General features: G+C 62.5%; 92 protein-coding genes, 1 pseudogene and 2 riboswitches (1 of these 95 running past the window's edge). Of the genes and pseudogenes, 41 read left to right on the forward strand and 52 right to left on the reverse strand.

What is annotated here, in order from left to right; all coding sequences use genetic code 11:
• The 8 genes and pseudogenes from ACZYOF_RS01575 to ACZYOF_RS01610 form a co-directional block, all read right to left on the reverse strand.
• Nucleotides 1–275: IS110 family transposase (locus ACZYOF_RS01575; protein WP_463714560.1), on the reverse strand; the 275-nt coding region annotated here is incomplete at its 3' end.
• Nucleotides 276–600: 325 nt separating this feature from the next.
• On the reverse strand, nucleotides 601–762 hold the full coding sequence (locus ACZYOF_RS01580; protein ID WP_165421558.1) for a hypothetical protein: 162 nt from the start codon (nucleotides 760–762) through the stop codon (nucleotides 601–603).
• 85 nt (nucleotides 763–847) lie between these two features.
• A complete protein-coding gene (locus ACZYOF_RS01585) occupies nucleotides 848–2,413 on the reverse strand; it encodes a hypothetical protein (protein WP_394570285.1) in 1,566 nt (521 codons plus the stop codon).
• A 167-nt stretch (nucleotides 2,414–2,580) separates the two neighbouring features.
• Nucleotides 2,581–3,609: a hypothetical protein gene (locus ACZYOF_RS01590; protein ID WP_463714561.1), complete on the reverse strand. Its 1,029-nt coding sequence runs from the start codon at nucleotides 3,607–3,609 to the stop codon at nucleotides 2,581–2,583.
• Between the two features lie 327 nt (nucleotides 3,610–3,936).
• Entirely contained in the window at nucleotides 3,937–4,434 is a 498-nt protein-coding gene (locus tag ACZYOF_RS01595; RefSeq protein ID WP_463714562.1) for a TPM domain-containing protein, read from the reverse strand.
• Nucleotide 4,435: 1 nt separating this feature from the next.
• Nucleotides 4,436–5,344 (reverse strand): TPM domain-containing protein, encoded by a 909-nt coding sequence (locus ACZYOF_RS01600; protein ID WP_463714563.1) that lies wholly within the window; start codon nucleotides 5,342–5,344, stop codon nucleotides 4,436–4,438.
• 23 nt (nucleotides 5,345–5,367) lie between these two features.
• Nucleotides 5,368–5,979 carry a LemA family protein gene (locus ACZYOF_RS01605; RefSeq protein WP_463714564.1) on the reverse strand — a complete coding sequence of 204 codons (612 nt, stop codon included), beginning with the start codon at nucleotides 5,977–5,979 and terminating at the stop codon, nucleotides 5,368–5,370.
• Nucleotides 5,980–6,163: 184 nt separating this feature from the next.
• Nucleotides 6,164–8,490, reverse strand: a pseudogene (locus tag ACZYOF_RS01610) (xanthine dehydrogenase family protein molybdopterin-binding subunit).
• A 386-nt stretch (nucleotides 8,491–8,876) separates the two neighbouring features.
• Between ACZYOF_RS01610 and ftsH the strand changes: the two are divergent.
• Entirely contained in the window at nucleotides 8,877–10,718 is a 1,842-nt protein-coding gene (ftsH, locus tag ACZYOF_RS01615) for an ATP-dependent zinc metalloprotease FtsH (RefSeq protein ID WP_282529331.1), read from the forward strand.
• Nucleotides 10,719–10,817: 99 nt separating this feature from the next.
• Here the strand turns inward: ftsH and ACZYOF_RS01620 are convergent, their stop codons facing one another.
• The 6 genes from ACZYOF_RS01620 to ACZYOF_RS01645 all read right to left on the reverse strand — a co-directional run bounded on the left by ACZYOF_RS01620 (nucleotide 10,818) and on the right by ACZYOF_RS01645 (nucleotide 18,192).
• A complete protein-coding gene (locus tag ACZYOF_RS01620; RefSeq protein WP_282529332.1) occupies nucleotides 10,818–11,075 on the reverse strand; it encodes a hypothetical protein in 258 nt (85 codons plus the stop codon).
• A gap of 500 nt (nucleotides 11,076–11,575) precedes the next feature.
• Nucleotides 11,576–12,727 carry an IS110 family RNA-guided transposase gene (locus tag ACZYOF_RS01625; RefSeq protein WP_463714565.1) on the reverse strand — a complete coding sequence of 384 codons (1,152 nt, stop codon included), beginning with the start codon at nucleotides 12,725–12,727 and terminating at the stop codon, nucleotides 11,576–11,578.
• A 79-nt stretch (nucleotides 12,728–12,806) separates the two neighbouring features.
• Nucleotides 12,807–13,685: a dihydrodipicolinate synthase family protein gene (locus ACZYOF_RS01630; protein ID WP_130584075.1), complete on the reverse strand. Its 879-nt coding sequence runs from the start codon at nucleotides 13,683–13,685 to the stop codon at nucleotides 12,807–12,809.
• Complete coding sequence (locus ACZYOF_RS01635) at nucleotides 13,678–14,634, reverse strand: NAD-dependent epimerase/dehydratase family protein (protein WP_130584074.1); 957 nt, start codon at nucleotides 14,632–14,634, stop codon at nucleotides 13,678–13,680. The genes ACZYOF_RS01630 and ACZYOF_RS01635 overlap by 8 nt, the downstream gene beginning before the upstream one ends.
• Before the next feature lie 18 nt (nucleotides 14,635–14,652).
• The gene (gene pgm, locus ACZYOF_RS01640) at nucleotides 14,653–16,296 is read right to left on the reverse strand and encodes a phosphoglucomutase (alpha-D-glucose-1,6-bisphosphate-dependent) (protein ID WP_463714566.1); all 1,644 of its coding nucleotides are present in this window, start codon (nucleotides 16,294–16,296) and stop codon (nucleotides 14,653–14,655) included.
• A 303-nt stretch (nucleotides 16,297–16,599) separates the two neighbouring features.
• On the reverse strand, nucleotides 16,600–18,192 hold the full coding sequence (locus ACZYOF_RS01645; RefSeq protein WP_394565271.1) for an EAL domain-containing protein: 1,593 nt from the start codon (nucleotides 18,190–18,192) through the stop codon (nucleotides 16,600–16,602).
• A gap of 230 nt (nucleotides 18,193–18,422) precedes the next feature.
• Between ACZYOF_RS01645 and ACZYOF_RS01650 the strand changes: the two genes are divergently transcribed.
• From ACZYOF_RS01650 to ACZYOF_RS01660, 3 genes are all read left to right on the forward strand, one after another.
• The gene (locus ACZYOF_RS01650; RefSeq protein WP_463714567.1) at nucleotides 18,423–19,436 is read left to right on the forward strand and encodes a glycoside hydrolase family 16 protein; all 1,014 of its coding nucleotides are present in this window, start codon (nucleotides 18,423–18,425) and stop codon (nucleotides 19,434–19,436) included.
• Complete coding sequence (locus ACZYOF_RS01655) at nucleotides 19,426–20,904, forward strand: GH1 family beta-glucosidase (protein ID WP_463714568.1); 1,479 nt, start codon at nucleotides 19,426–19,428, stop codon at nucleotides 20,902–20,904. Before ACZYOF_RS01650 ends, ACZYOF_RS01655 begins: the two co-directional genes overlap by 11 nt.
• 100 nt (nucleotides 20,905–21,004) lie before the next feature.
• Nucleotides 21,005–21,232, forward strand: a complete 228-nt coding sequence (locus ACZYOF_RS01660; protein WP_130578191.1) for a hypothetical protein — start codon at nucleotides 21,005–21,007, stop codon at nucleotides 21,230–21,232.
• A gap of 19 nt (nucleotides 21,233–21,251) precedes the next feature.
• Here ACZYOF_RS01660 and ACZYOF_RS01665 read toward each other — a convergent pair whose 3' ends face one another.
• From ACZYOF_RS01665 to ACZYOF_RS01685, 5 genes are all read right to left on the reverse strand, one after another.
• Nucleotides 21,252–22,277 carry an LLM class flavin-dependent oxidoreductase gene (locus ACZYOF_RS01665; RefSeq protein ID WP_463714569.1) on the reverse strand — a complete coding sequence of 342 codons (1,026 nt, stop codon included), beginning with the start codon at nucleotides 22,275–22,277 and terminating at the stop codon, nucleotides 21,252–21,254.
• The gene (locus tag ACZYOF_RS01670; RefSeq protein WP_463714570.1) at nucleotides 22,274–22,432 is read right to left on the reverse strand and encodes a hypothetical protein; all 159 of its coding nucleotides are present in this window, start codon (nucleotides 22,430–22,432) and stop codon (nucleotides 22,274–22,276) included. The genes ACZYOF_RS01665 and ACZYOF_RS01670 overlap by 4 nt, the downstream gene beginning before the upstream one ends.
• Before the next feature lie 21 nt (nucleotides 22,433–22,453).
• Nucleotides 22,454–22,639 carry a hypothetical protein gene (locus tag ACZYOF_RS01675; RefSeq protein WP_463714571.1) on the reverse strand — a complete coding sequence of 62 codons (186 nt, stop codon included), beginning with the start codon at nucleotides 22,637–22,639 and terminating at the stop codon, nucleotides 22,454–22,456.
• A gap of 123 nt (nucleotides 22,640–22,762) precedes the next feature.
• Complete coding sequence (locus ACZYOF_RS01680) at nucleotides 22,763–23,293, reverse strand: condensation domain-containing protein (protein WP_463714572.1); 531 nt, start codon at nucleotides 23,291–23,293, stop codon at nucleotides 22,763–22,765.
• Nucleotides 23,294–23,300: 7 nt separating this feature from the next.
• Complete coding sequence (locus ACZYOF_RS01685) at nucleotides 23,301–28,952, reverse strand: amino acid adenylation domain-containing protein (protein WP_463714573.1); 5,652 nt, start codon at nucleotides 28,950–28,952, stop codon at nucleotides 23,301–23,303.
• 308 nt (nucleotides 28,953–29,260) lie between these two features.
• Between ACZYOF_RS01685 and ACZYOF_RS01690 the strand changes: the two genes are divergently transcribed.
• From ACZYOF_RS01690 to ACZYOF_RS01700, 3 genes are all read left to right on the forward strand, one after another.
• Nucleotides 29,261–32,755, forward strand: coding sequence for an AAA family ATPase (locus ACZYOF_RS01690; protein ID WP_463714574.1), 3,495 nt, complete (start codon nucleotides 29,261–29,263; stop codon nucleotides 32,753–32,755).
• Nucleotides 32,752–33,552, forward strand: a complete 801-nt coding sequence (locus ACZYOF_RS01695) for a protein-L-isoaspartate O-methyltransferase family protein (protein WP_463714575.1) — start codon at nucleotides 32,752–32,754, stop codon at nucleotides 33,550–33,552. Before ACZYOF_RS01690 ends, ACZYOF_RS01695 begins: the two co-directional genes overlap by 4 nt.
• 87 nt (nucleotides 33,553–33,639) lie before the next feature.
• Entirely contained in the window at nucleotides 33,640–35,157 is a 1,518-nt protein-coding gene (locus tag ACZYOF_RS01700) for a DASS family sodium-coupled anion symporter (RefSeq protein WP_463714576.1), read from the forward strand.
• A gap of 55 nt (nucleotides 35,158–35,212) precedes the next feature.
• On the opposite strand, the gene ACZYOF_RS01705 is transcribed toward ACZYOF_RS01700, so the two are convergent.
• The 10 genes from ACZYOF_RS01705 to ACZYOF_RS01750 form a co-directional block, all read right to left on the reverse strand.
• Nucleotides 35,213–38,665: an autotransporter domain-containing protein gene (locus tag ACZYOF_RS01705; protein WP_463714577.1), complete on the reverse strand. Its 3,453-nt coding sequence runs from the start codon at nucleotides 38,663–38,665 to the stop codon at nucleotides 35,213–35,215.
• A 202-nt stretch (nucleotides 38,666–38,867) separates the two neighbouring features.
• On the reverse strand, nucleotides 38,868–39,638 hold the full coding sequence (locus tag ACZYOF_RS01710) for a Crp/Fnr family transcriptional regulator (protein WP_463714578.1): 771 nt from the start codon (nucleotides 39,636–39,638) through the stop codon (nucleotides 38,868–38,870).
• 180 nt (nucleotides 39,639–39,818) lie between these two features.
• Nucleotides 39,819–40,916 (reverse strand): transporter substrate-binding domain-containing protein, encoded by a 1,098-nt coding sequence (locus ACZYOF_RS01715; protein ID WP_463714579.1) that lies wholly within the window; start codon nucleotides 40,914–40,916, stop codon nucleotides 39,819–39,821.
• Nucleotides 40,913–41,035 (reverse strand): hypothetical protein, encoded by a 123-nt coding sequence (locus ACZYOF_RS01720; protein WP_463714580.1) that lies wholly within the window; start codon nucleotides 41,033–41,035, stop codon nucleotides 40,913–40,915. The genes ACZYOF_RS01715 and ACZYOF_RS01720 overlap by 4 nt, the downstream gene beginning before the upstream one ends.
• A 409-nt stretch (nucleotides 41,036–41,444) precedes the next feature.
• Entirely contained in the window at nucleotides 41,445–42,557 is a 1,113-nt protein-coding gene (locus tag ACZYOF_RS01725; protein WP_463714581.1) for an ABC transporter permease, read from the reverse strand.
• Between the two features lie 2 nt (nucleotides 42,558–42,559).
• The gene (gene rbbA, locus ACZYOF_RS01730; protein ID WP_463714582.1) at nucleotides 42,560–45,346 is read right to left on the reverse strand and encodes a ribosome-associated ATPase/putative transporter RbbA; all 2,787 of its coding nucleotides are present in this window, start codon (nucleotides 45,344–45,346) and stop codon (nucleotides 42,560–42,562) included.
• Nucleotides 45,343–46,413, reverse strand: a complete 1,071-nt coding sequence (locus ACZYOF_RS01735; protein WP_463714583.1) for an HlyD family secretion protein — start codon at nucleotides 46,411–46,413, stop codon at nucleotides 45,343–45,345. Before ACZYOF_RS01735 ends, rbbA begins: the two co-directional genes overlap by 4 nt.
• A gap of 205 nt (nucleotides 46,414–46,618) precedes the next feature.
• Nucleotides 46,619–47,158 carry a DUF992 domain-containing protein gene (locus ACZYOF_RS01740; RefSeq protein WP_463714584.1) on the reverse strand — a complete coding sequence of 180 codons (540 nt, stop codon included), beginning with the start codon at nucleotides 47,156–47,158 and terminating at the stop codon, nucleotides 46,619–46,621.
• Nucleotides 47,109–47,699 carry a hypothetical protein gene (locus ACZYOF_RS01745; RefSeq protein ID WP_463714585.1) on the reverse strand — a complete coding sequence of 197 codons (591 nt, stop codon included), beginning with the start codon at nucleotides 47,697–47,699 and terminating at the stop codon, nucleotides 47,109–47,111. The genes ACZYOF_RS01740 and ACZYOF_RS01745 overlap by 50 nt, the downstream gene beginning before the upstream one ends.
• A gap of 114 nt (nucleotides 47,700–47,813) precedes the next feature.
• Complete coding sequence (locus ACZYOF_RS01750) at nucleotides 47,814–48,059, reverse strand: hypothetical protein (RefSeq protein WP_394565260.1); 246 nt, start codon at nucleotides 48,057–48,059, stop codon at nucleotides 47,814–47,816.
• Nucleotides 48,060–48,393: 334 nt separating this feature from the next.
• Between ACZYOF_RS01750 and ACZYOF_RS01755 the strand changes: the two genes are divergently transcribed.
• The 15 genes from ACZYOF_RS01755 to ACZYOF_RS01825 all read left to right on the forward strand — a co-directional run bounded on the left by ACZYOF_RS01755 (nucleotide 48,394) and on the right by ACZYOF_RS01825 (nucleotide 63,693).
• Entirely contained in the window at nucleotides 48,394–49,107 is a 714-nt protein-coding gene (locus tag ACZYOF_RS01755; protein WP_463714586.1) for a Bax inhibitor-1/YccA family protein, read from the forward strand.
• A gap of 248 nt (nucleotides 49,108–49,355) precedes the next feature.
• On the forward strand, nucleotides 49,356–50,564 hold the full coding sequence (locus ACZYOF_RS01760; protein ID WP_463714587.1) for a sensor histidine kinase: 1,209 nt from the start codon (nucleotides 49,356–49,358) through the stop codon (nucleotides 50,562–50,564).
• A 72-nt stretch (nucleotides 50,565–50,636) separates the two neighbouring features.
• The gene (locus ACZYOF_RS01765) at nucleotides 50,637–51,257 is read left to right on the forward strand and encodes a response regulator (protein WP_463714588.1); all 621 of its coding nucleotides are present in this window, start codon (nucleotides 50,637–50,639) and stop codon (nucleotides 51,255–51,257) included.
• Nucleotides 51,258–51,462: 205 nt separating this feature from the next.
• Nucleotides 51,463–52,098, forward strand: a complete 636-nt coding sequence (locus ACZYOF_RS01770) for a response regulator transcription factor (protein WP_463714589.1) — start codon at nucleotides 51,463–51,465, stop codon at nucleotides 52,096–52,098.
• 306 nt (nucleotides 52,099–52,404) lie between these two features.
• The gene (locus ACZYOF_RS01775) at nucleotides 52,405–52,707 is read left to right on the forward strand and encodes an urease subunit gamma (RefSeq protein ID WP_130578173.1); all 303 of its coding nucleotides are present in this window, start codon (nucleotides 52,405–52,407) and stop codon (nucleotides 52,705–52,707) included.
• A 19-nt stretch (nucleotides 52,708–52,726) separates the two neighbouring features.
• A complete protein-coding gene (locus ACZYOF_RS01780; RefSeq protein WP_463714590.1) occupies nucleotides 52,727–53,164 on the forward strand; it encodes an urease subunit beta in 438 nt (145 codons plus the stop codon).
• Nucleotides 53,165–53,204: 40 nt separating this feature from the next.
• A complete protein-coding gene (locus ACZYOF_RS01785; protein WP_282529353.1) occupies nucleotides 53,205–54,926 on the forward strand; it encodes an urease subunit alpha in 1,722 nt (573 codons plus the stop codon).
• Nucleotides 54,927–54,936: 10 nt separating this feature from the next.
• Nucleotides 54,937–55,629 carry an urease accessory protein UreE gene (locus tag ACZYOF_RS01790; RefSeq protein WP_282529354.1) on the forward strand — a complete coding sequence of 231 codons (693 nt, stop codon included), beginning with the start codon at nucleotides 54,937–54,939 and terminating at the stop codon, nucleotides 55,627–55,629.
• The gene (locus tag ACZYOF_RS01795) at nucleotides 55,547–56,332 is read left to right on the forward strand and encodes an urease accessory protein UreF (protein WP_463714591.1); all 786 of its coding nucleotides are present in this window, start codon (nucleotides 55,547–55,549) and stop codon (nucleotides 56,330–56,332) included. Before ACZYOF_RS01790 ends, ACZYOF_RS01795 begins: the two co-directional genes overlap by 83 nt.
• Before the next feature lie 18 nt (nucleotides 56,333–56,350).
• Nucleotides 56,351–56,995 carry an urease accessory protein UreG gene (gene ureG, locus ACZYOF_RS01800; RefSeq protein ID WP_130578168.1) on the forward strand — a complete coding sequence of 215 codons (645 nt, stop codon included), beginning with the start codon at nucleotides 56,351–56,353 and terminating at the stop codon, nucleotides 56,993–56,995.
• Entirely contained in the window at nucleotides 56,992–57,942 is a 951-nt protein-coding gene (locus ACZYOF_RS01805) for an urease accessory protein UreD (protein ID WP_463714592.1), read from the forward strand. The genes ureG and ACZYOF_RS01805 overlap by 4 nt, the downstream gene beginning before the upstream one ends.
• 62 nt (nucleotides 57,943–58,004) lie before the next feature.
• Nucleotides 58,005–59,021, forward strand: coding sequence for an urea transporter (gene yut, locus ACZYOF_RS01810; RefSeq protein ID WP_130578166.1), 1,017 nt, complete (start codon nucleotides 58,005–58,007; stop codon nucleotides 59,019–59,021).
• Between the two features lie 114 nt (nucleotides 59,022–59,135).
• Nucleotides 59,136–60,581, forward strand: a complete 1,446-nt coding sequence (locus ACZYOF_RS01815) for a GntP family permease (RefSeq protein WP_463714593.1) — start codon at nucleotides 59,136–59,138, stop codon at nucleotides 60,579–60,581.
• Between the two features lie 280 nt (nucleotides 60,582–60,861).
• Entirely contained in the window at nucleotides 60,862–61,428 is a 567-nt protein-coding gene (locus ACZYOF_RS01820; protein WP_463714594.1) for a hypothetical protein, read from the forward strand.
• Nucleotides 61,398–61,595, forward strand: a riboswitch (cobalamin riboswitch). Its footprint overlaps the gene before it by 31 nt.
• A 94-nt stretch (nucleotides 61,596–61,689) precedes the next feature.
• A complete protein-coding gene (locus tag ACZYOF_RS01825; protein ID WP_463714595.1) occupies nucleotides 61,690–63,693 on the forward strand; it encodes a TonB-dependent receptor plug domain-containing protein in 2,004 nt (667 codons plus the stop codon).
• A gap of 31 nt (nucleotides 63,694–63,724) precedes the next feature.
• Here the strand turns inward: ACZYOF_RS01825 and cobD are convergent, their stop codons facing one another.
• Entirely contained in the window at nucleotides 63,725–64,714 is a 990-nt protein-coding gene (gene cobD, locus ACZYOF_RS01830) for a threonine-phosphate decarboxylase CobD (RefSeq protein WP_463714596.1), read from the reverse strand.
• Between the two features lie 9 nt (nucleotides 64,715–64,723).
• Between cobD and ACZYOF_RS01835 the strand changes: the two genes are divergently transcribed.
• The gene (locus tag ACZYOF_RS01835; RefSeq protein WP_463714597.1) at nucleotides 64,724–65,605 is read left to right on the forward strand and encodes an ABC transporter substrate-binding protein; all 882 of its coding nucleotides are present in this window, start codon (nucleotides 64,724–64,726) and stop codon (nucleotides 65,603–65,605) included.
• Nucleotide 65,606: 1 nt separating this feature from the next.
• Nucleotides 65,607–66,578: an adenosylcobinamide-phosphate synthase CbiB gene (gene cbiB, locus ACZYOF_RS01840; RefSeq protein ID WP_463714598.1), complete on the forward strand. Its 972-nt coding sequence runs from the start codon at nucleotides 65,607–65,609 to the stop codon at nucleotides 66,576–66,578.
• On the opposite strand, the gene ACZYOF_RS01845 is transcribed toward cbiB, so the two are convergent.
• Genes ACZYOF_RS01845 through ACZYOF_RS01870 form a run of 6 tightly spaced genes read right to left on the reverse strand, consistent with a single transcriptional unit; the run spans nucleotide 66,551 to nucleotide 74,390 of the window.
• Nucleotides 66,551–68,038 carry a cobyric acid synthase gene (locus ACZYOF_RS01845; protein ID WP_463714599.1) on the reverse strand — a complete coding sequence of 496 codons (1,488 nt, stop codon included), beginning with the start codon at nucleotides 68,036–68,038 and terminating at the stop codon, nucleotides 66,551–66,553. The two genes, cbiB and ACZYOF_RS01845, sit on opposite strands and share 28 nt — an antisense overlap.
• Nucleotides 68,038–68,667, reverse strand: a complete 630-nt coding sequence (gene cobO, locus ACZYOF_RS01850; protein WP_165421081.1) for a cob(I)yrinic acid a,c-diamide adenosyltransferase — start codon at nucleotides 68,665–68,667, stop codon at nucleotides 68,038–68,040. The genes ACZYOF_RS01845 and cobO overlap by 1 nt, the downstream gene beginning before the upstream one ends.
• A complete protein-coding gene (gene cobN / locus ACZYOF_RS01855; protein ID WP_463714600.1) occupies nucleotides 68,664–72,374 on the reverse strand; it encodes a cobaltochelatase subunit CobN in 3,711 nt (1,236 codons plus the stop codon). The genes cobO and cobN overlap by 4 nt, the downstream gene beginning before the upstream one ends.
• Before the next feature lie 18 nt (nucleotides 72,375–72,392).
• Nucleotides 72,393–73,406: a cobalamin biosynthesis protein CobW gene (cobW, locus tag ACZYOF_RS01860; RefSeq protein WP_463714601.1), complete on the reverse strand. Its 1,014-nt coding sequence runs from the start codon at nucleotides 73,404–73,406 to the stop codon at nucleotides 72,393–72,395.
• Between the two features lie 13 nt (nucleotides 73,407–73,419).
• A complete protein-coding gene (gene cobU, locus ACZYOF_RS01865) occupies nucleotides 73,420–73,944 on the reverse strand; it encodes a bifunctional adenosylcobinamide kinase/adenosylcobinamide-phosphate guanylyltransferase (protein WP_282529367.1) in 525 nt (174 codons plus the stop codon).
• Nucleotides 73,941–74,390, reverse strand: coding sequence for a DUF1636 domain-containing protein (locus ACZYOF_RS01870; protein WP_463714602.1), 450 nt, complete (start codon nucleotides 74,388–74,390; stop codon nucleotides 73,941–73,943). Before ACZYOF_RS01870 ends, cobU begins: the two co-directional genes overlap by 4 nt.
• Nucleotides 74,391–74,501: 111 nt before the next feature.
• Nucleotides 74,502–74,682: riboswitch (cobalamin riboswitch) on the reverse strand.
• A 76-nt stretch (nucleotides 74,683–74,758) separates the two neighbouring features.
• Between ACZYOF_RS01870 and cobT the strand changes: the two genes are divergently transcribed.
• Genes cobT through ACZYOF_RS01895 form a run of 5 tightly spaced genes read left to right on the forward strand, consistent with a single transcriptional unit; the run spans nucleotide 74,759 to nucleotide 77,847 of the window.
• Nucleotides 74,759–75,814, forward strand: a complete 1,056-nt coding sequence (gene cobT, locus ACZYOF_RS01875; RefSeq protein ID WP_463714603.1) for a nicotinate-nucleotide--dimethylbenzimidazole phosphoribosyltransferase — start codon at nucleotides 74,759–74,761, stop codon at nucleotides 75,812–75,814.
• A complete protein-coding gene (cobS, locus tag ACZYOF_RS01880) occupies nucleotides 75,815–76,597 on the forward strand; it encodes an adenosylcobinamide-GDP ribazoletransferase (RefSeq protein ID WP_463714604.1) in 783 nt (260 codons plus the stop codon). It abuts the gene before it with no gap.
• 28 nt (nucleotides 76,598–76,625) lie between these two features.
• Complete coding sequence (locus ACZYOF_RS01885) at nucleotides 76,626–76,925, forward strand: hypothetical protein (protein WP_463714605.1); 300 nt, start codon at nucleotides 76,626–76,628, stop codon at nucleotides 76,923–76,925.
• A 25-nt stretch (nucleotides 76,926–76,950) separates the two neighbouring features.
• Nucleotides 76,951–77,133 carry a CbtB domain-containing protein gene (locus tag ACZYOF_RS01890; RefSeq protein ID WP_463714606.1) on the forward strand — a complete coding sequence of 61 codons (183 nt, stop codon included), beginning with the start codon at nucleotides 76,951–76,953 and terminating at the stop codon, nucleotides 77,131–77,133.
• A 6-nt stretch (nucleotides 77,134–77,139) separates the two neighbouring features.
• A complete protein-coding gene (locus ACZYOF_RS01895) occupies nucleotides 77,140–77,847 on the forward strand; it encodes a CbtA family protein (RefSeq protein WP_463714607.1) in 708 nt (235 codons plus the stop codon).
• 33 nt (nucleotides 77,848–77,880) lie between these two features.
• Here the strand turns inward: ACZYOF_RS01895 and ACZYOF_RS01900 are convergent, their stop codons facing one another.
• Both ACZYOF_RS01900 and ACZYOF_RS01905 read right to left on the reverse strand, forming a co-directional pair.
• Nucleotides 77,881–78,936: a hypothetical protein gene (locus ACZYOF_RS01900; RefSeq protein WP_463714608.1), complete on the reverse strand. Its 1,056-nt coding sequence runs from the start codon at nucleotides 78,934–78,936 to the stop codon at nucleotides 77,881–77,883.
• Nucleotides 78,933–79,574 carry a TetR/AcrR family transcriptional regulator gene (locus tag ACZYOF_RS01905; protein WP_463714609.1) on the reverse strand — a complete coding sequence of 214 codons (642 nt, stop codon included), beginning with the start codon at nucleotides 79,572–79,574 and terminating at the stop codon, nucleotides 78,933–78,935. Before ACZYOF_RS01905 ends, ACZYOF_RS01900 begins: the two co-directional genes overlap by 4 nt.
• Nucleotides 79,575–79,667: 93 nt before the next feature.
• Here ACZYOF_RS01905 and ACZYOF_RS01910 point away from each other — a divergent pair, with 93 nt between their 5' ends.
• The 4 genes from ACZYOF_RS01910 to ACZYOF_RS01925 are packed head-to-tail and all read left to right on the forward strand — an operon-like array spanning nucleotide 79,668 to nucleotide 83,909.
• Nucleotides 79,668–80,855 carry a CaiB/BaiF CoA transferase family protein gene (locus ACZYOF_RS01910; protein ID WP_463714610.1) on the forward strand — a complete coding sequence of 396 codons (1,188 nt, stop codon included), beginning with the start codon at nucleotides 79,668–79,670 and terminating at the stop codon, nucleotides 80,853–80,855.
• Nucleotides 80,852–82,072 carry an ABC transporter substrate-binding protein gene (locus tag ACZYOF_RS01915; protein WP_463714611.1) on the forward strand — a complete coding sequence of 407 codons (1,221 nt, stop codon included), beginning with the start codon at nucleotides 80,852–80,854 and terminating at the stop codon, nucleotides 82,070–82,072. The genes ACZYOF_RS01910 and ACZYOF_RS01915 overlap by 4 nt, the downstream gene beginning before the upstream one ends.
• Nucleotides 82,073–82,091: 19 nt before the next feature.
• The gene (locus ACZYOF_RS01920) at nucleotides 82,092–82,865 is read left to right on the forward strand and encodes a crotonase/enoyl-CoA hydratase family protein (protein ID WP_463714612.1); all 774 of its coding nucleotides are present in this window, start codon (nucleotides 82,092–82,094) and stop codon (nucleotides 82,863–82,865) included.
• Nucleotides 82,866–82,868: 3 nt separating this feature from the next.
• A complete protein-coding gene (locus tag ACZYOF_RS01925; protein ID WP_463714613.1) occupies nucleotides 82,869–83,909 on the forward strand; it encodes an NADPH:quinone oxidoreductase family protein in 1,041 nt (346 codons plus the stop codon).
• On the opposite strand, the gene ACZYOF_RS01930 is transcribed toward ACZYOF_RS01925, so the two are convergent.
• The 3 genes from ACZYOF_RS01930 to ACZYOF_RS01940 all read right to left on the reverse strand — a co-directional run bounded on the left by ACZYOF_RS01930 (nucleotide 83,890) and on the right by ACZYOF_RS01940 (nucleotide 87,210).
• Complete coding sequence (locus ACZYOF_RS01930) at nucleotides 83,890–84,915, reverse strand: glycoside hydrolase family 5 protein (RefSeq protein WP_463714614.1); 1,026 nt, start codon at nucleotides 84,913–84,915, stop codon at nucleotides 83,890–83,892. The two genes, ACZYOF_RS01925 and ACZYOF_RS01930, sit on opposite strands and share 20 nt — an antisense overlap.
• A complete protein-coding gene (locus tag ACZYOF_RS01935; protein WP_463714615.1) occupies nucleotides 84,912–86,222 on the reverse strand; it encodes an O-antigen ligase family protein in 1,311 nt (436 codons plus the stop codon). Before ACZYOF_RS01935 ends, ACZYOF_RS01930 begins: the two co-directional genes overlap by 4 nt.
• Before the next feature lie 172 nt (nucleotides 86,223–86,394).
• Complete coding sequence (locus ACZYOF_RS01940; RefSeq protein WP_130578500.1) at nucleotides 86,395–87,210, reverse strand: WecB/TagA/CpsF family glycosyltransferase; 816 nt, start codon at nucleotides 87,208–87,210, stop codon at nucleotides 86,395–86,397.
• A gap of 529 nt (nucleotides 87,211–87,739) precedes the next feature.
• Here ACZYOF_RS01940 and ACZYOF_RS01945 point away from each other — a divergent pair.
• Complete coding sequence (locus ACZYOF_RS01945; protein WP_463714652.1) at nucleotides 87,740–88,864, forward strand: GNAT family N-acetyltransferase; 1,125 nt, start codon at nucleotides 87,740–87,742, stop codon at nucleotides 88,862–88,864.
• 118 nt (nucleotides 88,865–88,982) lie between these two features.
• On the opposite strand, the gene ACZYOF_RS01950 is transcribed toward ACZYOF_RS01945, so the two are convergent.
• Nucleotides 88,983–90,203: an FAD-dependent oxidoreductase gene (locus ACZYOF_RS01950; RefSeq protein WP_463714616.1), complete on the reverse strand. Its 1,221-nt coding sequence runs from the start codon at nucleotides 90,201–90,203 to the stop codon at nucleotides 88,983–88,985.
• Nucleotides 90,204–90,734: 531 nt separating this feature from the next.
• On the opposite strand from ACZYOF_RS01950, the gene ACZYOF_RS01955 reads away from it, so the two are divergent.
• Nucleotides 90,735–92,081 (forward strand): lipopolysaccharide biosynthesis protein, encoded by a 1,347-nt coding sequence (locus ACZYOF_RS01955; RefSeq protein WP_463714617.1) that lies wholly within the window; start codon nucleotides 90,735–90,737, stop codon nucleotides 92,079–92,081.
• 7 nt (nucleotides 92,082–92,088) lie between these two features.
• Here ACZYOF_RS01955 and ACZYOF_RS01960 read toward each other — a convergent pair whose 3' ends face one another.
• Nucleotides 92,089–94,221, reverse strand: coding sequence for a GumC family protein (locus ACZYOF_RS01960; RefSeq protein WP_463714618.1), 2,133 nt, complete (start codon nucleotides 94,219–94,221; stop codon nucleotides 92,089–92,091).
• Nucleotides 94,222–94,501: 280 nt separating this feature from the next.
• On the opposite strand from ACZYOF_RS01960, the gene ACZYOF_RS01965 reads away from it, so the two are divergent.
• Both ACZYOF_RS01965 and ACZYOF_RS01970 read left to right on the forward strand, forming a co-directional pair.
• Nucleotides 94,502–95,689: a glycosyltransferase family 4 protein gene (locus ACZYOF_RS01965; protein WP_463714619.1), complete on the forward strand. Its 1,188-nt coding sequence runs from the start codon at nucleotides 94,502–94,504 to the stop codon at nucleotides 95,687–95,689.
• Nucleotides 95,690–95,728: 39 nt separating this feature from the next.
• Nucleotides 95,729–97,312 (forward strand): glucosamine inositolphosphorylceramide transferase family protein, encoded by a 1,584-nt coding sequence (locus ACZYOF_RS01970; RefSeq protein ID WP_463714620.1) that lies wholly within the window; start codon nucleotides 95,729–95,731, stop codon nucleotides 97,310–97,312.
• Between the two features lie 99 nt (nucleotides 97,313–97,411).
• On the opposite strand, the gene ACZYOF_RS01975 is transcribed toward ACZYOF_RS01970, so the two are convergent.
• Nucleotides 97,412–97,738, reverse strand: a complete 327-nt coding sequence (locus ACZYOF_RS01975; protein ID WP_463714621.1) for a hypothetical protein — start codon at nucleotides 97,736–97,738, stop codon at nucleotides 97,412–97,414.
• Nucleotides 97,739–98,705: 967 nt separating this feature from the next.
• The gene (locus ACZYOF_RS01980) at nucleotides 98,706–98,948 is read right to left on the reverse strand and encodes a BMC domain-containing protein (RefSeq protein ID WP_463714622.1); all 243 of its coding nucleotides are present in this window, start codon (nucleotides 98,946–98,948) and stop codon (nucleotides 98,706–98,708) included.
• Nucleotides 98,949–99,226: 278 nt separating this feature from the next.
• Between ACZYOF_RS01980 and ACZYOF_RS01985 the strand changes: the two genes are divergently transcribed.
• Nucleotides 99,227–104,056, forward strand: coding sequence for an NAD-glutamate dehydrogenase (locus tag ACZYOF_RS01985; protein ID WP_463714623.1), 4,830 nt, complete (start codon nucleotides 99,227–99,229; stop codon nucleotides 104,054–104,056).
• A 48-nt stretch (nucleotides 104,057–104,104) separates the two neighbouring features.
• On the opposite strand, the gene ACZYOF_RS01990 is transcribed toward ACZYOF_RS01985, so the two are convergent.
• Nucleotides 104,105–105,745, reverse strand: a complete 1,641-nt coding sequence (locus tag ACZYOF_RS01990) for a Na+/H+ antiporter (RefSeq protein ID WP_463714624.1) — start codon at nucleotides 105,743–105,745, stop codon at nucleotides 104,105–104,107.
• A gap of 372 nt (nucleotides 105,746–106,117) precedes the next feature.
• On the opposite strand from ACZYOF_RS01990, the gene ACZYOF_RS01995 reads away from it, so the two are divergent.
• On the forward strand, nucleotides 106,118–106,753 hold the full coding sequence (locus ACZYOF_RS01995) for a protein-L-isoaspartate O-methyltransferase family protein (RefSeq protein ID WP_463714625.1): 636 nt from the start codon (nucleotides 106,118–106,120) through the stop codon (nucleotides 106,751–106,753).
• Complete coding sequence (locus tag ACZYOF_RS02000) at nucleotides 106,750–107,448, forward strand: hypothetical protein (RefSeq protein WP_463714626.1); 699 nt, start codon at nucleotides 106,750–106,752, stop codon at nucleotides 107,446–107,448. Before ACZYOF_RS01995 ends, ACZYOF_RS02000 begins: the two co-directional genes overlap by 4 nt.
• A gap of 284 nt (nucleotides 107,449–107,732) precedes the next feature.
• On the opposite strand, the gene ACZYOF_RS02005 is transcribed toward ACZYOF_RS02000, so the two are convergent.
• Nucleotides 107,733–108,347: a hypothetical protein gene (locus tag ACZYOF_RS02005; protein ID WP_463714627.1), complete on the reverse strand. Its 615-nt coding sequence runs from the start codon at nucleotides 108,345–108,347 to the stop codon at nucleotides 107,733–107,735.
• A 375-nt stretch (nucleotides 108,348–108,722) separates the two neighbouring features.
• Here ACZYOF_RS02005 and ACZYOF_RS02010 point away from each other — a divergent pair, with 375 nt between their 5' ends.
• Nucleotides 108,723–109,409 (forward strand): DUF7986 domain-containing protein, encoded by a 687-nt coding sequence (locus ACZYOF_RS02010; RefSeq protein ID WP_463714628.1) that lies wholly within the window; start codon nucleotides 108,723–108,725, stop codon nucleotides 109,407–109,409.
• Nucleotides 109,410–109,920: 511 nt separating this feature from the next.
• Here ACZYOF_RS02010 and ACZYOF_RS02015 read toward each other — a convergent pair.
• The 5 genes from ACZYOF_RS02015 to ACZYOF_RS02035 all read right to left on the reverse strand — a co-directional run.
• Nucleotides 109,921–111,429 carry a tripartite tricarboxylate transporter permease gene (locus tag ACZYOF_RS02015; RefSeq protein ID WP_463714653.1) on the reverse strand — a complete coding sequence of 503 codons (1,509 nt, stop codon included), beginning with the start codon at nucleotides 111,427–111,429 and terminating at the stop codon, nucleotides 109,921–109,923.
• Nucleotides 111,430–111,431: 2 nt separating this feature from the next.
• Nucleotides 111,432–111,950: a tripartite tricarboxylate transporter TctB family protein gene (locus tag ACZYOF_RS02020; protein WP_463714629.1), complete on the reverse strand. Its 519-nt coding sequence runs from the start codon at nucleotides 111,948–111,950 to the stop codon at nucleotides 111,432–111,434.
• 7 nt (nucleotides 111,951–111,957) lie between these two features.
• A complete protein-coding gene (locus ACZYOF_RS02025) occupies nucleotides 111,958–113,094 on the reverse strand; it encodes a Bug family tripartite tricarboxylate transporter substrate binding protein (RefSeq protein ID WP_463714630.1) in 1,137 nt (378 codons plus the stop codon).
• A gap of 206 nt (nucleotides 113,095–113,300) precedes the next feature.
• Nucleotides 113,301–114,650, reverse strand: a complete 1,350-nt coding sequence (locus ACZYOF_RS02030; RefSeq protein ID WP_463714631.1) for an MFS transporter — start codon at nucleotides 114,648–114,650, stop codon at nucleotides 113,301–113,303.
• A gap of 169 nt (nucleotides 114,651–114,819) precedes the next feature.
• Nucleotides 114,820–115,343, reverse strand: partial view of a M29 family metallopeptidase gene (locus tag ACZYOF_RS02035; RefSeq protein WP_463714632.1) — the end only. It continues 529 nt past the right edge of the window; the window shows 524 of its 1,053 coding nt (coding positions 530–1,053); its start codon lies off the right edge, out of view — the gene reads right to left on this strand; the stop codon is at nucleotides 114,820–114,822.

The following is a 115,343-nucleotide window of genomic DNA, read 5'->3' on the forward strand; positions in this document are numbered from 1 at the left end:
TCCAGAATGCCCATTGCCTCGGCATAGCGGCGAACGCTGCGAGCGTTGGCCAGCGCGCAGCCGATGCCCTGTTCCCACAGCTCGACGAATACCCGTCGCTCGTAACCGCCACTGGCCTCCATCACCACCAGCGTGACGGCGTGTTCACGGCAGAACGCGGCTAGGGATGCAATGCCCGCCGTATCGTTATTGAAGCTCGCAAGCCGGCCGCCTGGTTCGATGCAGACATCGAGCTTGGCCTTCGAAACGTCCACTCCACAAATCGTCTTCTTCACGGTAACCTGCCTTGTCCATGCGATTGGAACTCAAGCGACTGTTCGGTCGTGCGTGACATGGCGAAGATCCCAAAGCTCATCCACGGTTGTGGCCGGAGGGGTAACGGGCGACTTCGCCACGCGTCTTGGCCGGTGGCCACCGGCCAAGACGCTAAATCGCTTCCATCGCACAAATCATGCCCGTGCAGATACAAGGGGATTCTCTCCACGGGCGATGATGCTTGTGGAGGCAACCCCTCACCCAAGCGAGTTCGTTGCCGACGTCCGAGCTGCCCTCTCCCACAAGGGGAGAGGGCGCGCATCAATGGGCATCCGGCGAGCTACTCTAGCGATTGAGCCAGGCCCAGACGATGCCGGCTGCGATCGCGGCGACAATGATGGTGACGGCGATCGCCCATGTGCTGACGCGGACGGCGCCGATCATCTGCCGTTCGGCCTCGTTCTCCGCGATCTCGCGGTTGCGCTGCTTCTCGTCGGATGCGCTCATGGGCGGCCTCCGAGCGCAGCATAGCACATAACACGTGACGAAAGTAATTCGGGTTGCCGCTCACCTCTTCGAGGTGAAAGCAGCCTTACGGGCTTTTGATGAAGCACATGCCCATGCGAGAGGTCTTGCCGGCGGCCTGACAGACGAGTCCCTCAGCGCAGGTCCAGTTGCGAAAACTCCGGTCGTTGTCCGCGGCTTTCGCGCTTTGCTGATAGCAATGGGCGCCCCAGCCATCCTCATATTCGGTGCCGGCAAGCTCGGTGCTGCCGCGTAGCTGCGGGCGGTTGGAGAAGCCGCGGGAGAAATCCGGCTGGGTGTTGCGGGCAAATGCAGCCAGGATGTCGCGGCGCCGGACCTGGTCGCCGAAGAAATGCGGCGAGGCCGGCACCACTGTGGTATTCGACGGCTTGGCCGCCATCCAGTCGACGCCGGGGAAATGGAAGCCGCCGATGCCGCGGGTCTGGTGGCATCCGGCGCAGGTGATATCGTTGAGCCGGCGCTCGAAGCCCGCGACCGAGCGGATGTTCTGCAGCCTGGTGCCGTCTTCCGCCGCCTTCCTCAGCGCACCGACGACATCATTGTCATCGAATGCAGCCGCGCTGCTTTCACCCTGCATCATCCCATATTCGGGTTGCAGTTCCGACAGGTCGAAGCCAACAGGCGTCGGCGCGATCGCAGCCTTGGCGAGGAATTTCTCCGGGATCAGGATCGTGCCACGGTCGAGCTCTGCGAAATGGCTGGGATCGAGCAGCCAGTTCTTGAACTCGCGCTTCAGGTTCTGATCGGAGAGGATGCGATCGCGATCGATCTGGTTCTCCAGCGGCGCTTCCGCGAAGCGCCCGGCGTCGCTGATGAAGTTGAACACTTTCAGGAGATAGTCGGTGCGGAAATCGCGCGTCGGCGATTTCGGCGCGTGCGCGATCTGCAGGTTGGTCTCGATTTGCTCGATATTCTGGTAGCCGATCAGGTCGAGCGGGCCGTCCTTGCCGGTCAGCTTTTCAAGTCCCCCCTCGCCCGCCGATGAAACGTCGCTGATGGCAAGCCAGCGCCGCGCGATCTCGCGGCAAGTGATCGCGGCACCGTTTCGATCGCGCGCGCCCTCGCCCTTCGCCTTCAAGACCAGATTGAGCGTCATCGGCAGCCGTTGCGAGACCGCGTTCTCGCCGATCACGGGCGCATCGATGCGCGTGAGCCGATAGATCAGCCGGATTTCGCCGCAGCTTTCGGGCGAGACATAGGCGCGGTCCATACGGTTGACGATGCCGGCCAGCACGAAGCGCGTTGCTGCGGAGTAAAGCTGCGCGCGATCGAATAGCTGGAAGGCGAAGCTATCGCCGACGCCGATGGTTTCGTTCGGAAGCTCTTGGCTGTGCTTTGAGATGTAGCGATCGAACTCGCGATCGAGCGCCGCGCGGATCGGCGCCATCGACGGCAGCGCGAACAGTTCGGCATCGTCGAGCGGAAGATCGGTCTGGCGCTGCGGCGACAGCATGCGCCCGAGACCGAACCTGCCATGATCGAGATCACGGAGCACTGAGGGATCGGTAATCGCTGTGCCGCGTTCCAGCGCCTTGTCCTGTGCGGCACGCGCCGCCAAGGCGCCGCACAGCAGGGCGAGCAGGATCGTGAGGAAACGCAGCGCACGGCTCATGCCCCACTAACACCGCGCTAGGGGGCGTATTCAAGTCAAAAGCCGTCTCACATCGCGGTGAGGATGTAGCCCGGGTGGAGCGATAGCGTCACCCGGGATCACTCGTCATCGCTGATGCAGTAGTCCCGGGTTGCGCTGCGCTCCACCCGGGCTACGAGAGCTACAAACTAGCGCGCGACGATCAGGCCCTTGCTGGTGACGACCACCCAGCGGCCGTCCTGGCGGCGGATCGCATCGACGCGGCCGAGGCCGGGGATGGGATCGCCGGCATAGACCTCGTAGAGGCCCCGGCGGCCCTCGATCAATGCGCCGCCATTGCTGACGTCGCGCAGCACCCAACCGTCCACGGTCGGCATGCGGCCGATTTCAGGCTTTGGAGCCGCGGCAGCCGCCGTGGTCGCCGGTGGCGTCACACTGCCGGTGACGTCCTTGACCGCGGCAGGTTGAGCCGCGGCAACCGGGGCCGGCGCGGCTGAAGCAGCCTTCAGCTTCTCGACGGTCTCGCTGAGCTTGGCGAGTTTCGCGGCCGGCTCGGCCTGCGCCTTCTCGAGCTTGTCGAGGCGATCGCTGGTCTTGCTGAACTGGCTCGTTCCCGTCTTGGAGGCGTGCTCGAGCCCGGCCTTGAGCGCGCCGACATCGGCATCGATGCGCGCGATCGAAGCTTCGAGCGCGGAGTCCTTCGGCGGAACGACTGCTGCTGCCGCCGTAGCGGGCTTCGCGTAATAGCCGAGACCTGCGGTGGCGAGCGCACCACCAACGGCGCCTGCCGCGGTCGCGAGCGCGACGACCGCCGCCATCGCGGCAAAGCGGCGATTGCCCGACGATACCGGCTTCTCGTCATTGACGGGCTTGGCGGCCACGCCTTCGTCGTCCCAGATGCGATCGCCCGGCGACATGATCATGAGCTTGCCGGGGGTACGCGGTGGTTCTGCTGCGGCCGGCTCGATCCGGGTCGGCTCGACCTTGGGCGCTTCGGCCTTGATGGCTTCGAACTTGGGAGTGTCAGATTTGGGCGCTTCAAAGTTGGGCGCCTCGAACTTGGGAGCGTCCGCTTTGGGCGCCGTCTCTTCCTGGTTTGCCGCGATCTCCGAAGACGCGGACGCCGACACCGGTTCGCTTGCGGCGGACGGAGCGGCCGGCCCGGCGCCGCTGGCTCCGGCTTCAGCTTGGATCGGGGCGCGCTCTTGCTCACTCACGTTCAAAGTCTCCAGATTAGGTTGACCATTTGGTAACTTTTATTGCTTGCGAAATCGTTACTGGCTGGAGGTCTTACCGAAATTTAAGGAACTTTCCGGGCCATCACGACGTGCATCGCTGACTCTCAGGTAGATGACGTCAATTTTGAGGAAGGCCGGATGAACCGGACATGACCGGGACGGCAGCGGTATCGTGAGGCCGATCGTCTCACTGCACCGTCGTTCCGGGGCGCGCGAAGCGCGAGCCCGGAATCCATTTCGCGACTTTGCACGCGGCCCGATGGATTCCGGGTTCGATGCTTCGCATCGCCCCGGAATGACAGGCGTTTACATCACTACCGGCGCATCCGGCAGTTCGTTCCGGCCGCGGCCCTGCGGCGGGAAATGTCTGGCGAGTTCGCGTGAGACGGCCTCGATGCCCTTGATGGCGCCATGCTCGAAATGGCCGGTGCGGAAATCTTCTTCCATGATGCGACAAATCGCCTCCCAGCCTTCCGCGCCCACCTTGGCGTGGATGCCGCGGTCCGCAACGATCTCGACGTCGCGGTCGGCGAGCAGGAGGTAGATCAGGACGCCGTTGTTGTGCGCGGTGTCCCAGATGCGCAAATGCGCGAACACGTCGAGTGCGCGCTCGCGTGCCAACTGGTTGCGCAACAACGGCACGCCGTCGAGCGCGCCTTCGACGACGAAGCGGATCTGGCCGGAATGGGTGGCTTCGCCGGCCTTGATCGCCTGTTCGATCGCATCGAGCACGCGCGGCGGAAACAGGCGCCGCGTCCGCCAGCGGTGTTCGACGAGGTGCCTGCTGATGCGCCGGATGTTCATGCTACCAGCTCCCCGATGCGCCGCCGCCGCCAAAGCTGCCGCCCCTGCCGCTGAAGCCGCCGCCCCCATTGTCGCGGGAGTTGCGGCCGCCGTCGGGCCAAGAGCCGCCATAGCCGCCGCCATAACCACCGCCCGGCCAGCCGCCGCGCTGATAGCCGCCCGGACCGCCCCACCCCCAACTGCCGGCCAACAAGGTGACGACGACAGCGATGATCGCAAGCAGCACCGCGGCGGCAAGTGAACCCGCAAGCATCCAGGCGAAGAAGCCAACGATACCGCCGGTGGCGGCGGCGCCGAGCAGCCGCCCGAGCATCGTGCGCAGAAAAGAGCCCAGCACGAAGATTCCGACAATGACGAAGGGATTGAACGGATCGATCTGGTCGAAGAGGTTAGGCGCCTGCCAGTGTTCGGGCTCCGGCGCGGGTAACTGTTCGCCCTCGACCAGGCGGATCATCCGGTTGATGCCGGCTGCGACGCCGCCAGCGAAGTCGCCGGTCTTGAATTTCGGCGTGATGACCTCGTCGATGATGCGCCTTGTGGTGGCATCCGTGAGCACGCCTTCGAGCCCGTAGCCGACCTCGATCCGCAGATGGCGATCGTTCTTGGCGATGACGAGCAATGCGCCGTCGTCGATCTTCCTGCGGCCGATCTTCCAGGCTTCCGCGACGCGGATCGAGAACTGCTCGATGGTCTCTTCGCCCGTGGTCGGCACGATCAGCACCGCGATCTGGCTGCCCTTGCGTTTCTCCAGATCCTCCAGCGTCTGCGTCAGCGAGGCGATGTCGCCGGGCGACAGCGTTCCGGTCGTGTCGACGACGCGGCCGGTGAGTGGCGGCACCGCGACTTCGGCGAAGGCTGGAAAAATCCAGCCCACCAGCAGCGCAAGCAGGATGGCGCGTGCAGCGTTCATCGGAAGCGGATCGCAGCGTTGAATTATTTCGACGACGGCGAAGGCGATGGGTTGAAATCGACCTTCGGCGCGACCGAAATCTCCTTCTCGTTCTCGACCGTAAAGTTCGGCTTCTCCTTGTAACCAAATAGCATCGCGGTCAGATTGGTCGGGAAGGTGCGGATGCCGACATTATAATCCTGCACCGACTTGATGTAGCGGTTGCGCGCCACCGCGATGCGGTTCTCGGTGCCTTCGAGCTGCGACACCAGATCGCGGAACAGCGCATCGGATTTGAGCTGAGGATAGTTCTCGGTCACGACCAGAAGCCGTGACAGCGCGCCGGTGAGTTCGCCCTGGGCCTGCGTGAATTTCTGGAAGGCTGCGGGATCGTTCAGCACTTCCGGCGTTGCCTGGATGCTGCCGACCTTGGCGCGCGCATTGGTGACGCCGAGCAGCACATCCTTCTCCTGTTGCGCAAAACCCTTCACGCTATTGACGATGTTCGGCACGAGATCGGCGCGGCGCTGATACTGGTTGACCACTTCCGACCAGCTCGACTTGACCTGCTCGTCATTGGACTGGATCGCGTTGTAACCGCAATTGGTCAGGCTCAATGTCGCCAGCGCCGCCAGCACGCTCCAAAATCTCCGCATCGCAATTCTCCCGGTCTGCTCTCGCGCTAGAGTAGCAGATCAGGGGCGGCAAATTGCACATTTTTCGTCATTCCGGGGCGCGCGCAGCGCGAACCCGGAATCCATTTTTCCGCTGGTAGATGCGGCGCAATGGATTCCGGGCCTGCGCCTTACGGCGCATCCCGGAATGACAAGTGGTGAGAGCTTACGACTGCACGGCCTTCGCGTCCTGGATCGCCTTCCAGATCTTTACCGGCGTCAGCGGGGTGTTGAGCTTGGTGATGCCGAGCTCGCTCAGCGCGTCCATCACGGCGTTGGTGATGCATGGCGGGCCGCCGATCGCGCCGGATTCGCCGCAGCCCTTGGCGCCGAGCGGGTTGGTCTTGCATGGCGCGGACAGATCGAGCGTGACCACGATCGGTGGCACGTCGGCCGCGCGCGGCACGCAATAATCCTGATAGGTCGCAGTCAAGAGCTGGCCTTCCTCGCTGTAGGCGACGCCCTCATAGAGCGCCTGCCCGATGCCTTGCGCGACGCCGCCGTGAATCTGGCCCGTCACAGCATCGGGTTGACGGCGACGCCGACATCGTCGACCGTGGTGTAGCGCACCACGCGGGTGACGCCGGTCTCCGGATCGATCTCGAGCTCGCAAATATGCGTGCCGTTGGGCCAGCTCGGGCCGTCGACCTCGCCCTGGCTGTCGACAGAGAGACGCGCGCCGTTTTCCTTCTTGGCGATCTCGAACAGGCTGACGCGCTTGTCGGTGCCGACCACGGTGAGGAAGCCGTCGCGATACTCGATGTCCTCGACGGAAGCTTCCAGCAGGTTGGATGCCTTTTCGCGCGCCTTGTTGATCATGTCGTTGGTCGACACCGCCACGGCCGTGCCGCCGACGAACAGCGAACGCGAGCCGACGCTGCCGAAGCCGGTGGCAAGATCCGTATCTCCCTGGACGACATCGATCTTGTCGAGGGGAACGCCGAGCGTATCCGAGATCATCTGGGTGTAGGTGGTCTGCAGCCCCTGTCCCATCGCCATGGTGCCGGAATGCAGGATGATGCGCCCCTCCGCGGTCGCATGCAGGTTGACCTTCTCGGTGTGCGCGCGGCCACCGGTCCATTCGATGTAGCTGGTCAATCCGCGGCCGTAGAGCAGGCCCCTCTTCTTCGCGGCTTTTTTGCGTGCGGCGAACCCGTTCCAATCGGCGAGATCGGAAGCGCGCTCCAGCATGTGCGCGAAGGCGCCGGAATCATAGACCTGGCCGACCGCGTTGGTGTAGGGCAATTGCGCCGGCTTGATGTAGTTGACTTTGCGGATCGTGCGCGGATCCATGCCGATCTGACGCGCTGCGGCATCGAACAAACGCTCGACGATGAACACCGCTTCCGGCCGGCCCGCGCCACGATAGGCGCCGACCGGCGCGGTGTGGGTCATCACCGACTTCACCTCGAAACGCACCAGCGGCAGATCGTAGACGCCGGTCTGCACGAACGGGCCGAGCACCAGCGGAATGATGTTGCCGGCTCCGGTGGAATAGGCGCCGGTGCCGCCGATCGAACGCACGCGATAGGCGAGCACGCGACCCTTGGCATCGAGCGCGAACTCGCCGGTCGAGGTGAGGTCGCGGCCATGGGTGCCGCCAACGAAATCGTCGGTGCGGTCGCCGCGCCAGCGGATCTTCTTGTTCAGCTTGGTGGCGGCGTAGGCGACGATGCCGTCCTCCGGATAGAGATTGGTCTTCTGGCCAAAGCCGCCGCCGATATCGCCGACCAGCACGCGGACGCTCTCCTTCGGCCGCTTCAGGATCGCCTCCGCCAGCACATCGCGAGTCGAGCCTGGCGTCTGGGACTGCACATGCAGGATCAGGCGGCCGGTCTTCTTCTCAATCTCGGCAATCGTCGAGCGCGGCTCCATCGCCGACGGCACCAGGCGCTGGCTGACGAGATCGAGCGAGACCACGTGGTCGGCTCTTGCGAAGGCTTCCTCGACCTTGGCGGCGTCGCCATAGCTCATGGCGGCGACGATGTTGTCGGGCGCTTCCGGCCACACCAATGGCGCGCCGGGCTTGATCGCCTCGACCGGATCGACCACCGCGGGCAGCACGTCGTAATCGACCACGATCGCCTCAGATGCGGTCTGCGCCAGCACGCGCGACGTCGCGACCACAACCGCCACCGGCTCACCGGCAAAGCGCACCACTTCATGCGCGAGCAGCCGGCGCGGCGGCACCGTCATCGGCGCGCCGTCCGGCCGCTTGAAGATCGCAAGCGTCGGAATGGTGCCGATGTCATCGGCCACGAGATCGGCGCCGGTATAGACCGCCTCGACATCAGGCATCTCCGCGGCCGCCTTGATATCGATCGAAACGATCCTGGCATGGGCATGCGGCGAGCGCAGCACATGCAGCCACAACGCGCCGTCTTCCGGCTTGTCATCGATGAACTGTCCCTTCCCGGTGAGCAGTCGCTGGTCTTCCAAACGCTTGACCGGCTGGCCCGCACCGAAACGCAAATCACCGGGAAGAATGTTCATCAGTCCGTCCTTCAAGTCTTCTTGAGATGGTGCGCGTTTTAACGGATTTTCAGGGTGAGACAACTCGTCGGGCGAAAACAAATATGTCATCCGGCGCGCGCCAATCATCGGCACGTCGGAGCACCCAGCCGATGCCGCCCAATCGATCAAATCGATGCCTGATTTTTCAACGAAGATGATGATATCAGGCGTGTCGACCCGCCAGGGCGCTCGCCAACGCAAGTCTTGCGCCAGCGGTCCCGCACGATTTGTCGCGCGGAAGGTTCTTGAAACCAGGCTGCGGAACGCTAGCTGTTTCATGGTGCGACGATGGCTGCCCCCGGGACGGCGGCCCGACTGCACCACTGCTTGGAGCGGCCCATATCGGTTTTGATCGGAGGGCGGTCATGAACAACAAGATGCGTTTCAATATCGGATATGCGATTGCGGCGATATTCGGTATCATGCTTGTTCAATACGTCTATGTCAGCGCCAGCAAGATCGCCGCGATTCCCTACAGCGAATATCAGCAATTGCTGCGCCAAGGGAAGATCGAGAGCGTCGGCATCTCCGACCGCACGCTTCAGGGCACCTTGAAAGAGCCGCTGCCCGGCGGACAGAAGCAATTCATCACCACGCGTGTCGATCCGGAGGTCGCGCAAGAGCTCGAGAAATACAACGTCCGCTTCACCGGACAGATCGAGAGCACGTTCCTGCGCGATCTGCTCTCGTGGATCATGCCGGTGCTGTTGTTCTTCGGCCTGTGGTGGTTCATCGCCAGGCGCGCCGCGCAAGGCGGAGGCCTTGGCGGCGGGCTGATGGCGATCGGCAAGAGCAAGGCCAAGATCTATGTCGAGGCCGATACCGGCGTGAATTTCAGCGATGTCGCCGGCGTCGACGAAGCCAAGGACGAGCTGCGCGAGGTGGTCGATTTCCTGAAGAATCCGACCGAGTACGGCCGGCTCGGCGGGCGCATGCCCAAGGGTGTGCTGCTGGTCGGCCCGCCCGGCACCGGCAAGACGCTGCTCGCCAAGGCGGTTGCCGGCGAGGCCAAGGTGCCGTTCTTCTCGATCTCCGGTTCCGAATTCGTCGAGATGTTCGTCGGCGTCGGCGCGGCGCGCGTGCGCGACCTGTTCCAGCAGGCGCACCAGAAGGCGCCCGCGATCATCTTCATCGACGAGCTCGATGCGCTCGGCCGCGCCCGCGGCATCGGCCCGTTCGCCGGCGGCCATGATGAAAAGGAGCAAACGCTGAACCAGCTCCTGGTCGAGCTCGACGGCTTCGACTCGCGCTCCGGGCTCGTGATCCTCGCCGCCACCAACCGGCCCGAAATCCTCGATCCCGCGCTGCTCCGCGCCGGCCGCTTCGACCGCCAGGTGCTGGTCGACCGCCCGGACAAGAAGGGACGCATCGACATCCTCAAGGTTCACATCAAGAAGGTGAAGCTTGCGCCCGGCGTCGACCCCGAAGCGGTCGCAGCGCTGACGCCGGGATTCACCGGCGCCGATCTCGCCAACCTCGTCAACGAGGCCGCGCTGCTGGCGACGCGCCGCGGCGGCGATGCCGTCACCATGAGCGACTTCAACAATGCGATCGAGCGCATGGTGGCCGGGCTCGAAAAGCGCAACCGGCTGCTCAATCCGAAGGAGCGCGAGATCGTCGCCTATCACGAGATGGGCCATGCGCTGGTGGCGCTGTCACTGCCGGGCGTCGATCCCGTGCACAAGGTCTCGATCATTCCGCGCGGCGTCGGCGCGCTCGGCTACACCATCCAGCGTCCGATCGAGGACCGCTTCCTGATGACGAAGGAGGAACTGGAGAACAAGATGGCGGTGCTGCTCGGCGGCCGCGTCGCCGAGCTAATCGTGTTCGATCATCTTTCCACCGGTGCGGCCGACGATTTGCGCCGGGTGACCGATATCGCCCGCAGCATGGTGACGCGCTACGGCATGTCGGAAAAGCTCGGCAGCATCGCCTATGACCGCGAGCCCGGCAATTTTCTGGCCGGCGCCGACCGGCCCTACCCCATGCCGGAACGCGACTATGCGGAAGAGACTGCGGCCGTGGTCGACCACGAGGTGCGCGACATCGTCGAGCGCGTCTTCCAGCGCACCCAGGGCATCCTGAGCGCGCGGCGCGCTGTCCTCGACCGCGCAGCGAAGAAGCTGCTCGAGAAAGAGACGCTGGAGCAGCGCGACCTGGAAGCGTTGATCCGCGAGACGCCGCCGGAGGGACTTCGCGCGGTATGAGATATAGATTTGTAGGGTGGGCAAAGCGCAGCGTGCCCACCATCACGAACTGAGCAAGAAATGGTGGACACGGCTGCGCCTTTGCCCACCCTACGGTAGCTACCTGCGAACCGCGGAAGCACCGACCGTTGCACTACCCGACTGCAGGCGACCGGGCAGAGGCGCGGCGTTTGTCGTGTTGCTCCAGGTGGGAACTGCGTTTGTCGAGCCTACCGATGGCCAATAGTACGATCCCACTGATGGCGCGACGACCGAGCCGTAGCCAGCAGTTCCGGCTGTTTGCGCCGCCGTTTGCGCCAGCGCCGCCGTGCTCGAGAGAGCAAGTGCAGTTGCCAGCATGATTGCAGCGAGTTTCATGGCTGGTTCCTTTCTGGTTGTATTCTTGTATTCACAGCAGATGTGGGGAGCTGGTTGACTCCTTGAAACGAACGTTTTCATCACGCTCTTTCAATCCAGCGCGATCCGGACGCCGCGGAGCATGAAATGGTGGGCACGGCGCAAGCGCGCCTTTGCCCCACCCTCATATGGGGCTTTGTGAGTCAAGGCTCTCAACGAACGGGTGTGGGTCGGGTTTTTGCGGTGAGAGGGCGGCGCGCGGAGCCATGCGTAGCGCAGCGCGACGACTGGGCCCCGGGTGAGGATTGGCTTCCGAAGATTTCTGCAGCTCACGGCATCACCTCATATCCGGTCGGATCGGCTGATCCGTACCCACCTTCCGCATGCTGGCGGCGAGGAAGCCAAGAGGATGAGACCCATCTACAAAACGGCGTTGTGGAAGCCCTTGGGTGGCACGGTCATCATCCATCCTGTACGGGGCGCGCGGCGCGGGCCGCCTCGCCCTGGTTGGGTGTTTGGTGCTATGCCTTCATCACGGCCTCTTCCGGAACAAGACCGCTGGTGAGATAGCGCCACAGCGCCACGATCAGCTTGCGCGCCAGGGCGACGATGGCGACGCGCTTGGCGCGCCTGCCGGCGTTCTCCGTGCGGCTGCGGAACCAGCGGCTGAGCGCGCTGTCCGGCTGATGGCGCAGCCAGAGCCAGGCCAGTTCGATCGTCTTGTGGCGGGCGCGGCGGTTGCCGGCCTTGCGGATCCCCTGCTCGCGGTCGATGCCGCCGCTTTGCCAGGGACTGGGCGCCAAGCCGCAGTAGCTCGCGACCTCGCGCCGGTTGCGGAAGTCCTTGTAGAACACCTCCTGCACCAGCGTCGTGGCAAACGCCGGGCCAAGCGCCTTGAGTTGCTGCAACTGATCCCGTCGCTTCGCCATCGGTGCGGGCGTCGCAGCGGCTTGCGCAGCGGTCTGGGCCTGCTCCAGCGCCTTGAGCTGGTCACGCACCAGCATCAGCCGGGCATGCTCGCGCTTCACTTCGGCCAGAAGCTGCGGCGGCAACGGCTGCCCTTGCCAGTCCCGCTGCTGCTCCAGCCAGGCGAGCCAGTTGCGCCGTCGCAGGGCCCCGACCGCCAGACCCAGCAGACGCAGCAGCGCCTTCATCCGGTTGGTATGGGCGGTCTGCTCCGTCACCAGTCGCTCGCGCTCGCGGCTGGCCCGCCGGGCGTCCTCTTCGGCCACGCTCGGCACCCGGACGATCCGCACCACCCGCGGCTCGCCCCGCAAATAGGCCATCAAGGTGCGCAGCAGAAGCTCGCCGTCGATCCGGTCTGTCTTCGCCCGCCGCGACCGCTGCTCCACTGCGATGCTCGCCGGGTCGAACACGAAGTTCGTGATCCCAGCCGCTTCCAGCCGCCGGTGCAGCCAGAAGCCGTCATAGCCGGCCTCGTAGCAGCTCACCACCCGCGGCGCCGCGCCAAGCTTCGACGGCGCCCGCGCCTTGACCTGCTCGATCAGCGCCAGCAGCCCGGCATGATCGCCGCCTTCCAGCTTGTGGCGCGATATCCGGTCCCGATCCGGACTGTGCAGCGTCACCAGCCACGTCTTCTGACGCAGTTCGATCGCAACGAAAATCGTGCCACAATGCCCGGCGGTGGGCGTGCTCTTGGTCGATGCTTGCATCAGACTCTCCGATGGTTCGAGTGTGGAAACCCAAACCTACCGGAAAGGGCGCGCTCACCGCCCCATGGAATCTACAAGACTACGAGTCCAGCTCCTGCAGCGCCGCTTCGACCAGCTTGCGCTGATCGTGCGTCAGCGGCGCCTGTGGCGGGATGGGGTCGCCGACGTCGTAGCCCTGGATCGAGAGGCCGGCCTTGATGCAGGCGGCGAGGTTGAAGCGAGCGAAGGCCTCGTTGATGCGCCAGAGCTTTCGCTGCAGCGCCATCGCCTCGTCCCAGCGCCCGCGGCGGCAGAGATTGTAGAGCTCGACGCTCTGCCGCGGGATGATGCAAGCGGGGCCAGCCATCCAACCAAGCCCGCCGGTCAGCATCACGGCGGCGGGAATATGGGCCGAGGCCGAGAACACTTTGATGTTGTCGCCGCAGCGATTCATGATCGACAACAGCCGGCCAGTGTTGGTCGAGGCATCCTTGATGTAGCCGATGCGCGGATGGGCGGCGAGGCGCTCGATGACGTCGAGCGTCAGGTCCGAACGCTGGAATTGCGGATTGGTGTAGATCACCACGGGAATGTCGACCGCGTCCGCGATGGCGCGGAAGTAGGATTCGACGCGTGCGTCCGGCAGTGGGAAATAGGCTTCGAGGATCGCGAGAATCCCGTCGGCGCCGCGCTTCTGATAGGCCTTGGCCTGCGCCACCGCATCCGCCGTCGAGGTCGAGGCGACGCCGGCAACGACCGGCACGCGGCCATTGGCCGCCTCGATGGTCGTCTGCACCACCTGCGCGCGTTGCGCATTGTTGAGATAGGCGAATTCGCCGGTCGAGCCGAGCGGCGTCAATCCGTGCACGCCCGCCTTGATCAAATCATCGCACAGCCGGCCCAGCACCTCGGTGCGGATATGGCCGGCGGGATCGAGCGGCGAGACCAGGTAGGGAAAGACGCCGTGGAAATCAGCCATGCTGCAACCTCGTGGACGGCGAGACATAGTCGGGATCGTGCGCGAAGGGAAGCGGCGCGCCGCTGCGCAGCGCGTCAAGCACTTCGGCAAAGTCGGTCCGGGCGCGGAAGCCGAGCAGACGCTCGGCCTTGGCGGGATCGTAGATGCGGCCGATGCTGTGCGGCAAGCGCCAATTCCGCTTGGCGTAGAGCGCGGCCACGTCAGGGAAATGGCGCGCGATCACGCTTGCTGCATCTGATTTCAGCGCCTCGACCTCGGCCGGCGCGAAAGGCGGCGGCGCGCTGACGATGAATATCTCGAAGCCTTTCGCCCGGTCGAGCGCCGCCAGATGCGCGTCCGCGGCGTCCTCGACGGTGAGGCGGCGGTGCAGGAATTCGTTCGCCTTGAGATTCTCGCCGGAAAATCCGCGCTCGGTGTCATCTTCCTCCGGAAAGAAGCGGCTGGTGCGCAGCACGGCGCAGTTCAGCCCGTGCTCGCGGCTATAGATGCGGCATAGCCCCTCGGCGGCAAGCTTGGTCACGCCGTAGATATTGCGCGGCTCGAGCGGGCCCGCCGTCTCGTCGAGCCAGACCGCGGCATGTCCCTCGCCTTCCCTGATCGCCTGCGAGATCATCAGCGACGTCGTCGAGGTGAAGATGAAACGGTCATGACGCGCGGCGACCGCCGCCTGCAGCAGATTGAGCGTGCCTGATACGTTGACGTCGACAAAGGCCTGCGGCGAAAAGCGCACGATATCCGGCTTGTGCAGGGCGCCCGCATGGATCACGGCTTCGATGCCGTGATCGGCGAACACCCGCTCGACGACCGCGCGGTCGGCGACCGAGCCAATCACATCAGTCGCTTCGCCCGCGACGATGTCGAGGCCGATCACGTGATGGCCGGCTTGCCCCAGTCTCGGCGCGAGAAAGCGCCCCAGCCAGCCGGAGGAACCGGTGAGCAGAATACGCATGGCGATGATGGCAGGCCCCTATCCGAAAACTTTCGCGATCGCCGCCTGCGCGTCGCTCTGGATCCGCTTCAGGTGATCCTCCCCGCGGAAGCTTTCGGCGTAGATCTTGTAGACATCCTCGGTCCCCGACGGCCGCGCCGCGAACCACCCGGAATCGGTCTCAACCTTGACGCCGCCGAAGGATTGGTCGTTGCCCGGCGCCTTGGTCCTGACCACGCGGACCGGCTCGCCGGCGAGCTCCTTCATGTTGAGTTGCTCCGGACCCACAGCCTTGAGCGCGCTCTTCTGCTTCGGCGTTGCCGCGACGTCGATGCGCTCATAGAAGGGCACGCCGAGCTCAGCGGTGAGATCAGCGAAGAGCTGGCTCGGGTCGCGACCCGTTTTGGCGATGATCTCCGCCGCAAGCAGGCCCAGGATGATGCCGTCCTTGTCAGTGGTCCACACCGAGCCGTCGCGCTTCAGGAAGGAGGCGCCGGCGCTCTCCTCGCCCGCGAAGCCGAACGCGCCGGTGCCGAGCCCCTCGACGAACCATTTGAAGCCGACCGGCGTCTCCACCAGCTTGCGGTTCAGCTTCTTCGCGACGCGATCGATGATCGAGGAGGAGACGATAGTCTTGCCGATCGCGGCGTTCGCGCCCCATTGCGGGCGTTGGCCGAACAGATAGGCGATCGATACCGCAAGGAAATGGTTGGGGTTCATCAAGCCGTTCGAGCGCGTCACGATGCCATGTCTGTCAGCATCGGTGTCGTTGGCGAACGCGACATCGAACTTCTCGCGCATCTGGATCAGGCTCGCCATCGCGTAGGGCGAGGAGCAATCCATGCGGATCTTGCCGTCCCAGTCCGCGGTCATGAAACGGAAGGCCGGATCGACCGCATTGTTCACTACGCTGGCGTTGATCCCATGGCGCTCGATGATCGGCTGCCAGAAATGCACCGCCGCGCCGCCGAGCGGATCGATGCCGATCCTCACGCCAGCGGATCTGACCAACGCCAGGTCGACCGTGTTGCCGAGATCGGCGACATAGGGCGTGATGTAATCGTAAAGATGCGTCGACGGCGCCTTGCGTGCGCGGTCGTAAACCATCCGCGCGACGCCTTTCAAGCCGGCTTCCAGATAGCGGTTGGCGTTCTTCTCGATGATGCCGGTGACGTCAGTATCGGCGGGCCCGCCATGCGGCGGGTTGTATTTGTAGCCGCCATCTTCCGGCGGATTATGTGACGGCGTGATGACAACACCATCCGCAAGGCCGGAGGTCTTGCCCTTGTTGTAAGTAAGGATCGCGTGCGAGATGACCGGCGTCGGCGTATAGCCGCCGCGCTCGTCGATCATGATCTCGACGCCGTTGCCGGCGAACACCTCGACCGCGCTCGCCAGCGCCGGTTCCGCCAGCGCGTGGGTGTCGATGCCAATGAACAGCGGCCCGGTCAGCCCGGCCTCGCGGCGATAGTCGCAGATCGCCTGCGTGGTTGCGAGGATATGATCCTCATTGAAGGAATTCCGCAGCGAGGAACCGCGATGGCCCGAGGTTCCGAAGGAAACCCGTTGCGTGGCGTCGGCGGGATCGGGCTTCGATGCAAAATACGCCGTGACGAGCCGCGGGATGTTCGCAAGCGAAGCGGGATCGACCGGCTTGCCTGCTGCAGGATTTGGTGCAGTCACGTGACCTCTCAGGACCAATGCTGTCTTTGAGACATCACTATAGGGGCGAGCCGGGTGCAGGCAAAGCGTTATGCGGCGCGCGCGATCACTGCCGTGCTCCCTCTCCCCGTTCTTACGGGGAGAGGGTTGGGGTGAGGGGCTCTATCCGCGATTCACGCTATTCGACCGTAGGAGAGAGCCCTCACCCGGCGCTGCGCCATAGCCGAAGCGCCGCTTCGGCGTTCTCCAAGGACGGCCGCCGAAGGCGGCCTACGCCTCTCCCGCAAGCGGGAGAGGTGAAGCTTCAACTAAATGGCACCACAGTCAGGCGACCGAGGCCTGCCGAACAACCGCCTCGGCCTCTATCCGGGCCTCATATGCGACGAGGAATTCGTCGAACTTTGCATAGGGCAATGGCGGCGACACCAGGTAGCCCTGGCCGGCCTCGACGCCGCAACCGAGCAGCGCCTGGCGCTGTTCGGCCGTCTCGATGCCCTCGGCGATCACGTTCATCCTGAGCTTCGCCGCGAGCCGCACCAGCATCTCGACGATGGTCGCAGCCGAACCATCCTGCACGATGGTATCGACGAAGAACTTGTCGATCTTCATGGTGTTGACCCCGAGCCGCTTGATCTGGGACAGACCGCTGTGGCCGACGCCGACATCGTCCATCGCGACCTTGAAACCGTGCTCGCGCAACGCTTCGATGACGGCAGCCGCCTTCTCCAGGTCCGGAAATGCTTCGCGCTCGGTCACCTCGATCACGATCTGGCGCGCCGAGACGCCGCTGTCCCTGACCTCACGGCGAAGCCGGTCGACAAAACCCTCGCTGAGCAGATGGCGCGGAGTGATGTTGACCGACATCTTGAAATATTTGTCCGCCGCAAGCCGCGGGCGCATCTCCTTCAAGGCCAATGCGAGGATCTGCCAGGTGATCGCCTCGATGCGGCCACTGGATTCAGCAAGCGGAATGAAATTCATCGGCGGCGTGACGCTGCCGTCCCGGTGCACCCAACGCGCCAGCACCTCGCACCCCCCGATCGCGCCAAAGCGCAGATCGAAGGTCGGCTGGAAGTACGGCTCGAATTCGTGCCGCGCCAAGCCGCGGTCGATATCGGCAATCGGCCCTTCCAGGCGCGCCACTGCCCGCGTCAGCAACAGGCCGAAAGCGAGGCCGAGCACGGCGCCGAGCAGCATCGACGGCCAATAGCCGTCCCTGTTCCAATGCCGCAGGGCGTCGGGCGCGACCCGGACCAGTGCGCGCAAGGGATAGCGGTGCGATGCGCTGCTGAAGGTCACGGCGTCGGTCGCGTCAAACACCTGCGAGGCGGCAAATCGCCCGATATCGGCGCTGTTGTCGAGCTGGGCCACCACCTCGCCGTGGTCACGCAATTCCGCGGGCAGGATGTCAAACAGGGTGGCGCTGACGCCAAGGATGGCGACCAGCGAAGACTTCGCATCGATGTCCTTCAAGACGCCAAGCGCGACGCCATTGATCTGGTCGACCCGAAACAGCAGGAGGCTGTGATCGGCGGTCCGCAGCATGCGCGGCCGCGTGACCCATTCATTGTCGAACTCGAGCGTCTCCGAATAGGCCGAGCAGATCACCGATCCTTCCCGGTTGACGAGGCGGATGTCCTTGACCTGGGAACGCTGATAGACCTTGAGGCGCACGGCCTGGAGGGAAGCCGCATCGCAGGTCATCGGACCGCGCCGCATGACGTCGTTGAGCGTGGCAACGCTGGAATCCACCGCGACTTCGGAGCGTCGCAGCGCGATATTGGCCAATTCCTCAAGCTGCTTGGATTGCTGCGCGTCGATCGCGGTGGTCGCGACAAAATGTCCGCCTGCCGCAAAGGCGGCCACGCTGGCCGCGACCAGCGCACTCCTGGCCAGATAGGGCCATCGCCGCATCATGAACGCACGCACACACCCCTGGACGATCGACCCACTATGAGTAGAAGCCGCTAACATTCTGTTGAAGCGCCGCCTGCTTGGATCGTTGACATCAGGTTAACGGGAACCGCCGCGGCAATCACCGCTGCGTTACATTCCAGTACGATGTCCCGTATGCGCCCCCACACGCGACTTGCCCGAAAGTGGCGTGAAAGGTTAACGTGGATTAACCTACCCCTTGCAGGCCGGAGATGATCGGCGAATTGACCCCGAGAGTTCTGCTCGCGATCGGTTATGTCGCCGTGACGGCGCCCGCCCTCGCCCAGGACGATCTCGAAGCCGCGCCGGCAGCGCTCACCTTGCAGGTGACCACCGATCCAACCACCACTGAGTGCCGCCGCGTCGAAGATCAGCCGCCCACGTCGCTGACCTTCCGGTCGCTGCACCGGACCTTCAGCGACGATTTCAACGAACATCCGCTGGCGGACGGAAGGTGGGTGCCGCATTATGCCGGCGGTGCGGCGTGGCCGGAGGCCCGCTACTGGGGCGGCGACGGCTCCGATTTCAAACGCAAGACCAGCGCCAATGGCGAGCAGCAGATCTATGTCGATCCCCGCTATGGCGGCCGAATGAACACCCCGCTGGGACTTGACCCGTTCAGGGTTCATAATGGCGTGCTGTCAATCGTCGCCAGCCGCACGCCGCCCGATCTGAAGCCGGCGCTGTTCGACAATGAGTACATCTCGGGCATCCTGACGACGCAGGGCAAGTTCTCGCAGAAATACGGCTATTTCGAAATCCGCGCGAAGATCCCACTGGGCCGCGGCGTGTGGCCGGCGTTCTGGATGCTCGCCGACGACGGCGGCTGGCCTCCGGAAATCGACGTCGTGGAAGGACGGGGCGAGCGGCCCGGCGACATCGTGATGACGACGCACTGGCGGATTCCTTCGACACAGCGCATCCAGTCCTGTGGGTTTGATTTCAACATCCCCGGCGCGGAATCCGAATTCCACAATTACGGTGTGCTGTGGCAAGAGGATCGGCTGATCTACTTGATCGACCGCAAGCCGGTGTCCGACATCAGGGTCCCCATCGGATACGACGATCCGATGTACATGATCGTCAATCTTGCGATGGGATCGAAATTCTTTCTCGGCGTCGGCTTCGTCGATGCCAGTTCGCCCAAAAGCATCGCCTTCGAGATCGACCGGATCTCGGTCTATCAGATCGATGCCAATCCCACCGGAGTGACCGATGTTCGGTAGATTTTCGCGCCGCCATTTCGCCAAGCTTGCGGGCATTTCCGCGCTCGGCATCGCGGCGGCGCCGGCCGCTGCCGCAGAGAGCAGCGTGACTCCGGCCGCTGCCTCCGACCCGCACGCGCCCGGCCCGTTTCCCGCCGGCTTTGTCTGGGGCACCGCGACGTCGTCTTACCAGATCGAGGGCGCGGTCAACGAGGACGGCCGCGGCCGCTCGATCTGGGACACATTCAGCCACACGCCCGGCAAGATCGAGGACAACAGCAATGGCGACCGCGCCAACGAGCACTATCACCGCTACAAGCAGGACGTAGCCCTGATCAGGGATCTCGGCGTCAAGTCTTATCGATTCTCGATCGCGTGGCCGCGGGTGTTTGCGGAAGGCACCGGCAAGCCGAACCCGAAAGGGCTCGACTTCTACAACCGCCTGATCGACGAATTGCTCGCCAACGGCATCGAGCCCTACGCCACGCTCTATCACTGGGATCTGCCGCAAGCGCTGGAAGACCGTGTCGGTGGTTGGCAATCGAGCGAGACCTCAAGGGCGTTCGGCGACTACGCGGCCTATATCGCGGAGCACATCACCGACCGGGTGAAGAATATCTTCACCGTCAACGAGGCCGGCAGGTTCGTCAATTTCGGCTATGGCTGGGGCATCGACGCCCCCGGGCTCAAACTGCCGACCGCGCAATTGAACCAAGTCCGCCATCACGTCGCGCTCGGCCACGGGCTTGCGGTGCAGGCGATCCGCGCCAAGGGACGCGCCGGCACCAGGGTCGGCGTCGCCGAGAATATCGCGGCTTGCGTGCCCGCGATCGCAACGCCGGAAAACATCCGCGCCTCCGAGATAGCCACGCGCGAATTGAACGCGGGTTTCCTCGGCGTGATCCTGGAGGGCAAATACACCGAGGGCTTCCTCGAATATGCCGGTGCCAACGCGCCCAAATTCACCCCCGAGGAACTGAAGATCATCGCTTCGCCGACCGATTTCGTCGGGCTCAACATCTACGCGCCGCAATTCTACATCACGGCCTCAGACCGCAAGCCGCATTTCAACGTACTCCCGTTCCCGACCTCGTTCCCGCACATGAACTCGGAATGGCTGCGAATCGGTCCGGAGACGATCTATTGGGCGCCAAGGCTCGCGGCAAAGATCTGGAATATCGAGAATATCTATATCAGCGAGAACGGCACCTCGTCCGAGGACAAGCTTACGGCCGATGGCAAAGTCTTCGATCTCGACCGCATCATGTATCTGCGCAACTATTTGACGCAGCTCCAGCGCGCGACATCAGAGGGCGTCCCGGTACGCGGCTATTTCCTCTGGAGCCTGATGGACAATTTCGAGTGGATCTTCGGCTACGAGAAGCGCTTTGGGCTCTACCGGGTCGACTTCGAGACGCAAGCGCGGGTGCCGAAACTGAGTGCGGAATTCTATCGCGACGTGGTGGCGAAGAACGCGATCGGGGTTTGATGGCTGGGTCCGACGTGCAGCCAACGGCCGGGAACCCGAGGAACGACGGGTCACCACGGGCGTTCTCAATTGGAAGCGCCGATCTTTCGGAAGACACATCATGACGGACACCAGAGACATCCAGCATGGCGTCAACGATCCCGTCAGCGGCGTCGACGTGAAGCGCAAGTTCAAGGACAATCAGAGCCCGCATGAGCGGGCGCAGACCGCGGCCGACGTCCGCGCCGATCCCTCGCCCGAGCCGGACGAGCCGTTCCTGCCCGAAGCGCTGCGGCGACCGCCGACCGCTCCGCTCAATCCGCGCACGGGACGCCGCCCGACCAAGTAAGCAGCAAATCAATGCGCCATCAGAACACGCCGCTGCAGGCGAGCGCCTTGCGGACATGATCGAGTTCCTCCTCGTCCGCGACCACGTCGAGGATGATATTGCCGACGCCCAATTCCGCGAAGCTGCGCAGCTTTGCGCCGATGTCGGCATAGCTACCGACGAGATACGGGCAATCCGCCTGGAAGGTCAGGAAGGGAAGCAGCCAGTAGCCGTTGTCGTGGATCGCGCCGTCCTGCTCATCGTCGCCAAGCCGCCGTTTCCAGACGGAATCGGTGTTCTCCATCGTCAGCTTGAACAATTCGCGATTGTCGTCGCTGTCCTGAAATCGAAGCTTTGCGGCCCGCCTCGCCTCCTCGCGGCTTTCCCTCGCAAAGATCCCGAAATTCAACCCGGGAGCCTTTATTCCCCGCTCGAGATCGGGCGGGAGCATCTGCATCATCAGGCATTGCATCTCCGCTCCCACGCGGCGCGCATCGTCCGATTGGCCCGCGATCAGGAATTCCGGCATCAATTCCGCCGGCAGGCGCGGCCAGATTTGCAGATCGTTCGTGGTGTAGAACCTGCCCCGGAAACTGAGGGGCCGCGCGCTCGTGAGCAATTGGCGCACCACGGCGATGAACTCGCCTAGCCTTGCATATCGCTCGGCATGGGACTGCTCGTCGCCCAGCCCGTGCAGATCGCTCAGCGCGGTCCCCGTGATCATGTTCAGATAGACTTTCCGGCCGTAGAGCAGTGCAAAGGAGGAGATCAGCTTTGCCGCGGTGAACGGATGCAGATAGACCGGATTGAACGCGATCAGCGGCGCGCAACGTTGCGTGTGCGCGAGGATATGCTGGGCCATCGCCCACGGCTCGACGAATACGTCATTGCCGGCAAACAGCAAGATTCCTTCGAAGCCGTTGCGGTCGGCGAAATGCGCGATCCGCATCAGCTCGTCGGCATATTTTGTAGGATCGCGGTTGCGCGAAACGGCGGGGAATACGCGGAGCCTGGTTTTCGTCGCCGACAGCTCGGATGATCGGGATTTGCGCTTGCTCGCGGTCATGCCGGGCAAGCGCCGCGCACGAGCGACCATGGGCGATGCACGATGGGAGGATCGTCCGAGATGTGCGGCCCGAAGCCGATCTGCCGGCCGGAGATCAGCCTTGAAAACTGATCGAACGGCAGATCGAGCCCGCGGCCTCGCGCCCTGATGCGCATGGCATCGATCTCGCGCAGCGTCTACCTGCCGTTCTTTTTCTTCTTCTTTTTGGCCTTCTTGGCCGACTTGCCCAACTTCGCCAAACCCTTTTCAGCCAAGGCCAAAGCGATCCTGAGCTGATCCCGCTCACTTTTGAGCAAATCCCTCAGGTTCTTCTTTTCGTCGGGTGTCAATTTATCGAAATCAAGATACGGAACAAATCCCATAGTAAATACCCCGGGTTTCCCGCGACCTTGTCAGGCGCGAGAACAATGTTGCTCGCGAAGCGACAAATAATCAAGGTAGTTTTCTCGCTCGTTACAGCCTGGAGTGATTGCGGACTGCGCGCATTACGCGGCGCGACGACGGAGCAAACGTTGCAACGACGCACTGGGTTGCGCTGCAGCGCGCGTGAGGATCACGACAAGATCCTCCATCCATTGTGGAATCACATGGTGCCCGAACAGCTCGCGCTTGTAGCTGCACGAGCCGGTGATGCCGGTCGGCCGCTCCTTCAGCATCAGCGAGAGCCAGGTCTGATTGACCGGCAGCACGGGCTGTCCTTCGCGGTAGGCGCTTCCAAGCGTGCGTATCTTCACATCCGAAAACTTCAGCGGCTGGCGCAGCGGATTCTGCAAGGTGAAGTAAACCTGGATCAGGGAGGCGGGATCGATGCCCGCTTCCGCGAGCCGCGCGGCGAGGATGTTGAAGGGCAATTCCTGTCTGGCATGAGCTTCGAGAACGCTGTCGCGCACGCGGGCGAAGGCCTGTCGGAACGAAAGTCCTGGATCGATGCGGGTGCGGACGATCACGGTGTTTTCGAACGGTCCGATCACTTGCTCGGTGTCACGCCCGGAGCGATTGGCCATCGCAGTGGCCACGCAAATGTCATGGCGGCCGGTTTGCATCGCGAGCGCTGGGTGGAGCTGGCGCGACGTCGGCGGCATCGCCGAAGACCGGCGCGGCCCCGCGCAAATTCTCCTTCCAATAACTGGCCTGCCGCTCCGCCGCGTCGGTGGCACACCATCCCCGCTGTTTGCGCGCCGCATCGGAGAACGGCAAGGCCGGTTGCAGCGCCGGTACCGAGCGACGATCCACGAGCGACGCATAGCGTTGCGAGATCTCGTCAAAGAGGATTCCGATTGACCAGCCATCGGCGATGGCGTGATGGATCGTGAGCAGCAGCACATGGTCGTCTGGCCCCAATCGCAACAGGCGCGCCCGCCATAGCGGCGCGCGTGTGAGGTCAAATGGCGTCCGGGCTTCCTGCTCGGCGCGGAGCCTGGCCTTCCTTAATTGCAGTTGGCTGACGCGCTTGTCGCCCGGCGATCCGCGCACCGTCAGATCTTCGACGTTCAATGGCGCGGCGCGCTTGCCGGGCGGCGTGATCATGACCACAGGCTCGTCGCCATCCCAGCCCAAGGCGGTGCGCAGCGACTCGTGACGGCGCATCACCTCACCAAGACTCTTCTTCAGCGCGGCGAGATCGAGCGGCCCCTGCAGCCGCAGTGCAAAGGGCAGGTTGAACAGAGGAAGCCCCGGAAGCTCGCGCTCGACGCCGAGCATCTGGGCCTGCGCGATGGACGGCAGGCGCGAACCCGTTTCCACGACATCCGGAATAATCGGCAGAACCTGCTGCGGTTTCCTTGCCAACGCATCGTCGATGCGCTGCGCGAGTTCTGCCACGGTCGGCGCCTCGAAGATCGACTTGATCGGCAACGACACGCCGAACGCCCGCGCGACACGCGCCATCGCCTGGCCCGCCAACAATGAATGGCCGCCAAGGTCGAAAAAATTGTCGGTGACGCCGATGCTGGGGACTTTCAGCAGATCGATCCAGATATCGGTCAGCGTCTTCTCGGTGCTGCGCCGCGCCGATATCGTCACGCGGGCGGCCGTCGGGTCGGATTGGTACGCTCCCCTCAGCGCAACACGGTCGACCTTGCCGTGGCTGTTCAGCGGAATGCGTTCGAGGAACAGGAAGGCTGCGGGCACCATGTAGCCCGGCAGCCTGTTCTTGAGGAAATCGCGCAGTGCACCGGCATCCGGCCGGCTGCCCGAAGCCGCAACGATGTGCGCGACCAGGCGGATCTCACCGCCGGCGTCGCGCGGCTCGACGATGGCGGCACGGATATCCGGATGATCAAGCAGAACATGCTCGATCTCCTTCAGCTCGATCCGATAGCCGCGGATCTTCACCTGATCGTCGATGCGACCGAGGCACTCGATCGTGCCGTCGGCGCGGCGCCGGGCGAGATCGCCGGTCCGATACAAACGTGCGTCCGCATCTTGCGAATACGGATCGCGCAGGAAACGCTCATTTGTCTGCCCGGGATCATTGATGTAGCCGCGCCCGACACCGGCGCCGCCGACACAGAGTTCACCCACAATTCCGGCCGGCACCGGCTGCAGATGCGGATCGAGCACATAAAGGCGCGTATTGGGCAAGGGGCGGCCGATCGGAACGCTGGTCGCGAGCGCCGGCGGCTTGGTGAGGCGATTGAGCCCGACGTCATCGGAGCACTCCGATGCGCCGTAGGCGTCGACCAGTGGCACATCGGGAAACCGCCTGAACCAGGCGCAGCAGAGATCGACGGCGAGCGACTCGCCGGTCGAGATCAGGAGGCGCAGGCGGGAGAAAGCGCGCGGCACCGGCGGTTGGTCGGCTTGTTCAAGGATAACCCGCAGCAGCGATGGCACGATCTGCAGCACCGTCACCCCTGCCCGGTCGATTTCTGGTGCGAGCAGTTCGGGATCGCGCACGATCTCGTCGGCACAAATGTGGACGCGCGCACCGACCATGGGACCGGCGAGAAACTGCCAGACCGAGATTACAAAACTCTGCGGCGCAGTCTGCGCGATCACGTCCGCAGACGACAGGCCAAGCTCGGAGATCAGGGACGCGAGATGATTGGACAATCCTCGCTGCTCAATCATCACGCCCTTCGGCGTCCCCGACGAGCCCGAGGTGTAGATGACATAGGCAAGACTCGATGGCGCGGGCCGCGCCGGCTTCACCGGATTAGCGGCGGCCAGGCCTTCAAGATGGACAATCGGCATGCGCTGCCGAACGGGCGAGCGGGAAAGCACTTCCTGTAACGCCGAGGCGCAGCTCGCTCCGACCAACAGCAAACCCGCGCCGCTGGATATCAGGATCTCGGCCAGCCGCGCGGCGGGCTGGGCCGGATCCAGGCACAGGAAAGCCGCCCCGACACGCTGTACCGCGAGCATCGCAGCCAGCAAATCGGGGCTTCGCTCGACGAACAGCGCGACCAGCCTCTCGTCGCCGATCCCCTCCTGCGCGAGCCGCGCGGCGATCGCCGCAATGCGATCGGCGAGCTCACGGTAGCTGAGACGCATCTCGCCTGCGGAGACTGCGATCGCCTCCGGCGCACGTGCGACCTGCTGGTCGAACCGTTCGCAGAGATCGAAGACACTGAAATCGGCTTCGACCCCATTGCAATCCGCCAGCGCGCGGCGGCGCTCCGCCGGCGACAGCAGCGGCAATCGCGAAATCTGCTCCTCGGGATCGGCAATGACAGCGCTCAGAAGCCGCTCGAAATGTGCCGCCATTCCCGCAATCGTCGAAGCATCGAACAGGTCGGTGCTGTATTCGAAGAAGCCTGAAAAACGGCCGTCGGTCTCGACCAGCTCGAGCGTGATGTCGAAGCGCGAAATCTGCGGATCGATCTCGAGACGCTGCGTCGACAATCCCGGAAACGTCGCCGCCTCGATCGAAGCGCTCTGCAGGATGAACATCACCGGAAATAGTGGATTGCCGTCGCGGCTGCGCGACACCTGCAGCGCCTGCAGCACCTCCTCGATCGGTAGATCCTGGTTGCGATAGGCATCGAGCGTGACCTGCCGCACCCGCCGCAGCAGCTCGCCGAAGGTCGGATCGCCACGGCAGTCGGTGCGCAGGATCACGGTGTTGGCAAACAGCCCGATCAGGCGTTCGCTCTGGATCTGGTTGCGGTTCGCGATCAGCGAGCCGATCGCGACATCCTCGTGACCGGTGTAGCGGTGGAGCAGGCACTGAAACGCCGCGAGGAGCGTCATGAACGGCGTGACGCCATTGGCCTGGCTCAGCGACCTCAACCGCGCCGACAGGTCTTGCGGGAGTTCGATGTAATGCCGGGCGCCGCGACCGCTCCAGATCTGTGGACGTGGGCGATCGGTGCGCAGCGGCAGCGTCGTGACGCCATCGAGCTGCCTGCGCCAATAGCTCAACTGCTCCTTCGCCGCCGGCGTCGCCGCCCAATCCTGCTGCCATGCAGCAAAATCGCGATATTGGAAAGCAAGCGGCGATAGCGCTTTCACGGGCCCCTCGCGGCTCGCCGCATAATGCGCCTGCAACTCCTGCCAAAACAGCCGCTGTGACCAGCCGTCGGTGACGAGGTGATGGATGTTGATCACCAGTGCATGATCCGTCGCGCTGAAGCGCAGCAGCCTGGCTTTGAGCGGTGGCTCATGTTCGAGATCAAATTGGTGGTGCGCCAGCTTCAGCGCTTCCCGCCGGATCGCCGCTTCGCGCTCGCCCTTTGCGCAGCGCTTCAAGTCCACGTGTTCGAGCCGCGGCATCGCCGCGTCCACGCGTTGCACCGGCTCGCCCAGCCATTCGGAGAAGGTCGAGTGCAAGACCTCGTGCCGTTCGCAAAGCGCGGCGATGCTCGCCTCGAACGCGACGACGTCAAGCCGGCCGGACAGGCGCGCCACTTCCACGACATTGTAATTGTATCTGGTCTGGTCCAGCCGGGTGAGGACGTACATCCGCTGCTGCTGGAACGAGAGCGGCGCACGGCCTGACTCCGTTGCGGTCTTGCGCCATCCCGGCAGCGCGACGTCGCGTTCCGCTGCGCGCGATTGCAGCCGGCCAGCAAGCTCAGCGACCGTCGGCGCGTCGAAAATGTCCTTGAACGAGAGATCGGTGCCGAATTGTTCACGCAGGCGCGATAGCATTTGCGTCACCGCAAGCGAATCCGCGCCCAGCGCGAAGACGTCCTGATCGACGCTGACCTGCTCCACCTCCAGGAGCCTCGCCCAGATCTCGGCCAATTGCCGCTCCAACTCAGAGCGAGGCAAACGCCTGTGTTCGGTGTCCTCGCTTGCCGGTCCGGCCGACACCAATTCGACAAGCGCGCTTCGCTTGAGCTTGCCGCTCGCCCCTTTCGGCAACGCCTGAACCATCCGGATCAGGCTCGGCACCTTGTAGGCGGCGAGCCGCTGCCGCGCGAACTGCCGAAGCTGATGCGCTGTGGCGCCGGACTGCGGCCGCAGCACGATCGCTGCGCCGACGGTCTCGCCGAGCTTCTGGTGCGGAATTCCGAAGGCGCCGGCCTCGAGCACATCGGGATGGCTCAGCAACGCCTCTTCCACTTCCAGCGGCGAAATCTTCTGCCCGCCGCGGTTGATGACGTCCTTGATGCGGCCGACGATGAAGAGATAACCGTCCGTGTCGAGGTAGCCGAGGTCACCGGTCCTGAACCAGCCGTCCCGGAAGGCGGATCTGGTCGCCTCGGGATCGTTGTAATAGCCCCGGCTGATGGTGGGGCCACGCAGCATGATCTCGCCGCGCTCGCCGACGGGCAGCCGCCGGCCTTCATTGTCCATGATCGCGATCTCGGGACCGGCGGGCAGGCCGACCGAGCCCGGCTTGCGCAAGTGGCGAGGGTTGGCGGCGATCTGGGATGCGCCTTCCGTCATGCCGTAGATCTCGATCACGGGCACGCCGAACCGCGCTTCCAGTCCTTGGAGGATGGCGGGGGCAAGCGACGCCGATGCCGAGCGGATCACGCGCAGCGAAGACCCCCGCGTCATCTCTGTGTCATGCTCTGAAGCGGACAGCAGCGCGCGGTGGATGGTCGGCACCGCAGTATACCAGGTCGGCTTCAACTCCTTCAGGCAGGTGAAGAAGGACACGGGATCGAAGCCCGCGGTGCAGATCACGCTCGATCCAGCCGCGAGCGCCGTGAGCAGGCCGGATATCAGGGCATGCGCGTGAAACAGCGGCAGCATGTTGAGCAGGCGATCCTGTGGCCCGAGCGCGAAGACGACCCCAGCATTGTAGGCCGAAAGACACACGCTCGCATGGGTCAGCGGTACCATCTTGGGACGAGACGCCGTACCCGAGGTCAGCAGGATGAAGGCATCATCCTCTCCGCGCGCGGCCCCGCCCACAATGGCAGGCCCAACCGACGAACCTGCCAATTCGAAGGCGCCAAGACCCTGGCCGGCCCGGGGCGACAGATCGATCACAGCAACCCCCAACGCTTGCGCGGCGGCCCGGCTTGCGGAGCCCGCTTCCGCAGCCGTGACGAGCGCGGCAAGCTCCAGCTCACTGAAATAGCGCTGCAATTCATCCCCGGTCAGATCCGGATTGACCGGGATGCAGACGGCTGCTGTTGCTACCGCAATAAGGGCCAGCGCGTTATCGACGCCCCGCGGCAATACCAGCGCCACGCGATCGCCCTGGGCGATGCCGAGCCCGCGCAATTGACGGACGGTATCACTGGTGCGCGTGGCAAGCTCGGCATAGGTCACCGCACCGCGTCCGGGAGCAAGCACCGCGGTCCGATCGGGCGCGTTGCGGGAATAGAAATCAAGGATATCCCCGATGCACGAAAAGGCTTGGATGCACGAAAGGGCTTGGCCTCCGGTGCTGCTGCCGGCCGGTCCTTGCGACGGTGTGGCTCCGACGTCCGACAAGCTCGTGCCTTTTTGCTCGAGTTGAGCTATTGTTCTTGAACTTCGCCAATCCGTCCAGACCAAGGTCGGGCAAAAGTCCCCTAAATGTGCGCAACCAAACGGAGACACGTCCTTTCTCCTGAGATGCAGCCCGACGGATAATTATGCCGGAGAATAAGCCAAGTTCTGAAACGACAGATGGCTTGAAGCACTGGCTTGAGGAGATCGGCCTCGGCCAATACGGCGATCTTTTCATCCAGCACCGCATCGGCCTCGATGTCATCCCCGATCTGACCGAAGATGATCTGGCGAAGCTTGGTTTGCCGATGGGTGATCGCAGGCGCCTGCAGCGCGCGATAGGTTCGCTCATTCCGATCGCACCGGCGAGCAATCCGGTAGCGGGTCGCAGGGTCCCGCCGAGAACAGGGAATGTCGCCGAGCGGCGCCAGCTCACCGCCATGTTCTGCGACATGGTCGGCTCCACCTCGCTCTCCGAGCAGTTCGATCCCGAGGACGTGCGCGACATCATCGGCCGCTTCAGGGAGACCTGCGTCCGGATCGTGAAGCATTATGACGGCTTCGCCGCGCGCTATATCGGCGACGCCATCCTGATCTATTTCGGCTATCCGCATGCGCATGAAGACGACGCCGAGCGTGCCGTGCGCGCCGGGCTTGAGATCGTGGAGGCGCTGTCATCGGCGCAAGGCGGCGAGTCGCGAGCGGCGTCCAGCTACACGCCAGCGGTTCGCATCGGAATTGCGACCGGCCTTGCCGTCGTCGGAGACCTGATCGGACAGAGCACCGAGGAACGCGACTCCGCCATCGGCGAAACGCTGAACCTCGCCGCCAGGCTGCAGCCGCTGGCCCCCGTCAATGGGGTGGTCATCGCGTCCTCGACGCAATCCCTATTGAGGGGAAAGTTCGACTACCAGAACCTCGGCATTCACACGCTCAAGGGGATATCCGAAAAAGTCCAGGCCTGGCGCGTGGTCCGGCGCGCGCGCATGGAAACACGCTTCGCTGCGGCGATGGGCGCGAGATTGACGCCGCTCGTCAACCGGCAGGAGGAAATCGCCCTGCTGATGCGACGCTGGCAACAGGCCAAGCAGGGTCATGGCCAGGTCGTGCTGCTGTCGGGAGAGCCCGGAATCGGCAAGTCGCGCATTTTCCAGGAGATTCACGAACGGGTCGCCGGCGAGCACCACGGGCAGTTGTCGTTCCAGTGTTCTCCCTATTACACCGGCACCGCGTTCTATCCGTTTATCGAGCAGTTCAAATTCGCGATCGGACTCGATCGCGAAGGCTCTGCTGTGCTGGCGCTTTCGAGCCTCGAGGCAGCCGTGGCCGCCGCAAAGGGCAATGTACAGCAGGTGGTGCCGATCTTTGCGGCGCTGCTGTCGATCTCGACCGGCGATCGGCACGCGCTGCCGGAGCTTTCGCCACAGCAGCACAAGGATGTGACGGTCGCCGCGCTGGTGAACCATCTGGTCGGGCTTGCGCGCGACCGGCCGTTGATGATCGCCTTGGAGGATGCCCACTGGATCGATCCTACCTCGCGGGAAGTGCTCGATCTGTTGGTAGAGAGGGCTCAGAACGCGGCCATCCTCGTGATCGTCACCTGCCGCCCGGAATTCAAGCCGAGCTGGAATGCGCATCGCCACATCACGGCATTGACGCTCAACCGGCTCAGCCGGCAACTGCGGACGACATTGGTCGAGCGGGTCGCAGGCCGGCGGGAGCTGCCGAGGGAAGTCGTCGAGGAGATCATCGTCAGGACCGACGGCGTGCCGCTGTTCCTGGAAGAGCTGACCAAGGCCGTCATCGAATCCAACCTGCTCACCGAGCGGCATGGGCGCTACGTCTTCACCGGACCATGGCGCCAGCTCTCGATCCCGGCCACCCTGACCGACTCGCTGATGGCGCGCCTCGATCGCATGGGGCCGTTCAAGAAGATCGCACAGATCGGGGCCACGATCGGCCGGGAGTTCTCCTATGAGATCCTTTGTGCGGTCGCCGAATCGCCGGCGGAGCAGATCGAGGCGGCGCTTGATCATCTCGAGCAAGCGGGGCTGATCGTTCGCCGCGGTCATCAGCCAGATGCGGTCTATGCCTTCAAGCATGTGATGATCCAGGACGCGGCGCATTCGAGCCTCCTGCACAGCGAAAGACGAAGGCTGCATTCGCGAATCGCGGAGGTGATCGCGGAGATCTATCCGGAACGCACCGAGCGCGAGCCCGAGCTTTTCGCCTATCACCTGACCGAATCCGGCCAAGCCGAACCGGCCGTTGGTTTCTGGCTGAAGGCGGGCAAGCAGTCCGCAAAAGCGGGCGCCAATCTGGAAGCGATCAGCCATCTCCGGCGTGGCCTCGGCGTCACCCAAAGCCATCCCAAGATGATGCGACGCGACGAAATGGAGCTGGAGCTTCGCACCGCTTTGGGCAACGCCTTGATCGCCGCCAAGGGCTACGCCGCGCAGGAGGTCGAGGAAAACTACACCCAGGCGCTCGAGCTCGGCCGCCAGCTTGACGATGAGGCCAATGTGTTCACGGCGACCCGCGGGCTTTGGGTGTACCATTTCATCCGTGCCGATCTGAAGCGCGCCCATGATCTCAGCGTCGAGCTCCTGCAGTTCGCGAAGCGGGTACGCCCGAACGCAACCCCGCAATCGATACAGCAGCATGCCGGGTATCTGATCGAGGCCCACAGGTCGATTGCCATGACCATGCTCTATCGCGGGCGATTTGCGGCTTCGCACTATCATCTGCAGCGCTGCAACGGGCTCTATACCCCCGATCTGCACGGTGAACTGACCGAACGGCACGGTATCGATCCCGGCGTCGTCTCGCTGTCCTATCTCGGATATCTCCAGTGGTTTCTCGGCCGCCCCGATGCGGCGCGCCAGCACACCGAGGATGCGATCGTCAACGCCGAACAGTTGCGCCATCCATTCACGCTCGCCTTTGCCCTCGAGTTCGGCGCTTATCTTTGCCAGCACCTGCGCGATGTCGAGGGGACCATGAACTATGCCGACCGCGCCATGGTGGTCTCGTCGGATCATGGCTTCCAGCATTGGAAGCAGCAGGCAGGCATCCTGCGCGCATGGGCGATGGCCGAGCTCGGCGAGATCGACGAAGGGCTGAAGCAGATGCGGGTGGGACTGGAGGGCTATGAAGCCATGGACGCCTGGCTGGCGAGCTGCTGGTTCAGGAGCCTGCTCGCGACTGCCTATGCGAAAGCCGGCCGGCTGGAAGCGGCGCTGCGAACGCTGGACGGCGCCCTCGCGGTTGCGAGGCGGACCGGCGACCATTTCTTCCTCGCCGAGGTTTATCGCCTGCAGGGTGAAACGACCTTTGCCCAAGGCGGGTTAGCTGTGGCCGACGACGTCGAGGAGCTGTTCCGCCGTTCGATGGAGCTGGCCCGCCAGCAGAGCGCGCTTGCATGGGAGTTGCGGTCGGCCGTCAGCCTGGCACGCCTTTGGCGCGATGCCGGCAAGCGCGAGCAGGCCGTCGAACTGCTCGTGCCGGTCGCGGCGCAGTTCGCCGAGGGCTTCCGCACGCCGGACCTGAAGGAGGCGTGGAATCTGATGGAGGAACTCGGCGCGAATCCATCAAGGCAGCATCCGTGGGCGGACCAGACAGGGCTACACCGGGCGGGATGAGCGATCTGGCGGCGGCAAGACGAGGCTACGCGAAAGCGATCGGGCAACGCGAGCAGATTTCCTCCGCATGCCTGCTGCGGGCTTTCGCCACGGTACCGCGCGAGCACTTTGCGGGCGATGGCCCGTGGCGCATCCGCCGCGAGGCCGGACGCGGCTACAACTCCACCGCCGATGCCGACCCCATTCATCTCTATGACGACGTGCTGGTCGCGATCGATGAACGGCGCAAGCTCGACACCGGACTGCCGAGCCTGTGGGCGCATTTCTTCGATGTACTCGACCTCAAGGACAAAGAACGCGTCGTGCAGATCGGCTGCGGGCTCGGCTATTATTCGGCGATCCTGTCCAGGATCGTCGGCGCGCAAGGCAAGGTGCTTGCCATCGACTGTAACAAGGCACTGGCCAGCCGTGCCGCCGCCAATCTGAGGCGATACAAGAATGTCGAAGTGATCCACGGCGACGGCTGCAACGACGTAGGCGGGCCGGCCGATGTGATCATCGTCCATGCCGGCTTCAATCATCCGCATCCGCTGTGGGTCGAATCGCTCCGCCGCAACGGCCGCCTGCTGGTCCCGCTGACCAAGCGGGGCCGGGCCGGCATCGTCATCAAGATCACCCGCCTCGCCCGCGGCTATCATGCCGAAGCCGTCAGGGGCATCAGGATCGTCCCCGGCAAGGGCCGAGGCAGCACCGCGCTCGCCGAACGCGTGACGGACTGGTGGGAGCGTGCCGTCGCCCTCGCACCGCTGCGGTTTCAAAGCATCGAGCTGGGGCTGCCGTCAGAACGGAAAGCATAGCGGCCGTCATCTGCATCGCCTCTTGATCTTCCTCAAAGCAGCGCAGCAATCATCGCGCAAAGTCTTGAGCGACGAGAGGAGCACTTCATGTCGACTGCAGATTCATCAGTATCCGTTGGCGCACACTCTGGTGATCCGGCTCAACCGTCCTGGCTCCGCTCCAACTGGGGGCTTCTGCTCGCCATTGCCGTGCTGGTCATTGTGCTTGTGTTACCGACACCACAGGGATTGTCGATGTCGGGCCATCGCATGCTGGCCGTGCTCGCCTTTGCCGTGATCGTCTGGATGACGGAGACGCTCGACTACGCGGTATCAGGCGTGGTCATCGCCGCGCTGATGGCCTTTCTGCTCGGCACGGCACCGAGCCTGACTAATCCGGCCGTAGCAATGGGCACCAGCGCGGGCTTGGGTCTTGCTTTCAGCGGCTTCGCCAACACCGCATTGGCACTGGTGGCGTCCGCGCTCTTCATCGCCGCCGCCATGACAGCCACAAAGCTCGACAGACGCATCGCCCTCTTCATTCTCTCCCGGGTCGGCACCGAAACCCGCCACGTCGTGATTGGTGCGATTCTTGTCGGTTTCATCATGTCGTTTCTGGTGCCTTCGACGACAGCGCGAGTCGCCTGCATCGTTCCGATCATGCTCGGCATCATCGCCGCCTTCGGCGTCAGCAAGAAGGGCGCCTTTGCCGGCATGCTGATGATCACCGCCACACAGACGGCCAGCATCTGGAATGTCGGCATCAAAACCGCGGCGGCGCAGAACATGGTTGCCGTAGGTTTCATCGAGAAGACGCTGAACCAGAGCATCACCTGGGGCGAATGGTTCGTCGCGGCGGCGCCGTTCGGGATCATCATGTCGGTGGTGCTCTATTTCGTGACGACGCGCATGATGCCGCCGGAAGTCAAGGAGGTACCCGGCGGTCGCGACGCGATCCGGCAGTCGCTCGCCGAATTGGGGCCGATGAAAGCGTCCGAGAAGAAGCTGCTTGCGATTTCGCTGACATTGCTTGCGTTCTGGGCGACCGAGGGCGTGCTGCACCGCTTCGATACGTCATCGACCACCATCGCGGCCGTTGCATTGATGTTCATGCCTGGCGTCGGAATCATGACGTGGAAGGAGGCGCAGCCGAAGATCCCGTGGGGGACCGTCGTGCTGTTCGGCGTCGGCATCAGCCTTGGCACCGCCCTGCTGCAGACCGGCGGCGCCGTCTGGCTGGCCAATCTGGTCGTGACCAAGTTTGGACTTCAGAACGCCAGCCCGCTGTTCATCCTCGGCGTGATGAGCCTGTTCTTGACAGTGATCCATCTCGGCTTCGCCAGCGCGACCGCGCTCGCCTCCGCGATGATCCCGATCGTCATTGCGGTCCTTCAGCATGTGGCAACGCCCGGCATCAATATGGTGGGCATGACCATGTTGCTGCAGTTCGTCGTGAGTTTCGGCTTCATTCTCGTGGTGAACGCGCCGCAAAACATGGTGGCCTATGGGACCGAGACCTTCGAGGCCAAGGACTTCGTTCCCACCGGCCTTGTGCTCACCATCGTCGCGCTTGCGCTGGTAATGCTGCTCGGCGCCACTTATTGGCATTGGCTCGGATACGTCTGAACCCCAATGAAGGGCGAGCCGTCCTGCATGTGGACGGCCAAGTGCGTCCCGCCGCTCAGAAGCGCCAGCTCAGGTTACCCTTGACCGAGTGATCATTCACTCTGTCGGAAAGCTGTCCTACATACGACACGCCGATCGTCACGTTCGGATTGATGTTCAGATCGACGCCGCTTTCGACCAGCGCGGCATCGCGCGCCAGCGGCACGCCGGAAATGCTGAAGGCGCTCCCCAAACTCTGGAATGCGAGTGCCGCGCTCGGCGTCACATCGCCAAAAGCATGTTGCCACGCCAACGAAGCGCGCGGCGTCAGCATCATGCCATTCTGCAACTGGACGCCGGTGGCGATGCGTGCTCCGAGGGTGGAATAGCCGATATCGTTGCGGGTCGACGATCCCATGAGCGCGGCAAGACCTCCACGCTCGCTGAAACCATCCGTATCCAGGTGCACCCAGGCCAGACCGGCGAACGGCTCGGCGGCGACATTGCCAAAGCGAATGCTATGGCCGACCTCGCCGAACACCTGGGCGGTGGTGGCGTTGTAACGTGCCGTTGCCTGGTCGGCGAAGCCGGGAAACAGAATCGCTCGGGTGGTGTCGATCGTGCTCCAGCTCCCGGCCGCGCCCGAACGCAGGTTCCAGGGGCCGTATGAGGCGCCGGCATAGGCGGCCAGATGCGCGGTGTCGACATTGGCGGCGCTTGCCTGCGCATTCACCCGCACACTCGAATTGGTATAGCCGCCAGCAATGCCAGCACGCCAGTGAGCGCCGAAGCTGCTGTCGACGCCGGAGAAGAAGCCGCCGAGGTTGCGGCTCACGTCGGCAGCATTGCCATCGCTGCCTATCTTGCCCCAGGCGCCGACGCCCTGCGCCCACCAGGCAATGTCGGTGCCGCGCGGCAGTACGGGGGCGAGCGGACTTTTCGTGGGGAAGGCCTGTGTTCTCGTGCCGGCATAGGCAAGTGCAGCGTCGGTATTGCCCGCGGCGGAATCGGCATGTGCCAGCAACGGCCCGCCGGCCGTGAGGGCAGCGAACGGTCCCAACTGGTCGGCAAAGGATGCCTGGCGCAGGCGTCCGAGCACCGCCTGGCGCAAGTAGCGGCTGTCATCGAGCATGGTCGTCTGCACGCTGCCCTGTATTTCGCCCGAGAGCGCATCGAAGGCCTGCCTGGCTCCCGCAACCGAGGGCTGGGTGAGCAACGCCTGGAATAGAGGGCTGCTCGCAGGCAGCGCGCCAGCCGCGTCGGCAACGCTCGTCTGGTTGGGAGTGATGGCGGCGCTCGCGAAGCTGCGGACCTGTTCGAGCGTCAACAGCACCGACGTCGGTGTGTAGTTCAGGATCGGACTGAGGAATGCATAATCGGTAGCTGACGAGACACCGGAGAAGTTGCCGCTGACACCACCTTGCGCCGTCAGGATCGTGTAGGCGAGGTCAGGCGTGAAGGCGCCAAGCGTCTGCACCGTTCCGCCCGTCAGGCTGGCGTGTCCACTTGCTGCGATCAGATCGGCCTGGCCCGTCGGACTGAGCTCCGTAACGTAAGTAGAGCCCGGTGCGAAGCTCACATTGCCGGCGACATTCAGCGTGCCAACCGAATGGCCCGGCGCCACGACGCCGCCACTTACTGCGCTCAGCCCGCCGATCGTGCCATTGCCCATCAGCGTGCCGCCAGCATTGACCGACACCGGCGATATCAGCGAGCCATCCACGCTCAGAACACCCGCGTTCACGTTGGTCGGTCCCGTGTAGGTGCTGGAGCCTGTCAGCGAGAATGTGCCCGACCCGCTCTTGACCAGCCCGCCGGACCCGGTGATGGCGCCGAAGAAGACCGTAGAGGTGTTGTCGTTGCCGGCCGTGAGCGACGCTGAGCCCAGCGCGACTTGACCTGCGCCCGCGAGCGATCCGATGGTCTGATTGGAGCTGTTGAGGTCGAGCGTGGTCCCGCCTGCGACCGTATAGGCGCTGTTGGGGGAAAGCACGTTCGCCGCGCCCGCTTGCAGCGTGCCGCCGTTGACGAGAGTCGGGCCCACGTAAGAGCCGGCACCCGCGACGGTCAGCATCCCCGCACTTGTCTTGGTGAGGCCGCCCGTCCCGCCGAACGTCCCTGAGAAGGTCGTATTGAAGCCGTTCGTATCGATCGCGCCGCCATTGCCGTTCAGCGCAACGCCACGCGCCGTATTGAAGCCGGCGCCAAGCTGAAGGCTGCCGCCATCGAAGGTCAGTCCGCCCGTGGTCGCACCGAGATTGCTATCCGCGGTCACCTGCAGAGTGCCGCCATTCAGGAACGTTCCACCGGCATAGCTGTTGCTGCCGGTCAGCGCCAGAGATCCGGCTCCGCTCTTTGCGAGGCTGCCGGTCCCCGACAGCACGCCACTCCATGTTGCGCTCAACCCATTCGTGTCGATCGTAGCGACGCCACCGGTCAACGTCGCGTTCATGCCTGTCACGAGCGGGGCCTCGATCACCCTGATCGTGCCACCGCCGACATTGAACTGATAATCCGGATTATTGTTGTTGTAGGAGGCGAGCAGGCTGTTGCCGCCGATCTCCAGCGCGCCGCCGTTGAGATTGTATGTGCCCGTGCTGGTGTTGAGGCCGGAGAGATGGAGCGTCGATCCATTGTGGACGCGCAGGATGCCGCTGGTTTGATTGATTACTCCCTGCGATTGCGCCTGAGCCGCATCCGTGTTGCCATATCCGACGATGAGACGGCCACCGCCGGACAGATCGACGACACCACCGCCGATGTTGAGCGTGCCGGCACTTCCGGGCCTGCCTGTGCCAGAGGTACGCCCAAGGCCGTTGAGGCCACCGTCGAGGTAAAGCTCGCCGCCGCTGATGTTGTATGTGCCGACGCCACCCTGGTTGCCGATGTTCATCGAGGCGCAGTGACTGATGTCGCCGCAGGTAGGGGTCACCCTGACTATGCCGCCCGTTTGATTGACCGTGCCCACTCCACCGAAGTCGCCGATCTGCAAGCCGGTACCGAAGGTGATGAGACCACCCGAAACGTTCAACGCACCGACATTGGGCGTGCCGCCGGTGACGCCCTCACCCACCGCGAGATAGGTGATCGTCGTGCTTCCGCTTGTCTGCGCCATCGCGCCTTGAACGATGTAGCTTTCACCCTGCGTGAGCGTGGCACCATCGATGGTCAGCGTACCTGAACCAATCTTGGCGAAGGTCCCATAAGGAGGGTTGTATCCCTGGTTGGTCATGTCGATCGTGCCGGAGAACGCCGTATCGGTATTGTTGGCCCCAACCGCGAGACCTTGGGTTCCAAGCGTGACGATGCCGCCACCACCGATCGATCCCACGATCTGATTGGCGTTGGAAAGCGCCAAGCTCGCGCCGGGCGCGACCGTCACATCAGTGTTGGGAGCGAACGCCTGACTCCCGGACAGTGCCAGATTGCCCGCCACGATATTGACCGGATTGGCGCCGGTTGCGATCGCGGCGTCGAGTTCGCCTTGCGTGCTGACGTCGATCGCCCTTGCGTCTGACACGTACAGCATTAGCGCTGACGTCGTGGATAGTGCCACCCAGTGTCGCAGATGCCTGACCAAAGGCATCTCTCGTCGTGATGAAGCAAGCATTCGAATCCCCAAGCCTGCGATTCGCAAGCGTGACACCGTGGGACTCGTGAAGTCTGTTCGATTTCGGACAGACTTCTGCTCGAAGAGGCAACCCAGAAATGCTTCCGTGGGACTTGGTTAATCAACCGATGCGCGCGGAAACTGCAGCAAATTGTCGCGCTGTCCGTCGCGTGCGCCGCGTATCCGTAAATAGTGCATCGAATTGTCTACGCGTCGCCGCGTAGCATTCGCAGGCCTCCGTTTCGAGGCGTGCACGGCCGAGGATATTCACTCGACCGTGCCTATAGTGAATCAAGCCGGCCTTCTGCAGGGAATTGGCTGCGATCGATACGCCGGAGCGCTGAACTCCAAGCGTCAGGGCGAGCAACTCGTGCGTGAGAGGAAAACTGTCCGAGCCAGCGCTGTCGTGCGCAACCAGAAGCCAGTGGCAGCAGCGCTGCCGAAGCGAGTGCAGGCGGTTGCATGCGGCGATCTGCGAGAATGCATCGACAACCAGACTGCTGTACCGGCGCAGAAGGGCCGAAGCTTCACCAGCTTGCGTGATCTTCCGCTCGAACGTGTCGCGATCGATGCGAAGCGCCATTCCCGGAATCCGGACGGCATATTCCCACATCGCGCCCCGGATTCCATGGATAGCGAAAAGTCCGACGACGCCTTCGTTTCCGACAGCTCCGATCTCGACAACTCGACCATCCTCCATGGCCTTGACGCGAGAAACCAAGCCTCGATCTATGAAGTAGAGGTGATCGATCGGTGCGCCGGCGCGAAAAAGGACTTGGTGCTGTCGCAGATTCACCGGTTCGAGATGCGGCAAAATGGATTCGAGGCGCGCGAGCATAAGCGCCCGCAACAACCGGTTGCCAGGATAGGCTTCCCCAAGTTCGTCGGCCATGCCTCCCGGGTCTTTCTGCCACTTTCGGCCAAAGTACCCAGCCCTGACGTTGCGAACGCCATCACCGGAGTTCTGTTCCGAGGAACGACCGCATACCACCCATGCGTGCGAACAACCTTACGACAGTACCGACAATTGTCGCCGTGCTGGATTTGAGTTCGCCGAAAGCCGATGGGATCATCAGGGCGACCGGGCGTTTCCAAGAGCAAGGAACAGTGTCTGTTGCCACCGATCGCTTTCGATTTGATCGAGCACGGCAAGATCGAGCATCGGCCGCAAGGCGCTGCCTTTCGGCAGGACGATCGCATATCTCTCGCTGCCGAAGCTGGTGTCGACGACTCGGATCGCGCCTGAGAAGTCGTTGCGAACGATCCAGGCCAGGAGCGGCTTGTCATGCACGAAGGCATCGATCTGACCGCGGCTCAATGCGGATAGGCCGCTTTGAGCGTCCGGGAATGCCCGGAAGGGAAGCTGCTGGCGCGTGAGGTAGTCGCTTGTCGGAGAGTTCGCGACGGCGCCGACGCGCACGGATCGCAGGTCGTTGAAGCTGTGAACGGCGCCTTGCAGTTCTCTGCGCGTAAGGGTGGAGGTGATGCCGGCGGTGAACACGGCTATCGCGATGACGGAAGCGATCATCCACCCGGTCGCGACGATCCGCCCGGGGAGCGTCGCTGGCGCGTTCGCGGCAGCTCCCGCCTGCGTCATGGCAATGGTCGACCACCAGAAGCTGGAGCCGAGCCCCTTGGCGCCTCCGCCGAAATGTTCCGTCTTCCGGCGCTCCAGCAGCCAAATGATGAAGCCCACCACCATCGCAAGACCAAGCAGCAGACCTACAGCCTGAAAGAAGCCGAAAGAGAGCAGCGCCCGCCCGATAGAGACCCAGGGGCTCTCATTGATCGGCACCGCAATCCCGAGCCCGGTGTTGTAGAAAGGTTGAGAAAAATCGACATTGCGTGCACGCGCAGCGGTCACAGTCACGGCTGCGACGCCGGCGTCGAAGGCGCCTTTCGCGACGCCATCAAGCAGGTCCTGCACATTCTCGGTCTCAACCAGGCGAAACTTCAGATGCGCGCGATCAGCTATCCTCTTCCAGAGCTCAATGCTGATACCGCCCCAGCTCCCATCCGGCTGCTTCATCGCGAAAGGCGGGGCTTCCTTGGTCGCCACCACCAATTCCTTGTCGGGGGCTATGCCTTGCGCGCAGACCGCGCCGCAGACGAGCGCAAGGATCGCCAGCGATAAAAAAGATATCAGGACCGATCGAAGCGACAAAATCACTGGTACGCCTTGACGATGCCGATCTCGCCGCTCTGCACGCTCACCGCAGCAGCGACGCTGCCCGCCCAAGCCGACGAGGTGATCGGGTGAAGTGGCGCGAATTCATTTTCGAACTCCACCGGATTCGCCGCACGCCTTGGCTTCTCCCGCCCCCGAATGTCGGAACCCAAGAAGATCCGCGCAAATCCGACCGTGCAATTCTTACTAGAATGATGGCAATTTGGCGCGCCACTCAGAACAAATTACGATCCGCCCCGTTTGGCAGGCCTCAGCCCGGCCTATTTCCAGCCGCCGCCTGGCAACCGGCCGTGGCAAGGCGTGTCGCCGCAGCGCCCGCACGGCCCCCGCCAGTAACCCGGAGGGCAGCCATTCCAGCGACAAGCGTTGCGGTACGGCCCCCAATATCCGCCCGGGTTGATATGGATTGGCGGGGCTTCTCAGTTCGACTGGTCTGCCCACAGCCCGCCCATGTCGTGAGGCGCGGTTGCTCTCCAATTGCGACGTTGGCAATGCGCCGAAGCTGCTTCGCTATCGCAAGAACTGTCTGAATCGCCAGAGGGAGAATCCGAACAAGATCGCTCCGATCACCAGCAGCGCGGCGATCTGCGGCCAGACCACGTCGAACCCTGCGCCGCGGAACAGCACGGCCTGCGCGAGGATGACAAAGTGGGTGTTGGGTGCGGCGAGCATGATGTTCTGGATGACCTCGGGCATGCTCTCCCGCGGCGTCGTGGCCCCTGACAACATCTGCAGCGGCATCAGCACCAGCATCATCAGGAGACCAAACTGCGGCATGGTCCCACCGACCGTCGCCAGAAAGATGCCCAAGCTGGTCATGGCGAAGACGTAGAGGGCGGTGCCGAACAGGAACAGCGGGATCGAGCCTCCGATCCGGACCGACAGCAATCCCTGTACCACGAACACGAGTGACACGCTGGCGGCGAGAAGCACGACAAGGCCCATCGACCAGATCTTGCTCGCCATGATCTGGAAGGGCGTCACCGGCATGACGAGCAGGTGCTCGATGGTGCCGTGCTCGCGCTCGCGGATCAGCGCGGCTCCGGTCAGGATGATCGACAGCATGGTGATGGAGGAGATAACGTTATTGATGGCGCCGAACCAGCCTTTGTTGAGCTCGGGGTTGAAGCGCGCGCGCAGGGCGAGCTCGATCGGGAGAGGCGCGGCCGATCGATAGCGGGCCAGAAACTCGCCGACCTCCTCGTTCACGATCGTCTGGATATGGCCGCCCCCGGTGAAGGCCTGCGACATGCGGGTCGCATCCACGTTGAGCTGGATGGCCGGCGATCGCTGAGCCAGAAGGTCGCGCTGGAAGTTCGGCGGAATGTTGAGCGCGAAGGTGTCGAGACCCGCATCCATGCGGGGGTTCACGTCCGACTGCGAAATCAGGCGCGGTATCGTGAAATAGGGTGGATTGAACGCCGTGATGATGCGCGTCGATGCCGGCGAGTTGTCCTCGTCGACGATGGCGAGCGCAGCCTGGTTCAAGGTCTCGGGCTGCGACCTGGAAGCGGTATAGATGGAGATCGTGAAGGCATAGACGATCAGGATCATCAGCATCGGATCGCGGAGAAGGCCCCGCAGTTCCTTGATGCCGAGCTGAACGACGTTGGCGATATGCATGTCTAGCTCGCCTGTTTCCTCAAGAGCACCACGCCAAGACCGAACAGCACCGGGATGGTCACGAGCAGCGCAACGAACTCGCCCGACAGGTCGCCGAAATCGAGCCCTTTCGAGAAAGTGCCGCGCGTGATGGTGACGAAATGTGCGGTCGGGTAGATTCGCCCGATGACGGCGCCGGCTCCCTGGAGGGACGACACCGGATCGACCAGGCCCGAATACTGGGTAGCAGGAATCATCGTCAGCAGCGCAGTCGCGAAGATCGCGGCGATCTGGCTGCTCATGAACGCTGATATCACAAGCCCCATCGCCGTCGTGATAATGACGTAGAGAAGCGCTGCGCCGGTGAAGGCCGGGAAACTGCCCGTGAATGGAACGCGGAAGACGAACACGGCAAAGGCGGTCAACAGGAAGAAATTCAGCATGGCGAGCGCCACATAGGGAAGCTGCTTGCCGACGAGAAATTCAAGCCGTGTTACCGGCGTTACGTAGAAATTGATGATCGATCCGAGCTCCTTTTCGCGCACGACGCTCAGCGTCGCCAATATCGCAGGTATGATCAACAGGAGGATCGGGATCACGGCGGGAGCCATCGCCACGATGCTCTTGAGGTCAGGGTTGTAGCGATAACGTATCTCAAGCTGGAAATCGCCCGACGCCGCGGCGTTGCCATAGAGCAGTCTGGCGCGCTCGGTCAGCCAGTGGGCATGCATCGCCTGCACATAACCCCTCACGGTCTCTGCGCGCGACGGCATGGCGCCGTCGATCCACGCGCCGATCTGGACGTTCCTGCCGCGCGCCACGTCGCGCCCGAACCCCGGCGGAATCTCGAGCGCCAGGCTCAGCTCACCGCTGCGCATGCGGTTGTCGAGATCGTCGTAGTCGGTGATCGCTGGCAATTCGGTGAAAAAGCGCGATCCGGATATCTGCAGGACGTAGTCGCGGCTAATCCCGGTTTCGTCGCGGTCCATGACGGCGAAGGATAGATTCTCGACGTCCATGTTGATGCCGTAGCCCATCACGAACATCAGAATGAGACTGCCGAGAACGGCCAGCGTGGCACGGATCGGGTCGCGCCGCAGCTCGAGCGCCTCCCGGTGGGTGTAGGCGAATACGCGCCGCAGGTCGAAGAAGCGCATGAGTCGGTGGTGTGCCGCGGCGGCTTGGTCGCCCGGCCCGGCTTCGCTCACTACGGCCGGTACGGCGGCCGGCAGCTTGGCGTCCGTCCTGCCGATCGCGTCCTGCAGATAGGCGACGAAGGCCTCCTCGAGACTGCCGCCGCCGCGCTGCTCGGCAAGCCTGGCCGGCGTGTCGCTGACCAGCACCCTGCCTGCATGCATCAGCGAGATGCGGTCGCAGCGCTCGGCTTCGTTCATGAAATGGGTCGAGACGAAGATCGTGACGTCGTCCCTGCGGGATAGCTCGGACAGGATTTGCCAAAAGCCGTCGCGCGCCACCGGATCGACGCCGGATGTCGGCTCGTCGAGAATCAGGATGTCGGGCGCATGAATCATCGCTACCGCGAGTGAGAGGCGCTGGCGGACCCCAAGCGGCAACGCATCGGGCAACGCATCGATGACGTCGACGAGGTCGAACCGCTGTGCCATCTCCTGGACACGCCCCTCGATGGTGTCAGGGGCAAGCCGGAACAGCCGCGCATGCAGCTCGAGGTTCTGCCGGATCGTCAATTCGGAATAGAGCGAGAAGGCCTGCGACATGTAGCCGACGCGGCGCCGGACATCCATGTCGCTCGGATCGACCTCATGGCCGAATAATCTCGCGATGCCTTCGCTGGCCGGCAACAATCCGGTCAGCACCTTCATGGTCGTGGTCTTGCCGCAGCCGTTTGAGCCGAGAAAGCCGAAGATTTCGCCGCGGGCAATGCGGAAGCTCACATTGTCGACGGCGGTGAAATCGCCGAACCTCACGGTAAGCTGCTCGGCCTCGATGGCGATGTCGTCGGCATGTTCGCTTCCGCGAGGCGGGATCACCACTTCCCTGTGCTCCCGCCGCTCCTCCTCCGGGAGCAGCGCAATGAAGGCGGCATCGAGATTATCAGCACCGGTCTGCCGCAGCAGGTCCGCAGGCGCGCCGGTGGCGAGCACCCGGCCTTCGTTCATGGCAACCAGCCAGTCGAAACGCGCCGCCTCCTCCATATAGGCGGTGGCGACAACGACGCTCATGCCCGGATGGCTTTGGCGGATCTCGTCGATCAGTTCCCAGAACTGGCGGCGCGAGAGCGGGTCGACACCGGTGGTCGGCTCATCCAGGATCAGGAGGTCGGGATCATGAATCAGCGCGCAGCAAAGGCCGAGCTTCTGCTTCATGCCGCCCGACAGCTTGCCTGCTGGCCGATCCGCGAAAGGCGTAAGCCCCGTGCCTTTCAGGAGCTGATCGATCCTCTGCTCGCGTTCACTCTTGTCGTGGCCGAACAGGCGGCCGAAGAAGTCGACATTCTCGAACACCGACAGCGTCGGATAGAGGTTCTTGCCGAGACCTTGTGGCATGTAGGCGATCTGCGGGCACGTCAGCCTCCGGTGCGCAGCATCGGTCATATCGCCGCCGAGCACATGGACGCGTCCCTGCTGTACGGCCCGAGCGCCGGAGACAAGGGAGAGCAGGCTGGATTTCCCAACGCCGTCAGGTCCGATCAACCCGACCATGCGCCCGGTGGGAATGTCGAGCGTGATGCCACCAAGTGCGCGCGTCGTGCCGTAGGACAGCTCGACCGCATCCAAGCGTATCACTGGCGCCGGTGGACGGGCTTGCTCTGCGGTCGACGGATCGTTCATTGTACCAGCTTTTCGGTAAGGTTCGCCGGCCACTCGGCTTTCGGGTCGAGCTGGACAAAGGCCCTGCCTGGAAGGCCGGTCTTGACCTGTTCGATGTGTCTGCGCAGCAAGTCCGGCGAGATATGCGCCCTGATCCGAAACATGAGCTTTTGACGCTCCTCCTCCGTTTCCACCGTCTTGGGCGTGAACTGCGCAACGTTTGCGACGAAGCTCGCCTTGGCGGGAATGACATATTGGGGGGCGGCATCCAGCACGATGCGGACATCTGCGCCGATTGCGACGCGTCCGGCCTGCGCCGTGGGCAGGAAGAAGGTCATGTAGACGTCGCCGAGGTCGACGAGATTGAGCACACGACCGCCGGCGGCAAGGACTTCGCCCGGCTGCGCCACGCGAAACTGCACGCGCCCATCGCGCGGTGTTATCAGGATGCTGTCGTTGATGTCGGCCTTGATGCTCTCGATGGCGGCCCTTGCCGCGTCGATGGATGCTTCGGCGTCGACCACTTGCGCCCGGGTGGAACTGATGGCGGCCTCCGCCGCCGCACGCTGAGCCTCGGCGGCCGCCACCGCGGCCTTCGCCCCTTCGGCGGCCGCCCGGTCGTCGTCGAGCACCTGCTGAGGCACGGCGTTGGTCTTGATCAATTGCTCGGATCGCTGCAGCTTTCGGTCCGCCGTATCCAATTCAGCATTACGCTGCGCAATCACCGCGGTAGCGGATTTCCTCTCGGCTTCTCGCTGCGCGACGAGACTCTTGGCGGTGTCGACGCTGATGATCGCGCGGCGCAACTGCGCTTCGGCTTGACGGAGCTGCGCATGTAGCTGCGTCGTGTCCATGCGCGCGAGCACCTGTCCTACCGTGACAAAATCCCCCTCTCTGACCAGGATCTCCTGGATGCGTCCCGGCGTCTTGGTTGCAATATCGATTTCGACAGCCTCGATGCGGCCGTTGCCGCTGGCGATGCCCGGCGGGAGATTGTCGCTCGAAAGCTTCTGCCAGGCATAGTAGCCACCTGCGGCCAGAAGCACGGCGAGCAGGACGATCAGCCAGCGGTTTCGGCCTTTGGTCATTGCCCACGGACCTCATCCATCACGCTCGGACACAGGGTCCATTGCCCTGTTATGCGGTGCGCCGAGCACGAAGCAGCCAAGCCAGCCGACAGTCGCAGTAAGGCTGATCGTAGCCCTCCGCCCTCCAACGCCGATATCCGACGAAACCCTGAGCCAAAGGTCGGCAATGTTCCGAATTGTTTAGGCAGGAACTGTCGGGGATGCGTTATCGCCGCCCCCTTTCGCCAAGGGTCAAATGGGTCACCGTCGCCGCGAGATTGACGCCGATCGCGCGCTCGACGGAAAGCGGCTGCAGCACGACGCTTCGGCGCGATCCGCCGATCAGAGCGTTGGCGCCAAAGCCGGGACCCAGCGCAACATTGGCGCTGGCCCCCACATAGCTCCCGCGCATGGTGCCGGGACCAATCCGCGAGTTCTTGGCAAAGACCGCCCAGGATAGAACGCCACTTCCGGTGACGCCGAGGTCAAGACCGACACGCCTTATCCGCCCAGCGTAAATGTAGCGTTGCGCCGAACCTCGCCGGTAGAATACGCAACGTAGTGACTGCGTCGATCCAACAAGAAATCCGATCCGCGGGCTGCTGGAACACAACAGCCGGCCGACCCTGAATATCTCGGCTTGCGCGGGGGCGTTGCGACGGCGGAGATTGAAGCGAAAACGCACAAAGCGCAAAGCAACCGTATCGTCTGCATTTTCAGGCCTCGACTTGATCTTCGGTGTTGTGAGGTGCGGCCGCGCGGCCATAGCTAAGCCAAAAGGTCATGCCGATGCCGACCAGGAATACGGCCGCAAGGAGAAAGAAGATCACCGACTGTTTCAGCCAGGAGAGCGCCGGAACTGCGGCGCCCATGGCGATGCCGAGGAAGCAGATCTGCGGCGACAAAAGACTGAGGCCCGCAAGGAAGGTGCCGAGCGCCAATAGTGTCAGAAGCACCAGGCTGGTTGCCGGCGTGGGGAGCAACTGTTGAACGCCGGAGACAAGCATGATGTTCATCGTGACCAGGACGGCCACCCAATGAAGCGCCTGGGTCCAGAGCAACCGAAACTGAGCCTGCTTGGTGTCGAGCTCGGACCATTTGGTGACGACGCAGACCACGGCAATGGCAAGCGCCAGGAACTCCCAATAGCCCACGAGCGGCTGATGCGAGATATTGGTATAGCCGACGCCTGCGATGGCGAGCACGAGGGCGACGACATAGGGTAACCGCTGCCAGGCGAAATTGGCTCTTCCCGAAACCGTCGAGGGGTGCGCACCCTCGCTCCGCTGCCCGTCAGTCTCGCTCATCGAACATCCACCGCCGTCGGATTCGTTCCTGTACTGCCTCGATCAGTCATCGATCGCTCAAATTACGTGAGCGGATTGGCCCGCCGCACCAGGCAGCAGGCCGGCAAAAGCGGCTCAATTGGCCGACGGCCGCCCTGCAGGCGCATCGGTGCGAAGGCGCCTGCTGCCGAAATGCGGATGCCGTCCGCCGCGGTGGCGCCAATAGCGATGCTTGTGCGGGTTCATATTTGTATTCGGCGCTGCGCTCTTTGGCGCAGCCGCGCCTTGGTCAGTCGATTGGGCCACGGACGGGCTTGGCGGCGCTGCAATGGCTGCAACCACGCCGACGATCAGAGCGCCGAATACGAGTCGGATGTTCATGCTCGCCTCCATGTTCCCATCGGGGATAGCGCAAGCGCTAAAGGCGGCACGGAATGCGGAATGCCGGCCAGCCGATGACTACGATCCTATCGGCGACTTTGCCGCTCGCACATCCGGGATTCTATGTAGGAACGGGCGGCAGAAACTGCGCTTGATAAGCCAGCGAGCGGCAACCTCTGGTAACACAAGGCATGCCTCCAAAGGAAGGCGCCAACGCGCCGAAACAGCGTAGTTCCCGCCCCCGGAAATCGGGTGATCATCTGATATCCCGCATGGTGGCCATCATCATAGGCTTGCCCATCCCGTGCTCGGCGCGACCGCGAGGAGATAAGCCATGTCCAATTATGACGAGAATGCAGTCACCTCCGGCGCGATCGGCAGCGATGCCATTGCGGTCGATGCCGGCCTCCGCAACTACATGTTGCGCATCTACAACTACATGGCCGCCGGTGTCGGCCTCACCGCCCTTGTGGCCTGGCTGACTTATCAGTTCACCGGTCCCGCGTTACTGCAGAGTCCGCTGATGTGGATCTTCATCCTGGCGCCGCTGGCTCTGGTCTTCTTCATCAGTGCACGCATCCATACGCTGTCGGCAACGACCGCACGCTGGTTGTTCTTTGTCTATGCAGCCCTGGTCGGCGTGTCGCTGTCGACCTTGCTCCACATCTACACCAGTTCCTCGATCACGCGCGTGTTCTTCATCGCAGCCGCAACGTTCGGGGCGCTTAGCATCTTTGGGTACACCACCAGGCGTGACCTATCCGGACTGGGCACCTTCCTGTTCATGGGGTTGATCGGAATCATCGTCGCAAGCCTGGTCAACCTCTTCCTGCGTTCGAGTGGACTTGACTGGCTGATCTCGATCGTGGGCGTCGGCATCCTTGCCGGCCTGACTGCCTATGACACCCAGCGTATCAAGGCGATGTACGACTCTGGGGATGATGAGACTTCCGCAGGCCGCAAGTCGGTAATCGCCGCGTTGTCGCTCTACCTCAATTTCATCAATCTGTTCATGATGATGCTGCGCCTTGCGGGCACTCGGCGCTAGACCTCAGGCATTTCCAAAGGCGATATGCGGTTAGTGCCAAGGTCACGAATGGCAGTGCACGAAGAGGCTCCGCGTCGGAGCTCGCGCGCGTGTTACAAGAATTCGCGAGTTCCCGCCTAAAGATTGCTCAACGTCAATGGCGTTCTTCTACCTGACGGTGTATGGTGTGGTTGGGATATCCGATCGGGTCAGGGAGATTGGCCGAGGCAAGGGGTGGCTCTCACTATCGAGAGTCGCGTGGAAAGCGAGTGCGTGCCGTGAAGCAACATGGTGCTCCCACGTACGGGTCGGATCGAACCAATGCGGAGGGATGGTCAGGCATTGGCGCAGCAAGCGCAAGCGATCGGCTGTACTGGAAGCTAGCCTCCGACCTTCTCTTTGTGATGCGCCCTTCATCCGAAGGGCGCTTTGTTTATGAAGATATAAACCCGGCGTTCGAATCGCTTGTTGGGATCGCCTCGGAAGACATCCGAGGGATGGCGGTTTGCGACTGTATGGGGAAGCAGGATGCCAGGTCCGTTCACGAGGCGCTTGATGCTTGTCGCGCGAGAGGTGCCGAGGTCCGGATCCGGCATCGGCTCGCCCTCAGAGTATCCCGACGAACTGTCGAGACGATCGTTGCGCCAATCTGCGATCCCGTAACCGGCTGCATTGCCACCTTTATCGGTAGCCATCGCGTGCTGGAAGGAGCGTCCTCCCAAGACTTTGGAACGATTTCGGACGGTGGTGCGAGCATGGGCGCCACGCTGGTATCCATTCAGGAAGACATGCAGCAGCGCATTGCCTCCGACCTCCACGACTCGACTTGCCAGCATTTGATTGCCGCGAGCCTCGGGATTATGCGGATGCGGAACAGCTTAAGTGAACCGACCAATGCCGAGCGGCTTTGCGACGATATCGATGCGTCGATCGATCAGGCGATCAAGGAAATCCGGGCCTTTGCCTACCTGCTGCATCCGCAAAATCTAACGGTTGCCGGGTTGAAGGCGGCAATAGAGAGATATGCGGAAGGGTTCGCGGCGCGCACATCGTTGAGAGTCGATGCCAGCATCTCGCCCGAGATCGATCGCGTACCTTACGAAACGCAGCGCTCGCTGCTGCGGGTGGTTCAGGAGGCGCTGACGAACGTCTTTCGTCACGCGAAAGCGACGGAAGTCGAGATCGCGATCGAGGCGACCGATGACCACTTCCGGCTGAGGGTCAGCGACAATGGGCGCGGCATGCCGCTCGGCCAGGCCCTCGGCGGAGCGATAGCAGGGCCGCCCGGCGTCGGAATTCCTGCGATGAAGGTTAGACTGCAGCAGATCGGAGGCACCCTCGATATCCGCTCCGGACCGGGAACGGGGCGTCCCGGCACGACACTATCCGCGGTGTTTCCGCGCGGTGCGGTGACCGGGAAGACGCAGCCGGCCAAAGGCCGTTCCCGCCATCATGGTCCGCGCAAACGGGTCCACTAGTCGTGCAGCCGAACTCGCCTCGCTGGCGCCGGCCGAGCCATGCGATCCGATACGAGTTGGAGTTGTCCTGCCATGAAGCGCTTTCTTATCGCCGACGATCATGAAGCGGTGCGGTCGGGCCTGCGAGCGGTTCTGGAACAACGTGCCGACTGGGAAGTCGTTGCTGAGGCGAACGACGGCAGCAAGGCCCTTGCCGAGGCGATCGCGAACCAACCCCATGTCGCAATCGTCGATTTCTCCATGCCGCGCATGACGGGAGTGGAGGTCGCGCGGCGGATCAAGGAATATCGTCTGCCGACCGAGGTATTGATCTTCACGGTGCACAACTCCAGCCTGCTGGCGCAGCAGGCATTCGAGGCAGGCGCCCGGGCATTCGTATTGAAATCGGATGCCAACAGGCTGTTGTTGGCGGCGGTTGAGTCGCTTCTGGCGCATAAGCCATTTTGCACCGAGAGCTGTTCGCCTGACTTGAACGAGGTCTCGACCGGAGATCGGGACAGGCTCTCGCCGCGGGACAGGTTGGTGGTCAAGCTGATTGCGGAGGGCTACAGCAACAAAAGCATTGGCGCGATCCTGAACCTCAGCGTCAAAACCGCCGAAGCGCACCGGGCCGCCGCGATGCGCAAGCTGGACATCCACTCGACGGCCGATCTGGTTCGCTACGCGGTTCGTGCCCGGCTGCTGGAAGCATGACGCACTGAGGCGCTGTCGATCCGGTGCTTGATCTTCCGCCGTTCCAGCTTCTTCTACCATGAACCCCGGAGGCGAAGCTGACCTCGGTATATTCCCCGCGAAATCCTAGGGTTTTGCGGGATAACTGCCGGAAAGCCAATCAGTATGATTCTGACCTCGCTGTCGGCTATCGCTATCGACCGTTCCAACGCATAGGAACGACGCCGTGAAACGCATCCTGATTGCGGATGATCATGAAGTCGTACGTTCCGGGCTTCGCGCGATCGTTGAAACGCGCTCCAATTGGATTGTTACTGCGGAAGCGCCCGACGGCGAGCAGGCGATCGCATTGGCGTTGGAAACGAGACCGGACATCATCATCGCCGACTATTCCATGCCGCTCGTGAACGGACTGGAAGTCAGCCGCCGCGTCAAGACGCTTCGCCTGCGTTCGGAAGTGTTGATTCTCACCATGCACGAGAATGAGGAGATTCTGACCGAGGCCCTTTTGACTGGGGTGCGTGGCTTCCTGCTCAAATCGGACGCCAGGAAGCATCTCATTTCGGCAATCGAAGCTCTGCTCGACGGCCGACCTTACTTTACCAGCGTCGTGTTGGAGAAATTGCTAACCGACTACCAGCTCAACAAACAGAACAAGTCCAGCGCGCTCCTCACATCGCGGGAGCAGAACGTCGTGCAGTTGATTGCAGAGGGACATACCAACAAGGCCATCAGTTCCATATTGAAGCTAAGCGTGAAAACTGTCGAAACCCATCGGGCGTCGGCCATGCGCAAGCTTGGCATGTCATCCACGGCCGACCTGGTTCGCTATGCGATTCGCAAGAAGCTGGTGGCGCCATGACGGCCCAGGTAGTCCAGGGGCAATCCGCGCGGGGTTAGGCGCCCAACGTCGAGGGTAGCGCCTGAAGAGCCGTCAGCGTCGTCGGCAAAAACGAAACGCCCGCGCGCGACGGTCAATCCATCAGGTCATTTCCGGCAACAGACCGCGGAGAACCCTGATTGACACGTCCAAGTGCGCCCGCCCTAATGCTGGGAACAATGCTCACAACGGTCACAACTGGGGCGGCCAGCCAAACTATCTGCTCGCGCGCTGTCTACTCGCGCACCCGCTTTTCCCGGTAAGGCAGTCACGGCTCGGGAGGATCACATGCAGCTAACTCCGAGGGAGTTCGATAAGCTGCTCGTCTACATGGTCGCTGACGTTGCACTAAAGCGAAGAGCCAAGGGCCTCAAGCTCAACTATCCAGAAGCCGTTGCTATCATATCGGCGGTCGCCCTTGATGGCGCGCGTGCCGGGAAGACGATCGAGGACGTCACCAACGAGGCGCGTACCGTCCTGACCAAGGCTGATGTGATGGACGGCGTCGCCGATCTTATTCCAATGGTGCAGATCGAGGCGGTGTTCACCGACGGCAGCCGCTTGGTAACGGTGCATACGCCGATCCAGTGAATGCCTACAGGAGGTCAACATGGCTGGACCAAAAACGGGCCCCGTTGTCGCCGCCCATGTCGACCCGGCGACGGCGAACGTGCCGGTCGGCGGTTACGTGTGCAGTTCGGCAGCGATCACATTCGATGCCGATCGCCCGGTGACGACGCTCAAGGTGCGCAATGCGGGAGATCGGCCGGTACAGGTTGGATCTCACTTCCATTTTTTCGAAGTCAATCGTGAGCTGGAATTCGATCGTGCAGCGGCGTTCGGGCTTCACCTCAATATCCCATCATCAACGGCAACGCGGTTCGAGCCCGGCGACGAACGCGAGGTTCAACTCGTCCCCTATGGGGGCATGCGCGCCGTTTATGGCTTCAACAATCTCGTCGATGGTCCCACCGCCGGCCGTGACGCCGCCACAGTCAAATCCAGGGCGGTGGCGCAGGCGGCGAAGCGAGGCTTTCGTTCCTCATAAATGAAGGCGTGAAACGCAAATCTCTTGAACGAGGGCCACCATGCCTACCATGTCTCGGCAAGAATATGTCGGCCTTTTCGGCCCGACGACGGGTGATCGCATCCGCTTGGGCGATACCGGCCTGTTCGTTGAAATCGAGCGCGACCTGCGCGGCGGCGCCGGCGACGAAATCGTCTTCGGCGGCGGCAAGAGCATGCGTGAAGGCATGGGCATGGATAATCAGGTGACGCGGGCGGCTGGCGCTCCCGACCTCGTGATCACCAACGTGACCGTGATCGACGCTGTGCTGGGCGTCGTGAAAGCGGATGTGGGCATCAAGGATGGCCGCATCTGTGCAATCGGCAAGGCCGGCAATCCGCAGACGATGGATCGCGTCACGCCCGGCCTGGAGGTCGGCCTGGCGACCGACGCTATCTCGGGCTCACATCTCATCCTGACGGCCGCCGGGATCGACACACATATTCACTTCATTTCTCCGCAGCAGGCGCAGGCCGCGCTCTCAAACGGCACCACGACTTTGATCGGTGGCGGCACCGGTCCTTCGGACGGCTCCAACGCGACGACGGTCACGTCGGGGCCTGGCAACATCAGCATGATGTTACGCGCGTTCGAAAACTGGCCGCTCAATGTCGGCATTCTCGGCAAGGGGCACGGACACGGCAAAGCGGCTCTGGTTGAGCAGATCGAAGCAGGCGCGGTTGGCGTCAAATGTCACGAAGACTGGGGCACCACCCCAGCGGTGCTTCGGTCCGCGCTCACCGTCGCTGACGAGACGGACACCCAAGTATGCATCCATACCGATACGCTCAACGAATCCGGCTTCGTCGACGATTCGATCGAAGCGTTTGAGGGGCGGACGGTCCATTCGTTCCATACCGAAGGGTCCGGCGGCGGCCATGCGCCTGATATCATCAAGATCGCCGGCCTTCCCAACGTCCTGCCATCTTCGACCAACCCCACGCTCCCCTACGGCATCAATTCGCAGGCGGAGCTGTATGACATGATCATGGTGTGTCACCACCTCAGCCCGGACATCCCGTCCGATGTGGCATTCACCGAAAGCCGTATCCGCGCCGAGACCATCGCTGCAGAAAACGTCCTCCAGGATCTCGGCGTGATCTCGATGTTTTCGAGCGATTCGCAGGCCATGGGACGCATCGGCGAATGCTGGCTGCGTTGTATCCAAACCGCCGATGCGATGAAGACCGGGCGCGGCAAGCTGCCGGAGGACGCGCCGGGCAACGATAATTTCCGGGTGCTGCGCTACGTGGCAAAGATCACGATCAACCCGGCGATCACGCACGGTATTGCCGACGTGCTGGGCTCGGTCGAGGTGGGCAAGATCGCCGACCTCGTCCTGTGGGAGCCCGCGTTCTTCGGTGCAAAGCCCAAGATCGTCATCAAGAACGGCTTCATTAGCTGGGCAGTGATGGGCGACCCAAACGCGTCGCTGCCGACCCCGCAGCCCACCTACTATCGGCCCATGTTCGGTGCCTACGGTGATGCGTTGCCGGCCAACTGCATCACATTCGTCTCCGGCGCCGCGCATGCTGCCGGGATCAAGGAGCGGCTGGGGCTCCGCCGACAGGTGATGCCGGTGAGAAATGTGCGCAAGATCGGCAAGCGCGACATGGTTCGAAATACCGGCACGCCTAAAATTGAGGTCAGTCCGGAAACCTTCGCCGTGACCGTCGACGGAAAGCACGCGACCGTGCAGCCTTTGACGACGGTCTCGCTAAATCAGAAGTATTTTTTCAGTTGAGGAATGCGCGATGATCCTCATCAAAACCGTTCTGGGCAATATCGGCGATCCCGAATGGGCTGGGCGGCTGTCTGGCGCCGATATAGATCTGATCGAGATCGACCAGTGGGAGGCGCAGAAGACCCGCTTCCGCAAGACGACCACAAAAGGCGCGGAGGTTGCAGTCTCTATCGACCGCGGCACACACATCCACGATGGGGACGTGCTGCTCTGGAATGCCCAGGCGCTCTCGGCACTCGTCGCTCGAATCGAGCTGCGTGACGTGATGATCGTGCACCTCGACGGTCTAACGAGCCTCGCGCCCGAGATGGCAATGCGCACATGCGTCGAACTGGGCCATGCCATGGGCAACCAGCATTGGCCGGCATTGGTCAAGGACAACCGCGTCTATGTCCCGCTGACGGTCGATCGCAAGGTGATGACGTCCGTCATGAATACCCACCGTTTTGACGGAATCCGATACGAATTCGTAGCCGGACGAGAGGTCGTTCCCTACCTCGCTCCGCATGAATCCCGTCGGCTTTTCGGTGGCGCGGAAGGGCCAGTGCATTCACACACGCACGAGAGCTATGCCGGCGTCGAGGCGGAGACCGGACGCGCGTACGGACATCCGCCGACGCATGCCCACTCCCATCCGGGAGCCGCCGCTCACGGACAAACATCGCCGGCAACGGCCGGTTCTGCGCGTGACCACCGAGAATGACCGTGTCGATGCGTCGAGGAGCGCCGCTTTTCTCTCGCGGATGCTGCAGTTTGGTGACTCGATGTTCCCCATCGGCGGCTTCTCGTTTTCTTCCGGCCTGGAATCCGCCGTTCAGGAGGGCGTCGTCACCAACGCGGCTACACTTCGAGCGTTCGCGCGCACCGCGGTAGAGCAGGCGGCGCGCGGAGACTGCATCGCGCTGATCGCCGCGCATCGCGCCGCAACTGCCGGAGAGGTCGACACCCTCGCCCGAATCGATGCGCAGGTATACGCGCGCAAGCTTTCCGACGAAGCGCGAACAATGTCGGTTCGCATGGGCAAGAAGTTCACGGAGATGGGGGTTGAGGTTGTGGGCGCGCCGCTGCTTTGCAGATGGCGTGAATGCATCGAGACGTCTGTTACTCCCGGTTGTTATCCCATCGCATTGGCGATTAGTTTCGCCGTACAGAATCTGACTGCCTACCAAGCGTTTGTCGTGCACCAGTATGGCGTTGCAACAACGATCCTCGGCGCGGCCTTGCGACTGATGAAGGTCAGCCACATCGAGACGCAGAAGATTCTCTACGAGCTCACCGGGCAATTAGACGAGATGTACGCGACCGCCGCGGCGGCTCGACTGTCGGACATGGCAGGCTTTGCGCCTTTGACGGAAATTCTGGCCGCCGTCCACACCAGAGCGCATGTGCGCCTGTTCATGAACTGACGTTGAATGGAGCTTGGAATGTCGAAAAGTATCACGCGCATCGGCATCGGCGGCCCGGTCGGGTCAGGCAAGACCGCGATCGTGGAAGCCATTACACCGCGCTTGCTGGATCTCGGCATCAAGGTGCTCATCATTACCAATGATGTGGTGACGACCGAAGACGCCAAGCACGTTCAGCGTACCCTCAAGGGCGTTCTGCTCCAGGAACGCATCCTCGGCGTGGAGACTGGTGCCTGCCCTCATACCGCGGTGCGCGAAGACCCAAGCATGAACCTCGCCGCGGTCGAGGATATGGAACGGCGCTTTCCGGATAGCGACGTCGTGCTGATCGAAAGCGGAGGCGATAATCTGACGCTGACCTTCTCGCCGGCGTTGGTGGACTATTTCATATATGTGATCGACGTCGCCGCGGGCGACAAGATCCCGCGCAAGAACGGACCCGGGATCACGTATTCCGACATCCTGGTCATCAACAAGACCGATCTTGCACCCTATGTCGGGGCCAGCCTTGAGGTGATGAAACAGGATTCACAGATGATGCGCGGCAGAAAGCCGTTCCTGTTCACGAACTGCAAGACGGGGGAAGGCATTCCGGAGTTGGTTGCGCTGATCGAACGGGAGTTTCTGTTCGATATCAATCCGCGGGCACGGCGGCCAGCATGATACCGGCGGCCTTCCCTCCCTGGGCCCGCGCCGAAGCGCTCGGCGCATCGATGCCGGAATTCGCTCCGTTCCAGGATGAACCGCCGCAGATGAGGAGTGGCAGTGTCGGCAAGACAGGTCTCCTACGTCTCGGCTTCGAGCACCGCTCCGGCCAAACGATCCTGGCGAACTTGCAGCGGCGGGCGCCGTACATGGTGCAGCGCGCGCTGCATTGCGATGAAGAAATGCCTGATATGGCCTGCGTGTTCCTAATCACCACCACGGGCTGCGTGCTGCAGGGAGACAGGCTCGCTCTTGATATCACCCTTGGTCCGCGCGCGCAGGCACACCTCACCTCGCAATCGGCAACCAAGATTCACGCGATGGACGCCAACTATGCGGCGCAGAGCCAGACTATCACGCTTGCCGATGAAGCATACCTGGAGTTTCTTCCGGATCCCGTGATCCCGCACCGGCACTCGCGGTTTCTCAGCGACACACAGATCTGCGTGGCGCCGTCGGCCACACTGCTGTTTTCGGAAATCATTCAACCCGGCCGCAAGCACCATCGTCCGGACGAGTGCTTCGGAGCAACCGTATTGTCGATATCAACGTCGGCCACGCGGCCCGATGGTCGCCCCTTGTTCGCAGAGAAGCTGGTGATCGAGCCGCGCCGATATCTGATGCGGCAAACTGGCGTGATGAACTCCTTTGATGTGTTCGCCAACGTGATCCTGTGCGCACCCAAGGACAAGGCAGAACGCATCCACGAGCGTGCGGAAGCCGATGTGAACCTCGCGGAAGGCGTGGCGTTCGGCGCCTGTCATCTGCCCAATGATGCCGGCCTGATCTTCAAGGTGCTGGGCCGTGAAACCGCGCAGGTGAAAGCCAAAGTACGGGAGTTCTGGGGACTGGTACGCAAGGAGGTCATCGGCGCAGCGCTACCTCCGCCTTATCTATGGCGATAGGGATCGACGGCGCCAACAGATGATCTCCAACAGCCGGTGCCGACACGTTCAAGGAGGCTGCAATGGAAACGATCTTGGCAAAGTGGGAACACCTCTCCGCATCGTCAGGTGCATTGCGGTTCTTGGACATCAATTTGCGCAGCATCGGACAAGTTATGTTTCAGAACAACCCGCTGACCGGGATTCTCTTTCTGGCCGCGATCGCCTGGGGTTCATACGCGGCCGGCGTACCCCGAGTGGCAATTGCGGGGATCGTCGCGGTCGTCGTGGCAAACCTAACGGCGCAATGGCTTCACGTCGATAACGAGCCGCTCTATTCCGGGCTCTATGGATACAACGCCGTCCTTGTCGGTCTCGCGTTGGCGACATTTTTATCGCCGAGCGCGCTCATGTGGGTGTATGTGGTGCTGGGAGCGTCGGTTTCGGTCATCGTGATGCTCGGGACTGCCAACGCCGTCAAGCCCTGGGGTGTATCCAGCCTCACGTTTCCATTCGTGCTGACGACGTGGCTCCTCTTGTTGGCTACGTATGGTTTTTCCGGTCTCGTAGGGACTGCGCTGCCGTCCGGCAACGTCATCACCGCCTTTCAACCCTATGAGGCCAGCCCGCTCAAGCTCATCGACCTCTTCCAGGGCGTGCTTCAAAGCATCTCACAGGTCTTCCTGAAGGCGAGTGCTGTGGCGGCCCTGCTGCTGCTCGCTGGCCTGGCCGTGAACTCATTGACTGCCGCCGCGTTCGCTCTCGCCGGCGCGATACTGGCAGTCCTGGTGGCCCATCTTTTCGGCGCTGAAAGCGACCTGATCACTGGCGGGCTTCTCGGCTTCAGCCCGGTACTGACCGCGATCGCGCTGGGTACCGTGTTCTACCGACCGAGCTGGCGAGTCGCGATCTACGCCATGCTGGGCACGCTGTTCACCGTCATCGCACAAGCGGCGCTGAACGTTGCGTTGACGCCGTTCGCCATCCCCGCGCTGACCGCGCCTTTTGTGCTCGTCACATGGATCTTCCTTCTTCCGCGCCAATGCTTCGAGCCGACTGCGGCTGGCGCTGGCGATGTCGTGAAAGCGCGTACAACCTAGATCAGCACTTTTGGGAGAGCCTGCATGGGCGACCGGAGTTTGGCAGTGCGCGCGGACAAGCACCAACGTCATCGAATCGCAGATCTCAAGTCGTTGCTGAGGGAGGCCTGAGCCATGGGACTCATTGGGATATTGCTTGGTTTAGCCCTGCTCATGTGGCTCGCGTACCGTGGAGTGAGTGTTCTGCTGGTCTCTCCGCTGGCGGCGCTCATCGCGGCCGTATTCTCGGGCGAACCGCTGCTCGCGCACTGGACGCAGACGTTCATGGCCGGAGCGGCGCGGTTCGTCGCGCAGTGGTTCCCCATGTTTCTGCTAGGCGGGTTGTTCGGAAAGCTTATGGGCGACAGCGGTTCGATCAGCTCCATCGCGCAGTATTTGACCAACAAGTTGGGAGCCAGCCGCGCGATGCTCGCGGTGGTGATCGCCTCGGCTATTGTGACCTACGGCGGCGTGAGTGTGTTCGTCGCATTTTTTGTGCTGGCGCCCATGGCTCACGAGATGTTCCGGGCCGCGAACATCCCGCGCCGCTTGTTGCCGGCAACGGTCGGCCTCGGTGCATTCACGTTCACCATGTCAGTGATGCCGGGAACCCCCTCGGTCAACAACGCCATTCCGATGCCGTACTTCGGCACTACCACCTTCGCGGCCCCCGGGCTGAGTATCATCGCATCCGCTATCATCTTCGCCTTCGGCATGTGGTGGCTCGGCCGGGCCGAGGCTGCCGCGCGCAAGGCTGGCGAAGGTTACGGAGGCGAGGCGGATACCACTCCTGTCGTTGACGAGATGGTTCGCGAGCAAGCGGCGCCGGCGGGCGACTTCGACCCGGCCGAGTTGCCGCACGGCAAGCAGGCCGAGAATGTGCCTCCCTTCGCCCTGGCCGTACTGCCCCTCATCGTCGTTATCCTCACGAATTTCTTGATGTCGCTTGTCGTATTCCCGCGCCTCGATTTTTCGTTCCTGTCCGAGCCCGAGTGGGGCGGTACTACGATCGGGGCCGTGTCCGGCGTCTGGTCAGTTGTCGTGGCTCTCGCGGCGGCAAACTTGACGGTCCTTCTCATCAACCTCCGTCGTTTGCCATCCTTGCGCGAAAGTCTCGACGCCGGGGCGAATTCCGCGGCCTTGCCAATGTTGATGATCGCTAGTCTTGTCGGATTCGGCGCAGTGGTTGCCGCGTTGCCGGCATTTGCGACGGTTCGCGATGCGGTATTCTCGATTTCTGGAGGACCGCTGGTTTCATTAGCCGTCTCTATGAATGTGCTGGCGGGGCTGACCGGTACTGCTTCTGGCGGTATGGCAATTGTGCTCAATGCATTTGGCGACGACTTCTTGCGTCTTGGCACGGAGCATCACATCGATACCGAATTGATGCATCGCATAACAACGATGAGCGCGGGTACCCTCGACGCCCTCCCCCACAACGGCACGGTGTTGCTGCTATTGCAGATCAGTGGTCTGACTCACCGTGAAAGCTATCTCGACATGGTGATGACCGTGATCGTCAGTTGCATTATCGCACTTGTTGCCGTCTTGATACTGGGTTCGGTTTTTGGATCGTTTTGACGGCTGAGATCACCGCTAACTTGGCCGATCGAGCTGGCCCGGGCCGATCAGCGCAGGCTCATGCACCTCGCGCATCGCGGATTGCCTGAGCGACTTTCGTCGCCTGCGACACTCGTCCGATTCGCGCGCCTGTGACGATCTTTCTTCGGCGCGTGCTCAAGCGCGGCACCATGCCTTCATTGGCGGTGGATCCGGCGGAGGGATAGGGAATAAAGCTCGCGGCTCGCAGCGCGAGAGCCTTTCGAGCCGCTTCGACATTGGCGGTCCGAGCTGCCAGGTTGTGAAGACGCCTGAGCTCGCCGTTTACCCGCTTCAGTGCTGCGGCAAAGACCTGCTTGCGTTGCGAAGGGCGCTCGGCGGTTCCTGGGAAGTTCGCGCCGCGAGCCTCACCTTTTCCGCGCGTCTCTCGCCGCTTTTGTCGGCCGAGCGTTCGCTCCTTATCGCGCATCTTGCGCAAGCGGGATCGCATGTCCGCAAGATCAGCCGGCTCGACGTCATAGATGGCGGGATGATGCGTGAGGCGGATCGTCTCGTATTCGTCGTGGCTAAGGAGGCTGCGTTCGAGCTTGCATGGGACCGACATTTCCTGTTCCTCCGTCGAATCTGTCGATGCTCACGTCAGCAGAATCATCCAGGTCTAGCGCCGCGTGTGGGTGATATGTCATGCTCGCATAAGGTTGCAGGATTTGCCATCTGCCATCCTTTCGCCTGTCAGCAACTTTCTGTGTTCGTCATTCAGGTCGCCGCTATCAGCGATTCGCAAAAATGCTGTTGGGTGAAGATCGATATCGATTTGAGTTTTGCTCCGCCTTGTGCTTCTTTGCGCGCGTCATCGGTGCCCTTGTAGGGTGAAACGGGAACGCGGTGCGGGAATCTTCCCAACGCCGCGGCTGCCCCCGCAACTGTAAGCGGATATTTGCGATCCGAATGCCACTGGACCTGCCAAGCAGGTTTGGGAAGGCGGATCGCGAGACGACCGCGAGCCAGGAGACCGGCCGTTGACGAGTATCAACTCGTTCGACGGTGGGTCGGCGGAAGGGCATTTATGAGCTTGCGGCGTTTTCTTGCCGGGTGTGCGGCCGTTGTCGCATGCAGTCACACTGGCGCGATGGCCCAATCGGGTCCCGAACAGCTTCCTGCTGTTGTCATCAATCCGGAGGTCCGGTCCAAACCTCCCACGAGGAACAGGCAAAGGTCTTCAACGACTGGTCCTGCGCGCCCAGCGCCCAGTACCGAAGCCGCTCCGGCAACTCCTGAAGTCGTTGTCACCCCCGACCGTACGCTGGAGCCGGCGAGCCGTACCGGAAGCTCGGTCAGCGTGGTCACGCACGAAGTGCTCGCGACCAGCAACCCGACCTCGCTCGTCGACGCGCTGCGGACGGTGCCCGGGCTCGATATCACCGAAAGCGGCGGGCCAGGCGCAACGACCAATGTGCGCTTGCGCGGCGCGAATACCGGTCAGACGCTGGTCATGATCGATGGCATCAGGGTCAACGATCCGACCGCCGCCAGTGGCGATTTCGATTTCGCGATGTTCGCCCCGAGCGCGATCGAGCGGATCGAGGTGCTGAAAGGCCCGCAGAGCGCACTCTACGGATCGGACGCGATGGGCGGCGTAGTCAACATCATCACCAAGAAGGGCGCCGGTCCAGCACAGCTCGACGTCAGCACCGAGGGAGGAAGCTACGGCACGGCGAGCAGCAGCGCATCGCTGACCGGAACCTCGGGGCCGTGGTCCTACGCATTCACGGGAAACGGGCAGCATAGCAACGGCTTTTCACGCTACGGCTATCGCATCCCCGCGCTCGAAGCCAAGTATGGTCCCCTCGAGCGCGACGGCTTCGACCGCGTCGGCGGTTCGGCACGCGTCGGCTACGACGCTGGCGAAGGCGTACGCCTGGAGACGGGCATGCTGACCTCGTTCACGCGGTCCGCCTACGACCAGGCCAGCGGAACGTTCCCGGACACGCCGTCGAGCGCGACGCGCCTTCTCGAGCAGGTCTGGGGACGCGCCTCATTCGACACGTTCGGTGGCATCCTCACCCATAGCGTGAGCGCGTTTGAAACACACATCGATCGCTCGTTCGACGACGTCACCTACAGGACCAACAAGCTGCCGCAGAACACGACGTCCATCCTCTCCAATTTCGTCGGCGACAGCACGGGCCTGGAATATCAGGGCAACCTGAAGGTCGGCCCGCTCGGATCGCTCATCGTCGGATCGCGCGTCCAGCATGAAACGGCGAGCACCTCCACCACCAACCTGCTGCCGATCCCCGGCGCGCCGACGCCACAGCTCGCCGGGACACAGGACACGAATTCAGTCTTCGCGCTCTGGCAACTGCCGATCGGCGAACGGCTCAACATCACGATGGGCGGCCGGGTTGACGACGTCGTCGATGTTGCACGGTTCGAGACATGGCGAGCCACCGCGGCGTACACGATCGCGGAGACCGGCACCAAGCTGCGTGCGAGCGCCGGGACAGGCGCCAAGGCGCCAACGCTCTATCAACTGTATGCGCCGACTTACGGCAATTCCGCGCTCAGCCCCGAGGAAAGCTTCGGCTACGACGCCGGCATCGACCAAAGCCTGTTCGGAGGCCGCGTCGTGGTTTCGCTGACCGGCTTCGGCAACCGGTTCAGCAACCTGATCGACTTTGTGACCGATGCGGCGCATCCGCTCGGGCACTACGTCAACGTCTCGCGCGCCGAAACCGACGGACTGGAACTCGGGGTCAACGTCGATATCCTGCCGGGCTACCTGAAATTCAACGCCGCCTATACCTACCTGCAGGCCAAGGATCTTTCGACCGGCCTGACGCTGGCGCGCCGGCCGGAAAACCTGGCGAGATTCTCGTTCCCCATCACACCGATCAAGGATTGGCTGATCGAGCCGCGCGTGCTCGCGGTGTCGAAACGCTACAGCGGTTCAAACGAGACGCAGCCACTGGACCCTTACGTCCGCGTCGACCTCTATACCGAATACAAGATCGATGAGACCTGGAAGGTGTACTTGCGCGGCGAGAACATTTTCAACGAGCACTATCAGGAAGTGTACAACTACGGCACGACCGGGCCTGCGGCTTACGCCGGGTTCAGTGCCCACTGGTGAAACGGATGTGATGATGAGCGCGCGGGATGCGCTATCCGATCGAGCGAAACGCGCTAGCCAGGCGATCGAGACCATCGTCCGACGCAAGGCCAAATCGCAGCCATTCGCGTGCCCAGTCGAAGCTGCGGCACCAGATGTGGCGTCGTGCCAGTTCGGTGTGCAAGTTCGGGGCATCGGGATGGGAGGCAAGGCGAAAGAGCGTGGTCCCTCCGACAAGCTGAAGGCCGGCCTCTGTAAGGACATGATCCAGCTTGCTCGACTGGCGAGCGAGCTTCACGCGCGTCTCGTCGGCCCAGGATCGATCCCGCAAGGCGGCCGTGCCCAGGTGGAGCGCCGGGCCGGAGACTGGCCATGGACCCAGCGCCGCCGAGATACGTTCAACGATGTCGCGTCGGCCGATCACGAAGCCAAGGCGAAGCCCCGCGAGCCCATAGAACTTGCCGAAGGAACGCAGCACGAGGATGGGAAGGTCGGCGCTCATTCTGGCCGCACTGATGGCGGGATCGACATCGGCAAAGGCCTCGTCGATAACCAGCCAGCCTCCGCGGCGGTCGAGCCGCTCGGCAACGTGCCGAAACGCCCCGCCATCGGCGATACGTCCATCCGGATTGTTGGGGTTGACGACGACCGCGTGAATGGCGCGTTCAGGCAGCGCGGAGAGATCATTCACTGCGAGAATCTCCCGGCCTCCGCTGCTCCACGCCGCCGAATGCTCGCCATAGGTCGGACTGACCATCGCAACCGCTCCGGGACCTGCGAGATACGGGATCCATTGAATGAGCGTCTGGGTGCCGGTGGCGGCCGCGATATCCGCATCGTCGGGCACGCCGTAAGCTTGGCGCGCCGCGGCGAGGAGGTCCTGCTCGTCGGCCCGCGATGGCAAGCGCGTCCATGCACTGCCTGGAACGGGATGCCGAGTCGTCCACGGCCAGGGATTGATCCCGGTCGACAGGTCGAGCCAGTCCGCAGGCTCGCCGCCATGGCGCGCAATGGCTTCCGTCAGATCACCGCCGTGCTTCATGATCGCTTCATGCCATCAATCGCGCTCCTGCGCGAGACCCTTGTTGGCCTACTGCGGCCGGCGATCGGCGCAACGTTCGCGTTGCTGGCAGCATTGCTCGGAGGACATGCCGCTCATGCAGCCGATCTACCACGCGTCGCTTCCATCAATGTCTGCACGGACCAACTGCTTCTGGCGCTGGCCGATCCAAGCCAGATTCTCGGCCTCAGTCCCTATTCACGCGACCGCACCCGCTCCTGGAACGCGGAAAAGGCCGCAGCCTACCCTCGACTATCAGGCGAAGCCGAAGATGTCCTGATATTGCGACCGGACGCGGTGGTTGCCGGCAAGTTCACCAAGCGTGCAACACGGGAATTGCTGAAGGACAAGGGCGTGCGCGTGGTCGAATTCGACGCGGCGCGTTCGCTGCAGGACGTGAAGAGCCAGATTCGGCAAATGGGTGAACTCCTCCACCAGCCGGATCGCGCCGTATCGGAAATACGGCGGCTCGACACGGCAATCCAGCACGCTAGGGAGGCGGTATCGCAGCGCCCCTATCGCGTGCTGGCCTTGTCGCGGCGCGGCTGGGTTTCGGGTGGTGGCAGCTTGATCAGTTCCATGCTGGCCACGATCGGCCTCAAGAACGCGGCAAGCGATTTCGGCTACAAGCTTGGAGGTTTTGCGTCGCTGGAGGCGATCGTTAAACTGAGACCCGATTTGCTCCTTGTATCTGACAGCGGCGACTTCGCGGAGGACGAAGGTGAAGCCTTCCTGTTGCATCCGGCGCTTGAACGTTTCTATCCGCCGTCGAAACGCCTGGTCATCCCCGAGAAACTGACGGTCTGCGGTGGGCCGATGCTTTCGGAGGCGCTGGAACGCCTCGTCTCCGAACTAAGCCGCGTGGCGCGATGACATGCTGGCGGGAAGCGAGACGATCTTGATCGTGGTGCTGGCGATCGCATTCGATGGGCTCATCGGCGATCCGGATTTGCTGTGGCGCCGCTTTCCGCATCCGGTGGCGCTGATGGGCTTGGCCATCAACATGCTCGATCGCGCGCTGAACCGCGAGCAATGGTCGGCCGCACAGCGCAAGGCCGCGGGATGCCTAACCACCGGCGTGCTGGTCGCGATCTGCGCAGGCCTAGGCCTGCTGCTGGAAGCCGCGCTGGGATCGACACTGCTCGGGCAAGCAGCCCAGGGGCTTGTGGCCTCCATCCTGATCGCGCAGCGCAGCCTCTATCAGCACGTCAGCCGGGTCGTCTCCGCCTTCACCGACGGTGGACTTGCCGGGGCAAGGCGCGCGGTATCCATGATCGTCGGCCGGGATCCGGAACAGCTCGACACCAGCGGCGTCTCGCGCGCGGCGATCGAATCCTGCGCGGAGAATTTTTCCGACGGCGTCGTCGCGCCGGTGTTCTGGCTGGCGCTGCTCGGGCTGCCGGGATTGTTCGTCTACAAGGTCGTCAACACTGCCGATTCAATGATCGGCCATCGCAGTCCCCGCTACGAATCCTTCGGCTGGGCAGCGGCGCGGCTTGACGATCTGCTCAACCTCGCCCCTGCAAGGCTGGCCGCCATCCTGATCGCGCTCGTCGCGCCGATCGCAGGCGGCTCCACGGCGCAGGCCTTCAAGATCGTGTGGCGCGACGCTTCAAAGCACAGGTCGCCGAATGCGGGCTGGCCGGAAAGCGCCATGGCAGGTGCGCTCGGTCTCGCGCTGGCCGGGCCACGCCGTTATGGCGACCGCCTCGTCGATGACCCCTTCCTCAATGCCGGTGCCCGGATGGATGCCGATTCTGCCGACATCCGTCGCGCACTCAACCTGCTGATTGCAGCGTGCTCGCTGGAGGCAGCGATCTATGCAGCACTGGCGTTCGTGGTCTGACGGCTCCGTGCGATCTCGAGCATGCGATCGATGTCGAGATGCGCTTCCAGATGGTCGGCGAGCGCATCGAGTGCCGACTCGATCCGCGCCTCATAAGCGACAGACGAAGCGACGCCGAGATTGGCCAGCCACGCCTTTCGGAAGCTGTCATTGACAAACAGCCCGTGCAGATACGTCCCCTGCACACGACCATCGGCCGAGCTGGCGCCGTCGGAGCGACCGTCGATCGTGACCACCGGGCGCACGCAATCCTCACCGCTGGTGCGGCCGAGATGAATCTCATAGCCCTCGATCGGGCTGCCTGTGGCGCAATGAATACCCCGCACGAGCGTCGTCGATTTTTCGGCATCCATCGTCGTGGCGATATCGAGCAGCCCCAGCCCCTCGACCGTGCCGGCCGGACCATCAATGCCATCGGGATCAGCGATCGTCCGGCCGAGCATCTGGTAGCCGCCGCACAATCCGAGCACCTGGCCGCCGCGCCTCGCATGCGCCTTGATATCGATATCCCAGCCCTGCGCACGCAGGAAGGTGAGATCCCCGATCGTCGATTTGCTACCGGGCAGGATGACGACATCGGCGTCGACCGGGATCGGTTCGCCCGGCCTCACGAACACCAGCCTCACGCCGGGCTCCATGCCCAGCGGATCCAGATCGTCGAAATTGGCGATACGCGCAAGCACAGGAACGGCGATGACCTTCCGCGCGAAAGACGTCTGCACGCGATCGAGATCAACGGCGTCCTCGGCAGGTAGCCAGGCTGCCTGAGGTAGCCACGGCACCACGCCGAGCGACGGCCAACTGGTTAGACGCGTGACCGCTTCAAGTCCCTGGTCGAACAGCCTGGGATCGCCGCGGAACTTGTTGATCAGGAAGCCGCGAATGCGCGCGCGCTCCTCGGCCTCCAGCACGAGATGCGTCCCTACAAGGCTGGCGATGACACCGCCGCGATCGATATCGCCGAGCAACACGACAGGTACATCGGCTGCCGTGGCGAAGCCCATATTGGCAATATCGCCGGCGCGCAGATTGATCTCGGCCGGACTGCCCGCACCTTCGACCAGAACGATATCCGCCACTTGCGCGAGACGCGCGAAACTGTCGAGCACCGCGGGCAGCAGCGCCGCCTTCTTTCCGAGATAATCGGCCGCGCGAAGCGTGCTACGCCGCTGGCCCTGCACGATCACCTGCGCACCGGTGTCGGTCTCGGGCTTCAGCAGCACGGGGTTCATATGGACGCTGGGCGGCATCCGCGCGGCGCGCGCTTGCACTGCTTGCGCGCGGCCGATCTCGCCGCCATCGACTGCCACCGCCGCATTGTTCGACATGTTCTGCGGCTTGAACGGCGCGACTTTGAGGCCGCGCCTCACTAGCGCGCGCGCCAGGCCCGCGACAACAGTCGACTTCCCGGCGTTGGAGCCAGTGGCCTGGATCATCAGCGCCGGCGTCGGCCTTGCCATCAGAATTCTATCCCCTTCTGACCCTTCACGCCGGCGCGGAACGGATGCTTGACCAGCGTCATCTCGGTGACCAGATCGGCCATCTCGATCAGCGACGCATGCGCGTTGCGGCCGGTGATGACGACGTGCTTGTCGGCCGGCTTCTCGTCACGGAGAAAGGCAAGCACTTCGTCGATCGGAAGGTAGTCGTAACGGAGGACAATGTTGAGCTCATCCAGCAGGACCATGCGATGGCGATCGTCGCGGATCAGCTCCTTGGCGCGTTCCCAGCCCTTCCGCGCGGCTGCAATGTCGCGCTCACGATCCTGCGTTTCCCAGGTGAAGCCCTCCCCCATCACATGCAAGGTCACGAGCTCTGGAAATTTGGCCAGCAGCCGTGCTTCTCCCGTGTCCCACTTCGGAGATTTCGTGAATTGAACGACGGCGACGGGATAACCGTGACCGATATGCCGAAACACCATACCAAGCGCGGCTGATGTCTTGCCCTTGCCGGTGCCGGTATGGACGATCAAGAGTCCTTTTTCGCCTGTCTTGGTCGCCATGATCTTGTCGCGCGCGGCCTTGTGCTTCCGGGCCTTCTCGCGATGGCGGGCATTCTCGTCATCGGCTTCGTGAGATGGGTTCATCATGCGATTTCTCTCTTTGCTTCGTGCAGACTTTCGGCGATCACATCCGCGGCGCGATTGGAGCGTGGTGTCCATAATCCGCGCCTGATTGCTTCCGCGAACCGGGCAGCCATCTCGCGGAGCGCCGCCGGGTTGGACTGCTCGATGAAATCTCGCACCCGGTCGTCTTCGAGATAGGCCGCGAACAACTGATCGAAATAATGATTCGAGACCGCATCGGTCGAGGCCGCGAAACCGAACAGATAGTCGACGGTCGCAGCCATCTCGAATGCGCCCTTGTAGCCGTGCCGCATCACGCCGGCGATCCATTTCGGGTTGGCGGCGCGGCCCCGCACCACGCGGGATATCTCGTGCGCCAGCGATCGCACCGCCGGCATCTCGGGCCGCGACGTATCGATATGCGCAATGCGCGGCGCCTGCCCGCGCAATGTCGACACGGCGGCTGCCAGTCCGCCCATGAACTGATAGTAGTCGTCGGAGTCCAGGATATCATGTTCGCGGTTGTCCTGGGCCTGTGCGATCAGGTCGACGTCGGCCAGCCGCTCGACAAGATCGTCGCGGGCAGCGCTGCCCTCCGCCCCGGCGCCATAGGAATAACCGCCCCAATCCAGATAGACGTCGGCCAGATCAGCGCGATCGTCCCAGCCGCCCTCGTCGATCAAGGCTTGCAGCCCCGCGCCGTAGGCGCCGGGCTTTGAGCCGAACACCCGATGAGCAGCGCGGCGCTCGGCGAGCTCGCGGCTGATGCCGCTTGCTTCCAGCGTCTGCCGCCGGCGGCGGACATTCGCGGCGATCGGATTGGCGTCATCAGGTTCGTCGAGCGCCGCGACAGCCGCCACCGCGCTCGCGATGATGTCCATCTGGGTCGGAAACGCATCCCGAAACAGGCCCGAGACACGGAACGTGACATCGATGCGCGGACGTCTCAGTTCAGACAGGGGCGTGATCGCAAAGCCGGTCACCCGTCCAGAGGTCTCCTCCCAGGTCGGCCGGACACCGATCAAGGCGAGCGCCTGCGCAACGTCATCGCCGCCGGTGCGCATGTTGGCGGTCCCCCAGGCCGACAAGGCGATCGTGCGCGGCCATTCGCCGGTTTCCTGCCAGAAGGATTCGACGAGCCGTTCGGCCGCCAATTGCCCGATCCGCCATGCCGAGGGAGTCGGCACCGCGCGCACATCGACAGCGAAGAAGTTGCGGCCGGTCGGCAGCACGTCGGGCCTGCCACGCGTCGGCGCCCCCGACGGACCGGGAGGCACGAAGCGGCCATCAAGACCGCGCAGCAATGCCGCCATCTCCTGCGGCGGGCTCGCGTCAATGGCCGGCCGCAATCTCGTCTCGATCCAGTTCTGCACGGCTGCGGTGCGTATCCACGATGGGTCCGGCATCGTTTCGCCCGATACTAGCCGCAACGCCAGTTCTTCGATCCGTTCGACAGTGTCCCCCGTCGTCCGCCACAGGTTCGAGCCAAGCGCGGCCAGGACCGCCGGCCATGGCCCTGTGAATGGGGCAGCGAGATCGCGGGTCAGCGGGTCGAAATCGACAAGACCGAGATCGAGCGCCAGTGAGCGATGCAGCGAGGCGTCTTCCGGTTTGCGGTCCGACCGCGGCACACGCGCGATCGAAACGAGGAGATCGGCGCAGCGCTTCGCATCCGGAGCACGCCCGAACACGTGGAGACCGCCCCGGATCTGCATTTCCTTGATGTCGCAAAGATGCGCGTCGAGCGCACGCAGCGCCTCGCCGACCGGCATGTCCCGCGTCAGGTTGACATCGGCATCGAGCCGCTGCGCCCGTGCTGTGGAGAGAATATCCTCGGCGATGACAGCCGCGCGCTTCGGATCGAGATCGGTTGCAACCGAATATTCGTCGACCATCGACTCCAGCCGCGCCAGATCGTCATGCAATCCGGCGCGGGTCACCGGCGGCGTCAGATGATCCACGATGACCGCGGAGGTGCGGCGCTTGGCCTGGATGCCTTCGCCGGGATCGTTCACGATGAACGGATAGAGATGCGGCAACGGCCCCAGCACCGCATCCGGCAGGCAATCGGCGGAAAGCCCGGTGCTCTTGCCGGGCAGCCATTCCAGATTGCCATGCTTGCCGAGATGAACGATCGCGTGGGCGTCGAAGACGCGGCGCAGCCAAAGATAGAACGCCAGATAGTGATGGGGAGGAACGAGGTCCGGATCGTGATAGCTGCTCTTGGGATCGATGTTGTAGCCTCGCGCCGGCTGCACGCCGACAACGACATTGCCGAAGCGATGCAAGCCGAGACGGAACACGCCATTGGGGACGTGCGGATCATGGACGGGATCACTCCAACGCTCCGTGACCGCACGCTGAACATTGGGAGGGAGCGCACTAAATGCCGCTTCGTATTCCGCAAGCGGCCATGACGCGCCACCGCGCCGCAAGGCGCGGCCCTCGAGCGCATTGGTCGGCCCCTCCTGCAACAGCCGCATCATGCCGGCGGCATCATCAGGTGCGCCGGAAATCGCGTACCCCTCGTTCCCCATCGCGGCGAGGATTCCGATCAGGCTTTGCGGCGTATCCAGACCGACGCCGTTGGCGAGACGGCCGTCGCGATTGGGATAGTTGGCGAGGACGATGGCGACCCGTCGCTGGCTCGCAGGCGTACGGCGCAGCCGCACCCACGCCGCAGCGAGATCGGCTGTAGCCTTAACGCGACCCCCGACTGGGCGGAAAGCTGTCGGCGTGAAGGAGCCAAGGCTCTGTCCGGATTCCTTGAACGCAATGGCATTGGCGAAGATGCGCCCGTCAACCTCGGGTAAGACCACATGCATGGCAAGGTCACGCGGGTTGAGGCCGCGGGTCGAGCTTTCCCAGCTTTTGCGGGAAATGCCGGCCTGGGCGACCTGCAGCACGGGACAGTCGGTCTCCGACAATATCCCGGCGTTTTCGCGCGCGGTCGCCGTCGCAAAGGCCGTCGCGTTCACGATGATGTCGGGCGGATGTGCGGCGAGCGCCGGGCGCAGGAATGCGATCGAGCGTTCGTCCTTGAGGCTCGTGACATAGAGCCCGACTACATTGAGCCCACGCGCCCTGAGCGCGGAGCACAGCGCATCGACCGCGGCGGTATCGCCGCCTGCGACGAGGGCGCGGTAGAAGATCACGACAGCGTTGGGGCGTTGGTCGGTGGCAGGTTCGCCGTTCCAGAAGCCGGCGGCCGGCATTGGCCGCGCCGACGGCGGCCTGTTGCCGTGGCCGATCAGATGCGCGGCGAAGCGAAGCGCCAACTGCGCGTTGTCGATGCCGCCTTCAGTACAATAGCGCCACAGTTCGTAGGTCTCGCCGGCGCCGAGCGTGCCGCGCGCGGCTAATGCAGCGTTCCAGTCGGTTTCGCCGGGAATGCAGGCGAACAACGTTCCGCGCTGGATCGCGTCGCGCCGAAGGCTTTCAACGCCGTGCGGCCAATAGCTTTCGCCGCCGAGCATCCGAAGCACGACGATCTTTGCTTCGCTCAGCGTGCGTTCGACATAGAGATCGACCGAGGCGGGATGACCAAGAGCCAGCAGATTGGTCAGGCGGACACTCGGGAAGTTCGGAGGCAATGCCGCGTGCGCAGCACCGAAGGCCGCCAGATCACTGTCGGCCGCAGACAGGATGACGATGTCGGCGGTTTCCTGCCCGAGGTCGCGAGCGACATCGCCGTCGTCGATGCTGCCGCCGCTGTCGAGTTTCAGATGCATTGATCGCCTTTCGAAAGGCTATCCCGCAAGCGCGCGGCGCGCCGCATCGGCGTCGAAGCCCTTCAGGCCGATCACGACCAGATGCTCGGCCTGCTTGGCGTCAGGCCGCGCGAACGCCAGCTCGACACGGCTGCCGACCGCCTGCACCACGATCGGCGCAGGCTTCTCGGAGATCCGTGCATGGCCCTTGACGCGCAGCACCCCCGAGAGACCGAGGACGTCGCTGACCCGCGCGCGCATCGCCTCGACACTCTCGGCCGCCGCAGGCGTCACGACGATGCTGTCGAAATCGTCGTGATCGTGCTCTTCTTCTTCGCCGTGGTGACCTGCCCGCGCGGCGAGGTCATTCTCGGCATCGGCTTTCATTCCGATCAGGACATCGGGAGCAAGCGCACCATGGGAGCGGACGACGCGAACACCTTGCCTCAATTGTGCGATGAGCCACTGTTCGATGCCACCAAGCACATCTGGCGATACCAGATCGCTCTTGGAAAGGACCACGAGGTCGGCACAGGCGAGTTGATCCTCGAACACTTCTTCGATCGGGTCGTCGTGATCAATCTCTTCGTCCGCGGCACGCTGAGCCGCGACGGCCTGTTCGTCGAGCACGACGCGTCCCTCGGACAGCGCCAGCGCATCGACTACCGTCACGACGCCGTCGACGGTCGCGCGCGTGCGGACCGCAGGCCATGCGAACGCCTTCAGTAGTGGCTGCGGCAGCGCGAGTCCGGAGGTCTCGATCACGATCGCATCCAGCGGTTCGTCGCGTGTCAGGAGCGTGTCCATCGTCGGAATGAAATCGTCGGCGACGGTGCAGCAGATGCAGCCGTTGGTCAGCTCGACGATATCGCCGGGCGCACAGGCCTTGGCCGCGCATTCCTCGACAAGACCGCCGTCGAAACCCGCATCTCCAAACTCGTTGACGATGACGGCGATGCGGCGGCCGTCGGCTTGCGTTAGAAGCGAGCGCAACAGCGTCGTCTTTCCGGCCCCGAGGAAGCCAGTAAGCACGGTAACTGGAACACGAGACATATTTCAGGACTCCTTAAGAGGAACGTTTGAGCCACAGCGGAAGGCCGGCCGCGACGAACACGACGTTGGGAACGACCGAGGCGATTACTTGATTGAGACGGCCCTGCGCATCGCGGAATTCGCGGCCGAGCCTGGTTTCAGGCACGATGCCGAGACCGACCTCGTTCGACACCAGGACAACAGGGTTTGCTGCTACGCTAAGAAACCGCGCGAGCCCTTTCGTCTCGACATCGGGGTCACGCCCTGCGAGCATCAGGTTGGAGAGCCAGAGTGTCAGGCAATCGACCAACACCGCGCAGCCGGGCCGCGATACCTGTGTCAAGGCATCAATGAGCGCCAGCGGCTCCTCCACGGTTGTCCAATCCGACCCACGCCGGCCGCGATGATGCGCGATCCTGTCCTGCATCTCTCCGTCGCCTGCGGTCGCCGTTGCCAGATACACGCGTGCAAGGCCGCTTTCGGCAATCATCCGCTCGGCAAAAGCCGATTTGCCCGAGCGTGCGCCCCCCAACACCAAAGTGGTCGAGAGATCAGTCATTTCGGGGCGCTGCCATCTTCCGGCGACCAGCGGGCGGGCGGCAGCCGCGCCACCATTCCCTTGCGCAGGATTTCGGCGCGCTCGCGCCACGGCACCAGGCCGTAGATCGACTTGCGATAGGACTCGACGAAAGACACGACGGCACTAGCCCCCTCGGGCTGGAGGTCGCCGAACAAGAAGGTGTAGCCGTCCGAGCTCGAAACCGCGACCGTGGTCGGCCGCTTGCACACGCTCAAGCACTGCACGCGCCGGACTTGAACGGCAGCATCACGTTCGCTTGTAGCGATCCGGATCGCGTCGAACATGGCAGGGCCAGCCAGGACGCCCTCTGACGTCTTGCAGGTGACGCATACGCTCACGATGACAGAACCGCCAGGCGCGGTCGCAGGCAAAGCTTCGTCCGGGCGAGTATCAGGGTCTTGCTGATCGACGTCGTTGCGATCCATCACAATGCTCAAGTCAGGGCCATGACGGCCGCGAGCTTTGTTGGATCGCGTTCGACGGTGGAACGACCATCGAACTCATTCCGTCCGGTGCACCCCGCCCGACGAACCTCCAAAGCACAATACGCGATGGCAGGTCTCCCGGCTCGCGGGTCGTCGCCTCTCGCCGCCTTCCCGGTCATCCCAGTGGCTTCGGCTTTGGCTCGCCGCTTACAGTTGCGGGGGCAGCGTCGGCCTTGCACCGGCTTCCCTTTTTCACCTTCCCGAAGGAAGGACCATCGCCGCCACGCTAGCTGTCCCCGCGACGGCGGTCAACCGCAGTTGACCTGCCCGTTTCCTTCGGCCACTTAAGGCGCGCGCACGAGGAGCCCATGACCTTCCAAATCCCATCTGACTGGCAAATCCCCGCGATCGCTCCAATCGATCAGACGCTTGCCGCAACGATGCGCGCGCGAATCGACGGCAAAGCCAAGCCGCCGGGATCGCTCGGACGAATCGAAGATTTGGCTGTGCAGCTCGGCACGATCACCCATCCATCCGCCGCAGCGCTGCAGAACGCCGTCCTGCTCGTGTTCGCTGGTGATCACGGGCTGACGGAAGAAGGCGTTTCGCAATATCCGTCCGCCGTGACGGCCGCGATGGTAAGGACCTATCTCGCAGGTCGCGCCAGCGCCAACGCCTTTGCGGCCGCCTCGGATGTCAGGATCCGCGTCGTGGACGCCGGCGTCGCCAGCGAACTGCCTTCCCATCGCGACCTCCTCGCCATCAAGATTCGGGCCGGCACCGCGAATTCTGCGCGCGAGGCGGCGATGTCGGCCCAGGAAGCGCGCAAGGCGCTCGCGGCCGGCTTTGCCATAGCTTCCGGTGAAATCGATGATGGCGCCGACATCATCGCGCTCGGCGAGATGGGAATAGGTAACACGGCGTCTTCGGCGCTTCTGGTGCATCGGCTGGCGCCCGCTCCGCTGGATGATTGCATCGGCGTCGGCGCCGGCCAGGACGAACCGGGCATGGCGCGCAAGCGCGCTGCCGTCCACAAGGCGGCCAATCGTAGCGATGCCACGGCGCCGTTCGAGGTGCTCAGGGAATTCGGCGGCCTCGAGATCGCCATGATGGCGGGCGCAGCGCTCGGCGCAGCGGCGCATCGTCGTCCTGTCGTTATCGACGGCTTCATTTCGTCCGCCGCCGCCCTTGTTGCCGTCAGGCTGGCGCCGGCGACGCGCGACTATTGCGTTTTCGCACATCGGTCGGCCGAAAAGGGTCACGACATCGTGCTCGCGGCGCTTCAGGCACGGCCGCTACTCGCTCTCGACATGAGACTTGGCGAGGGTACCGGCGCGTTGCTGGCCGTCCCGCTGGTACGGGCCGCGTCCCGCCTGCTGACCGATGTCGCCGACCTCAGCGACGTGCTGGAGGGAAGGATCTAGATGCGCCTGGATCGTTTTCGCGACGCGGTCCGATTCCTTACGATCATCCCTGTCGGCGCTTCGAACGATGCGCCTGATTCCGAGTGGCTGGTCCGCTCGTCGCAATTCTTCCCGCTGGTTGGTGCGATCGTGGGTCTCGTTTCGGCGGCGACCCTTGTGCTCACAGCCCTCGTGTTGGGGCCAGTCATCGCGGCGCTCCTGGCGGTGTTGGCAAGTGTCCTTCTCACCTGCGGATTGCACGAGGATGGCCTGGCCGATACCGCAGACAGCTTTGGCGGCGGCTGGACGGTCGAACAGCGTCTCACCATCATGAAGGACAGCCGGATTGGAACCTATGGCACGCTTGCGCTGATTTTCGCAATTGCATTGCGCGTCGCGGCGCTCGCCGAGATGCCGGCCTGGATTGGCGCGGCGGCGCTGATTGCGAGCGGAGCCGCCGGCCGCGCCGTGGTGCTGCCGATCGTCGGCTGGATGAAATATGCAGGCAACACGTCCGCGATGAAGGTGGCCTATACGCCCTCTCCGCTCCGGGCAGGCGAAATCGGCTTCGCAACGATTGTGGCGCTGCTCGCACTGACGCCACTTGCTGCGGCCTCCGGCACGCATACCCCAACCGCGCTTATTGTCGGCATCGCTTGCGGTATCGCACTGGCAGTTGCGGTCACGCTGTGGTCGCGACGGCTGATCGGCGGCTATACCGGCGACGTGCTCGGGGCCATCGAGCAGGCGTTCGAGGTCGGCTTTCTGCTCGGCGTTGCCGCCGTCATCCGGTCGGCCATGTGATCTGCGCCCATGTTCGAGTGAGTCACCGGTGTCTGACAAGAGCGAACCGATCTGGCGAAGCGGCATCGATTCATTGGCATTCCGTCCCACCGGACACATGGGCATATGCGTCATGCACCGGCGCGCATTCCGGACGCTGCTGGGTTACACGCCTTCGCCACGGCAGTGCATCGACTTCTACCTGATACACCGCGATTCGTTCGAAGCGGCGGCCCACGCCAAGCTGATCGCCAGAAGCATCCGAGAAACGGAGAACTTTCATCTTACGAGCCGCGACATCCGTCGCCGGATAAAAAATTCGGTCGCATCGGGCGATGCCGTGGGCTAGAATGACTCGCGGAATGAGGATCACCATGCAGCAGACGCAGTCAGCCAATTTTACAGCCGTTGCAACCGGCACGAATGTCATCGTTCAGGCCGTTCTGGCGATGGCTCTCGGTCTGTTCGTCGTTGGCATGGTCGGCTTTTCGCACATCAGTGCCGTCCATAACGCCGCCCACGACGTGCGCCACGCGAACGCCTTCCCCTGTCACTGACGACAGATGCACGTCTTCAGATCGATCGTGTTTGCGGCGTCGCTTGCCGGGTTGATCGTCGGCGCGCTGATATCGGTCGTGCAGTTCTTCGGAACCGTGCCGCTGATCCAGAAGAGCGAAATCTACGAGAAAGCCGCGGCCGATGCGCAGCACAAGGCCGCCCATTCCAGTGGTGGTGAAGCGGATCATCATCACGATGCGGAATGGGAACCTGAAGAGGGCTTGCAGCGCAACGCCCTGACCGTCGCCGCCAACGTCCTTACCGCGATTGGCTTCGGCCTCCTGCTCACCGGCATCTATGCGCTTCGGCAACGACCGGTCCATTGGCGCGAAGGTCTGTTTTGGGGCCTCGGCGGCTTCGTCGTTTTTGTCGCGGCGCCCGGTCTCGGCCTCCCTCCGGAGCTGCCGGGTTTGCCGGTCGCCGATCTCACCGCGCGGCAAATCTGGTGGGTCGCTACCGCCGCTCTGACAGCATCAGCGCTCTACCTCCTGGTCCTGCGCTCTGAACCGTGGGCTGCGGTCCTCGGGCTCATACTCATTATCATACCGCATCTCGTCGGCGCGCCTGTTGCGCCCGAGTCTCATGTCGAAGTGCCGGCCTCCCTTTCTCACCAGTTCGTGGTGACCGTCGTACTCACCGGACTTTTGTTCTGGAGCCTGCTGGGCATCGCAACCAGCCTCGCGTTCGAGAAAGTATCAAGACAACGAAGTTAGGCGGCCGATCGTCAGGCTGCGCCCGCTGGCTCCTCACCGGAATTGCCAGCACCAGGACGGATCGCCGCGATCACGGCGCTCCGTCATGTCGACACGCATGAAACGATCATGCGCGAGCGCGGCGCCGACCCACAGTTCATTCCAGGCGTCGAACACCGCCGGAGACAGCGGGCCGCGTTCTGCCATCAGGTGCCATGAGGTCTGCCGTACCGTCGTGGTCGCGCCCTGCACGCGCAACTCGGCGTCGTCGCCCTGCCCGCGGGCAATGCGAGCAAAAGCACTGGCGAAGCCCTCAGCGCCGGGACCGACACCGCCGAGCAGCGAAGCGACGTCATCAAGGGTGTGCATCCCCACCAGCCGCGCTGCTGCGCCGGCAAGGTGGCCGCCCTCGTCGGGGCCGAGCACGGCGATGGTTTCCGGCACGATCGACGTGATGTATTCCATCGCATAGTTGCGCAGGACTTTCTGAAGGCGCTCTTCGGGCCAGGTGTTTTCCGGAAGCCGTGGCGCAAGATCAGCTCGAAACGGGGGACATTGCTCGCCGGGCGAGAACTGCAGCCGTTCATCGGGCGTGAGGTCGTGATCCCACTCCTTGTAGTAGCCCTCCAGGCCGGGCTGTCCGTCGACCGTCTGGCCGGTACAGACGAAGCCCAGCCGTGGATTACCGAGGACGACGCCGTTATTGGCGTGCCATCCTCGCAGCATCGCGCGCGACACCTCCGATGGAATGCCGCAGATCGCGGTGCCCGACCAGATCCATCGCGGCGGCGGATATCGTACCCAGGCCTTTTGATCGCTCTCGTAGACATACTCGACCTTAACGCCGCCGACCTGGTTCGAGAGATAATGGTATTGCGCGCAGGCCACTGCGTGCGGGAGCTTGTCGAGCCCCAGCTTTTTCAACCCCGGAACAAAGCGCGCCAATTGCTGGCGTCGGAAGGTCCGAAACACCACCTCGGCCGCGCGCGCCGCGCCGGCGCGGGAAGATAGCATCAGGATGAGGCCGGTGAGATAGGAATGGTAGATCAGTTCGACGGCCCGATAGGCGGCGACGTCATCCTTGGCTCGGCTCTCCGCACTTCCGCTCAATTTTTCTTCTCCAAACCGGCGACCACGAAATCCGCGATCGACTCCGCCACGCGTTTCTTGGCCGCTTGCGTCTCTCCGGGACGCGGTTGGTACCAGCGCGAGGTCCAGTTCAAGGCGCCAAGCAATGGCTTCGCGGCGAGCTTGGCATCGACGGACCTGAATTCGCCGGAAGCGACCCCATCCTTGATCACCCGGATATAGAGGTTCTCGTTGGCCTCGCGCAGCGCGGCGACATCGGCAAGCTTCGCCCTCTCGCTCTCGTTCGTGCGTTCCAGAAGATGCATTTCCAGTCCCTGCGCGATCACGCGCAGATAAGGCAGGTGATCGATGACCAGGATGGTATGGGCGACCGCCATGCCGTGCAGGCGGTCGCGCGCGGAAGCCGGGGTCTCGAAAGATGGCCGGATCGCCGCCTGTGTCAGTTCCATGCCACGGCGGTGCACGGCGAAGAAGAGCTCGGACTTGCTTCGGTAATAATAATAGATCGCGCCTTTGGTCGAACCGATCTCGTCGCTCACCCGATCGAGCGACGTGGCGGCGAAGCCCTGGCGCATGAAAGCGCGCGCGGCAGCGTCGAGAATGTCGATCCTCCGATCCGCCAACGGCTCGCCGGTTTCGATTTTGCCAAGCTTGCTCAAGATACCCCTCCTGCGCTGCGCGCAATTGACATCCAAACATACTACTCGGTAGGCTGCAACATACTACTCAGTATCTAAGAAAAGGCAGGGTGGATGACGGACGATTACGCGGGGCTGCGTGTCCTCGACGTAAGCCAGGGATTTGCGGGTCCCTACTGCGGAGCTATCCTCGCCCGCGGCGGCGCGTCCGTCGTCAAGGTCGAGCCGCCGAGCGGCGACTGGGCCCGCACGATCGGCGGATCGGTCGATGGGCACACAGCCTTCAGCCTCGTTCCCAACATCGGCAAGCGCGCGATCTGCATCGACGGAACCAGGCCGGACGGCCGCAAAGTTCTCGCCGGCCTCGCGGCCTCAGCCGATATCGTGATCCAAAACTTCCGTCCCGGTGTTGTGGAGCGGCTGCAGATCGCCGATGCGCAGTTGCGGCCAGCCAATCCCGATCTGATCTACGTTTCGATCCTCGGCTTCGGCCCCGGCCCCTACGAAAATCGTCCCGCCACCGACACCATCATCCAGGGCTTCACGGGCATGATGGTAATGAATCGCGATAGCGCGGGCACGCCGCGGCGGATCGGAATGCTGGCGGTCGACACCGCCGCCGGTATCTACGCGGCCCAGCAGGTCGGTGCAGCGCTCTACAGGCGCCTCTCCGGACGCGGCGGACGTCACATCAGGATCTCGCTCGTGGAGGTCGCGGCGGCGTTTCAGGCGATGCCGATCATCGACGATGCCATGCATCGTGACCGTCCGAGCCCGCCTTTGAGCGTGCCGATCGGAACCTTCGCCACCTCGGACGGCCACATCAATCTCTCATGCGTGTCGAACGCCATGTTCCGGGGCATCTGCCATGCGCTGGGCAAATCCGATTGGATCGAGGACCTTCGTTTTGCGACCGAAGCCGGCCGCCTGGCGCATGCTGGCGAAATAACCGGCGAAGTCGTCGACATCCTTCGCACCCGGCCGAGTGCACATTGGGTTCGCGCCTTTGAGGAACAGGACGTGCTGTGCGGTCCCGTTCAGGACTACCAGGCCTTCCTTGCCGATCCTCACGTGCAGGGCCTCGGGCTGGCTGCGACGCTTCAGGGCGGCGCCTTCGAAGGCCTTCCGCTCACCCTGCTTCCCGGCACCGCGGCGCCCAATGCACACGCGCCCGCGCCGCCCAGGCTCGGGGAGCATACGCGCGAGATCCTCATCGAACACGGCTATTCGCAAACTGCGATCGACCGGCTCGCCGAAGACGGCACGGTCATCGAGGCAGACCAAAGGGAGGTAAGAAAATGAAAGCAAGAGCAACAACGAGTGCCATCGCGGCCGGCTTTCTCGCCAGTCTGATGGCATCCTCCGCGGTCGCGCAAGTGTCCGACAACGTCGTACGCATCGGCATCCTCAACGACATGACCGGGATCTATGCCGACGCCGGCGGAAAGGGCTCGATCCTCGCGGCGCAACTCGCAGCGGAGGATTTCGGTGGCAAGGTCGCCGGCGCCCCGATCGAGATCGTCTCGGCCGACCATGCCAACAAGCCCGATATCGCCGCCAATCTCGCGCGCCAGGAATACGACGCGCAGGGTGTCGACGTCATCGCCGATGGCGGATCGTCGGCGGCGGCGCTCGCGATGCAGAACGTCTCGCGCGAGCGCAAGAAGATCATCCTGCTGTCCGGACCCGCGACCGCCGAGATCACCGGCAAGGCCTGCTCACCCTACAGCTTTCACTGGATGTACGACACCTATGCGCTCGCCGCTGCTCCGCCGGAAGGCGTCCTGAAGCGCGGCGGCGACACCTGGTTCTTCATCACCGCGGACTATGCGTTCGGCAAGTCGATGGAAAGCGAGGCGACCAAGCGTATCGTGGCCAGCGGTGGCAAGGTCATCGGCGGCGTACGTGCACCGCTCGACACTCCCGACTTCTCCTCGTTCCTGCTCCAGGCTCAGGGCTCCGGAGCCAAGGTGCTTGCGCTCGCCACCGCCGGCAGCGACACCAGCAACGCGATCAAGCAGGCGCAGGAATACAATGTGATCGGCTCCAATACACAGGTCGTGACCTTCCTGATGTTCATCAACGACGTCGACGCCATGGGCCTGAAGAACGGACAGGGTCTGGTCTCCTCGACGACCTATTATCACGACCTCGACGACGGCAGCCGCGCCTTCGCCAAGCGCTTCTGGGACAAGATAGGCCGGCCGCCATCGATCGTGCAGGCCGGCGTCTACAGCTCCGTGGTCCATTATCTGAAAGCGGTCGCTGCGACCGGAACGGACGATGGGACCAAGGTGGCCGCCGAGATGCGCGAGATGCCCGTCGAGGACGCCTTCACCCACGGCGCGAAGATTCGCGCGGATGGCCGTTTGCTGCGCGATCTCTACGTGACCGAAGTCAAGAAGCCCGAGGAGTCGAAGGGACCCTGGGACTACTGGAAGATCGTCGCGACGATTCCGGGCGACAAAGCCTGGCGTCCGGCCGACGAAAGCGAGTGTCCACTCCTGAAAACCCACTGAGCCGAGGAGCGCGTCGGGCATGGCCGAGAACCGCAAGCTGCTGGTCGAGAACGACGGCCCGGTGACGATCATCACCATCAACCGTCCGGAAGTCCGCAATGCTCTCGACAATGAGACCGCAGCCGAACTGACCAAGGCGCTGCGGGCGTTCGACAGTGCGCCCGATCAGGCGGTCGCAGTGCTGACAGGCGCGGGAGGAAATTTCTGCGCCGGCGCCGACCTGAAGGAGCTCGCTGCCGGCTACGAGTACAAGCCATGGGGCGGCGATCCCGACGGTCCGTGCCACGACTTGCTCGCGAAGCCGGTCATCGCCGCCGTGGCGGGCTACGCGTGCGCCGGGGGGCTCGGCATCGCCTTGCGATGCGACCTGCGCGTCACCGAGGAGAGCGCGACCTTCGCCGTGCTCTCGCGGCGATGGGGCGTTCCCATGAGTGACGGCACGACGGTGAGGCTGCCTCGCCTCATCGGCGCCGGGCGCGCCCTCGATATGTTGCTGACGGCGAGGAAAGTATCGGGCGCGGAAGCAGTCGCGATCGGGCTTGCCGACCGGCTGGTGCCCACCGGGGAAGCCCTCTCCGCTGCCGTCGCGCTGGCGCACGAGATCGCGGCCTTTCCGCAAATCGCGATGCGCTCCGACAGGATGTCGGCCATTCGCCAGTGGAATCTGTCCGAGAAGGAAGCTCTCGCACTTGAAACGAGCCTGTCGCTGGAGGCTCGTCAGAAGGAAGCACGCGGTGGCGCTACCCGCTTTGCGTCCGGCGCGGGACGTCATGGCGCGATCGAGAAGGACTAGCGCATGCGGGCGGTGATCGGACGGCAATTCGGCGGCATAGACGATTTATCCTTCGAAGAAGTCCCGAACCCGTCTCTCGAAGCCGGAGCAGTTCGGATCTCGGTGCACGCCGCCGGAGTAAGCTTCGCCAATCTGTTGTTCATTGCGGGCAAGCACCAAAACCGTCCATCGTTACCCTTTATTCCAGGAACGGAAGTCGCCGGCGTCGTCTTGGAAATCGCCCCCAATGCAACGACCGAGCTAAGGGTCGGTGATCGTGTCTGCGCCGGATTGCCGTCCGGAGGATTCGCCGAGGAGGCGATCGTCGATGCCGCCAACGTCTTCAAGATTCCGGATTCGCTGAGCTTCGCCGGCGCCACGCTGTTCCCGACGATCTACGCCACTGCCTATGCGGGCCTTGCGTGGCGGGCAAACCTCAAGCCCGGAGAAACCCTTCTGGTCCATGGCGCCGCGGGCGCGAGCGGGTTAGCCGCCGTCGAGATCGGCCGCGCGCTCGGCGCGCGCGTGATCGCGACCGCCGGTGGAGAACGCAAGACCGCTGTCGCCGCCGAATATGGCGCCCATCACGTGATCGATTACAAGCACGACGAATTTCGCAGCTCCGTGCTCGAGATCACGGAAGGCCGCGGCGCCGATGTCGTATTCGATCCGGTCGGCGGCGACGTCTTCGACAATTCCTTGCGCTGCATCGCTCCGCTCGGCCGCCTTCTGCCGATCGGCTTCGCATCCGGCCGCATTCCCCAAATCCCTGCAAACATCATCCTGGTGAAGAACCTCACCGTGATCGGGCTCTATTGGGGGTTCTACATGGCCTGGGGCAAGTCCAAGGCGGACGCCGTCTTGCGTGCAAGGGTGAAAAACCTGTTCGAGGAACTGTTCGCACTTCACGAAGCAGGCAAGCTTCGCGCGCCAGTCGATCAGACGCTTCCGCTGCCGCAATTCGCAGACGCCCTCCGACGGGTCGAGCGGCGTGAAGTTATCGGCAAGATCGTTCTCGCGCCGGGAGACAGGGCCGCCGACAGCTTCACTGCGCAGACGGCATGAGAGCGTGCAAAACGTCCCAATTCCAGGTTTGACGGACGCTGTCGAACGCAGCGAAATCGTGGTCGAACTGCCAGTAGGCCCATGCCCAGCCAAATCGGTCGGCGCTTCTCGCCACGAAGGACAAATATCTCAGGCGGCTTCCAGATGGGGCACGCTCATAGACCCCGAACTCGCCAAGATAGATCGGACGTTTTTCCCGCTGTGACCAGAGATTGATCCTTCTGAAATCAGCGACGACCTTCGCTTCGTCCTCACGGGTACCCCAATCCAGCGGGCCAATCTTCGAAAACGTGCGGGACCATGGCGCGCCCTGATGCGTGAACGTTATGGGCGCGTAGTAGTGAAACGTCACGATCAGCTTTCTGTCGCTGGCCGGCAGAACCAGTTCCTCAATAGGCGCGTCGTCGGTGTTGAGAACAGCGGCGATGACAGTTCGCCCGGGGTTCGTCACGCGGATGATGCCGAGACATTCATTAAGGAGCGCGTTCCATTCCGCCGAGGTCATATGGCCCCCAGGCTCATTCAGAATTTCAAATATAAGTGCAGGATATTTCCCTGCATAGCGCGACGCGATCTGTTTCCAAAACGATCTGAGCTTCCCGGCGCATCGCGAGATATCACGCTGGCAAAAATCAGTATCGTGCTCATCCAGAATGGGAATGAGCTTCCGCGCAAGAACCTCTTCGATAACTGTATCGAGGCGTTTCAAGACGGCTTCATCAAGGGTGTTGTCCGCATCCATATGCCTGAAGCCGAAGAAGTTGATTCTGACGTGCGAGAAGCCGGCCTTTTGAATTGCGGTCAGGTTATCCAAACGGAATGGCGCATTCGCGGCGCCTTCCCAAATGCCGTCATATCCCAGAATATTGATGCCGCGCCCCAATCCCGCCACGTCGCGAAACGCGATCTGCTCAGACCCGTAGGCTCGTGGCATCCACGCTGCAAAGACAAAAGCCAGCGGGAGAAGTTTGAGCGCTTTTGGCCAACCGGCAAGTATAGCAATCATTCCTGCGCCAACTCACGATAGCTGTGATCTTCCGGCAGTACCGGCCGACAGGTTGCGAGGAAGAACACCAGCAACAGCACGGATGTAAACATCGTGGAACGAAGAAATATCGTCTCCGTAAAATTGGTCTGAAAACTGAGGACGGAGAACCCTATGATCAGGGCACAATGAAACCGATCGATCGATCGGGATGAAATCAGATGGAGCACCTTGTTCGAAAACAGGAAGACGCTTGCCGCAAAAAGGAGGTAACCCAAAAGTCCCGTTTCCATGAGAATGGTGATGTAGCCGCTGTGGTAGTTGTCGAGCACCCAACCGTGGTTCTGCTCGAAATAATCGTAGATCGATTGGGTCGTCCAAAATCCGTTTATCCCAAAACCGAGCAATGGCGCATCGTCGAAGTGGCTTATCGCATACTGCCAAATGAAGGTTCTCTCCGTGAAGTCGATGCTCAAATCAAAGAGATGGATGGAGTCGTATCCCGTCACGTAAAAATACAGGATCAGGAAGCCCGCCATGATGCACATGACAAAGGGCAACACCGTATAGACTTTCATGCTTTTCACCGACCGCAGGGAGGTGAAAAGCAAACCGCAGGCCGCCAACGCCACAGCACCGGCGCCTCGCGAGCCCGAAGCCAGGACGCACGTTGAAGCGAGCAGGAATGTAACAAGGAAGGGTAGCCATCTCTGCCCTGTTATCTTTCGATAATAGGCAAAGAACATGAGATAGGCGCCCACAAAGCCGAGCGTCTGCTTTGATTCGTAAACACCTTGCCATTGACCGTTGTGCATCCAACTGCGGTCAATTCCGATATCCGGCACGAACATCGCGAAAAAAGCGGATGCCGCAACCAGTACAAAGAGGCCCCGAGTGATCGATTTGACGATATCGTCGATGTCAAGTCGCGTGATAAGGCAGAATGCGCCGAAGGTTGTTATGACAAGAGCCGCGCTTTTCATGATGGCGGCAAGGCCCAGATTTGTCCAAAGCACGGAAACGGCGGCAAGGACGTAGAACGAAACGATCGCGATCAGGTCGAGATTGAACCCCAGCCGCAGGTTGGGGCGCACAAACGCGCTTGCATAAATCAGCACAATCCACATCGACAACGCAGCGAACTGCTGCAGGAAAGTCTGTTCCACCGCCAACAGGGCAGTGTTGAAGGTCCCCATCGATGCCACCACATTGATGGTGATGGACCAATTCATGATGGCCTTAGCGGCCCGCTCGATGTCGATACCGCGCGTTTGCCGGATCGCGCCGTCAAGCGCGCCCGTGTCCATCTGAATTTGTGCTCCGGTCATGGAATGAGCTTCGTGAAGCACGGTTAATTATTTGCTATCGTCGCCGGTCGCGGCGGGTGCGCAGGACGCCACGCCAATGCGGCTCCGGCAAATGCCAATCTCAATGGGTACAGATCGCGCCGCACTGGGCGGGCCGAGAATACATCGCGGCGCATTTTCGAGCTGCGCAGCGTCAGTCGTGCTTGGTTGGCGTGGAATGGCTCCTGTTAAATAGCAGGTACAGCGCACGCGGGTTGGTGGTCAGATAGCGCCAGAACAGCCGGCGCGGCTCGAGCCAGACCCGCCAGGCCCATTCCAGCCCGACATTCTGCATCCATTGCGGCGCGCGGGGGCGGCTGCCGGAGAGAAAGTTGAAGAGCCCGCCCGAGGTCTTGATGACACCGACGTTGGAGAGCCCGGGCGTGAACTCCTCGACAAAGGCCTGCTCGTAGGGCACGCCGAGCGCGACCCAGAGATAGTCGGGCGCCAGCGCATTGATCTCGTCGACCTTGGCGCGCAGCGCGTCGCCGCGCAGATAGCCATGCGAATGACCGACGATCTTCAGCTTCGGATACATCCTGCGGACATTGGCGACGGCGGCGGCATTCTCCGCCTCGTCAGCGCCGAACATGTAGAAGGAGAGCCCGGCCTCCTCGGCCTTGCGAGCGACGATGTGGAACAGGTCGGTGGTGGCGACCCGCTCCGGCAGCGGCTGCGATGACTTGAACCGTGACACCGTGACCAGCGGCTGTCCGTCCGCATTGATGAGGTCGGCGGCGCGAAACAGGCGGTCCGTCATCGGCTCGGTCGAGCAGCGCGCCACCACCTCGCCATTGGCCGAGGTCAGATAAAGCGGACGGTTTGCACGGCGTTTTGGCGAAACCTGCTCGATCATGAAATCGGCGGTCTGCTCGAGATCGAGCACGGCGAGCCGGAGCCCGCCGACGGTGACACGCGGAACCTCGGCGGTGGCCGCTCTGCCGATGAGGTTCGCGCGACGTTCACGCACTTTGTCTTTCTGCGACGGTTCACCGCGTGAAGTTGGGCCCGTTGACACTTGTGTCGGCGCTTCGCGCGGAGTGTCACAAATCCGGACGGTCGAGACAGTCCGACCGAATTCGACACGCGACTTGCGTTCGTCCTCGTCCCGTGATGTCGAAATCGGGCCGGAAACTTGCTCTTTCATCATGACTCAAGCGCTTCAGTTAGAGATTCCGATTGTTGTCTACGCGAACTGCAATATGCGGTCCATTGGCGGCTGCGAGTGGTCGCGACAGTTCGAAGCTGCCTGAACTGGTTAACCGTTAGCAAACGGTGCGACGGGCTCGCTAACCATAACGAAACGTTACGCGCTGCGCGGCGGTGGCAAGGTCGGCCGGTTATCAAACATTTGGTAAGAATCCGCGCACCGGGCGACGACCACAATACATTAATCCAAATCGCACTCTGCCCGTGTCTCCGCCGGTCTGGCTGTGCTAGAAGGTCGCAGCTCCGGCTCGACCGGCGCGCTGAAAAAGTCCGGTTTGCCTTTCGCACGTATGAACAAGAATAATAACGACGCGTTCGATGTCTGCATCGACAACGCATTTGATTTTTTGAATCAAGAGTACGCCGAACTGTTTGATGGCTCGGACGCGACAGCGTTCCAGCATCCGGTGTGGCTGGATACGCTCTACGGTAAGCTCGCGCCCGCCGCGGCAGCCAAACCCCTGATCGTCACGATCCGCCGTCGCGTGGCCGGAAAACTGGCGATGGTGCTGCCTTTGATGCGGGTGCCGCGCGGGCCGATGCAGACGGTTGAATTCGCTGATCTCCGCGTGTCCGATTATCTGACCCCTGTCGGCACGGCCGTGGCATTTTCCGAGCTGCTCCAGGACGAGGATGCCTGCCTGACGCTCCGGCAGCTCGTCAGGCCGTTCGATCTCTTGCGAATGTGCAAGCTTCCTGATGGAAGAATGCCGATCGAAAATCTTATGGCAGCGCCTCGCCGCATCGTCATGGAGATGAACGCGTACGCGACAGCGCTAGTCGCCCCGTTCGAGCAATGGCGGGCGAGCGCGCTGAGCCGCTCCTATCAGAAAGAACTCGCAAAGAAGCTGCGCCAGCTCCAAAAGAAGGGCGCGTTGAGCTTTTCATGCTGCGACGACGATGCATCCATCATGGCCGCGATGGAGATGATGAAGAACTTTCGAGGCCCGCGGTTTCGAGCCCAGGGCGATGGCGACCTGTTGCAGCGTCCCGAATACTTCGACTTCTATTCCACCGTGGCGCTCCGCGGCCTGGGTGCCTTTGTTCGTCTCTACACCATGAAAATGGACGGCAACCTGATTGCGGCAGTTCTGGGACTGCGCCACCGCGGCAACTTCCTCATCATTATGAGCGCATTCGACATCGCGGGATACAAGAGCCAATCCATCGGCGCGCTGATGTTCGAACAAGTCGCCAGGGATTGCATCGAGCGCGGGGATCAGATCCTGGATTTCACCATTGGCGACGAGCCGTACAAGAAGATGTTTGGCGGCCAGCCCTCCCCGTTGTGGAGCGTGACTCAGGCCGGTAGCGTCACCGGCTCCCTTGCTCTGTTCGCGTTACGACAGGCGCCCTGGATCAAACTGGCCGCCAAAAGGATGGCCGAATTCAAGCTGCTGCCGGTCCGCACCTGAACTTAAACGTGCTCGCCAAAGCGCGATGGCTTTTCTTCGAATCGTCATCCGGTTTTAGCTCTTTGTTTGAGCATGATCATTTTTCGGAAAACCGGTATCCACTTTTCCGGATCATGCTTTAGGCACGAAGCGCGCCACGGACTCGTGCGATCCATCCCGGCCTGATACCGTCGACCCGATGGGTGATATTGCGTCGAAGAAAATGCACCCTGCGCCGCACGTTCCATCTTATGTCGCTGCTCGACGTCAGTGCCTGCCGAAAGCGCGCCATTTGCAGGGAGTGTTGGTCGGCAGCAATCTTGGCCGGATCGGAATAGAACTCCGATATCTTCTCCTTGCCCATGCCGCTGGTTTCGAGCCAGCGTGGCACATACTCCGTGCAAAGACGTTCAACATCCACCAGAAGACGGCTCACTCCGGTGCCGGCTGCCGGACAGTTGGTTTGAAACGCGTCGCCAATCAGCACGACGCCCGGCTGCAGATGTCCTTCGGCGGCAGACAGGTCCATCACCCAGTTCTGCACCTGACCGATGACGCTGAAATCTCCGAGATAGGATTGCAATCCCGGCATGAATCGGAGCAACGTCGATCTTGTCTCCCGTCTCAGCTCACGCATGATCGGATCGGTCGGATCGCGAAACATGAACAGATTTGCCCGCATACCGGCCCGCACCGGAAACAGACTGAGATAGTCGACGCCATCGATGGCCCGCTCGCCATAGCAGGTTAGCGCCTCGAATTCGAACGGCGAACTGTCCGGACGCGCAATCGTGAAGCCGAACGAAACCGAATGGCGCTCGGCAAGAATCCGCCGCGTGATTCCGAGACCGTATCCAAGAGCTCCGGCCATGCCCGTCGCCAGGACAACGAGACGCGCAGTGACGCGCTTTCCGGAGGCCAGAACGAGATGTTGAACGTCATCGCTGCAACTCACAGCGGTCACCTGGTCGACAATGAAGCCGGAATGACCCGGCATCAGACGTCGTGCCAGGGCAACGAGGTCGGCATAGGGAAGGCCGTAGGTTTGGCCGGCACTGACGTCGACCACCCGGCCTTCCCTGATATTGATCACGCGGTCGTACACACACGCGACCGCCTCGAGTTCGCGGATGAAACCGAGCCTGCGAAAGACATCGACTTGTCGTCCGGCGATCTTCTCGACGCGGAATTCTTCCGGATAAACCGCGCGCTTGTCGATCAGTACAACCTGGCAGCCAGCCCTGGCGAGGACTGCCGCCGCGAGCGATCCCGCCAGCCCGCCGCCGACAATCGCAACGTCCGTGGTGATGGTTTCACATCCCTCTTCCGCGATCGGTTGTATCACCTTATTCACCATCATGTTTGCCGGCTCTGACGATTGATGCCGGCCGAACTGCAATTTTCTCGCCTGATATCCACTTCGCCGAACCGGCACGATCATTTTTGAGCATCGCAGTTAACGCCCGCGGTCCGGTCCAAATCTGGCGACGTCCCGGCACGCGCCTTGCTCAAGGAGTATCGTGAAATCTATTCCCCGCTTACTCAGCAGTACGGTGGACCATTGTTTATCGTCAGGTCAGCAGGTCATTTTCGTGCAAACGGCCGGTGGCTGCGCAGATTTGGCTTCGGCAATCCTCTTCGTGCCGCCGCAGCGGCTATCCTGGGAAACCATCGTTTGCCCTGTCTGAAGACAGCCGGGACAGCGGCGTTCCAGAACGAAGCAAGGCTGCAGGTTCGCCGGACAGGGCAAGTTTGCGCCGGTGCATTTGCCGGGTGGGGAGAAAAGAAATCTTAGGTGCCGAACATTAACACTCTCGGCTCGCGTGCGTGTTAGGCATTGGGCCGTTGTCAGCTACGAGCATCTTGAAAGGAAAGATGCCTTGTACTTCGCATGATCGAATCCATTCTCCAGTTGATGCGACGCGACGTGACGCGCGGTGTTGCCGGGACCATCCTTCTCAAGGTTGGCAGCGGCGGCCTTGCGTTTGCGCTCTTCTCGCTGGCAGCACGAACCATGTCGCCCGATGCGTTCGGCGCTTTCGCGATGTGGCTTTCTGTCGCCCAGATCGCATCGGTCGTGGGGCTGGTCGGCCAGGAACTGCTCCTGGTTCGGTTCTTGAACGAGTACCAGGTGCGCGAACAGGCCGATCTCGCCAAAGGTGTGCTGCTATCGAGCCTGAAGATCTCCTCCATTGGGATGCTGGTCGTCATTGCCGCGATCGCAGCCGGCGCCAGCGTGCGTGGTGACGGATGGCTGCTGATCCTGGCCGTATCCGCCTTTACGGCCGTGAATGCAGGGCTGATGCTTGGCAGCCAGATCGCGCGATCGCTCATCAGCATTCTGATGGGGGAAGGCAATCGGGAGTTTTTCTGGCGGGTCGTCGTCGTGCTGTTTTTGGTAGCGATATTGTTCGGCCATGGGCTGCTCGATCCCGCACAGTTGCTTACCGTGATGGCGATCGCCATGGCCATGGGGCTCGCCGTTCAGGTCATTTCGATTGCACGCGCCCTTCCGAATTTGCGCAATGTGCCGGCGCGCTCGGAGAGCTCCCGCTGGAGATCGAGCGCGCTTCACTTCTGGATTTCTTCCATTCTTGAGGCGGCCAATCAGTACTTCGATGTGATCCTGATTTACTGGATGCTGGATCCGGCCACGGCCGGCATCTATTTTGCCGCATCCCGTCTGGCGAACATCTTCGCCATGCTCTCGGCCGCACTTTATAGTTTCGGGGCGCGTCGTCTGCCCTCGCTCTACTTCAGCAAAAATCATCAAGAGTTCGGCCACACGCTTCAGCTCATGGCGGAGGTGACCGCGCTTTGCGTTGTCGCCGGGCTCGTCCTTGTCTGGATCGGCGCGCCCCATCTTCTCGGCCTGTTCGGGCCTCATTTCGCCGCCCAGCAGTGGGTGCTGATCGTGCTTGCGCTCGGGACGGCCTTTCAGGCCGCCGGCGGTCCGTCCGCAGCCATCCTGCAGGTGACCGGCCATGAGGGTGACTATGTTCCCGTCATCGCCGGGAATGTCGTGCTGCGGCTGATCGGATTTCTCGTACTCATTCCCTGGCTCGGCGTGCTCGGCGCCGCGATTTCGGCCACTGTTTCGCTGGCGGTCGCCACCATCGCCCTCAACATCCTGTGCCGCCGCCGCACGGGCGTCGATCCTTCGATCCTTGTGCTTTCTCGCCGCTTGTTCTCGAAAGCCGAACCGTATCCGGTTCGTGTCGCAGACTCGAAGGACTAGAGGCCGTTCAGCTCACCAGCCCCAACGTCTCGCGCTGAGATTGAACAATGACGGAACTGATGGATACGCGATTGACGACAAGCCCCGTCGGCACTGCACCGGACTTCGACAGGCCGGCCGTAGCCCGTTGAATTGCCGCCGGAGCGGCGGCTCCGTCGCGAACGACGACGACGATCAGATCGGCATGGGCTGCGAGCGTCCTCACGTCGGGTTGCGCAGCAAGGGATGACGCATCGACGACTATCAGATCGAACTCCTTGCGAATGTCGTCGGCAGGGAGCGCGCCTGTTTGCGTGCTGGCACTCAAGAGTACATTGACAGAGCGAAGGTCTGTCTTGGTGATGCCCTGCTCCTGCCGGTCAGCCGCGGCGGGCTTTACCGCAGGCAGATCCGATTGCAGCTCGATCAGAACGCTGAGCATCCCCTTGTTCAGGGCCGAACGATTGAGCGATCGCGCAACAGTGCTGCCTCCCGCGCCGTTCTCGATCGACATCACGAGGGCTACCTTGCCACCAGACCCCGGCAACTCGTCGATTTTCCCGATCAGCGAGCGCAGGTAGGCACTCAGATCGAGCTCGGCGGTTGCCGCAATCGGCTTTTGCCAGACGCTTCTGGTGAATTCTCGTGCCGGAAGATCGGGAATGCGGGCCCAGACCGGCAGCTTCAGCGGCAATTCGGGCTGGGGGGATAATGAGAGCTGGGGCAATTCGGGCTGGAGCGAAGGTGAATTTGCCCGGCGAACCTTCGGGGTGGGCTTCTCTAGAATGTTCTTGATGTCCGGTACGGCAACTACCGCCGTCGATATCAGTATAGAGGCAATCGCGAGCGCTGCGAGGAGCAACGTGAGCGGCGGCCGGGTCGGACGAAGCGGCGGAATGGCAAGCGAAGCGATCTTGGTCTGCGAGCTCTGCAGCAGGCGCTGCTCATTGGTGGTCTTGAACCGCGATAGAAACTGCTCGTAGATATTCCTGTTGGCTTCCGCATCGCGCTGCAGCTCCTGCAGTCTGACGAGTGCCTGACCGTCGATCAGTATCTGCGATTCGACCGCCTTCAACTGATCTTCCAGCGATCTCTGCTGCTCGCGTTGGGCTTCGTATTCGGACTTTGCAGTTTCGATGTTCTTCTTCCGCTCGATCTCAATCTGCCTGTTGAGATCGTTCAACTGGCTGTACGATATGACGAGGTCGGGATGGCGATCGCCGAACACCGCACGTTTCTGCGCGATCTGGTCATTGAGCGCCGACCGCTGAGCTCGCAGGGCACTCAGCAAATCCTGTCTGACCGGCCCATCGACATTCGCTTTAAGGTCGCGTTGCGCCTGCTCATAGCGGGCTCTTGCTTCTTCGGTACGAGCGCGAGCAGCAGAAACCTGCTGCGTCAGATCGGTAACGCGCAGTTGCTGGGTCGTGGCGTCCTTGCCCGCATTGACGATCCTGTGCTCGAGCTTGAAGGCGGCAACCGCATCTTCTGATGCCCTCAGCCGGTCGTTCAATGTCTTGAGGCGGCTACTGAGCCAGTCGGCTGCTTCGTCGGTCGCCTCGGTGCGGACACGGCCCTGGTTGGCGACGAACGCTTCGGCTATGGCGTTGGCGTAGTAAGCGGCTCGATCCGGTCGGTTGGAGGTGAATTTGAAGCCGATAACGTAAGTCAACCCGCGGCGGGAAATATCGAGCCGGTTACGGAATCTTTCGAGCAGACGCGTGGTGTCGGTTTGACCGCCGGCGATATCCTCGTCGTCTCGAACCTTAAGCTGTTCGATAAGCGGCCGCAGAAAACCGTCGGACTTGGCGATTTCAACCAGGCTCTGAAGCGCGGCCGCATCCTGACCGATACCCGGCAGCACGTCCTGATCCGTAGTCACGCGCTGCTCTCGAGGATCGACAACGACCAGCGCGGTGGCTGCATACCGAACCGGAATCAGCAACAGAGCGATGACGCCAATGGCGAAGATGGCCAGCGCGAGCATCACGATGCGTCGGCCGTTTTCCCGCAGAAAGGAAAGCGTGCCGGAGAGGGTTAGCAATCCCTTAACGCGTTCGGCGGATCCGGTGCCAGGCGGCGGGCGCGGAGCTTCCCACGACGCCGCCGTGGGCTCCGTCTCACCGGCACGTCTCGGGCCTGCACGGCTACCGAACATCATGGGTTTTGACTCGAATTCAACTGGCAGACACTGTTCAGTGGCCCTGCCCCCAACGTAAATATCTATGGTTAATCGCCGGTTACCCTCTCTCGGCAACGCCATGACCAATTAGTTAACGAACTGGCTCTATGTTCCGCGCGGTGCAACGACATCTCCCCAGTGAACGAGGTGTGCTGCATTAACCCCATTGCGCGCTGGCCGGTGTAGGACCGAGCAACGCGTGATAGGCATTGCGAAAATGGGGGGAAGAATCCCCACTCCCTCAACCGTTGAGGAATCCGTGTTCCGTTACCAGCCAAGCACAGAATTGCGCGAGGCACCGATACGATCGTCGGCAGCGTCACGTGATCGGTCAAACAGCATAAAGCCGAAGCGACGTGTCGTTCTGGTGCAGACCCAGGCGGAGAACGCCGGTGCTCAGGAGATCACAAGGCTGCTTGGTGCCGGCCTGACGGCGCGCGACTATGAGGTCTTCAATCTCTTCTTTTTCCGCAAATCAGATTCCTTCGACGAACCGCCGAACACGTTCTATTGCGCGCAGAACCGGCCAGGAAATCCGGTGGCGCTGTTGCGCATGCTGTGGAAGCTCGGCAGCCATATCAGGGCCATCAGACCCGATGTCGTCCTCACGTTCCAGCATTTTGGCAATGTGATCGGCGGAGGCGTATCGCGCCTCGTCAGTCGCGCTCCGGTTATTGCCAACCAGGTTTCATCCGCGATGTCGATGAGCTGGCCGGTCCGCGCCGCCGACATCGTCATGGGCAGCGTTGGCTTCTACAATTGCATAACGCTCAACTCGCGGGAGATGGAGCGCGAGTACGCGCGCTACCCCGCCCCTTATCGATCGCGCATGAAGCATGTCCCACACGGCTTCGACGACAAATCGCTCGATCTGCCGAAGGATATCGCGCGGCAACAGTTCAAACTGCCGCCCGATCGCGTGCTGCTCGGTTGTGCTGCAAGATTGCACCCTCACAAGCGGCTCGATGCGACGATACGTCTCTTAGGCAGCGAACCGTCCTGGCATCTTGCGCTGGCCGGTCAAGGCGCGGACGAGACACGGCTGAGGCTGTTGGCAGACGAGTTGAAAGTATCCGACAGATTGCATCTTGTCGGCGAGATTCCGCCGCGACGGATGGCGGACTTTCTCGCCTGTCTCGACGTATTCGTGTTCCCGACGCAAGCTGAAACCTTTGGCCTGGCCGCGGTTGAAGCTGCAAACGCAGGTGTTCCTTCGGTCGTGAACGATCTCCCCGTTTTGCGCGAGGTGCTGTCTTTTGAAGGAAGACCCACGGCGCTCTTTGTCGATGCCTCGGACAATGCGAAATTATCGGCCGCCGTTTCCACAATTCTAACGAACAAAACGTTGAGCGACGAACTGCGGCAAAACGCCAAAGGCCTGAGGTCGCGCTATTCGGTAGACACAATGGTCGAGGAATACGTCCAAATTCTCAGCCAGGCTGTTTGATCAGTACGCATTAGGCACATGGGCGCAGATGGGCCGAACATGATTATCGAATTTCGCTGCGAACGCGAGCATGCACGGCAGTGGATGTCCCGTGAGGCGCTGTCCGTCAACGGCCGGGATGTCCCGGTTCAAATCGCGTGGACGCCAACTGCGGAAGCTCGGCCTGCTGGCTTGGAGGCGCTGCTCGAGCTTGAACGGATGGTATTGCGGAGGGGCCAGCGCGGTGGCGCCGACAAACTGAAAGTCATCCCGGAACGGTCGCAGGCCCAGGCCGGCAGGGCCGACGTGATTGTCGATTTTACACGCGCCGCCCGGGATCGGGACTGCTCCGCCCGGCTATATCTCCGTCCGCTGTTTAATGGGGTACAAGGCGAAAACGCCGCGCTGGCAGCCATACTCGCGGGTGACTTGCCGACTATCGAAATCGTCAATGAACTCGACGGCACGGTCCTCGATCGCGGTCATCCGTCCGGAGAAATTGCAGTCGGCTTGAGCGGTGCGCTCGAAACAGTCATGGCGCGAACCCTGACCATGCTTGCTGCGATTCTGTCAGGAGCGCCAAGAATAGTTCCGGAGCTGGCTTCGTCGGCCGGCAAAAGCACCCCACGACCGGCAGCCACATATGTTCTGCGCGGCCTGGCCTTGTCGATCGCGAAGGAAATATATCGCCTTTGCTGTTATGCGCCTCATTGGCACATCGGGTGGCGCTACAGCGAAAATGCCGACGTGTGGCGGACCGGAGATCTATCCGGGCCGGACTGGAAAGTGCTCGGGGATCCCGGAGATCACTTCTACGCGGACCCCTTTCCGGTCAAATGGAAGGAAAGGACATTCGTCTTCTTCGAAGATCTCGATCACAGGGTGGGCAAGGGTATCATTTCCGCGGTCGAGTTCGACCGCACTGGTCCGGTCGCAAACGTCGTCCCCGTGCTGGAAGAGCCCTGGCATCTGTCCTATCCGTTTCTGATTGAGGATAATGGCGAACTCTGGATGATCCCGGAAAGCACGGAGCATCGGGACGTCGCGATTTACAAATGCGTTCGGTTTCCGGACAAATGGGAGCGTCACTGCACGTTGCTGTCGGGGCTCGAACTGGCCGACGTGACCATCACGCGGCACAACGGCATGTACTATCTGTTCGGCGCCTGGCGCGACGGGACCGGAGGCTATTCCGACACATTGGCGATCTTTTATGCCGAGCAGCTCTTTGGACCCTGGTTGCCGCATGCGAGCAATCCGGTTCTGATGGATCGCGCTAGTGCGCGACCGGCGGGCAACTTTGTGACCATCAATGGAAGCCTGTGGCGGCCGGTCCAGGATTGCTCCAACGGATATGGCGCAGCGCTCGGTCTTGCGGAAGTTCTCGAACTGTCGCCGACCACATTCAGACAAGTCGTTCGGCACTCTCTCAAGCCAGGGCCTGCATGGCCGGGCAGAAAGTTGCACACTCTGAACCGCTGCGGCCAGCTCGAGGTGATCGACGGATCGCGGGTTCAGCCGAAGTTCAAGGCTTTCGTAGACGGACCTGTATCGACCGTTTCGGCATCCTCCGGGAGTGACGCTGCTCGGCGGAAGCCGGCCCGATCGCGAAACGCCCCTAACAGCGTTCTGGCCGCCGATTAGTTTCGCGGTGGTCAGCGACCATCGCCGGTACGGTTCGCGCTTATCAAGTCAGCCAGATGTAAAAAGAAAGCCCGCGGCGTCGCGGGCTTTCGTTCTCCGCTACCAGCCGCGATAGCCGCCGCTACCGAAGCTGAAGGTGACACCTGGTCCCCCGCCGTAGTACGGCCGCTGATATCCATAGCTGTTGTAGTATGGGCGATAGTAGCCATGCCGGTGGTGGCCGTAGCGGTGGTAGCCGTAGTGATGGTGATGACGGTGCATTCCGTAGTGATGATGGTGATGGCCCCTTCCCCGAGCGCTCAGATCGGTGGACTGACTCTCATAGCTGCCCGTCTTTGCTGCCGCCTGCCAATCCGCCGCATTTGCGGCCGAACTACCAATCAGCGCTGCAGCACCGACCGCCAACGTGATAGCTAACCTCTTCATGGTCGCACTCCATTTCGTGTGTGAAGTTCAATCCCATAAGGAGCGCCACGTTCCGGGCTGCGACATAATACCCAGCCGTTTAGCTGCGGTTCATCTCCATGAACAAATCCCTTTCGCGAAGTGGATGCAGGCAGTGGGCACGGCTCGAGGACGCAGAGTTGAGGTCAAGCGATGACATTCCCTGCGCTAGCCTACTGCTGTCGCACTTCACACCGGTGTCGTCCCTGCGAAAGCAGGACCCATAACCACAGGCAATTGTTGTGGCGCGAGCAAGCGGTTGTAGAGGTGTAGGGTGGGCAAAGGCGCACTTGCGCCGTGCCCACCATCCAGCGCCGTGCTCGCGATGGTGGGCACGCTTCCGCCTTCGCTCGTTGAGCTACGGCGGACAAGTCGCTTTGCCCACCCTACAGCATCGCCGCGAGTCATGATTCAATTTTCAAACAGCATGAGGATGCGAGTCCGCGTTCTCGCGGCGCGTTGCGTCCGAGCTTTGCGTACCTTTCCACCCTCCTCGATATCAGAGGGCGCAGGGAAAGCCGGGTGCTGGTTGCACCCGTGGGTCCCGTGCAACAAAAAGCACGGGGGTAGGACCACAGGTCAACCGAAGCATTCCGGCTTTCCCTGCGCGATGGTTTACGGCTTACTTCGTGCTCTCCCCGGTGACCGGGCTCTTTTGCCACCGTCACCCGCGGCAGCTCTTGCTGCTCGCGAGCTTAGCGCCAGCGTCGGGGCGCCAGGACCACACGACTTCGCCGTCCGTGATGTGCGTGCTCGTCAGTCACACCCATCACGTCCACCGCATCTCACCGCAACGTTCGTGACGATCGCGAGCCGCCCCTCATTCGCGTGAGACGCGCGGAGTTAAATCACTGATTTGCCCGACGGCGAAAGCGGATTATTTTTTACGGGAGGGGTGGACAGACTTTTGGTGATTTGCCCGTCGGGCAGTTTTTGCATAGCTCGCGTCTCAACACACGCCGGCATTCCGGGACGATGCGCCGCCTCGGGGCGCAGCTCCCGCGATTATCAATTTCCGGACAAGGTCCGGGCTCTCGCTGGCCGCGCCTGCATCGACCGCGGCTTTCACAGCGCCAACGTCGCCTTGCACGATAATAGATATCGGTCCACCTCTGGGTTGTTGCCGAGCGACGAGCTTGACGTTAGCCGCCTTGGCCACGGCGGGCCCCTCCCAACAAAACTGCGAACTCATGCGTCCGTGCTTGAGATTCCTTTGTTTTCCAGACTACCGGCGAAAGTCGACAGCATCCGACTTCGGTTTCACGCTGCACCGCAAACCCTTTCGGCGCGCTGACGACAACTCCCCCCTGGTCGCGCGGAGATGATATAATGTCCGATATCAGGAGCCGTCGAAGCTCCGGGACCAAGGATTTCGCTTACGCAATCAACTGCGATCAAGACGACGGCGCTCGAAGAGATGCACTCCGAAATCAGGCAGGCGATCGTGACTGCGGTCAGCCGGCGCGGGAAATGGAGGACGTTATGGCGTGGCGTGACGACAAGGCCCGAGCAACCCTGATCCACGAGGCCGGTGGGAGCGTGCAGCCGGGCAAGACGCCCCGGGCCTTTGCCGAGCTTCTGTTTGGCCACAGTAACATCGAGGACCTCGCCAATTACGACGCCGCGTCGCTGGCCTTTTTGGCAGAACAAGCCTGGGAACATGTGCAGCGGCGGACCGCTGATAGTGCCGACATCCGCGTGATCAATCCGATGATGCCGGACGGGCGCGAGATTTCCGTACTCGAAGTTCTCAATGACAACATGCCCTTCCTGTTCGATTCCACCATGGCGGAGCTCGCCGAGCAGGGCATCGAGGTCACGCTGGTCGCCCACCCGATCATTGCCGTGGAGCGCAACGAGCAGGGCAAGCTGCTGCATTTCTACGGCGAGGCGCTCCCCGAGGGGATAACGGGCGAGCGCGAAAGCCTGATTCACTTCCACATCGCACGCCTGGACGCCGAGGCCGACCGCCAGAAGCTGATCGACGGCCTCTCCAAGACGCTGAGCGACGTGCGCGCCTGCGTCACCGACTGGCGAGCCATGCGCGCCCGCGTGGAGCAGGCGATCAAGACCTTCAGCTCCAATCCGCCGCCGATGCCGATCGACGAGGTCGCCGAAGCCACCCAATTCCTGCAATGGCTGTGCGCCGACAATTTCACTTTTCTCGGCCTCCGAGAATACCGCTTCGCACCAGACAGCGATGCGCCGGACGACATCACCACCGGCGAAGGCCTCGGCATCCTGCGCGATCCCGATGTGAAGGTGCTGCGCCGCGGCGCCGAAATGGTGGTGATGACGTCGGAGATCCGCGCGTTCATGCGAGAGCCTACCCTGCTCATCGTCATCAAGGCCAATGTGAGCAGCCGCGTCCATCGCCGCGTCCGGATGGACTATGTGGGCATCAAGCTCTTTACGCCCGACGGCCGGCTTGAGGGCGAATTGCGCCTCGTCGGCCTGTTCACCTCGGCCGCCTATACCCGCTCGGTGCGGCAGATCCCCTATGTCCGCCACAAGGCGGCGCAGGTGCTCGAGCGCGCCGGCTTCGAGCCGGACAGCCATTCGGGCAAGGCGCTCCTGCATATCCTTGAAGAATATCCGCGCGACGAGCTCGTCCAGGTCGACGTCGAGACTCTCTACAATTTCGTCATGGAGATCCTGATGCTTTATGAGCGCCCCCGCGTGCGGGCGCTGGCGCGCGCCGACAAATTCGACCGTTTCGTCTCCATCCTCGCCTTCATTCCGCGTGACAAATATGACACCGACGTCCGCACACGCGTCGCAGGCTTCCTGGCGCAGGTCTACAAGGGGCAACTGGCGGCCTCCTACGCAGCTTTCCCAGAGGGGTCGCTTGCCCGCGTCCACTACATCATTGGGCGCTACGAAGGCGACACGCCTGTCATCGAGCGCGCCACGCTTGAAGCCGGAATCAGCGCCATCGCCGCAACATGGGCTGACAAGCTGAAAGCCGCGCTTGCGACCACCGCTGACGGCATGCGGGCCCGCCTGATCGCCAACCGTTATGCACGAGCCTTTACCGGCGGCTATACCGAGGTCTTCGACACCTCACAAGCGATTGCTGATATCGCCATCATCGAAAAGCTCACTGCCGCTCGTTCCGTGGCGCTTTCGGTTCACCGCATCGACGGCGACGATCCGACGCGTTTCGGCCTCAAGGTCTTTTCGCGCGGCGCGCCTTTGTCGCTGTCCTATCGGGTGCCGGTGATCGAAAATCACGGCCTGCGCGTCGTCAACGAGCGCACCTATGAGATCAGGCCGAGCGCCACGCCCGCACCCGCGCCGGTTTGGCTGCACGACATGACGATCGAGGCCAATGACGGCAAGCCGATCGTCATCACCGCGGAATTCGCCCGTCGCCTGGAAGCCTCGATCATGGCGGTGGTGGGCGATCGCGCCGAATCCGACGGATACAACACGCTGATCCTGCGCACGGTCCTGAGCTGGCGCGAAGTTTCGGCCATCCGCGCCCTCTCCCGCTACCTGCATCAGATCCGCGCGCCGTTCAGCCAGGACTACATGTCGGAGACTCTGCGCAAGAACACCGCGATCACCACCAGCATCGTCGCTCTGTTCCAGGCTCGCTTCGACCCGCGCCTCACCGCCACCGACGCCGAGCGCTCGGCGCGCGAGACGGCCCTCCTCGCCGAGATCGAAGAGCAGCTCAAATCCGTCGCCTCATTGGATGAAGACCGCATTCTGCGCCGTTTCACCAATCTGGTGCAGGCCGCCATCCGCACCAATCTATGGCAGCTCGGTCCAGACGGGCATCCGCGGCCGGTGATCTCCGTCAAATTCGACGCGCGCAAGATTGAGGAGCTGCCTGCACCTCAGCCGCTCTACGAGATCTTCGTCTATTCGCCGCGCGTCGAAGGCATTCATCTGCGCTTTGGCAAGGTCGCGCGCGGCGGCCTGCGCTGGTCCGACCGGCCGCAGGATTTCCGCACCGAGATCCTCGGCCTGGTCAAGGCACAGCAGGTCAAGAACGCCGTCATCGTGCCGGTCGGCGCCAAGGGCGGCTTCGTGCCCAAACGCCTGCCACCGCCTTCCAATCGCGAGGCCTGGATGGCGGAAGGCACCGAAGCCTACCGCATCTTCGTGCGCTCGCTGCTTGAACTCACGGACAATCTCGACGGCGACACGATCGTGCCGCCCGAAGACACCGTGCGGCACGATGGCGACGACCCCTATCTCGTTGTCGCAGCCGACAAGGGCACCGCGACCTTTTCCGACATCGCCAACGCGATCTCGACCGAGAAGGGACATTGGCTTGGCGATGCTTTCGCCTCCGGCGGCAGCCAGGGCTATGATCACAAGAAAATGGGCATCACCGCACGCGGCGCGTGGGAAGCGGTCAAGCGCCATTTCCGCGAACTCGGCACTGATATCCAGACCATGCCCTTCACCGCTGTCGGCGTGGGCGACATGTCCGGGGATGTCTTCGGCAATGGCATGCTGCTCTCGCCGGCGACCAGGCTCGTTGCGGCTTTCGATCACCGCGATATTTTCATCGACCCCTCACCCGATCTCGCCGCCAGCCACGCCGAGCGCCAACGCCTGTTCGACCTGACGCGGTCGAGTTGGCAGGACTACGACAAGTCAAAGATCTCGCCGGGCGGCGGGGTATTCTCGCGTTCGCTCAAGGCAATCCCGCTGGCGCCGGAAGTGCGGACCCTGCTTGATCTCGACAAGCCGCAGCCTACCCCCTTCGAGGTGATGACGGCGATCCTCAAGGCACGCGTCGACCTCCTCTGGTTTGGCGGCATCGGCACCTATATCCGCGCGTCCGGGGAAAGCGACGATCAGGTCGGCGATCGCGCTAACGATCCGATCCGTGTCGCGGGCGCTGGTATCCGCGCGCGGGTGATCGGCGAAGGGGCCAATCTCGGCGTCACGCAGCGTGGCCGCATCGAAGCCGCACAGAAAGGCGTCAAGCTCAACACCGACGCCATCGACAATTCGGCCGGGGTCAACACCTCTGACGTCGAGGTCAATATCAAGATTGCACTGGCGCGCCCCGAACGCGAAGGGCGTCTCAGTTCGACCGACCGCAATATGCTGCTTGCCGCGATGACCGACGAGGTCGGAGCCCTGGTGCTGCGCAACAATTATCTGCAGACGCTGGCGCTTTCGCTGGCCGAACGCAAGGGCCTGGCCGAGACCGGCTTCCTCACTCGGCTGATGCAATCGCTCGAGCAGCGCGGGCTCCTCAGCCGCGCCGTGGAATTCCTGCCGGACGATGCCGCGATCGCCGAACGCGCCCGGCGCGGCCAATCCTTGTCCCGGCCGGAACTTGCCGTGCTGCTGGCTTACGCCAAGCTGACACTTTACGACGATCTGCTCGTTACCAGCGTGCCTGATGATCCATATCTCGCCCGCGAACTATCCGAGTACTTCCCGCGCGAGGTGCAGGACAAATTCCCCACTGCGGTGGAACACCATCGCCTTCGCCGGGAGATTATCGCAACCAATCTCGCCAATGCGTTTGTCAATCGCGGCGGCCCGGCTTGTGTCGTGCGCCTGATCGACGAGACGGATGCCGATGTATCGACCATTGCCATGGCCTTCGTGGCGGTTGACGAGTGCTACGGCCTGAAGCGGCTCAACGACGCGATCGACGGACTGGACACCCGCATCGACGGGCAAGTGCAACTGGGCCTCTACGCGGCGATACAAGATCTGCTGCTCTCACGCATGCTCTGGTACGTGCGCAATGTTGATTTCAAGGCAGGCCTGGACTCGGTCATCGCCCGCTTCGGCCCGAGCATCCGCGAAATCGCCGCCGGACTCGACAAGACCCTGCCGGAGGATGTGCAGGCCGGGCGCAGCAAGCGGCGACAGGACCTGATCGATGCCGGCGTCCCGGCCGACCTCGCAGGTGATCTTGCGGATCTCGACGCCCTGGTCTCGGCACCGGATATCGTAACCGTCGCGGAGCGCACCAGGCGGACCATCGGCGACGCCGCCACGACCTTCTTCGCCGCCGAGGCCAATTTCCGCCTCGATCGCCTCATCGCCGCCGCACGCAGCGTGTCGGCAAACGATAATTACGAACGTCTCGCCATTGATCGCGCCGTCGACCAGATCGCCGCCGCCGAAAGAAGACTGGCTGCGGACATGCTTGCAACCGGCCAATGCGGCCAGCAAGCCGCGGGCGACTGGCTCGCCGCTCATCCTGAAGCAACGCGCATCCGCCGCTCGGTCGAGGAGATCGCAGCCAGCGGCCTGACGCTCGCCAAGCTGACGGTAGCGGCAAACATGCTGGGCGATATGGTGAAGAGCTGAGCGGGCTCGGAAGATCGCCTCGAGGCTGCCGGCTCGCACCGGCATTCGTCAGGCCGTCGGGAAGCGAGATTCCAGGAGATCGACCTCCCTGACCAACTTGCGGGCGATCTCGTCCGAGAGCTGTCGGCTGCGCGCGATGCGATACAGTTCGGCCCGTTCTGCGCGAAGTCCGACGAGACGGAGGCGGCGTTCGATGTCGTCGATTTTCTGCGCAAGTTCGGCTTCCTGACCGACCTTGGAACGTCCGTCGATACGCTGGCGATACAGCGCCATGATGCGAACGCCGGCATCGGTATAGAGATCGGCGTCAACTTGCCCTTCACCCATGTCATGCTGGGCCTGCTCGATCGCGCGGATCGCGGCTCCCGCCGCAGCGATGCGCGCTCGATCTTCTTCGGCCTGATGCGATGGCTCGGGTGGAAGCTCCAGATCCTTGAGCAAGAACGGCAGCGTTATGGTGGCGGCAACCAAAGATACGATGATGACGCCGCCGGCGAGAAAGATCGCGAGATCGCGTGCCGGAAATGGCGAACCATCGTTCATTGTCAACGGCAGTGTCAGTACGCCTGCAAGGGTAATGGCACCGCGCACACCGGCAATCGAGGTCGCCGCGATCAGGCGCCAGCTTGGAACATACGGCTTCTCGCCCTTCAGATGCGCGCGAAACAGCGTAAATCGTAGTGACGTCCAGACCCAGACGAACCGCAATGCTGCCAGAGCGAGATTGATCGCAACCACATAGACGAGGAGCCAGACTGGCGCATGATGCCCCGTCTCTTGGACCACTCTCGCCGCACCATCGAAGAGCTGCGGGAGCTGTTCGCCAAGCAGGACGAAGATCACGCCGTTCGCGGTGAACTGCACCAGGTCCCAGACGGCACCGCGACGAATGCGGGTCGCAGGTAATGCCTGGCCGCTCTGCTCGGCGTAGCTCATGGTGATCCCGGCGGCGACGGCCGCAAGAATGCCGGAACAATGCGCGTATTCGGCCAGGAGATAGGCGCCGAACGGAATCAGTAAACTGATCAGTATCTGCGAGCCCGTCTCTTCGCCAAAATGGCGCGAGACCCAATTCTTCGCGACGGTCACGGCCCATGTCACAACGACGCCGATGGCGATGCCACCGGTAGCAAGCCAAAGGAACGTTCCGAACGCGGCGAACGCCGAAAACGAACCGGTCAGAGCGGCAGCAACGGCGAACCGCATGCAGACCAGGCCCGATGCGTCGTTGAGCAATGATTCCCCCTCGAGGATGTGCATCAGCCGGCGAGGAATTGGTATGCGCGCGGCAATCGCAGAGACGGCGATCGGATCGGTGGGAGAAATGACTGCGGCGAGCGCGAAAGCGATCGCGAGAGGCATCGCCGGAATGATCCAATTGACGAAATATCCGACACCGACAACCGTGAATACAACGAGGCCGAACGCCAACTCCAGGATCGTCCCCTTGTCGCGAAACAGCCCTTCCTTGGGGATGCGCCAGCCGTCCAGAAACAGCAGTGGAGGCAGGAACAGCAGAAAGAAAATGTCCGGCTTCAATTGGACGCCGAGGTCGGCCACCGCAGCAATGAGCACGCCGATGACGATCTGAACGAGCGGCATGGGAAGCGATATCGGCGACATGCGGGCAACCCCGCCGCTGACGACCGCAGCCAGCAGCAGAATCAATGCAACGGTAATGGTCTCCACGCTCTCTCTCGCTTGCGTAAAGTCTGGGGATTTGCTTTGCGGGCATCATAGCGACGCCACCCGAGTCATTCCACCATCCATCCCGCGCCCCACCTCCCCGCGGGGTCTGTACTCGCGTTCCAATTACAGGTATGGCAATGCACTGTCTCGGTCCTCAGGTTCTGGATGAACTTCCTGATGAACGATCGATCGGCGAAATATCGCGAGTTCTTCGCCAAATTCGTTGCTGGAAACGCAAACCCAGGAATCGCGAACGCATTTGCGCTCGTCCCACGCGAACGGTTCGCGGGGCCGGGTCCGTGGTCGATCCGTTGCGGCGACGGTTACATCCGCACGCCGGACGACGATCCCGCATTCATTTACCAGGACGTCTTGATCGGGCTCGATCCCGATCGTGGCATCAATATCGGAATGCCCAGCGCCCATGCCGCCTGGCTGGACAAAATGGATTTGAGAGAAGGCGATCGGGTCATCCAGGTGGGGGCTGGAACCGGCTACTACACGGCAGTCATTGCCGAGATCGTTGGAGCTTCCGGCACCGTCACCGCCTTCGAGATCGATGAGGATCTGGCCGCGCGTGCGCGACAAAATCTGAAGGACTACAGCCAGGTCTTGGTGCACGCTGGGTCCGGAATCGGCCGCGAATTGCCTAAGGCCAACGCCATCTACGTCTGCGCGGCGGCAACAGCTCCGAGCTGGGCGTGGATCGATGCCCTGCTTCCCGGCGGTAGGCTGATGTTTCCGTTGGCACCGGAGTTCGGACTGGGCGGTATGCTGCGCGTGATGCGGCCCCAGGCTGGTGACCGGTGGCCCGCAACCTTCGTGTCGCGCGCGCGGTTCATCGGCTGTACAGGATTGCACGGCGATCCAGAGGACCGTGAGCGTCTCATCAACGCCTTCACCGAAGGTTGGGATCGCGTGCGATCGTTACGGTTTGATGAGCGAACCGACCGGACGTGCTGGTTTGCCGGCGACGGCTGGTGGCTCTCCACCGCCGAGCCGGCATGACGGTCTCTCTTCAGGGCGTGCGGCTGCTTCCCTCATCCAAGGGCCTTTGCTTGGCACCGATAATCCGAAGCCTGAAGGTTGACGAGCTGCCAGCCTTATGGCTTGGCGCCGATCTTGATATGGATCGCGTCGGTGCTTTCCTGATTGTCCGGGACCTGTTTCACGATTGCGGTCAATCCCTCGTTCCGCATGGCGTGCAGAAGGACAGCGGCTGGCTTGCCAGCCGCTCCCCAATCCGAGTGTCGCGATTCGGCGATCTGCACTTCAACCCCTTTGAACACGACGATGCCGGCCGCGGGCTTTCCTGGCGGGATATATCCAGAGCCTTGTGCAACCGCCTGTCTCTTCCAGCCAGCGGCATCAAGCGCCTTTCCGACATCTTCCATCAAGGCAACAGCTTCAGGGTCAAGCTCGACCGAGAAATCGAACGGAGTGCCACGAAATTCCTTGAGGGCACCGGCAATCCGCTGTTGGGATGCGGGGCCGAACCTCCTCGGGCTATCGGCCCAATATTCCAGAGCGACGCCGACCAGGACGAGAGCGGCAAACGTGATCGCCAGTCCTCGCTCCCAGGCGCCTTTCGAAATCCCGAGAACCAGAAGAGCGACCTCGCCGCTCAACCCTACCAGAAGCAGGATCTCCCCGATCTCCTTCAGCCAACTGAAGAGGACCAGGGAAAAGGCGGCGGTATTTAACATCAAGCTCTCCAAGTCGCAGGCTGGCAGGCGGCTTGGGGGACCGCATCACTCATAACTGCGGGTTCGACATGCGAAGGTCTGGACCTAAGCAACGGGAGATTAATAAGTCGCTAGCGGTCAGGGCGCGCGTCGTGCGGTGGTTCGTCGCGCGGATCACGCGGTCCTAAGATGCGCGCCGGGACAGTGCGGCTGGTGCAGCGCGCCGCTCAGAATAGAACTGCGAACGCGTATGTAATCACGATTTCAATGGTGCTGGACAGAGCGCGGCAATCAATGCGCGATCACCGCGCATTCGGCAAGGCCCGAGGCTCGACCAGCAGGCCCTGTCGTTCGTAGCGGCGGCGAGTTCTGCTGAAGCGCACGACGACGGCATATCGGGTACTGTTCGCCTTCGCGCGCCGCGTGAGCAGGGCATCGCCCGCCGGCAGAAACTCGAGATCATCGAGGCCAACGCAGTGCAGGCACGCCGGGCCGGGGGCCTCCATCATAAGGAGCTCGCCGGTGCCGCCGCACCGATGGCATGTCCACTCCCTGTTCAATGGCTGGATGACCACAAGTTCCGGGCCGCGGCTTGCCTTTTCCGCGAGGCGCTCACGCTTCGTTTCCGAGAGTTCCGGCGATACCCAATTTGTCCGATATGACGCCTCGATCTCAGGGTTTCCACTTCGACTGAAGCGCAGCGCTTGGCGCTGCGGCGTGCGAGCAACATAGGCTGTCGGGCTTGCGATCAGTCCTTTCGCAGTCGCCCAAGACTGGAATAGCTGCGTAGCTTCCGAGATGCGCGGTGGATTGACCTGGACAACTTCCTCCAGGCAGTCGACCTGCCCGCGCTGCCAGCGCTCGACCGCTCCGGGGTCGAGCCACCCGATCCCGACGAGAACGTCGATGGCGCTCACAAAGTGCCGGGCGGCAAGTGCCTCTTCGGCTGCCCTGGCGACGCGATCGCCCAGTGGAACTCGATTCTTCCGGCTCATCGTAGCTCAGCATCACCCTTCTAATCGACGCCGGGTCCTCGCCTGCGGTAACGGGTCCCGCCTCGGCATTCGCGCTGAACAACGCCCGCGCGTTGCCCGGTCTCGACGGGCAGGATCGGACATACGGATGAGTTGAGCAAGAGCTCAACCCATCCGAGGCACTGAACAGATTTCTCTGTTTGCGGCCGACAGACTGCCGTTTCGCGAATCAACGTCCGGCGTTAACGATTGTGAAAAGCTGGCGGTCCAACTCGGGAGAGTTTCATGGCCTTTCCTCTCGTCCAACAGCAGCCGATCTTGGCTTCCGGCAGGGATATGCCTTTGACACGTGCGGACATCCTTGCCCGCTATCTTCGCCTTCGGGAAATCTCCAAGAGCCTTCATGAGGAAGTTCTTAGGTCCATATCCGACGACGCATTACTGAAACAAGCGCGTCGGCTCGGATTGGCACGAGGAAAGACGTTGCTTCTCGATGACATGGACGAGATCTACTACGTCTACGACCTCGCCATCTACACCGCGCCGCCGGATCGTTCGCGGGCGATCGACCGCTATGCGAAGTCGGCCAAGTTTGAGGCGCAGTCCGACGAACGACTGATGCTGGATGCGATGCGCAGGTCGCAGTTTGCAATACTCCAGATCGAACAACGTCACGACGTGGTGGGTCTGATCGCCACCGACATTCTCCACAACTCCAAAGTGTGGCTGCTCGATGTCGGGCTTGAGAGCTCGATGGACGATGGAGAATTGATCGCTACCAGGCTGCTCACCCCTGGGCCGTTCTCGATGACCGCCGGCGTCAACGTTCCGTTCGAGATCGAAATGCTCGAGCCGATTTGCATGCTGCTGCCGCAGCGCACGGGCAACAGCAGGCTCAGCCAGATAGCGGACCACAGGCACTTCGCCGAAGCCGTCTATAAGGTGGGGCTCGCGGATGGCGTCATGGATCGAATGGCCTATTTCGATCCTGCCGGCGGGGCCTGACCTCAGCTCGGACAAATTTGCGAACTGGCCAGTTCCAAAATAAAAATCCGCCGACCTACGGTGAACATTCAATTATCGAGCAACATCCGCTGGAAGCGCTGTTTTCTTATCGACGGGTCGCTTAGCTCCCTTGTAATGACTTCATAGTCCGCCAAAGCGGCCGTTCATACGCGATCCACGCACGCGATTGCGTCGATGCTAGCCTGCGAAGCAGTCTAGGCGCCAAAATCAAGAACAATGTTAGAGTGAACAAGACTACGGCGGAGAGAGTGTCAGTCAACCCCCATTGAAAGATAAAGCATTTTTGTCCCTCCTAGACCAAGACTCACCGTTTGAGCTACGGCCGGGAAATGGGCTTTGGAGCAGCTCAGGCACGAAGCAGGTTTGGGATTGGCTCATCCCAACGGACACCTTCCGGATAGTATTTTACACTTGGATACTGCACCCGAATCCCTCCATGCAGTACCGCTTGGCGGTTTGCGCTGCATCCGAAGCGGTGCCGAACTATCCCTTACGATTGCTGCGGAACGCGGCTCCCCCGCCTGATCCACACGGCGATGGTGGGTCCGACGACTGCCACGACGCAAAGGGCCGAAAGCACGGCGCTGATCGGCCGCGTAACAAAGATCGTGAAATCCCCGCCGCTCAAAAAAAGCGTTTCGCGCAGCGCCTTCTCGAAGATCGGGCCGATCACCAGGCCGAGAATCATCGGCGCGAGATCAAAACCGATCTGGCGCAAAACCGAGCCGACGACTCCGAAGCCGACCAGAACGCAAAGGTCCCAGTAGCTATTTCGCACCGTGTAGACGCCGACGAAGCTGATGGCGAAAATGAAGCCGATCAATGCGTATTGCGGCACGCGCAGCAGCCGAACCCACATCCCGACCAGCGGCAAATTCAGAGCGAGCAGCGCCACATTGCCGATATACATGGACGCGAGGAGGCCCCACACGACGTCCGGATGTTGGGACAGCAGCAGCGGCCCGGGCTGTATGCCTTGAACGATAAGCGCCCCGAGCATCAACGCCACGTTCGGCGTGAAAGGAATCCCGAGACTCAAGACAGGCACCAGCGCGGAGGTTGCGACCGCATTGTTCGCCGCTTCCGGCCCGGCAAAGCCCTCGATCGCTCCCTTGCCGAACTCGTCGCGGTGCGTTCGGGCAATGGCCTTTTCGACGCCGTAGGACGCAAAGGTCGATGTGAGAGAGCCCGGGCCGGGCAACAGTCCGATAAGAAAGCCGATGCCCGACCCTCGCACGATTGCAGGCCACGCACGCGACCACTCGCGGCGCGTCGGGATCATTTCCCGCAAACGCACGGTGGTGGCACGCGGAAATCCTTCGTTCGAGGCGAGGACGTGGAACAGCTCGCTCAGTCCGTACAGGCCCAGCGCGACCGGCACGAGATCGAAGCCCAATGCCAACGTACTCGTGTTGAACGTAAAGCGCGTGTCGCCACTGACGGCATCGACGCCGATCGTCGCCAGAGCCATGCCGATCAAAAGCATGACCATGTTCTGGGCTGGATCGTTTCCAGTGATGCGCACCAGCGTCAAACCGCCCAAAAGCGCCAGAAGGCAGAACTCCGGAGACGAGAAGCGCAGCGCAACGTCGGCTAGCAGCGTGGTGAACAGGCTGAGCCCGACAATGCTGATCGTTCCGGCGATGAACGATCCCACGGCGCAAATCATCAAGGCAGCGCCGGCTCGCCCCTTTCTCGCGAACTCGTGACCGTCGATCGTCGTGACGATAGATCCGCTTTCACCGGGGATCCGGAGGAGGATCGCCGTGGTCGATCCGCCATACATGGCACCGTAGTAAATCCCGGCCAACATGATCAGACCGGTCACTGCGGAAAAATGGATCGTGATCGGCATCAGGATTGCCATCGCGCCCAGCACGCCGAGACCTGGCAGAACGCCGGTGGCGGTGCCCACAAGCGCCCCGAGCAGTGCGGCCGCAATGTTCACGGGCTGGAGAGCCACGGCGAACCCGCCAAGCATGTTACCGAGCAGATCCATGGTCAGCCCCTGAAAATGACAGTGAGAAGGGAGCCGAACGGCAGCGATGCCTTCAAACCCAATGAGAAGACAATCCAGAACGCAACAGGTGTTGCCGCGCTGAGAATGACGGCACTCGTCCATGGTGCGCCGGCAAGGCGCCCCATCAACAGGAGGAAGACCCCCGTCGTCAGGAAAATCCCAAACAAGGGCAGCCCGACGATGAACATCACGCAAAGGAAAAAGGCGACTCCGACGCGCAGCGCCGCGCTGCCCTGGGGCCAGGGACCGAGATCAGCAGATGCGCCGCGGTTACGAGCCGTCACGAATGCGCCGAATGCCACCCAGCAGACCGCCACCAGGACGGGTACGGCGCCGATGCCCGTTCCCGGTGGGTCGCCCATCGGCAGTTTGATGGCCTGATAGAGATAGAACAGTCCCGCAGCCGTCAGAATGAGCGATGCGAGTCTGATTCCCGTGGTCGATGCCGGAGCATTGGCCGCTGTCGAAGCCTCGGTCTTGATGACTATCGCCTGGTCCATCTGCCGCCTACTTTCCGCTCGGAGTCGATGGAGCCGTGGCGTTGAAGATCTCCGTGAACTGACGGGTCATCTTCTCGCCATCGGTGAACTGCACCTGAATGTTCTGAGCGGTGAGCACCCGCACAAAGTCGGGATCAGACACGGCCTGCTTCACGGCCTCGACGAGAACGCGACGTTTGGCCTCAGGAATTCCCTTCGGAGCATAGACCACGTAGTCGCTGGTGGTGACGACGTCGTAGCCCAGTTCCTTGAACGTCGGGACATCCGGGTTCGAGCTCATCCGCTCGGGACCGAACACCGCCAGCGGACGCGCTTTTCCGACTTCGACCTGGGCCTTCAGCCCCGGCCAGGTGAGCGCCGCAAGTTCGGTGTTCTTTCCGAGGAAGGAGGCAACGCCGTCCGCATCGCCGCTATAGGGGACGAACCTCACGTTGATATTCGCCTTCTTGGCGAAAGCGTCCCAGGTGTACTGATTGATTCCGCCCGCAATGCTGGCGACCTTCAGCTTCCCGGGATTCTCCTTCGCGTACTTCACCACGTCATCCAGCGTCTTCAACTGCGAGTCCGCCTGAATGCAGATGGTGTTGTAGACAATGCCAATGCCGCCCAGAATATCGTACGTGCTGGGATTTCCCCAGGACAATCCCTTGACCGTATGCACGGCGATCGTCATCGGACTGTTCGTTGCGACACCGATCTGGTATCCGTCCGGCTCGGCCGTGACGACGGCGGTGACACCGCGCGTTCCGGCTCCCCCGGCAATGTTCTCAATCGCAACCGGTTGCTTGAGCGGCTTTTCAAGCGCTCGTCCAAGCGCGCGGCCAATCGCGTCCGATCCGCCGCCAGCGCCGTAATTGACGGTCAGGGTGACCGGCTTCGTGGGAAATTGACCTTCGGCGGCGTGCGCGCACGCGCCGGCAAGGGAAAGACTAGCAGCGAAGTTCATTACAACTAGCATGCGCATCTTGAGCGATCCTCGAATTGTCCGGTGAACGATCTGAGGCCGGCTATCGACCGGGGCGCCCTCAACTCTGGACGCGCAGATTCGTCCCTTATCCAGGAACCGTTGCCTCGAGATCACGAGCGTGACGATATTTTGATAATCACTTGTGTACAAGCACAAAACTTGTTCGCAAGCGCACAACTTGCGCGCAAATGAACTTGCGATTCAGGAATAGCGTTGCGCCGGCCGTCAGCCGGTGTGCATGGGTCCCGCCGCGCAGCCGTCCGAATGCTCTTTCTGACATCAGGCCCAGCCACGCTCCGTTACGATTGAAGGTTCGTCGGAGGGACGCGACCTATGTCGCCGGAACGACGCGTTCGCGGCGGTCAAGCGTCCTTCCACCAAAGTCAAACACGCGACACCGAAGCAGTCTTCATCGTGGCTTCCGTTTCCGTGTCGACCTTAAAGCCCTTCGCGGACAAATCACGACCGAGCGTCTCTGGAAGCAGAAGAGAGGCGATAATGAAGACAGTCGCAGCAGGAAGGGCCACCGCAACCATGCCGCTGAGCAAGCTTCCGCCGAAGTGGGCCGCCGCAAGAGGCACAATCACAGGCGCTATGCTGCCAAGCCCGCGACCGCCCATATAGAACGTCGACACCGCCGTCGCACGCAGGTTGACCGGATAGAGCTCAGATATCCAGACACCGGTCACGCCCAGCGCCACGTTGCCCATGCCGAAGGCGATGTAGAGCCAGAACATCGGCCACTCAAGCTTCGATCCGGCGTAGAGCTCGCTGCCCCACAAGGCCATACCGACCAAAGACCCGATCCAAAACAGCGCGGGCGCAAGAGCTCCGAAGCGCCGGCCGGCCCTATCGTTGAGGAAGCCGTTCGCAAGATAACAGATGCCGCTGACCACGGAGAGCAACACAGCGGTCGAGCGAACGACATCACCAGGGGTATGCATGTCCCGCAGCAACAGCGTCGGAATGAAGGAGACGATGCTGTAGTAGCAGAGCATGTAGCTCATCAGCCACACAAAGGCGACGATGGTCTGCCGTGCAAGCGCGTTGCGGAATAGATCCGCAAGAGGAAGTGTACGGGCTTCTGCAGTAGCTCGGCCGGCCTTGCGTTGCGCCTCATACTCCAGCCAGATCTTGGATTCAGGCATGAAGAAGCGAATGAAGATAATCAGCAGGATGGGTACGCCGCCACTCAGCAAGCCGATTCGCCAGCTCCACTCGTCGCTGAACGTCGCAATCAGCCAGATGCCCACGATCGAAGCGGTGGATGATGCAATCACGGCGCAGCCCTGAAGCGCCGCCGCGCCCAGACCACGGCTGCCCTTCTTCCAGGCCTCGTTGAAGAGCACCATGCCGACGCCGTACTCGCCGCCAAGACCGATGCCGGTGATGAACCGTAACACGGCAAGAGACCAGTAATTCCATGCGAACGCCGAAATGATCGCGGCAATGGAAAACAATGCGATCGTGAGTTGAAGCGAGGTCTTTCGGCCAAGTCGATCACCGATGACGCCGAATAGCGCTCCGCCGATGGCCGATCCGAACAATGTGAGAGCTTGCAGCGAGCCGACCTCGGTCAGCGATAGCGACATCGATCGCTGGATCGCAGGCAAGAGAAACGGAAATATCAGAACGTCGTAGAAATCGAGTATGTAGCCCAGCATCGCTGAGATCATAATCGAATACCGTTGCCGCGGCGTGTAGTCTTCCGAACTTGAGATGGTTGCCGACATTTGACGCGTTTCCTGTTGAAGGATTGAAGTCGATAGACATGACCGAGACACTTGCCGCGTCTTCGAGAGTCGAAATGCGACTTCGGTATCATTGGGAGTCGCGAGCGCGACCCCGGCATCATTCGGAGTCGCATTCGCGACTCCGGGTTGCGTGCTTGATGCGCAGGGCCTAGCGGCCCGGCGCCCTCAGCTCCGGATAAGCAAACTCGCCCTTGTCGAGGATGTGGATATCGTCGAGCCACAGGCTGCAGCCGCGAAGCGGGATGTCCAAATGACACGGCGTGTCATTCGTACCGCCGAGCTCCGTGTTCGGACCCGTCGAGAACAGGACGTTCCCGTAGAAGGAGAGCGCATTCATGATGTGCTCCGACGAGAGCTCCTGGGAAGCCGCGATGTGGTGCCAGGCGGCACGCTCGTTCGACCCCCAGCCGATATGCGAGATCGCCCAGCCGCGCGGATCGCCGAAGCTGTCGATGTAATTCTTGATGAGCAACGCGTCGGTGCCTTCGCCCTTAAGGTCGACGATGTAGCCATCCTTGATGGTCAGCATCACCGGCGACTGGATGTAACGCTTGAACGCGCAGAGGATGTCACCGGGCATCAGCACCACCGTGCCGTTGACCTCGCCGTCGGTCGCCTGAGTGAAGGCAAAGCCTGACGGGAAGTGATCCCAGCGCCCGGGCTCATCCGTGT

This window comes from Bradyrhizobium sp. LeoA1Lang (genome assembly GCF_055413685.1).

What these genes read in the sequence shown, in the direction of transcription:
- ACZYOF_RS01580 (WP_165421558.1), bottom strand. Translation starts at nt 762, where the DNA reads ATGAGCGCATCCGACGAGAAGCAGCGCAACCGCGAGATCGCGGAGAAC.
- ACZYOF_RS01585 (WP_394570285.1), bottom strand. Translation starts at nt 2,413, where the DNA reads ATGAGCCGTGCGCTGCGTTTCCTCACGATCCTGCTCGCCCTGCTGTGC.
- ACZYOF_RS01595 (WP_463714562.1), bottom strand. Translation starts at nt 4,434, where the DNA reads ATGAACATCCGGCGCATCAGCAGGCACCTCGTCGAACACCGCTGGCGG.
- ACZYOF_RS01600 (WP_463714563.1), bottom strand. Translation starts at nt 5,344, where the DNA reads ATGAACGCTGCACGCGCCATCCTGCTTGCGCTGCTGGTGGGCTGGATT.
- ACZYOF_RS01605 (WP_463714564.1), bottom strand. Translation starts at nt 5,979, where the DNA reads ATGCGGAGATTTTGGAGCGTGCTGGCGGCGCTGGCGACATTGAGCCTG.
- ftsH (WP_282529331.1), top strand. Translation starts at nt 8,877, where the DNA reads ATGAACAACAAGATGCGTTTCAATATCGGATATGCGATTGCGGCGATA.
- ACZYOF_RS01620 (WP_282529332.1), bottom strand. Translation starts at nt 11,075, where the DNA reads ATGAAACTCGCTGCAATCATGCTGGCAACTGCACTTGCTCTCTCGAGC.
- ACZYOF_RS01625 (WP_463714565.1), bottom strand. Translation starts at nt 12,727, where the DNA reads ATGCAAGCATCGACCAAGAGCACGCCCACCGCCGGGCATTGTGGCACG.
- ACZYOF_RS01630 (WP_130584075.1), bottom strand. Translation starts at nt 13,685, where the DNA reads ATGGCTGATTTCCACGGCGTCTTTCCCTACCTGGTCTCGCCGCTCGAT.
- ACZYOF_RS01635 (WP_130584074.1), bottom strand. Translation starts at nt 14,634, where the DNA reads ATGCGTATTCTGCTCACCGGTTCCTCCGGCTGGCTGGGGCGCTTTCTC.
- ACZYOF_RS01645 (WP_394565271.1), bottom strand. Translation starts at nt 18,192, where the DNA reads ATGATGCGGCGATGGCCCTATCTGGCCAGGAGTGCGCTGGTCGCGGCC.
- ACZYOF_RS01650 (WP_463714567.1), top strand. Translation starts at nt 18,423, where the DNA reads ATGATCGGCGAATTGACCCCGAGAGTTCTGCTCGCGATCGGTTATGTC.
- ACZYOF_RS01655 (WP_463714568.1), top strand. Translation starts at nt 19,426, where the DNA reads ATGTTCGGTAGATTTTCGCGCCGCCATTTCGCCAAGCTTGCGGGCATT.
- ACZYOF_RS01660 (WP_130578191.1), top strand. Translation starts at nt 21,005, where the DNA reads ATGACGGACACCAGAGACATCCAGCATGGCGTCAACGATCCCGTCAGC.
- ACZYOF_RS01665 (WP_463714569.1), bottom strand. Translation starts at nt 22,277, where the DNA reads ATGACCGCGAGCAAGCGCAAATCCCGATCATCCGAGCTGTCGGCGACG.
- ACZYOF_RS01670 (WP_463714570.1), bottom strand. Translation starts at nt 22,432, where the DNA reads ATGCGCATCAGGGCGCGAGGCCGCGGGCTCGATCTGCCGTTCGATCAG.
- ACZYOF_RS01675 (WP_463714571.1), bottom strand. Translation starts at nt 22,639, where the DNA reads ATGGGATTTGTTCCGTATCTTGATTTCGATAAATTGACACCCGACGAA.
- ACZYOF_RS01690 (WP_463714574.1), top strand. Translation starts at nt 29,261, where the DNA reads ATGCCGGAGAATAAGCCAAGTTCTGAAACGACAGATGGCTTGAAGCAC.
- ACZYOF_RS01695 (WP_463714575.1), top strand. Translation starts at nt 32,752, where the DNA reads ATGAGCGATCTGGCGGCGGCAAGACGAGGCTACGCGAAAGCGATCGGG.
- ACZYOF_RS01700 (WP_463714576.1), top strand. Translation starts at nt 33,640, where the DNA reads ATGTCGACTGCAGATTCATCAGTATCCGTTGGCGCACACTCTGGTGAT.
- ACZYOF_RS01705 (WP_463714577.1), bottom strand. Translation starts at nt 38,665, where the DNA reads ATGCTGTACGTGTCAGACGCAAGGGCGATCGACGTCAGCACGCAAGGC.
- ACZYOF_RS01710 (WP_463714578.1), bottom strand. Translation starts at nt 39,638, where the DNA reads ATGGCCGACGAACTTGGGGAAGCCTATCCTGGCAACCGGTTGTTGCGG.
- ACZYOF_RS01725 (WP_463714581.1), bottom strand. Translation starts at nt 42,557, where the DNA reads ATGCATATCGCCAACGTCGTTCAGCTCGGCATCAAGGAACTGCGGGGC.
- rbbA (WP_463714582.1), bottom strand. Translation starts at nt 45,346, where the DNA reads ATGAACGATCCGTCGACCGCAGAGCAAGCCCGTCCACCGGCGCCAGTG.
- ACZYOF_RS01735 (WP_463714583.1), bottom strand. Translation starts at nt 46,413, where the DNA reads ATGACCAAAGGCCGAAACCGCTGGCTGATCGTCCTGCTCGCCGTGCTT.
- ACZYOF_RS01740 (WP_463714584.1), bottom strand. Translation starts at nt 47,158, where the DNA reads ATGGCCGCGCGGCCGCACCTCACAACACCGAAGATCAAGTCGAGGCCT.
- ACZYOF_RS01745 (WP_463714585.1), bottom strand. Translation starts at nt 47,699, where the DNA reads ATGAGCGAGACTGACGGGCAGCGGAGCGAGGGTGCGCACCCCTCGACG.
- ACZYOF_RS01750 (WP_394565260.1), bottom strand. Translation starts at nt 48,059, where the DNA reads ATGAACATCCGACTCGTATTCGGCGCTCTGATCGTCGGCGTGGTTGCA.
- ACZYOF_RS01755 (WP_463714586.1), top strand. Translation starts at nt 48,394, where the DNA reads ATGTCCAATTATGACGAGAATGCAGTCACCTCCGGCGCGATCGGCAGC.
- ACZYOF_RS01765 (WP_463714588.1), top strand. Translation starts at nt 50,637, where the DNA reads ATGAAGCGCTTTCTTATCGCCGACGATCATGAAGCGGTGCGGTCGGGC.
- ACZYOF_RS01775 (WP_130578173.1), top strand. Translation starts at nt 52,405, where the DNA reads ATGCAGCTAACTCCGAGGGAGTTCGATAAGCTGCTCGTCTACATGGTC.
- ACZYOF_RS01780 (WP_463714590.1), top strand. Translation starts at nt 52,727, where the DNA reads ATGGCTGGACCAAAAACGGGCCCCGTTGTCGCCGCCCATGTCGACCCG.
- ACZYOF_RS01785 (WP_282529353.1), top strand. Translation starts at nt 53,205, where the DNA reads ATGCCTACCATGTCTCGGCAAGAATATGTCGGCCTTTTCGGCCCGACG.
- ACZYOF_RS01790 (WP_282529354.1), top strand. Translation starts at nt 54,937, where the DNA reads ATGATCCTCATCAAAACCGTTCTGGGCAATATCGGCGATCCCGAATGG.
- ACZYOF_RS01795 (WP_463714591.1), top strand. Translation starts at nt 55,547, where the DNA reads ATGCCCACTCCCATCCGGGAGCCGCCGCTCACGGACAAACATCGCCGG.
- ureG (WP_130578168.1), top strand. Translation starts at nt 56,351, where the DNA reads ATGTCGAAAAGTATCACGCGCATCGGCATCGGCGGCCCGGTCGGGTCA.
- ACZYOF_RS01805 (WP_463714592.1), top strand. Translation starts at nt 56,992, where the DNA reads ATGATACCGGCGGCCTTCCCTCCCTGGGCCCGCGCCGAAGCGCTCGGC.
- yut (WP_130578166.1), top strand. Translation starts at nt 58,005, where the DNA reads ATGGAAACGATCTTGGCAAAGTGGGAACACCTCTCCGCATCGTCAGGT.
- ACZYOF_RS01815 (WP_463714593.1), top strand. Translation starts at nt 59,136, where the DNA reads ATGGGACTCATTGGGATATTGCTTGGTTTAGCCCTGCTCATGTGGCTC.
- ACZYOF_RS01825 (WP_463714595.1), top strand. Translation starts at nt 61,690, where the DNA reads ATGGCCCAATCGGGTCCCGAACAGCTTCCTGCTGTTGTCATCAATCCG.
- cobD (WP_463714596.1), bottom strand. Translation starts at nt 64,714, where the DNA reads ATGAAGCACGGCGGTGATCTGACGGAAGCCATTGCGCGCCATGGCGGC.
- ACZYOF_RS01835 (WP_463714597.1), top strand. Translation starts at nt 64,724, where the DNA reads ATGCCATCAATCGCGCTCCTGCGCGAGACCCTTGTTGGCCTACTGCGG.
- cbiB (WP_463714598.1), top strand. Translation starts at nt 65,607, where the DNA reads ATGCTGGCGGGAAGCGAGACGATCTTGATCGTGGTGCTGGCGATCGCA.
- ACZYOF_RS01845 (WP_463714599.1), bottom strand. Translation starts at nt 68,038, where the DNA reads ATGGCAAGGCCGACGCCGGCGCTGATGATCCAGGCCACTGGCTCCAAC.
- cobO (WP_165421081.1), bottom strand. Translation starts at nt 68,667, where the DNA reads ATGATGAACCCATCTCACGAAGCCGATGACGAGAATGCCCGCCATCGC.
- cobN (WP_463714600.1), bottom strand. Translation starts at nt 72,374, where the DNA reads ATGCATCTGAAACTCGACAGCGGCGGCAGCATCGACGACGGCGATGTC.
- cobW (WP_463714601.1), bottom strand. Translation starts at nt 73,406, where the DNA reads ATGTCTCGTGTTCCAGTTACCGTGCTTACTGGCTTCCTCGGGGCCGGA.
- cobU (WP_282529367.1), bottom strand. Translation starts at nt 73,944, where the DNA reads ATGACTGATCTCTCGACCACTTTGGTGTTGGGGGGCGCACGCTCGGGC.
- ACZYOF_RS01870 (WP_463714602.1), bottom strand. Translation starts at nt 74,390, where the DNA reads ATGGATCGCAACGACGTCGATCAGCAAGACCCTGATACTCGCCCGGAC.
- cobT (WP_463714603.1), top strand. Translation starts at nt 74,759, where the DNA reads ATGACCTTCCAAATCCCATCTGACTGGCAAATCCCCGCGATCGCTCCA.
- cobS (WP_463714604.1), top strand. Translation starts at nt 75,815, where the DNA reads ATGCGCCTGGATCGTTTTCGCGACGCGGTCCGATTCCTTACGATCATC.
- ACZYOF_RS01890 (WP_463714606.1), top strand. Translation starts at nt 76,951, where the DNA reads ATGCAGCAGACGCAGTCAGCCAATTTTACAGCCGTTGCAACCGGCACG.
- ACZYOF_RS01895 (WP_463714607.1), top strand. Translation starts at nt 77,140, where the DNA reads ATGCACGTCTTCAGATCGATCGTGTTTGCGGCGTCGCTTGCCGGGTTG.
- ACZYOF_RS01910 (WP_463714610.1), top strand. Translation starts at nt 79,668, where the DNA reads ATGACGGACGATTACGCGGGGCTGCGTGTCCTCGACGTAAGCCAGGGA.
- ACZYOF_RS01915 (WP_463714611.1), top strand. Translation starts at nt 80,852, where the DNA reads ATGAAAGCAAGAGCAACAACGAGTGCCATCGCGGCCGGCTTTCTCGCC.
- ACZYOF_RS01920 (WP_463714612.1), top strand. Translation starts at nt 82,092, where the DNA reads ATGGCCGAGAACCGCAAGCTGCTGGTCGAGAACGACGGCCCGGTGACG.
- ACZYOF_RS01925 (WP_463714613.1), top strand. Translation starts at nt 82,869, where the DNA reads ATGCGGGCGGTGATCGGACGGCAATTCGGCGGCATAGACGATTTATCC.
- ACZYOF_RS01930 (WP_463714614.1), bottom strand. Translation starts at nt 84,915, where the DNA reads ATGATTGCTATACTTGCCGGTTGGCCAAAAGCGCTCAAACTTCTCCCG.
- ACZYOF_RS01935 (WP_463714615.1), bottom strand. Translation starts at nt 86,222, where the DNA reads ATGACCGGAGCACAAATTCAGATGGACACGGGCGCGCTTGACGGCGCG.
- ACZYOF_RS01945 (WP_463714652.1), top strand. Translation starts at nt 87,740, where the DNA reads ATGAACAAGAATAATAACGACGCGTTCGATGTCTGCATCGACAACGCA.
- ACZYOF_RS01950 (WP_463714616.1), bottom strand. Translation starts at nt 90,203, where the DNA reads ATGATGGTGAATAAGGTGATACAACCGATCGCGGAAGAGGGATGTGAA.
- ACZYOF_RS01955 (WP_463714617.1), top strand. Translation starts at nt 90,735, where the DNA reads ATGATCGAATCCATTCTCCAGTTGATGCGACGCGACGTGACGCGCGGT.
- ACZYOF_RS01960 (WP_463714618.1), bottom strand. Translation starts at nt 94,221, where the DNA reads ATGATGTTCGGTAGCCGTGCAGGCCCGAGACGTGCCGGTGAGACGGAG.
- ACZYOF_RS01970 (WP_463714620.1), top strand. Translation starts at nt 95,729, where the DNA reads ATGATTATCGAATTTCGCTGCGAACGCGAGCATGCACGGCAGTGGATG.
- ACZYOF_RS01975 (WP_463714621.1), bottom strand. Translation starts at nt 97,738, where the DNA reads ATGAAGAGGTTAGCTATCACGTTGGCGGTCGGTGCTGCAGCGCTGATT.
- ACZYOF_RS01980 (WP_463714622.1), bottom strand. Translation starts at nt 98,948, where the DNA reads ATGAGTTCGCAGTTTTGTTGGGAGGGGCCCGCCGTGGCCAAGGCGGCT.
- ACZYOF_RS01985 (WP_463714623.1), top strand. Translation starts at nt 99,227, where the DNA reads ATGGAGGACGTTATGGCGTGGCGTGACGACAAGGCCCGAGCAACCCTG.
- ACZYOF_RS02000 (WP_463714626.1), top strand. Translation starts at nt 106,750, where the DNA reads ATGACGGTCTCTCTTCAGGGCGTGCGGCTGCTTCCCTCATCCAAGGGC.
- ACZYOF_RS02015 (WP_463714653.1), bottom strand. Translation starts at nt 111,429, where the DNA reads ATGGATCTGCTCGGTAACATGCTTGGCGGGTTCGCCGTGGCTCTCCAG.
- ACZYOF_RS02020 (WP_463714629.1), bottom strand. Translation starts at nt 111,950, where the DNA reads ATGGACCAGGCGATAGTCATCAAGACCGAGGCTTCGACAGCGGCCAAT.
- ACZYOF_RS02030 (WP_463714631.1), bottom strand. Translation starts at nt 114,650, where the DNA reads ATGTCGGCAACCATCTCAAGTTCGGAAGACTACACGCCGCGGCAACGG.